At 65.1% G+C, this 113267-nt stretch carries 110 protein-coding genes, 6 pseudogenes and 1 riboswitch (2 of these 117 running past the window's edge); of the genes and pseudogenes, 58 read left to right on the top strand and 58 right to left on the bottom strand.

Annotation, left to right across the window (positions count from 1 at the left end; genetic code table 11):
- The 3 genes from CXY81_RS12790 to CXY81_RS12780 all read right to left on the bottom strand — a co-directional run.
- On the bottom strand, positions 1 to 382 hold the 5' portion of the coding sequence (locus tag CXY81_RS12790) for a hypothetical protein (RefSeq protein WP_104195058.1). It extends 80 nt beyond the left edge of the window; the window shows 382 of its 462 coding nt (coding positions 1-382); it begins with the start codon at positions 380 to 382; its stop codon lies beyond the left edge, outside the window.
- 342 nt (positions 383 to 724) lie between these two features.
- The gene (locus CXY81_RS12785) at positions 725 to 955 is read right to left on the bottom strand and encodes a PLDc N-terminal domain-containing protein (RefSeq protein ID WP_104195057.1); all 231 of its coding nucleotides are present in this window, start codon (positions 953 to 955) and stop codon (positions 725 to 727) included.
- Between the two features lie 66 nt (positions 956 to 1021).
- A complete protein-coding gene (locus tag CXY81_RS12780) occupies positions 1022 to 1366 on the bottom strand; it encodes a DUF6176 family protein (RefSeq protein WP_104195056.1) in 345 nt (114 codons plus the stop codon).
- Between the two features lie 150 nt (positions 1367 to 1516).
- On the opposite strand from CXY81_RS12780, the gene CXY81_RS12775 reads away from it, so the two are divergent.
- The 6 genes from CXY81_RS12775 (at position 1517) to CXY81_RS12750 (ending at position 6630) form a co-directional block, all read left to right on the top strand.
- Complete coding sequence (locus CXY81_RS12775) at positions 1517 to 2722, top strand: DUF4232 domain-containing protein (protein WP_104195055.1); 1206 nt, start codon at positions 1517 to 1519, stop codon at positions 2720 to 2722.
- 198 nt (positions 2723 to 2920) lie between these two features.
- Positions 2921 to 3724, top strand: a complete 804-nt coding sequence (locus tag CXY81_RS12770) for a LysM domain-containing protein (protein WP_146067695.1) — start codon at positions 2921 to 2923, stop codon at positions 3722 to 3724.
- Positions 3725 to 3851: 127 nt separating this feature from the next.
- Entirely contained in the window at positions 3852 to 4181 is a 330-nt protein-coding gene (locus tag CXY81_RS12765) for a hypothetical protein (RefSeq protein ID WP_134542644.1), read from the top strand.
- 368 nt (positions 4182 to 4549) lie between these two features.
- On the top strand, positions 4550 to 5005 hold the full coding sequence (locus tag CXY81_RS16735; RefSeq protein ID WP_199183062.1) for a toll/interleukin-1 receptor domain-containing protein: 456 nt from the start codon (positions 4550 to 4552) through the stop codon (positions 5003 to 5005).
- Between the two features lie 280 nt (positions 5006 to 5285).
- Positions 5286 to 5753 (top strand): hypothetical protein, encoded by a 468-nt coding sequence (locus CXY81_RS12755; RefSeq protein WP_104195051.1) that lies wholly within the window; start codon positions 5286 to 5288, stop codon positions 5751 to 5753.
- Between the two features lie 85 nt (positions 5754 to 5838).
- A complete protein-coding gene (locus CXY81_RS12750; protein ID WP_198411916.1) occupies positions 5839 to 6630 on the top strand; it encodes a phosphotransferase enzyme family protein in 792 nt (263 codons plus the stop codon).
- An 81-nt stretch (positions 6631 to 6711) separates the two neighbouring features.
- Here the strand turns inward: CXY81_RS12750 and CXY81_RS12745 are convergent, their stop codons facing one another.
- Positions 6712 to 6966 (bottom strand): hypothetical protein, encoded by a 255-nt coding sequence (locus CXY81_RS12745; RefSeq protein ID WP_104169242.1) that lies wholly within the window; start codon positions 6964 to 6966, stop codon positions 6712 to 6714.
- A 152-nt stretch (positions 6967 to 7118) separates the two neighbouring features.
- Here CXY81_RS12745 and CXY81_RS12740 point away from each other — a divergent pair, with 152 nt between their 5' ends.
- Positions 7119 to 7586 (top strand): SRPBCC family protein, encoded by a 468-nt coding sequence (locus CXY81_RS12740; RefSeq protein ID WP_198411917.1) that lies wholly within the window; start codon positions 7119 to 7121, stop codon positions 7584 to 7586.
- A 674-nt stretch (positions 7587 to 8260) separates the two neighbouring features.
- Here the strand turns inward: CXY81_RS12740 and CXY81_RS12735 are convergent.
- A complete protein-coding gene (locus tag CXY81_RS12735) occupies positions 8261 to 9685 on the bottom strand; it encodes an alpha-amylase family protein (RefSeq protein WP_233194156.1) in 1425 nt (474 codons plus the stop codon).
- A gap of 742 nt (positions 9686 to 10427) precedes the next feature.
- On the opposite strand from CXY81_RS12735, the gene CXY81_RS16185 reads away from it, so the two are divergent.
- From CXY81_RS16185 to CXY81_RS12720, 4 genes are all read left to right on the top strand, one after another.
- Entirely contained in the window at positions 10428 to 10709 is a 282-nt protein-coding gene (locus CXY81_RS16185; RefSeq protein WP_134542645.1) for a hypothetical protein, read from the top strand.
- A 492-nt stretch (positions 10710 to 11201) separates the two neighbouring features.
- Positions 11202 to 11295: riboswitch (TPP riboswitch) on the top strand.
- Complete coding sequence (gene thiM, locus CXY81_RS12730) at positions 11289 to 12095, top strand: hydroxyethylthiazole kinase (RefSeq protein WP_104195048.1); 807 nt, start codon at positions 11289 to 11291, stop codon at positions 12093 to 12095. It overlaps the preceding riboswitch by 7 nt.
- Positions 12092 to 12745 (top strand): thiamine phosphate synthase, encoded by a 654-nt coding sequence (gene thiE / locus CXY81_RS17565; RefSeq protein ID WP_104195047.1) that lies wholly within the window; start codon positions 12092 to 12094, stop codon positions 12743 to 12745. Before thiM ends, thiE begins: the two co-directional genes overlap by 4 nt.
- Entirely contained in the window at positions 12742 to 14247 is a 1506-nt protein-coding gene (locus CXY81_RS12720; protein WP_104195046.1) for a bifunctional hydroxymethylpyrimidine kinase/phosphomethylpyrimidine kinase, read from the top strand. Before thiE ends, CXY81_RS12720 begins: the two co-directional genes overlap by 4 nt.
- 74 nt (positions 14248 to 14321) lie before the next feature.
- Here the strand turns inward: CXY81_RS12720 and CXY81_RS12715 are convergent.
- Positions 14322 to 14486: pseudogene (locus CXY81_RS12715) on the bottom strand (recombinase family protein); the annotation flags it as partial.
- A gap of 309 nt (positions 14487 to 14795) precedes the next feature.
- Between CXY81_RS12715 and CXY81_RS12710 the strand changes: the two are divergent.
- Complete coding sequence (locus CXY81_RS12710; RefSeq protein WP_104195045.1) at positions 14796 to 15167, top strand: cupin domain-containing protein; 372 nt, start codon at positions 14796 to 14798, stop codon at positions 15165 to 15167.
- A 286-nt stretch (positions 15168 to 15453) separates the two neighbouring features.
- Positions 15454 to 16038: pseudogene (locus tag CXY81_RS12705) on the top strand (recombinase family protein).
- 1239 nt (positions 16039 to 17277) lie between these two features.
- Here CXY81_RS12705 and CXY81_RS12700 read toward each other — a convergent pair.
- The 6 genes and pseudogenes from CXY81_RS12700 to CXY81_RS12675 all read right to left on the bottom strand — a co-directional run bounded on the left by CXY81_RS12700 (position 17278) and on the right by CXY81_RS12675 (position 21697).
- Positions 17278 to 17694: a phosphatase PAP2 family protein gene (locus tag CXY81_RS12700; RefSeq protein ID WP_369828386.1), complete on the bottom strand. Its 417-nt coding sequence runs from the start codon at positions 17692 to 17694 to the stop codon at positions 17278 to 17280.
- A 154-nt stretch (positions 17695 to 17848) separates the two neighbouring features.
- Positions 17849 to 19047 (bottom strand): annotated as a pseudogene (locus CXY81_RS12695) (IS3 family transposase).
- A gap of 30 nt (positions 19048 to 19077) precedes the next feature.
- Positions 19078 to 19401 carry a hypothetical protein gene (locus tag CXY81_RS12690; RefSeq protein ID WP_104169514.1) on the bottom strand — a complete coding sequence of 108 codons (324 nt, stop codon included), beginning with the start codon at positions 19399 to 19401 and terminating at the stop codon, positions 19078 to 19080.
- Positions 19398 to 20072 carry a DedA family protein gene (locus tag CXY81_RS12685; RefSeq protein ID WP_104169513.1) on the bottom strand — a complete coding sequence of 225 codons (675 nt, stop codon included), beginning with the start codon at positions 20070 to 20072 and terminating at the stop codon, positions 19398 to 19400. Before CXY81_RS12685 ends, CXY81_RS12690 begins: the two co-directional genes overlap by 4 nt.
- 90 nt (positions 20073 to 20162) lie before the next feature.
- Complete coding sequence (locus CXY81_RS12680) at positions 20163 to 21125, bottom strand: sodium:calcium antiporter (RefSeq protein WP_104195044.1); 963 nt, start codon at positions 21123 to 21125, stop codon at positions 20163 to 20165.
- Positions 21125 to 21697 carry a Chromate resistance protein ChrB gene (locus CXY81_RS12675; protein WP_134542647.1) on the bottom strand — a complete coding sequence of 191 codons (573 nt, stop codon included), beginning with the start codon at positions 21695 to 21697 and terminating at the stop codon, positions 21125 to 21127. The genes CXY81_RS12680 and CXY81_RS12675 overlap by 1 nt, the downstream gene beginning before the upstream one ends.
- 536 nt (positions 21698 to 22233) lie before the next feature.
- On the opposite strand from CXY81_RS12675, the gene CXY81_RS12670 reads away from it, so the two are divergent.
- Positions 22234 to 22848: a recombinase family protein gene (locus tag CXY81_RS12670; RefSeq protein ID WP_104169519.1), complete on the top strand. Its 615-nt coding sequence runs from the start codon at positions 22234 to 22236 to the stop codon at positions 22846 to 22848.
- 325 nt (positions 22849 to 23173) lie between these two features.
- Here CXY81_RS12670 and CXY81_RS12665 read toward each other — a convergent pair.
- From CXY81_RS12665 to CXY81_RS12650, 4 genes and pseudogenes are all read right to left on the bottom strand, one after another.
- Positions 23174 to 23521: pseudogene (locus CXY81_RS12665) on the bottom strand (IS5 family transposase); the annotation flags it as partial.
- A 200-nt stretch (positions 23522 to 23721) separates the two neighbouring features.
- On the bottom strand, positions 23722 to 24501 hold the full coding sequence (locus CXY81_RS12660) for an alpha/beta fold hydrolase (protein ID WP_233194155.1): 780 nt from the start codon (positions 24499 to 24501) through the stop codon (positions 23722 to 23724).
- Between the two features lie 202 nt (positions 24502 to 24703).
- Positions 24704 to 26004: pseudogene (locus CXY81_RS17560) on the bottom strand (ISL3 family transposase).
- Positions 26005 to 26351: 347 nt separating this feature from the next.
- Positions 26352 to 26936, bottom strand: coding sequence for a recombinase family protein (locus CXY81_RS12650; protein WP_104195042.1), 585 nt, complete (start codon positions 26934 to 26936; stop codon positions 26352 to 26354).
- 1384 nt (positions 26937 to 28320) lie between these two features.
- On the opposite strand from CXY81_RS12650, the gene CXY81_RS16180 reads away from it, so the two are divergent.
- Positions 28321 to 29094, top strand: coding sequence for a hypothetical protein (locus CXY81_RS16180; RefSeq protein ID WP_146067694.1), 774 nt, complete (start codon positions 28321 to 28323; stop codon positions 29092 to 29094).
- Between the two features lie 333 nt (positions 29095 to 29427).
- On the opposite strand, the gene CXY81_RS12640 is transcribed toward CXY81_RS16180, so the two are convergent.
- The 4 genes from CXY81_RS12640 to CXY81_RS12625 form a co-directional block, all read right to left on the bottom strand.
- Entirely contained in the window at positions 29428 to 30039 is a 612-nt protein-coding gene (locus CXY81_RS12640) for a TetR/AcrR family transcriptional regulator (RefSeq protein WP_134544687.1), read from the bottom strand.
- Positions 30040 to 31226: 1187 nt separating this feature from the next.
- The gene (locus CXY81_RS12635; RefSeq protein WP_158252066.1) at positions 31227 to 32021 is read right to left on the bottom strand and encodes a nuclease-related domain-containing protein; all 795 of its coding nucleotides are present in this window, start codon (positions 32019 to 32021) and stop codon (positions 31227 to 31229) included.
- 307 nt (positions 32022 to 32328) lie between these two features.
- On the bottom strand, positions 32329 to 32610 hold the full coding sequence (locus CXY81_RS12630) for a cell division protein CrgA (protein WP_233194154.1): 282 nt from the start codon (positions 32608 to 32610) through the stop codon (positions 32329 to 32331).
- 388 nt (positions 32611 to 32998) lie between these two features.
- Positions 32999 to 33508, bottom strand: a complete 510-nt coding sequence (locus CXY81_RS12625) for a GNAT family N-acetyltransferase (protein WP_104195037.1) — start codon at positions 33506 to 33508, stop codon at positions 32999 to 33001.
- A gap of 198 nt (positions 33509 to 33706) precedes the next feature.
- On the opposite strand from CXY81_RS12625, the gene CXY81_RS12620 reads away from it, so the two are divergent.
- Positions 33707 to 34177, top strand: a complete 471-nt coding sequence (locus CXY81_RS12620; protein ID WP_104195036.1) for an N-acetyltransferase — start codon at positions 33707 to 33709, stop codon at positions 34175 to 34177.
- 248 nt (positions 34178 to 34425) lie between these two features.
- On the opposite strand, the gene CXY81_RS12615 is transcribed toward CXY81_RS12620, so the two are convergent.
- A complete protein-coding gene (locus tag CXY81_RS12615) occupies positions 34426 to 35340 on the bottom strand; it encodes a DMT family transporter (RefSeq protein ID WP_233194152.1) in 915 nt (304 codons plus the stop codon).
- Positions 35341 to 35384: 44 nt separating this feature from the next.
- On the opposite strand from CXY81_RS12615, the gene CXY81_RS12610 reads away from it, so the two are divergent.
- The gene (locus CXY81_RS12610) at positions 35385 to 35873 is read left to right on the top strand and encodes a MarR family winged helix-turn-helix transcriptional regulator (protein ID WP_104195034.1); all 489 of its coding nucleotides are present in this window, start codon (positions 35385 to 35387) and stop codon (positions 35871 to 35873) included.
- A 130-nt stretch (positions 35874 to 36003) separates the two neighbouring features.
- On the opposite strand, the gene CXY81_RS12605 is transcribed toward CXY81_RS12610, so the two are convergent.
- Both CXY81_RS12605 and CXY81_RS12600 read right to left on the bottom strand, forming a co-directional pair.
- On the bottom strand, positions 36004 to 36288 hold the full coding sequence (locus CXY81_RS12605; RefSeq protein WP_369828385.1) for a GNAT family N-acetyltransferase: 285 nt from the start codon (positions 36286 to 36288) through the stop codon (positions 36004 to 36006).
- Positions 36289 to 36545: 257 nt separating this feature from the next.
- The gene (locus CXY81_RS12600) at positions 36546 to 37112 is read right to left on the bottom strand and encodes a GrpB family protein (protein WP_104195033.1); all 567 of its coding nucleotides are present in this window, start codon (positions 37110 to 37112) and stop codon (positions 36546 to 36548) included.
- Positions 37113 to 37227: 115 nt separating this feature from the next.
- Between CXY81_RS12600 and CXY81_RS12595 the strand changes: the two genes are divergently transcribed.
- On the top strand, positions 37228 to 37884 hold the full coding sequence (locus CXY81_RS12595) for a CatA-like O-acetyltransferase (protein ID WP_104195094.1): 657 nt from the start codon (positions 37228 to 37230) through the stop codon (positions 37882 to 37884).
- A 179-nt stretch (positions 37885 to 38063) separates the two neighbouring features.
- Here CXY81_RS12595 and CXY81_RS12590 read toward each other — a convergent pair whose 3' ends face one another.
- Positions 38064 to 38852: a hypothetical protein gene (locus CXY81_RS12590; RefSeq protein WP_134544684.1), complete on the bottom strand. Its 789-nt coding sequence runs from the start codon at positions 38850 to 38852 to the stop codon at positions 38064 to 38066.
- 254 nt (positions 38853 to 39106) lie between these two features.
- Between CXY81_RS12590 and CXY81_RS16175 the strand changes: the two genes are divergently transcribed.
- Together CXY81_RS16175 and CXY81_RS17070 are read left to right on the top strand one after the other, a co-directional pair.
- Complete coding sequence (locus CXY81_RS16175; RefSeq protein ID WP_233194151.1) at positions 39107 to 39229, top strand: DUF2510 domain-containing protein; 123 nt, start codon at positions 39107 to 39109, stop codon at positions 39227 to 39229.
- A complete protein-coding gene (locus tag CXY81_RS17070; RefSeq protein ID WP_233194150.1) occupies positions 39178 to 39501 on the top strand; it encodes a DUF4177 domain-containing protein in 324 nt (107 codons plus the stop codon). Before CXY81_RS16175 ends, CXY81_RS17070 begins: the two co-directional genes overlap by 52 nt.
- A 65-nt stretch (positions 39502 to 39566) precedes the next feature.
- Here the strand turns inward: CXY81_RS17070 and dnaE are convergent, their stop codons facing one another.
- A complete protein-coding gene (gene dnaE / locus CXY81_RS12580; RefSeq protein WP_104195030.1) occupies positions 39567 to 42881 on the bottom strand; it encodes a DNA polymerase III subunit alpha in 3315 nt (1104 codons plus the stop codon).
- A gap of 412 nt (positions 42882 to 43293) precedes the next feature.
- On the opposite strand from dnaE, the gene CXY81_RS12575 reads away from it, so the two are divergent.
- Positions 43294 to 43782: a DUF2510 domain-containing protein gene (locus CXY81_RS12575; protein WP_104195029.1), complete on the top strand. Its 489-nt coding sequence runs from the start codon at positions 43294 to 43296 to the stop codon at positions 43780 to 43782.
- Positions 43783 to 43914: 132 nt separating this feature from the next.
- Here the strand turns inward: CXY81_RS12575 and CXY81_RS16460 are convergent, their stop codons facing one another.
- Positions 43915 to 44289 (bottom strand): hypothetical protein, encoded by a 375-nt coding sequence (locus CXY81_RS16460; RefSeq protein WP_158252065.1) that lies wholly within the window; start codon positions 44287 to 44289, stop codon positions 43915 to 43917.
- Positions 44290 to 44356: 67 nt separating this feature from the next.
- Between CXY81_RS16460 and CXY81_RS12565 the strand changes: the two genes are divergently transcribed.
- The 7 genes from CXY81_RS12565 (at position 44357) to CXY81_RS12535 (ending at position 48300) form a co-directional block, all read left to right on the top strand.
- On the top strand, positions 44357 to 44587 hold the full coding sequence (locus CXY81_RS12565; RefSeq protein ID WP_104195027.1) for a hypothetical protein: 231 nt from the start codon (positions 44357 to 44359) through the stop codon (positions 44585 to 44587).
- Between the two features lie 70 nt (positions 44588 to 44657).
- Positions 44658 to 44936, top strand: a complete 279-nt coding sequence (locus CXY81_RS12560; protein WP_134544673.1) for a hypothetical protein — start codon at positions 44658 to 44660, stop codon at positions 44934 to 44936.
- 81 nt (positions 44937 to 45017) lie between these two features.
- Positions 45018 to 45299 carry a hypothetical protein gene (locus CXY81_RS12555; protein ID WP_104195025.1) on the top strand — a complete coding sequence of 94 codons (282 nt, stop codon included), beginning with the start codon at positions 45018 to 45020 and terminating at the stop codon, positions 45297 to 45299.
- Between the two features lie 610 nt (positions 45300 to 45909).
- Positions 45910 to 46506 carry a primase-like DNA-binding domain-containing protein gene (locus CXY81_RS12550; RefSeq protein ID WP_104195024.1) on the top strand — a complete coding sequence of 199 codons (597 nt, stop codon included), beginning with the start codon at positions 45910 to 45912 and terminating at the stop codon, positions 46504 to 46506.
- Between the two features lie 112 nt (positions 46507 to 46618).
- Positions 46619 to 47116, top strand: coding sequence for a hypothetical protein (locus CXY81_RS12545; RefSeq protein ID WP_104195023.1), 498 nt, complete (start codon positions 46619 to 46621; stop codon positions 47114 to 47116).
- Positions 47117 to 47199: 83 nt separating this feature from the next.
- Positions 47200 to 47826 carry a hypothetical protein gene (locus CXY81_RS12540; RefSeq protein WP_104195022.1) on the top strand — a complete coding sequence of 209 codons (627 nt, stop codon included), beginning with the start codon at positions 47200 to 47202 and terminating at the stop codon, positions 47824 to 47826.
- A gap of 48 nt (positions 47827 to 47874) precedes the next feature.
- Positions 47875 to 48300, top strand: a complete 426-nt coding sequence (locus CXY81_RS12535; protein ID WP_146067693.1) for a hypothetical protein — start codon at positions 47875 to 47877, stop codon at positions 48298 to 48300.
- Between the two features lie 8 nt (positions 48301 to 48308).
- Here CXY81_RS12535 and CXY81_RS12530 read toward each other — a convergent pair whose 3' ends face one another.
- Positions 48309 to 49409 (bottom strand): HNH endonuclease, encoded by a 1101-nt coding sequence (locus CXY81_RS12530; RefSeq protein WP_104195020.1) that lies wholly within the window; start codon positions 49407 to 49409, stop codon positions 48309 to 48311.
- A gap of 215 nt (positions 49410 to 49624) precedes the next feature.
- Here CXY81_RS12530 and CXY81_RS12525 point away from each other — a divergent pair, with 215 nt between their 5' ends.
- From CXY81_RS12525 to CXY81_RS12500, 6 genes are all read left to right on the top strand, one after another.
- Positions 49625 to 50227, top strand: a complete 603-nt coding sequence (locus CXY81_RS12525; protein WP_104195019.1) for a hypothetical protein — start codon at positions 49625 to 49627, stop codon at positions 50225 to 50227.
- Between the two features lie 110 nt (positions 50228 to 50337).
- Positions 50338 to 50949 carry a hypothetical protein gene (locus CXY81_RS12520; RefSeq protein WP_104195018.1) on the top strand — a complete coding sequence of 204 codons (612 nt, stop codon included), beginning with the start codon at positions 50338 to 50340 and terminating at the stop codon, positions 50947 to 50949.
- A 107-nt stretch (positions 50950 to 51056) separates the two neighbouring features.
- The gene (locus CXY81_RS12515; protein ID WP_104195017.1) at positions 51057 to 51608 is read left to right on the top strand and encodes a hypothetical protein; all 552 of its coding nucleotides are present in this window, start codon (positions 51057 to 51059) and stop codon (positions 51606 to 51608) included.
- Between the two features lie 149 nt (positions 51609 to 51757).
- A complete protein-coding gene (locus tag CXY81_RS12510; RefSeq protein ID WP_104195016.1) occupies positions 51758 to 52189 on the top strand; it encodes a hypothetical protein in 432 nt (143 codons plus the stop codon).
- A 237-nt stretch (positions 52190 to 52426) separates the two neighbouring features.
- A complete protein-coding gene (locus CXY81_RS12505; protein ID WP_104195015.1) occupies positions 52427 to 52594 on the top strand; it encodes a hypothetical protein in 168 nt (55 codons plus the stop codon).
- Positions 52595 to 52887: 293 nt separating this feature from the next.
- Complete coding sequence (locus tag CXY81_RS12500; protein ID WP_166786662.1) at positions 52888 to 54096, top strand: Fic family protein; 1209 nt, start codon at positions 52888 to 52890, stop codon at positions 54094 to 54096.
- 119 nt (positions 54097 to 54215) lie between these two features.
- On the opposite strand, the gene CXY81_RS16455 is transcribed toward CXY81_RS12500, so the two are convergent.
- From CXY81_RS16455 to CXY81_RS12495, 4 genes are all read right to left on the bottom strand, one after another.
- Positions 54216 to 54374, bottom strand: coding sequence for a hypothetical protein (locus tag CXY81_RS16455; protein WP_158252064.1), 159 nt, complete (start codon positions 54372 to 54374; stop codon positions 54216 to 54218).
- 1018 nt (positions 54375 to 55392) lie between these two features.
- A complete protein-coding gene (locus CXY81_RS16170) occupies positions 55393 to 55830 on the bottom strand; it encodes a hypothetical protein (protein ID WP_134544668.1) in 438 nt (145 codons plus the stop codon).
- A gap of 285 nt (positions 55831 to 56115) precedes the next feature.
- Complete coding sequence (locus CXY81_RS16165) at positions 56116 to 56346, bottom strand: hypothetical protein (RefSeq protein ID WP_134544665.1); 231 nt, start codon at positions 56344 to 56346, stop codon at positions 56116 to 56118.
- Between the two features lie 493 nt (positions 56347 to 56839).
- The gene (locus CXY81_RS12495; RefSeq protein ID WP_104195014.1) at positions 56840 to 57406 is read right to left on the bottom strand and encodes a hypothetical protein; all 567 of its coding nucleotides are present in this window, start codon (positions 57404 to 57406) and stop codon (positions 56840 to 56842) included.
- A 426-nt stretch (positions 57407 to 57832) separates the two neighbouring features.
- Here CXY81_RS12495 and CXY81_RS12490 point away from each other — a divergent pair, with 426 nt between their 5' ends.
- On the top strand, positions 57833 to 58666 hold the full coding sequence (locus tag CXY81_RS12490; protein WP_104195013.1) for a site-specific integrase: 834 nt from the start codon (positions 57833 to 57835) through the stop codon (positions 58664 to 58666).
- 363 nt (positions 58667 to 59029) lie between these two features.
- On the opposite strand, the gene CXY81_RS12485 is transcribed toward CXY81_RS12490, so the two are convergent.
- Both CXY81_RS12485 and CXY81_RS12480 read right to left on the bottom strand, forming a co-directional pair.
- Positions 59030 to 59863 (bottom strand): shikimate 5-dehydrogenase, encoded by an 834-nt coding sequence (locus tag CXY81_RS12485; RefSeq protein ID WP_104169515.1) that lies wholly within the window; start codon positions 59861 to 59863, stop codon positions 59030 to 59032.
- Positions 59864 to 59923: 60 nt separating this feature from the next.
- Positions 59924 to 60934, bottom strand: a complete 1011-nt coding sequence (locus CXY81_RS12480) for a LacI family DNA-binding transcriptional regulator (protein WP_104195012.1) — start codon at positions 60932 to 60934, stop codon at positions 59924 to 59926.
- A 170-nt stretch (positions 60935 to 61104) separates the two neighbouring features.
- Here CXY81_RS12480 and CXY81_RS16730 point away from each other — a divergent pair, with 170 nt between their 5' ends.
- Positions 61105 to 61353 (top strand): ATP-binding cassette domain-containing protein, encoded by a 249-nt coding sequence (locus CXY81_RS16730; RefSeq protein ID WP_304481852.1) that lies wholly within the window; start codon positions 61105 to 61107, stop codon positions 61351 to 61353.
- A gap of 152 nt (positions 61354 to 61505) precedes the next feature.
- Here the strand turns inward: CXY81_RS16730 and CXY81_RS17060 are convergent, their stop codons facing one another.
- The gene (locus CXY81_RS17060; RefSeq protein WP_104195010.1) at positions 61506 to 62396 is read right to left on the bottom strand and encodes a hypothetical protein; all 891 of its coding nucleotides are present in this window, start codon (positions 62394 to 62396) and stop codon (positions 61506 to 61508) included.
- Between the two features lie 587 nt (positions 62397 to 62983).
- Here CXY81_RS17060 and CXY81_RS12455 point away from each other — a divergent pair.
- A complete protein-coding gene (locus CXY81_RS12455) occupies positions 62984 to 65866 on the top strand; it encodes a bifunctional diguanylate cyclase/phosphodiesterase (protein WP_104195008.1) in 2883 nt (960 codons plus the stop codon).
- 83 nt (positions 65867 to 65949) lie between these two features.
- Here CXY81_RS12455 and CXY81_RS16155 read toward each other — a convergent pair.
- Positions 65950 to 66084 (bottom strand): annotated as a pseudogene (locus tag CXY81_RS16155) (SDR family NAD(P)-dependent oxidoreductase); the annotation flags it as partial.
- On the opposite strand from CXY81_RS16155, the gene CXY81_RS16150 reads away from it, so the two are divergent.
- Complete coding sequence (locus tag CXY81_RS16150) at positions 66078 to 66356, top strand: hypothetical protein (protein WP_146067692.1); 279 nt, start codon at positions 66078 to 66080, stop codon at positions 66354 to 66356. The pseudogene CXY81_RS16155 and the gene CXY81_RS16150 sit on opposite strands and share 7 nt — an antisense overlap.
- A 15-nt stretch (positions 66357 to 66371) precedes the next feature.
- On the opposite strand, the gene CXY81_RS12450 is transcribed toward CXY81_RS16150, so the two are convergent.
- From CXY81_RS12450 to CXY81_RS12435, 4 genes are all read right to left on the bottom strand, one after another.
- Positions 66372 to 66845, bottom strand: a complete 474-nt coding sequence (locus CXY81_RS12450) for a Dps family protein (RefSeq protein WP_104102258.1) — start codon at positions 66843 to 66845, stop codon at positions 66372 to 66374.
- Positions 66846 to 66942: 97 nt separating this feature from the next.
- Positions 66943 to 67329, bottom strand: coding sequence for a hypothetical protein (locus CXY81_RS12445; RefSeq protein ID WP_104195007.1), 387 nt, complete (start codon positions 67327 to 67329; stop codon positions 66943 to 66945).
- Positions 67322 to 67918, bottom strand: coding sequence for an Asp23/Gls24 family envelope stress response protein (locus tag CXY81_RS12440; RefSeq protein ID WP_104195092.1), 597 nt, complete (start codon positions 67916 to 67918; stop codon positions 67322 to 67324). The genes CXY81_RS12445 and CXY81_RS12440 overlap by 8 nt, the downstream gene beginning before the upstream one ends.
- A complete protein-coding gene (locus tag CXY81_RS12435) occupies positions 67915 to 68493 on the bottom strand; it encodes an RNA polymerase sigma factor (protein ID WP_104195091.1) in 579 nt (192 codons plus the stop codon). Before CXY81_RS12435 ends, CXY81_RS12440 begins: the two co-directional genes overlap by 4 nt.
- 123 nt (positions 68494 to 68616) lie before the next feature.
- Between CXY81_RS12435 and CXY81_RS12430 the strand changes: the two genes are divergently transcribed.
- Together CXY81_RS12430 and CXY81_RS12425 are read left to right on the top strand one after the other, a co-directional pair.
- Positions 68617 to 68808: a hypothetical protein gene (locus CXY81_RS12430; protein ID WP_104195006.1), complete on the top strand. Its 192-nt coding sequence runs from the start codon at positions 68617 to 68619 to the stop codon at positions 68806 to 68808.
- On the top strand, positions 68805 to 68978 hold the full coding sequence (locus tag CXY81_RS12425; RefSeq protein WP_104195005.1) for a CsbD family protein: 174 nt from the start codon (positions 68805 to 68807) through the stop codon (positions 68976 to 68978). The genes CXY81_RS12430 and CXY81_RS12425 overlap by 4 nt, the downstream gene beginning before the upstream one ends.
- A gap of 19 nt (positions 68979 to 68997) precedes the next feature.
- On the opposite strand, the gene CXY81_RS12420 is transcribed toward CXY81_RS12425, so the two are convergent.
- From CXY81_RS12420 to CXY81_RS16145, 4 genes are all read right to left on the bottom strand, one after another.
- Positions 68998 to 69972: a magnesium transporter CorA family protein gene (locus CXY81_RS12420; RefSeq protein WP_104195004.1), complete on the bottom strand. Its 975-nt coding sequence runs from the start codon at positions 69970 to 69972 to the stop codon at positions 68998 to 69000.
- A 36-nt stretch (positions 69973 to 70008) separates the two neighbouring features.
- Positions 70009 to 71499, bottom strand: coding sequence for a sucrose phosphorylase (gene gtfA, locus CXY81_RS12415; protein ID WP_104195003.1), 1491 nt, complete (start codon positions 71497 to 71499; stop codon positions 70009 to 70011).
- Positions 71500 to 71710: 211 nt separating this feature from the next.
- Positions 71711 to 71878, bottom strand: coding sequence for a hypothetical protein (locus CXY81_RS16445; protein ID WP_158252061.1), 168 nt, complete (start codon positions 71876 to 71878; stop codon positions 71711 to 71713).
- 1167 nt (positions 71879 to 73045) lie between these two features.
- A complete protein-coding gene (locus tag CXY81_RS16145; RefSeq protein ID WP_134544649.1) occupies positions 73046 to 73426 on the bottom strand; it encodes a hypothetical protein in 381 nt (126 codons plus the stop codon).
- A 17-nt stretch (positions 73427 to 73443) separates the two neighbouring features.
- On the opposite strand from CXY81_RS16145, the gene CXY81_RS12395 reads away from it, so the two are divergent.
- From CXY81_RS12395 to CXY81_RS12375, 5 genes are all read left to right on the top strand, one after another.
- A complete protein-coding gene (locus CXY81_RS12395) occupies positions 73444 to 74178 on the top strand; it encodes a TetR/AcrR family transcriptional regulator (RefSeq protein WP_104194999.1) in 735 nt (244 codons plus the stop codon).
- 117 nt (positions 74179 to 74295) lie between these two features.
- Positions 74296 to 75513 (top strand): acyl-CoA dehydrogenase family protein, encoded by a 1218-nt coding sequence (locus CXY81_RS12390; protein ID WP_104195090.1) that lies wholly within the window; start codon positions 74296 to 74298, stop codon positions 75511 to 75513.
- A gap of 253 nt (positions 75514 to 75766) precedes the next feature.
- On the top strand, positions 75767 to 75970 hold the full coding sequence (locus tag CXY81_RS12385; RefSeq protein ID WP_104171714.1) for a hypothetical protein: 204 nt from the start codon (positions 75767 to 75769) through the stop codon (positions 75968 to 75970).
- 357 nt (positions 75971 to 76327) lie between these two features.
- Entirely contained in the window at positions 76328 to 78046 is a 1719-nt protein-coding gene (locus CXY81_RS12380) for a chromosome partitioning protein (RefSeq protein ID WP_104194998.1), read from the top strand.
- A gap of 215 nt (positions 78047 to 78261) precedes the next feature.
- Entirely contained in the window at positions 78262 to 79224 is a 963-nt protein-coding gene (locus tag CXY81_RS12375; RefSeq protein WP_134373247.1) for an FKBP-type peptidyl-prolyl cis-trans isomerase, read from the top strand.
- Here the strand turns inward: CXY81_RS12375 and CXY81_RS12370 are convergent.
- Positions 79221 to 79451 carry a hypothetical protein gene (locus tag CXY81_RS12370; protein WP_146067691.1) on the bottom strand — a complete coding sequence of 77 codons (231 nt, stop codon included), beginning with the start codon at positions 79449 to 79451 and terminating at the stop codon, positions 79221 to 79223. The two genes, CXY81_RS12375 and CXY81_RS12370, sit on opposite strands and share 4 nt — an antisense overlap.
- 85 nt (positions 79452 to 79536) lie before the next feature.
- On the opposite strand from CXY81_RS12370, the gene CXY81_RS12365 reads away from it, so the two are divergent.
- The 3 genes from CXY81_RS12365 to CXY81_RS12355 are packed head-to-tail and all read left to right on the top strand — an operon-like array spanning position 79537 to position 82083.
- Positions 79537 to 80532 (top strand): ATP-binding cassette domain-containing protein, encoded by a 996-nt coding sequence (locus CXY81_RS12365; RefSeq protein ID WP_104194996.1) that lies wholly within the window; start codon positions 79537 to 79539, stop codon positions 80530 to 80532.
- A complete protein-coding gene (locus CXY81_RS12360) occupies positions 80529 to 81356 on the top strand; it encodes an ABC transporter permease (protein ID WP_104171719.1) in 828 nt (275 codons plus the stop codon). The genes CXY81_RS12365 and CXY81_RS12360 overlap by 4 nt, the downstream gene beginning before the upstream one ends.
- Positions 81357 to 81387: 31 nt before the next feature.
- Positions 81388 to 82083, top strand: a complete 696-nt coding sequence (locus CXY81_RS12355) for a GyrI-like domain-containing protein (RefSeq protein ID WP_104194995.1) — start codon at positions 81388 to 81390, stop codon at positions 82081 to 82083.
- Between the two features lie 24 nt (positions 82084 to 82107).
- On the opposite strand, the gene CXY81_RS12350 is transcribed toward CXY81_RS12355, so the two are convergent.
- Together CXY81_RS12350 and CXY81_RS12345 are read right to left on the bottom strand one after the other, a co-directional pair.
- Entirely contained in the window at positions 82108 to 83337 is a 1230-nt protein-coding gene (locus CXY81_RS12350; RefSeq protein ID WP_104194994.1) for a GAF domain-containing protein, read from the bottom strand.
- Positions 83338 to 83343: 6 nt separating this feature from the next.
- The gene (locus CXY81_RS12345; RefSeq protein WP_198412014.1) at positions 83344 to 84138 is read right to left on the bottom strand and encodes a LysR substrate-binding domain-containing protein; all 795 of its coding nucleotides are present in this window, start codon (positions 84136 to 84138) and stop codon (positions 83344 to 83346) included.
- A gap of 96 nt (positions 84139 to 84234) precedes the next feature.
- On the opposite strand from CXY81_RS12345, the gene CXY81_RS12340 reads away from it, so the two are divergent.
- Positions 84235 to 84672: a DUF5997 family protein gene (locus tag CXY81_RS12340; RefSeq protein WP_174720118.1), complete on the top strand. Its 438-nt coding sequence runs from the start codon at positions 84235 to 84237 to the stop codon at positions 84670 to 84672.
- Positions 84673 to 84836: 164 nt separating this feature from the next.
- Here CXY81_RS12340 and CXY81_RS12335 read toward each other — a convergent pair whose 3' ends face one another.
- Complete coding sequence (locus CXY81_RS12335; protein ID WP_104171723.1) at positions 84837 to 85580, bottom strand: alpha/beta hydrolase; 744 nt, start codon at positions 85578 to 85580, stop codon at positions 84837 to 84839.
- A gap of 363 nt (positions 85581 to 85943) precedes the next feature.
- Positions 85944 to 86333, bottom strand: coding sequence for an ADP-ribosylglycohydrolase family protein (locus CXY81_RS17055; RefSeq protein ID WP_104171724.1), 390 nt, complete (start codon positions 86331 to 86333; stop codon positions 85944 to 85946).
- A 401-nt stretch (positions 86334 to 86734) separates the two neighbouring features.
- Here CXY81_RS17055 and CXY81_RS12325 point away from each other — a divergent pair, with 401 nt between their 5' ends.
- Positions 86735 to 87322, top strand: a complete 588-nt coding sequence (locus CXY81_RS12325) for an NUDIX hydrolase family protein (protein ID WP_104101004.1) — start codon at positions 86735 to 86737, stop codon at positions 87320 to 87322.
- 42 nt (positions 87323 to 87364) lie between these two features.
- On the opposite strand, the gene CXY81_RS12320 is transcribed toward CXY81_RS12325, so the two are convergent.
- From CXY81_RS12320 to CXY81_RS12305, 4 genes are all read right to left on the bottom strand, one after another.
- A complete protein-coding gene (locus tag CXY81_RS12320; protein ID WP_104101003.1) occupies positions 87365 to 87898 on the bottom strand; it encodes a GNAT family N-acetyltransferase in 534 nt (177 codons plus the stop codon).
- 311 nt (positions 87899 to 88209) lie between these two features.
- Complete coding sequence (locus tag CXY81_RS12315) at positions 88210 to 89748, bottom strand: DEAD/DEAH box helicase (RefSeq protein WP_104194993.1); 1539 nt, start codon at positions 89746 to 89748, stop codon at positions 88210 to 88212.
- A gap of 232 nt (positions 89749 to 89980) precedes the next feature.
- Positions 89981 to 90661 (bottom strand): DUF1684 domain-containing protein, encoded by a 681-nt coding sequence (locus CXY81_RS12310; RefSeq protein ID WP_199183061.1) that lies wholly within the window; start codon positions 90659 to 90661, stop codon positions 89981 to 89983.
- A complete protein-coding gene (locus tag CXY81_RS12305; protein WP_104194992.1) occupies positions 90658 to 91170 on the bottom strand; it encodes a hypothetical protein in 513 nt (170 codons plus the stop codon). The genes CXY81_RS12310 and CXY81_RS12305 overlap by 4 nt, the downstream gene beginning before the upstream one ends.
- Before the next feature lie 43 nt (positions 91171 to 91213).
- On the opposite strand from CXY81_RS12305, the gene CXY81_RS12300 reads away from it, so the two are divergent.
- The 4 genes from CXY81_RS12300 to CXY81_RS12285 all read left to right on the top strand — a co-directional run bounded on the left by CXY81_RS12300 (position 91214) and on the right by CXY81_RS12285 (position 94060).
- On the top strand, positions 91214 to 91642 hold the full coding sequence (locus tag CXY81_RS12300) for an EVE domain-containing protein (RefSeq protein ID WP_233194149.1): 429 nt from the start codon (positions 91214 to 91216) through the stop codon (positions 91640 to 91642).
- A 140-nt stretch (positions 91643 to 91782) separates the two neighbouring features.
- Positions 91783 to 93048 carry a hypothetical protein gene (locus CXY81_RS12295; protein ID WP_104194991.1) on the top strand — a complete coding sequence of 422 codons (1266 nt, stop codon included), beginning with the start codon at positions 91783 to 91785 and terminating at the stop codon, positions 93046 to 93048.
- 21 nt (positions 93049 to 93069) lie between these two features.
- On the top strand, positions 93070 to 93678 hold the full coding sequence (locus tag CXY81_RS12290) for a 2-phosphosulfolactate phosphatase (protein ID WP_104194990.1): 609 nt from the start codon (positions 93070 to 93072) through the stop codon (positions 93676 to 93678).
- 79 nt (positions 93679 to 93757) lie between these two features.
- A complete protein-coding gene (locus CXY81_RS12285; protein WP_104194989.1) occupies positions 93758 to 94060 on the top strand; it encodes a DUF427 domain-containing protein in 303 nt (100 codons plus the stop codon).
- A gap of 67 nt (positions 94061 to 94127) precedes the next feature.
- On the opposite strand, the gene CXY81_RS12280 is transcribed toward CXY81_RS12285, so the two are convergent.
- From CXY81_RS12280 to CXY81_RS12265, 4 genes are all read right to left on the bottom strand, one after another.
- On the bottom strand, positions 94128 to 94622 hold the full coding sequence (locus CXY81_RS12280; RefSeq protein ID WP_104171732.1) for a SprT-like domain-containing protein: 495 nt from the start codon (positions 94620 to 94622) through the stop codon (positions 94128 to 94130).
- On the bottom strand, positions 94622 to 95839 hold the full coding sequence (locus tag CXY81_RS12275) for a sorbosone dehydrogenase family protein (RefSeq protein WP_233194148.1): 1218 nt from the start codon (positions 95837 to 95839) through the stop codon (positions 94622 to 94624). The genes CXY81_RS12280 and CXY81_RS12275 overlap by 1 nt, the downstream gene beginning before the upstream one ends.
- A 119-nt stretch (positions 95840 to 95958) precedes the next feature.
- A complete protein-coding gene (locus tag CXY81_RS12270; RefSeq protein ID WP_233194147.1) occupies positions 95959 to 96522 on the bottom strand; it encodes a hypothetical protein in 564 nt (187 codons plus the stop codon).
- Positions 96523 to 96844: 322 nt separating this feature from the next.
- The gene (locus tag CXY81_RS12265) at positions 96845 to 97714 is read right to left on the bottom strand and encodes a spermidine synthase (protein ID WP_104171734.1); all 870 of its coding nucleotides are present in this window, start codon (positions 97712 to 97714) and stop codon (positions 96845 to 96847) included.
- Between the two features lie 310 nt (positions 97715 to 98024).
- On the opposite strand from CXY81_RS12265, the gene rpoB reads away from it, so the two are divergent.
- From rpoB to CXY81_RS12245, 4 genes are all read left to right on the top strand, one after another.
- Entirely contained in the window at positions 98025 to 101519 is a 3495-nt protein-coding gene (gene rpoB / locus CXY81_RS12260) for a DNA-directed RNA polymerase subunit beta (protein WP_104100993.1), read from the top strand.
- A gap of 45 nt (positions 101520 to 101564) precedes the next feature.
- Positions 101565 to 105476 carry a DNA-directed RNA polymerase subunit beta' gene (locus CXY81_RS12255; RefSeq protein WP_104100992.1) on the top strand — a complete coding sequence of 1304 codons (3912 nt, stop codon included), beginning with the start codon at positions 101565 to 101567 and terminating at the stop codon, positions 105474 to 105476.
- Between the two features lie 180 nt (positions 105477 to 105656).
- A complete protein-coding gene (locus CXY81_RS12250) occupies positions 105657 to 106313 on the top strand; it encodes a hypothetical protein (RefSeq protein WP_146067690.1) in 657 nt (218 codons plus the stop codon).
- Positions 106314 to 106397: 84 nt separating this feature from the next.
- On the top strand, positions 106398 to 109292 hold the full coding sequence (locus CXY81_RS12245; protein ID WP_104194987.1) for a bifunctional diguanylate cyclase/phosphodiesterase: 2895 nt from the start codon (positions 106398 to 106400) through the stop codon (positions 109290 to 109292).
- A 72-nt stretch (positions 109293 to 109364) separates the two neighbouring features.
- Here the strand turns inward: CXY81_RS12245 and CXY81_RS12240 are convergent, their stop codons facing one another.
- Together CXY81_RS12240 and CXY81_RS12235 are read right to left on the bottom strand one after the other, a co-directional pair.
- The gene (locus CXY81_RS12240) at positions 109365 to 111764 is read right to left on the bottom strand and encodes a glycosyltransferase family 2 protein (protein ID WP_104194986.1); all 2400 of its coding nucleotides are present in this window, start codon (positions 111762 to 111764) and stop codon (positions 109365 to 109367) included.
- Between the two features lie 303 nt (positions 111765 to 112067).
- Positions 112068 to 113267, bottom strand: partial view of a DUF222 domain-containing protein gene (locus tag CXY81_RS12235; RefSeq protein WP_104194985.1) — the 3' portion only. 312 nt of this gene lie beyond the right edge of the window; only the last 1200 of its 1512 coding nucleotides appear in the window; the start codon falls outside the window, past its right edge — the gene reads right to left on this strand; its stop codon occupies positions 112068 to 112070.

The following is a 113267-nucleotide window of genomic DNA, read 5'->3' as shown; positions in this document are numbered from 1 at the left end:
AGTCATAGCCGTCCGCAACGCCAAGCCCGGTGCACAGGATGGCGCGCCCGAAGTTGTTCGCTGGCCGTTGACACGGCCGATCCACGGTCAGGGTCACGTCCGCCGCAGCAGCGATCTGCTCCAGGTCTTTGGCGGTCACCACCGAGTCCGCTTGCGCTTCCCACCTCCGGGAAATGCTTGGACATGGGTTGGTACTCACACACAGGAATTGATCGCGTCGGACAATGTCGTCCAGCACCTTCCAGTCCGCAGGAATCGCCAGTCGTGACACCTGCGCAACGAGTTCCTCGGTGATCCTGTCTTCGAAGGTCCTGACAATGATGGAAGCGGCGACAGCAAGGACGACAATGCCAATCAAAATCGCACCAAGAATCTTCTTCACGCTGTCCCCCGTTGACAGAACCTCCGGCCACCATTCCCGCCGGCCGCTGCTGATTGCTGTTGCCAGCAGCGTATCTGGTGGGCGGGCTTCATGTCACCATCAAGGCGGTCACTGCGGGTCTGTAAGTCATAGTCAAGTCGCCCAGGCCTGACAACGCCGGAAGTGGGAACAGGGCACAGGTAGACCTGCATGGTTCGGGTGCGGTGTTGACAGCCCTGCAGCGCAACCGTAAGACGGACGTTTCCCGGCACGCGTCTTGCGCGAAACGGGGGAGCGGTTGCTGATCAAGACCAGGGACCGCAAGGGAACCCTCACTGCGCCCGCGCGGATGACTGTCGAGGTCTATCGAACCTTGCGTGTCAGTCGAAAGCCGAATGGGTGTGGCCCAGCGAAAAACCAGACGAGCGCACCGAGCAGAGGGGCGAACACTACGCCGGCTATCCAGACGACTCTCTCCAGGCCTGACAGGTCGTTGGTTCGGGCAATCTGCATCATTGCGTAGGCAATTGCCGCGACGTAGACGACGGCAACGACCGACGCGAGCACGACTGCGAATGCGGCTTCAGTGTCCATGACGGTTCCGATCGTTCGGTTACTTCAAGATATTGCTCGGATGCAGAAACATCCGCGGGCTGTTGGTTATCTCATGAGTTGTCGGACGCGATCGGGGATCATTGTGACGCGGCTCGGCAGGTCAACGGCGGGGTATAACTTGTCGATGCAGGCTTGCCAGTATTCGATGTGCTTTTTGTCGAGCCAGTGCTCGGAGTTTTCGACGGCGTCGCCGTCTTTGCCCTGGACGGTGTACCAGTACATGTAGTCGACACCCTCGATGCACTCGGTGAAGATGGATTCAACGTACATCCGCTCTCCTTCCAGAGTCACGAGTACGTCGCGCATGTCGTCGTTGAGGAAGGCGATCCATTCCTCGACAATGCCGGAACAGTTGAGCTTGACGCGGAATCGTGACAGTTCAACCTGCATGGCCTCAGCATAGGGACCCGCCTCCAGCGAAGGATCCCGAACGCGGCAAGCTGCCTTGTTGACCGAACCACTTGGCTCGTCGGACCCGGTATTCCCAATGTGCCCGTAACTGCGTGCGATGCCTGCCCGGCGGTGAAGTAGTCTCTGGGGATGACAAGGCCCGGCCACAGCCCATTTCCCTGGATTCCGGCCGCCGTCGCCGCCGCGTGGTGGGTCGTGTGCGCCGGCGGATTCGGCTTCCTGACTTGGTTCGCTCTGGTCCCCAACGCCTTCGTGAAGCACCTCCTGCCGGAAACGATTCCGCGCAGCGTCTGGTTCTGGTCCTGGCCGTGGATCGCTCTCGCCCCCCTTGCCTCGGCCGCCGTCGTCTTCGTGGTTTACCTGTTCCTGGCGCGCCTCATCGTCGACCGGACCGACGGATCGCGCACAGCCCGGTTCTTCGCCCTCTGGTTTGTGGCCGTTCTGACCGGCTTCCTCGCCACCCTCCCGTGGGTGATCAGCGCGATCGTTGCGGCATTCCCGCCGTCCCGCGCCGCATTCGTGCTCGACCCGGCCGGTGAGTCCGTTCTCCTCAGCGGGTACTGGGGGATCGCCTGGGGGTGGTTGCCGGCCCTGTTCGCCATGCGCCGCGCCCGGGTGCGCGCCCAACCGGCCCACCCGGCTCAGCCGGGCGCGGATGCCGTCCCGGCGTCGGCCGCGCCCGGCCCGTTGCGCACGCGCCCGCTCGCAGTTCTTGGCAGCATCGTCGTCGTCGCCGTGATTCTTTCCGGTTTGGCGGCCGTTACGGGGAGCCGGGCCGCGCGGCTCGATGCGGCGGCGGAGAACGCCCGCGCCAATGGGCACACCCTCGGCTCCGTACCCGACCCGGATGTCCCGGTCACGCCGCCGCCCACCATCGCACCGGCGGCGGCCGAGCCCGCCGCCGACTGGTGCACGCCCGACCAGGCGGCGCTGCTACTCGGAGACTCGGACGCGGCCATGGGGCACCGCACCTTGTCGATCCAGGCGATGAACTTCACCGACTCCCCGTGCACCCTCAGCGGCTACCCCGACCTCGCCTTCGCGGACGAGAGCGGGTCGGCCCTCGACGTCACCCTCGTGCCCGGCGGAACGTTCATGACCACCGACGAGGGCCCCGTGCCCATCGTGGTTCCGGCCGGCGGCTACGCCATCGCCCGACTCGGCTGGGGCGCCATGGCCACAGCGGATGTCCCCACGACATACACGCTCTACGCAGCGCTCTACCCAGGCCTGGTTCGCGGTTCCTGGCCCAGCACCCTCGACATCGTCGCTGGCGGCGAAGTCTCCGTCACGGCCTGGTCGCTCACAGACGCCAGCCCAGACCCCCAGCCCTGAACCGGAGCCCGTCGAGACCTGAGCGTCAAAACCTTGGGAAACTTTGAACGGTTGGTCTGAGCTTTCGCAGTGCCGATTCAGACAGAGCGATCGGTGCGTGCGGTAGCGACTTCGGACGAGCCACCTTGTCCGTCGGGCCCGCGGCTGGACCGGCGATGCGGCCGACTGCCATACTGGGCTCGGCGGGGAGAGGACCTGGTGCCACGACTGGCGACATCCGTTCTGGGGAGCATCGCTCTGGTGCTCGGACTTGTGGCCTGCTCGCCCCCGACAACCGAGACTCCACCGGTCGACACGGCCGTCCACACGGATGCGCCGGCCCCGCCCGACCGTGCGGCCGACGTTGTCATCCCCGACGGTGTCATCGGCACGGCCGAGCTCACGTCGGCCTCGGGAGACAACACCATCTCCGGAACCGTCGTCGTCACGGCGGGTGGGGGCGGATTCGACGTCGCACTGAAGGACTTCCACTCGGACGTCCCCGGAGGCTTGCAATTTTCCTTCAGCCCCTGGTCGGAGACCACGACCTGCCTGGCCGACATGCACAGCTTCTCGTTCGGCAACCTCTCCACGGACGCCGATCAGCCTGGGCTGAGCATGGGCCCCAGGGACTTGTCCCGGGGCGACCCCAGCTACTACCTGACCGCCGTCATCACCGCGACCGATCCGACCACGACCGATCCTGACGGCTGCGTGCTCACTCCCCGGGCGGTCGGCACGATCACCTGGGACGTGCCGGACACCCGCCCCGGGCTGCTCGCCGTCGATACCGGCGTCCGGTTCGGCGCCGGCGGTGCCACCGCCGCAGCCGATGGCGCCCCACTCTCCTGCCGTGCGGTCGCCGGCGACACGCTCAACGACATCGCCGACCGCTTCGGCATCACGGACGACGACCTCGGCTTCCTCAACCCGCTCACCAGCCGCCAGCTCCAGGTCGGCGACGATTTGAACCTCCGGGTGGCGCTGCGCGGCGGCGCCTCAGTCCCGCCGCCCTCGGGCTGAACGCCGCTCCAAGGTATGAACCGCCGCTGTCGTCCCGCATCGCCAACGATCGTTGGAACTTGGCCGTTCAAGCCATGGTTGACTGATCGGCATGGGGAAGCAGTGGAGCGGGGGCACATGGCTGGCTATGGCTTTCACGCTTTTGGGCCTGTCGCTGGTGTCGACGTTCTTTGCATTTGTTTCCGGGTTCAATTTTGACCCCGACGACTATCCCAGCTCGTATTACGCTGCCCGGATTCCCATGCATCTGGGCGTGATGGTCGTGTCTGTACTTATTCCGGTGCTTTCTGCAGCTGCAGCCGTTTTTTCCATTGTTGCGACGCCACGCCGAACGTTGAGGATCGCGACCTCGGTGATTGCGCTGATTCTGGCATTGTCAGCTGTTTGGTTGTGCTGGGTGCTTGGGATCGAGGCGATCCAAGAGGCCATCGCCTTCGCCGACCACGTCCCTTTTTAGGTGGATCGGCTTACGGGCACCGACGGGCCATTGCTCCACTCGGTGTCGTAGGTCTTCAGTATCATCAGCACATGGCTCAATGCACAGCTCCAAGAGAAGGCCACCGCACTGCAAGCGGTCGCGCGAACTGCCCTGCATGCTCCTCCGGCTATGGGCGTTCTTCATACTCGCCGCCTCGGTCGTACCCGTCCTACCCCACACCGGCCGCGCCTGTGCGTAGGAGTGGGAGCCTGTCGGGCAGTAGCGGGGGCGGGGGACGTGGTGTCGCCCGTCCGGCTTGGCAGCCCAGCGGGTCGACTGCCTCGTACACGCAACAGCAGGTGCGCGACCTGGAGTCTGTCCGCGCGGCGACTGTCTTACGGACTCAGGTGAATGACGTGTTCCTCTGTCACGCCTGGCCCGACCGTCAGGCGGCCGCGAATGACGTCTACGAGTTGCTCCTCGGAAAAGACGTGTCGGTGTGGTTCAGTGAGGTGAGCCTGCGACCTGGCACGGACATGCGAGTAGCCATCGACCGTGGATTGGTGAGTTCCCGCATGGGGATCGTGCTGGTGACGCCCGCCATGCTCGACAAGCTGCGTACCGACCGCAGCATTGCGAGCAACGAGCTCAGCGCTCTGCTGCGCCGGAGCCTCTTAGTGCCGGTCATGCACGGGGTGACGTTCGAGGAGCTCGACCAGGTCACCCCGACACTCGCGTCGCGTGGTGGATTCAGTACGGCCGAAGAGCCCATGGAAGACATCGTCGTGAAGATTGCCGAGCTGGTCGGAATCGTTACGGAGGAAGAGGCCGACGAACTCAGCATGAAGTCGGCCGGCAAGTAGCGCTGAGTGGCAAGCCTCCACGACGCCTCGATGGCCCAACCAGGAACAACCCGATGAACCAGCGCCAATGCTTACCGGCCGGTTAATGACATCGGCGTCGTGCCCGTAAGCCGGAGGGTCAGCGGGCGGTGCTGCCCTGCCCCTACCTGCGGGGTGAGCCGTGCACGGCCGCGTCGGCTGTGCCTCCCGCCCGGCAGCGTGGGCCCGCGAAGTAGTGCCAACGGCGTATCCTGCGCGCTACGCTGCAGGCACGGCGGGGCCGAGTTCATTGGGGGATGGTGTGAAGGTTCTGGGTGCCGTCGCGGCCGGGCTGATGGCCTTGGGTGTCGCCGCGCTTCTCGTGGTGTTCGCCCTGGAAAACCGGGTCACCGAAGTCCTCGCGGAGCAGTCCGCGCAGCTGGCTGTCCCCGCCGACTGGGAGCAGGTGAACGACGCGGTTCGCCGCGAACAGTTTCTGTGTATGAGCACGAACCCGTGCCCGAGCATCTCCCGGCGGTGGGTGACGGACACCCCCGTTAGCGTCCACGACTTGGAGCGCATGGCGACGGGCGCGGGCCTCAGATTCTCGGTGGAGGGCACCTGCCAGTGGCCGCCGACGGCGTTCTCCGAAACGGGGGTTTGCACCTTGTACGGTGTACGCAGTGAGAACCACTACCAGGTCTGGGTGAGCGACCGTCCGCAGGAGCCCCAGCAAGTGTCACTGGAAGTGCGTCCGAACCGCCCCTACCTCACTCAACCTCAGGGGTGAGGGACTCCACCTTGTCCCGGAGGGTGGCGACTTCGGTGCGGAGCTGGTGCAGCTCGTAGGCCCTTTCGTCGCACCCTCTGCGGGATTGGGAAGCCTGCAGCGTCATGCGAAGCTTGGCGACGTGAGTGAAAAGCTGGATGGCGGATTCGATGGCGGCGCGCTTCTCATCGATGGAACCGTGCGCCGCGTTCCCGGCACGTGGACCCCGGCCGTGAATGCCCTCTTGCAACATCTGGCCGACAAAGGGTCTATCGGGGCACCGCGCCCGCTTGGGACCGACGCACAGGGTCGGACTGTCGTTAGCTTTCTCGAGGGTGCGACCGTCGGTAACGTCCGCCCGTGGCCGCGTTGGACGCACAGCGAAGAGGCGCTCCTGGACGTCGGCGACTGGCTCAGGCGCTACCACTCAGCAGTCGCCGACTTTGTCCCGCCCGCAGGCTCGATGTGGCGCGAAGGCCAAGTATGGGAGCCGGGCCTGATCATCGGTCACAACGATGCGGCGCCCTACAACGCGGTCTGGAATGAAGACGGACTGGTGGGTTTCGTGGACTGGGACATGGCCGGCCCGACCACGCACGCCGGGGACCTTGCCTGGGTCGCATTCTCCTGGGTCCCGCTCCACGCTCGACAGCTCGTGCTGGAAGAAGGATTCATTGCGTTCGGCGAGCGGCGGGCACGCCTCGAGTCCTTCCTTCGGGCCTACAAGTGGGATGGCACTGCCAGCGACGTTCTGGAGCTCATCCGTCAACGAGTGCAGAGGCAACTCGACATCATCCGCTCAGTGGCGGCTGATGGCGATGCGACCTACCAGCGGATGCTCGCCCACGGAGTCGACCGGAATCTGAAAGCCGCGTTGGGCGATCTCAGCACTGTTTGACACCTCGTCACAAATCCAGGCTCATTGCGGAACTTGCGGTGTCGCCGCGGTGAGGAGTCCGACGATGCGCCTCTTCGATCTTCAGCCTTTGGTGGCCGGTGGGAGTGCTTTGGTGTGCAGGAACCTGTATGTAAGTCCGCTTGCTAGTCCGTAGCCAGCGAAAAGGATCCCGTTCCCCAGAGCGTCGAATTCAGCAGTGAACAAGGCGACGCCGAGCACTACCGTGAGGGCTGCAGTCACCGCCCAGTATTTGCCGTTTTTTATGTGATCGCTCCAATAGATGGTCGCCGCCTGCGGCCGCTCCGCAATGCTCGGGAAGCCTGATTCTACGAGCATGCTCTAGTCCGAATCACTTGCTCAGGAGGCGCGCTCAGTCACCTGCGAAGCAGGCGTTCGAGGGACCTCGACGGACGCAGATTCGGCGCCACGTCGTCGAGGCCCCGAAGTTTCGGGGGAGTAGCGGTTGGGAACGACCTAGGCTGGCGAGCATGACGGTTGAACAGGTTGAGCAAGGGCCGCGCCGAGTCGCGCGCACTGTCGAGGTGCCGGCTTCGGCCGACGACGTCTTCGCGTTGGTGGCTGATCCGCACCGTCACGGTGAGCTGGACGGCTCGGGCACCGTCCGCGACACGGTGTCGGGGCCGCAGCGGCTCAGCCAGGGCGCACAATTCTCGGTAGCGATGAAGCAGTTCGGCATCCCGTATCGCATCACCAGCACGGTGACGCGCTTCGAGGACGGTCGGCTTGTGGAATGGCGTCACCCAGCGGGCCACCGGTGGCGCTGGGAACTCACGCCGCTCACGCTCACGTCTACGCGCGTCACTGAGACGTTCGATTACAGCACCGTCCCAGCCATGCAGGGCAAGGTCTTCGAGCTGCTCGGCTTTCCTCGGCAGAACGCCGCCGGCATCGAAGCCACCCTGCGCCAACTCGCGTCGCGCTACGCCCGCCCTTGACGTGACGGTGCTCACGTCCTGACCGGACGCCGAGACCCCCGTCTGCACGGTCGTACGCCTCGCCAGATGCTGCCAACGGTGCGGCCGGGAGGGCGCAGCGACAGGGCCGCTGGGGAGACAGCAGCACACGACGAGCTACTCCCACCCGCTGGAGTACGCAAACGAGCCGCCAGCGCCGCGACGCCTTCCTTCCACGTGGCACCTTCGGCACTCGTCGTTGCGGTGATCGTTGGTGTTGCGAGACGTTGATCCACAGTGAGAGGGCTTGGAGGCACGAGGGTTCACTGTCGGCGGCCGATCTTGGAGTGCCCGGCTTGAACTGGCGGATCCGCCAAATCTGTCGAACTTCCGCCAGGCACTCTCGCGAGTTCAGGCTGCCGGACTCAGCGTTTCCTAATTGACTGTGACCTCCTCGGCCGATCTGTATGAGCTGGAAAAGACAAACAACACCGACTACCCATTCACGCCAGCCACCCCGCACGAGCTGTTGGATGCCGATGCCACTCGAGACCTCTGAAACCGGCGCTTTCGCGTGTTTGGCGCGTACGACCGCGACGAAATGGTCGGGGCGACCCTCAACGCACATCGCGATCGCCACGTGGAGACGGAATGCATGTCGGTGTTGGCCAGTCATCGAGGCCGCGGAAGCCCTAGCTATGGCGTTGGCTATCCACTTACGTGCGGGCTCCGGCGTGCAGGGCGATCGAGTCGCCGGCGCCCACGGTAGCGGTGAAGGTTCCGTCAGCGGCGACGAAGTAGCTTGGGCCCGAGCAGGAGCCGCCCGCGCCGGGGTCGCCGTGCTGGACGTCGCAGTAGCTTCCTGCGGGCAGGGAGGTCTTGAACGTCTGGCTGATCGCGCCACCCTCGTGGTTGATCACGACGAAGCCCCCACTCCCCCGACCGAAGGCGATCGCGTTGTTGCCGTTAGACCACCAGTTCGTCACCGAGGTGCCCGTCACGGTATTGCGGAAGGCGACCATGTTCGCGATCTGCCGCCAGGCGTGCTGGCACTTCCAGCCGTCGCTGTAGCAGGCGTTGACCGTGCCGCCAGTCGGCGGGCCGGCATCCGTGTTGGTGAATTCATAGCCCGAGTACACGTTGGGCGAGCCGTAGGGCCAGGCGAGCATGAAGATGTTCGCGAGCGTGTAAGTGTTGCCGTCCTTGTAGCTGAGGGTCGAGCCGTTGCGCTCGGTGTCCCAGTTGTCTACGAAGACCCGCGCCTTGTTGCTCGCGAGGTAGCCCCAGGACTCGCCCCATGTGTTCAGGTAGGCGATCTTGTCGCTGGTGAACATGCGTTTGAGGTCGAAGGCCCCACGGAATTCGTCGACATCGCCGGTCGAGGTGTATTCGCCCGGCTGGACCGCCTCGTTCCCGCCGGCGATGACCTCCTGCGCCCAGTAGACGCTCGAGTTGGTCAGTTTTGCCTTGATGGCGGAGAGGTCGGCCGCGGCCATGTGCTTGGCGCCGTCGATCCGGAAACCGTCGACGCCGAGGGCGCTGAGGTGGTTGAGGTACGCCGCGATGGTGGACTGCACGTAGGTGCTCGCCGTGTTGAGATCGGCGAGGCCGACGAGCTCGCAGTTCTGCACGTTGGAGCGGTCGCTGTAGTTGGTGATCGGGGTCCGGCAGGAGTGGAAGTCCTGGTTCTGGTAGTAGCCCGGGTAGTCGTACTTGCTGTAGACGGTGCCCCCCGTGCCCGTGCCGGAACCCGCGCTCATATGGTTGATCACCGCGTCGGCCACGACCTTGACACCGGCGGTGTGGCAGGTGCTGACCATGCTCGAAAATGCGGCCTCGTTGCCGAGTCGCCCGGCGATCTTGTAGCTGACCGGCTGGTAGGAGGTCCACCACTGCGAGCCCTGGATGTGCTCCTGGGCCGGCGAGACCTCGACGAATCCATACCCCTTGGGACCGAGGGTATTCGTGCAGGCCCGGGCGACCGATGCGAAGGACCACTCGAAGAGCGTCGCCGTGACGTCCTTGGCACCCGGCGGACTCGCATCCGCCCGGGGCGTTGTCACTCCTACATCGAGGCTCAGGGTCAGGACTAGGGCCAGGCCGGCCACCGCTGCAAACAACGGACGGGTTGATCTGCGCACGATGAAACTCCTTGTCGCGCGCGCCAGCGGACCACGCCGACGCGCTTCATTGGGAACGGGCGATTGCGAGCGGGCCGCGGAAGCGGAACCCGGTAAACGAGGTACTAGACCCTCGAGTTACGCTACTGCAAGCGTTTGCAATAGTGCAAGCGCATGCCGAGGAATTGTGCGCCAGCCCCCTAAGACCACCCATCGAAACCCTCAAGAGGGTCCGCTGCTGCCGGGCCGGGTTGGGCCCGAATCGCCAAGTTCGGCGAAGAGATCGAATGGAGCGCTCTGAACCAGGTCGTCCTCCTGCGAAGGCGCATTGCGAAGCTTAGTAGCCGGGTCGCGCCGAGGGCTTCTCGGCGGTCCACCTCAACTTGGGCACCGTCTCCATGCGAAATGCGTCACTGTGCGCACGGGTATCGCGGGTGCGCGTCGCGGGAATAGCGCCATGCTGGACACCACGCCACGGTGAACCTCATCCGGCAGGGATCGCCATCCTGGTGCACTTCGAGCTGACTATTTGAATCGGTGGGACGAGTTCGCGGCACCTCGTTTCCTGGCGCGCGACAGGCGCCACGGCCAAACGCTGCGCAGGGCGTCGCTGAAGGGCTGGTGCGACTGGCAAAGTGCAGGACAAATGAAAAACTCCGGGTCCGCCAAGGCGAAGTACCGGAGTTCCCAATTCGTGGCCCAAGTAACATGAGACAGCGGTCATCAAGGGCTTACATTACAGTCTTAGCTTGGAGGGCGCCCCGTGGCAACGACATCGAGCGAGGGGCACTGGATAGAGGAATGGCTCAGCATTGGCCGGTTCTCCACCTACCTCGCGGCCGCCGGCCGATCTCGCTCACGAGCGCTTGAGCTCTATGAGTGGAACGCAAAGCTGAGCGCGGCTTTCTTGCACGATTTGAGCCATCTGGAAGTCGGTCTGCGCAATGCGTGCGATCGCCAGCTTGCAGCGGCAACTCTCCCTGGTGACGCGCACTGGACGGATTCGGCCACACTGATGACATTGTTTCCCGTTGTGATGAGATAGGACGGGGCCACCGGCCGTTCGCGCGACGTCTACAAGATCGCCCGAGGCAACGTCGAGCGGGCGCGGATCAACGCAGTTTGACGCATCGGCCGCGCTGCGAGATTTCCGAAACAGAGTGGCTCACCACGAGAACATCCTCAACGGTTCTGAAAGCGAACGGCGCCGAATTGTTTACGTCATCCGGTTGCTCTCTGCTGACGCGCTTGCTCACTTCAAAGCCAACAGCGAGGTAGCCACGATCCTGGCTGGCCGACCGTAGGGAAGCTTCTGAGACCAGGGTGAGGCGTCCTGACGCATCCCCGGGCAGCATCAGTCATCTAATTCTCGGTGTCTCGCAACTAACGATGAATCCGCCGCCTATGGAATACGAGACGCTCGGCCAGCTCTTGGTGCGCTCGCGCAATGGCCTCGTTCCGTCGGCCAGTTGCCAAGATGTTGGCCGCGTCCAACCATGAATTAGAACGAAGGCGCTGCGATACGCTGGTTCATAAGCCAAGTGACACGGGGTGCTCCATCTGGAGCTGAGATAACACCCGTTGAACCTGATCTAGTTAGTACTAGCGAAGGGATGTCGCGTAAATGCGCACGCCAGAAGAACTTATTTCATTCACCTGTTCAGCGCTTGACGAGGTGCGGGCCCGCCCTCCCCTCGTGCAGTGCCTCACCAATAGCGTCGTTGTGAACTTCACCGCTAACGTGCTGCTGTCGCTCGGTGCGGCGCCCGCGATGGTCGACATTCCGGGCGAGGCGGGCGCGTTCGCGCGGATCGCATCTGGGCTGCTCGTCAATCTCGGCACGCCCACCGCCGAACAACGCGACGCGATGTTCGAGGCCGTCACAGCCGCGAACGATGCTGGAACACCGTGGGTGCTCGACCCCGTTGCCGTCGGTTTCCTGCCCGTGCGCACGCCGCTGGCCTTCGCCCTTCGCGACCTGCGACCCACGGTGGTGCGCGGAAACGCGTCGGAGATAATTGCGCTGGCAGGCGCCGGATCCGGCGGCCGCGGGGTGGATTCATCCGACGAGGTGGATGCCGCCCTGGCCGCGGCGTACGCGCTGGCCGGGATGACCTGTGGGGTGATCGCCGTCTCCGGTCCTGTCGACATCATCACGGATGGCCGTGAGCTGGTGCGCATCGACAACGGGCATCCGTTGCTCACCCGCATCACCGGCGGGGGCTGCGCCCTCGGCGCGGTCATGGCCGCGTTCGCCACGGTCGACGCCGACAGGTTCGTCACCACGGTGGCCGCGGCCACGGTGTACACCGTCGCGGCCGAGCTCGCGGCAGAGTCCGCCACCGGTCCGGGCAGCTTCGCTGTCGCCTTTGTGGACGCCCTGGCCACCGTCAACGCGCAGGACATCGCACGCCGGGCGGTGCTCCGATGAACCTTGACCTGTCGCTATACCTGGTGACCGACTCGGGGCAGGCCGCGGCGGCCGGGCGCAGCATCGTGGACGTGGTGCGGCACGCCGTTGCCGGAGGCGTGAGCGCCGTGCAGGTGCGTGAGAAGGAGACCGCCGGGCGGGAGTTCCTCGACACCGTGCTGCGCATCGCGGATGTGCTGCCCGACACCGTGGCGCTGATCGTGAACGACAGGGTCGACGTGTTTCTGGCCGCCCGTGCCGCCGGGCGCCGGCTGACCGGGGTGCACGTCGGGCAATCCGACCTGCCCGTCGGCGCGGTGCGCGACCTCGTCGGGGGTGAGGCGGTGATCGGGCTCAGCGCATCGACGGATGCCCAGCTGCGCCGCGCGGCCGAGGATCCTGCCCTGATCGACTACGTCGGCATCGGCGCACTGCACGCCACACACACCAAGAGTGACGCGCCCCCTGCCCTGGGGCTGGCCGAGTTCGCTCGCCTGGTCGGGGTCAGCACGCTGCCGGCCGTGGCCATCGGGGGGATCGGCCTGCACGACCTGGCCGCCCTCCGTGAGTGCGGGGCGGCGGGCGTCGCCGTGGTGTCGGCGATCTGTGCGGCGCCGCACCCCGAGCCGGCCGCCCTCGAATTGCGGGCAGCCTGGGGCGCGACGGCATGACCGGGGCATCCCCCCGCATCGCTCGCGTGCTGAGCATTGCTGGTACCGACCCGACCGGCGGAGCGGGCATCCAGGCCGACCTCAAGAGCATCGCGGCGAACGGGGGCTACGGCATGGCCGTGGTGACCGCACTGGTCGCGCAGAACACCCACGGTGTGCGCTCGGTGCACGTGCCGCCGGTCTCCTTCCTGCGCGAGCAACTGCACGCCGTGAGTGACGACGTCGACATCGATGCCGTCAAGATCGGGATGCTGGCCGACGTTCACGTCACCCGCACCGTGAGCGGGTGGCTCAGCCAAGTGAAGCCTGGGCTCGTAGTACTCGACCCGGTGATGATCGCCACCAGCGGTGACCGCCTGCTCACCGAGGATGCTGAGGAGGCTCTGCGCGACCTGCTGAGCGTCGTGCACCTGGTGACGCCCAACATCCCGGAGCTGGCCATCCTTGTCGGTTCTCCCGTGGCGACCAGCTGGTCGGCGGTGCTGCGCCAGGCGCAGCACGTCGCCGAGACGTACGGGGTCCTCGTGCTGGCCAAGGGCGGACACCTCGCCGGTGACCTCGTACCAGACGCCCTCGTCGGCGCCCACACCGTGCGGGAGTTCCCCGGGCTGCGGATCGACACCCCGAACACCCACGGAACCGGGTGTTCTTTCTCCTCCGCTGTCGCGACCCGGGTAGCGGCTCGGGCCGGCATGGCGGGGCCGAGCCTGGCAGATTGGGGGGACGCGGTAGCCGAGGCGAAACTATGGTTGACCGAGAGCATCGCCCACTCTGGCGACCTGCAGGTCGGCTCTGGCCACGGACCGATCCAGCATTTTGCCGGCCTGTGGCAGCGCGGCGGCCTGCACACCAGCCCCAGCCCGGCCCAGGTCGCCGAGGAATGGTGGCACGACATCCGTGACATCCGCACCGACACCGACGAGCTGCCGTTCATCCAAGCGCTCGGGGACGGCTCCCTGAACCGGGACGCCTTCATCTGGTACCTCGCCCAGGATGCCCTGTACCTGCGCGACTACGCCCGGATGCTGGCCGTCGCGAGCCGGCTCGCCCCGACCGCCACCGAGCAGGCGTTCTGGGCGGCCAGCGCGCACGGCGCGATCGCCGCCGAACTCGACCTGCACTCCAGCTGGATCGCCGAAGAGACCCTGGCCGGCGTGCAGCCCAGCGAGACGACAACGGCGTACCTCAACCACCTGTCGACCGCTGGCGCGAGCGGCGACTACGGCGTCCTCGCCGCGGCGCTGCTGCCGTGCTTCTGGATGTACCAGGATGTCGGCACGCGGCTGCATCCGCTCTCGCACGACGCGCATCCGTACCGCAGCTGGCTGGACACCTACGCGGATGAGGAGTTCGCCGCTTCCACCGCACGTGCGATCAAGATTGTCACCTCCACCGCAGCCGCAGCGGCTGAACCGGCCCGGCACCGCATGGCCCAGGCGTTCCGCGCCTCGGCCGCGCACGAGCGAGAATTCTTCGCCGCGCCCCTGACCAACCCCCGGTAGGAGTGCAAGTTCCTCCGTTCGCCCCGTTACTTTCTTCGTATCCCTTGATCGTGTAGTTATGTGAGGGTGTTGGGCTCGAGCAGCTTCTTCATCCCCGGCCGCTCAATCCCGGTCTTACTCCCGGACGTGACATCGGCGAACACATCTCGCTTCTGCACCCCGGCGGCGATAAGCGCATCCAGCTGGAGTTGAGCGTCCTGGCTCGAAGTGCTGATGCGGGTGTAGCCGAGCAATCTCATACGCTCCATTTTGCCTCGAAAAACCCCAACCAGAACGGTGAGGTATGAACTGTGATGAGATGACTTTCTGAGACGTTCAGTCACCCCGAGATCTAGCGGGAAGTGACGAGCAAGATCCAGGCTCGCTTGGTGTCTTGGAAAGCTGTACTTTTTCGAGACGTTCCGCGTCGCGCTCAGGGACCGGTAAACGGGCGCTGGATGCTGTTGAAGGTCTGGCGAAGCCGGCCCAGGTTTCGTCGCCCTATGTCCAAGCAGCGCGGTGTCTGTATTCCGCGAACGTTCGCTGTGAGCCGCGGTTACCATGACGGTATGCAACCGAAGCAGCCACAGTCGTTTGATTCCCGCCTCATCCCATGGGAGACGGTTCACGACGACGGCACGAAGTCCGCAACACTCGTCGGCTCTCGTGAGCCAGGGCACATGTTCACCTACGCGTTTTTTATCCCCGCGGGCGTATTCGACGCCCCGCACCACCACATCGCCGACGCGCACCTGCACGTGGCCTCCGGCGAACTCATGCTCGGATACGGCACCTCTTTCATCAAGGGAGACGCGGATCGCTTCCCGGCGGGGTCGTTCTTGTTTGTGCCAGCTCACGCGATCCATTTCGATGGGGCCGAAGAGGACACTGTACTGATCGGAACAGCGACCGGGCCATGGAACACGCAGTACTGGTCCTGAGAGCAACGGTTGCGACCGTTGAGCACCTGCCGCATCAAGACCCTATCGTCGCATTTAGAGACGGGCAGAGTAGACATACGCCGGTCGATGAGGCGATCCGTGCGACCGGCGGAACGGTCTGATCACCACTGTTGAAGGATCGGCTTACGTGCGTTGGGGTGACGTTCAGCGCTGCGAAAAGGCCGCCATTTGGCGCCGCGATTCACATTCGAGACCGTCCCATTCCCGGATGCCCCACCCGAGAAAATGCCCGGTAAAGGGGGGATAAACGGTACCCGACAGAAGCATGACCTGCATGCTTATCGGCTACGCACGCGTATCCACCAACGACCAAGACCTCACCGCCCAAAAGCACGCCCTCGCCACCCTCGGCGTCTCACTCCAAAAGACGTTTACCGATCAGGGCTTTACCGGAACTAACCGGGCCCGGCCAGGTCTTCGCGAAGCGTTAGCCGCCTGCCGAGCCGGCGATACCCTCGTCGTGACCAAGCTCGACCGGCTGGCACGGTCGCTTCGCGACGCGAAAGACATCGTTGACGATCTCACCCAACGTGAAGTGAAGCTCAGTATCGGTGGTTCCGTTCATGACCCCACCGATCCGGTCGGCAGGCTCCTCTTCAATGTGCTCGCGATGGTCGTTGAATTCGAGGCCGACCTGATCCGCGCACGTACTCGCGAGGGGATGCAGGTTGCCCAAGCGGATGGTGGGCTCCGGGGCAAGTAACCCAAATTGTCTCCGGCGCAGGAGGAGCACCTGGTCGAGGTCTACCAGCGAGGCAACCACACGACCGCGCAAATCGCTGAACTCTTCAGCGTCGCCAGGTCCACGCTCTACCGGGCAATCCAGCGAGCCGGGGACACCGCCGCTTGAACGTGCGTTGTGCAGAGGAGTACGGGCAAATGGGCGTTTTGTACAGAGGAGTACGGAAAAGCCACTGTTTACACTCGCCTGCACAACCCCGAAAACACGCAGGCCGTTGTGCAGACGAGTTCGGAAAATGACAGCTCCTAGGTGTGTCATAACTAACGATGGGTATCGTCATTCAGCCAGTAGGTTATGCGACGCGGTTACGAGAATCGCCGCGCCGCGAGATTCCGGCGATCTGCAAAGGCGAAGAAGGGGAGTCGTGAGACGTCTTGTACCCCTAGGGTTATAAGACACAAGGTGCCGTGCTTGTACTCGTGCGTTTGACGTCCCGTCAGCGGGCCTAATATCGGGCGAGTCAAACGGACACGTCGCGATCCGCCAGCGTCGGAATCGCCTGGCTCCGGGCAAGTGCCCGTTGAGGAAGCCTGTTCGGTGAAACGGAGGATCGTCGCACGATGGCTCTTCACATCAACGAAGCGCCGCAGGCCTGCCGAGATTTACATGCTTCCAGGGACTTGGTCGCCCCATTCTGGGGGCTGACGGTAGGTGCAGCAGGGCCGTAGCGTGTGGCCATCTGCCGTAGTCACACTAGGGCTGGTGGTATCGCCATGAATGCGCTGATGAAGGGGAACGGATCTAGGTGTCCGAAACTGTACCTACAGAGCGCACCTGGCTCCACCTGCTCTGGGCTCTTCCGATTCCAGTGTTTGTGAGTTCGGTCCTGCTGATCAGCGCGCTTTGGGACTTCTGCGGTATCAATGGATGTACAGGTGGAGGGTTCGGAATCAGTCGGGATATCGGCGGCACGATCGGTAACCTTGCGCCAATTCCATTTCTTATCGGACTCCCCATTCTCCTCGTGCCCTGGTCGCCCAAGCGCGGAGTCCGGGCGGTTGTCGCTCTCGTGACCGGAGTGGCTTTCGCGGGTCTCGGATTCGCAATTCTCGTGTCGATGGCCTCGTAACCCCGGACACAGATAGCCTCATTCGCTGGAGCTCTCGATGGTTGTCAAAACATCCATGTGTCTCGTAACCAAAGCGCCTCCCATGGGTTTCGAAACTGTTGGGTAGCGAGGGCTAGTGGTGGAAAACGCAGCCGAAGGCGAATCTCTTCCGGGTGGGGTAAGCGGGGCGGCCCGGTCGATATGAGCGCCAGGGTCTTCCCGTTGTGCGGGTGCGTGCGTTCAGGGTCCGGCATACGGGCAGCGCGACAAGGCGGGGTGATGGTGCCATTGACAATGAGTTAGGCCGACGTGCCCCGTTGCGCAACTCCGCCGGCTTGGGTTTTGGTGGTGAGGTAGAGGCGGTGGGCGGTGATCACGAGGGCGAGCCACGCTGCGCCGAGCGACCAAGCGACCACGACGTCGGTGAACCAATGATGGCCAAGATAAACCCTGCTCAGCCCCATGGTGAGGGCGAATGTCACTGCGGCCGCGATTGTGAATGCTCGCGCCCGTTTTGAGCGCTGACGCAGGATGATGAGATACGTGACAACCCCGGCGATCACGAGGGCGTTGAGGGCATGTCCACTGGGGAATGATGCTGAGTACTCAAACGGAGGGACGGCGTCAGTCAGCGGAGGACGGGCGCGGGCGATGAGTTGTTTTCCTGCGATGGTCATCAGAAGGGAATCGGCGGCGGCGGCGGTGATTAGGATCACCGGCGTCCATGACCGGCGCTTGACGCCAGGATGATGATGGCCAGCAAAGCAAGAATTGGCATACCGATCGGACCGCCAACATTCGTGTAGGCCGTGATTGCCGCATTCAGGGCCGGTGACCGCATTGGCCTTGACCCCGGAGAGTGGACACGGGTTAAGCGGCGAGTTGGATCTCTGCGGCCTGTGACGAGTATTGCATTTCGAAGTCCACTGGCGTGACGTGCCCGATCGAGGAGTGCCGGCGGCGGCGGTTGTAGCGGTCCTCGATCCAGTCCGCGACGCCGCGGATCGCGCGGGCTCGGGTGGGCCAAACCCGGCGGTAGTAGAACTCGGTTTTCAGGGTCGCGAAGAAGCTCTCGGCCATGGCGTTGTCCCAGCAGATCCCGGTGTATCCCATCGATCGGGTGATGCCGTTCTTGGCCGCGAAGAGAGTGATCTGTTCCGACGCGTACTGGGTGCCACGGTCCGAGTGGAAGATTACCGTCGCCGGGCGGTCCCCGCGCAGAACCATGGCCATCGTGAGGGCATCCTGGATGAGGTCGGTGCGCATGTGGTCCGCGATGGCCCACCCGATGACGCGGCGGCTGTGAGCGTCGATGACGGTCGCCAAATACACCCATCCCTCCCACGTCCTCAGGTAGGTGATATCGCCCACCCAGACCTGGTTCAGCGCCCCGGTGTCCCACTGGCGTTTCACGGCGTCGACCGGGTACGCGTCAGTGTGGTCGATGATGGTGGTCGTCTTCCACTTCTTCGGACAGATGCCCGCCAATCCCAGGCGGCGCATGGTCGCGGCGACGGTTTTGCGGGAGATGATCTCCCCGTCCGCACGTAAATCGGCCAGGATCCTGGGGGCGCCGTAGACCTCGTCGGAATCGCCGTGGAAGAAGGCGACTTTCTGCTCGATGTGCACCCGGCGAATCGACGCCGGCGATGGTGCCCTGCCGATCCAGGCGTAGTAGCCCGAGCGGGAGACCTCGAGGAGGCGGACCATGCGGGTGATGGTGAAGTTGGTCTTCTCCGCCAGCATCAGTTCGAACGCTTGCCGTTCATATCCGATGCTTCCTGGGCGAAGAAGATGGACGCTTTTTTCAAGAACGCCCTGTCCCTCTTCAGGTCCGCGTTTTCCTTGCGTAGCCGCAGCAGCTCGGCCCGTTCAGACTCCGTCACCTCGGTCTGCCCAGTCTCGTTGCGGGCCTTGAACGCGGTCACCCAGCGGCCCAGAGTGGCCTCGTTGACTCCGAGCTCGCGGGCGACAGTTGCGACAGCCCTGCCGGTGGTTAAAACCAGCTTCACGGCCTCGTCTTTGTACTCAGGAGTGAACTCCCGACGTGATCTTGCCATAGTGAACATTCTCTCTTGTGAGGTGTCCACCCAACGGGGTCAGGGCCACCTGGTCATGACGGCGTTCAGTAGTGGGTGGTCGAGTGCAGCAACGCCATCACCTTCTGTCACCGCCTCGTATACCTCGGTCGACACGGCGGTGAGAGCGATCGCGATAAGAGCACCGATCACCAAGGTCATAATCAGCGCCGCATGCGGGCCCAATCGACTGCTGACCCAGCGGGTGGCCCGCGCGAGGCGACGGCCAGAAGAGGTCCGCCAATTGGTGAGGTCGAGCCCGCCGACAAAGCGGTCGGCTCGCCGCTCGCCTTGGCGGGCTGCGTCTTCACCTGGGGCGTCCTTCTTGTCGGGCTGAGCGTTCATGCGTCACTCCTGGGGATGCTCTTATCGTTCCGGGTGCCTCGCTGCACGCGTCTGATGATGAGGAGCACGATAACCACTCCAATGGCGGCATAGACGGCGTAGTTGAGGTATTGCGAATACTGGTCGATGAGTGCGTACTGGGTTCCGAGGGCGCCACCCAAACCGATGAGAAGAACGTTCCAAAGAGCGCTTCCGGCGATGGTGAAGATGCTGAAGGTCAGCAGATTCATGTGTTCCGCGCCGGCGGGTAGGGAGATGAGACTGCGTACTCCAGGGATGAACCGTCCAAAGAACACCGCCGACCTACCGTGGCGGGAAAACCAGCCAGCGGCCTTTTCGAAATCCCTTCGGTCGACTAACGGAAGCTTCGATAACCAGTAGATGGATCGTTCCAGTCCGATGACGGCGCCTAAGTAGTAAAGAAGGAGACCGCCGACATAGCCACCTAATGTGCTTGTGATGACCACGAGCAGGAAGTTCAGTTCGCCCCGTTGGGACAGGAACCCGGCCAAGGGAAGAATGACCTCGCTCGGAATGGGCGGGAAAATTGTCTCCGCAAAGGTGAAGAGACCAACACCCCATTCGCCGAGATTAGCCATGAGGTCCGCTGCTATACCGACGATTCCAGAGAGACCGTCGGTTGCGGTGGATGCGGGCAATAGTTCGATCATTCAGTCTCTTATGAGTTGTAGTGACATTCGAGAGCGTTCTTTTTCGCGGCAGCCCAGGCTACGCGGGAGCGCTTTCTTATAAGAGCGGGGCTATGTTGAGGAAGTGGCCCCATAGAGTGCGTATCCTCCGACGATGAAGCCGATGTAGATGAGGATGAGGAGTGCGCCAGCCCAGCGTGGTAGCCGGCGGGCGAGGAGCAGGGCGGAGATCAGCACGATGGTGCCAACGGCGACCGGAAGGTAGAAATGCAGTGTCGCAGCGCCGACGGGTATGGGAGCGACCAGAGCGATCACGCCGGCATTTAAGAGAAAGAATGCAAGCACCGAACCGAGAACATTGCCGACGCTGATCTCACCGTGCCCGCGAAGTGCGGCAGGCACGGTGCGGGCAACTTCCTCCGCGCTGAGCGCCAGGGCGACGACGGTCATGCCGACCAATGTTTGGGACAGCCCGAACCGGGAGATCAGGTCGGTTGCGCCAGTGACAAGTATTTCGCTGGCGACGATCACCATGATGATCGACACCACCAGGAGAGCAGTGGACTTGCCCTTGCCCAGCCGCTCAGCCTTCACCATTTCCTTCGCAATCTCACCGGACGCCCTGATCGTCAGGCCACGCCGGGACAGCCAGATCAAGTACCCGACTGCGGCGACGTATCCGACGGTTAGGATCGCCCCGTCGACCCGAGACAAGATCCCGTCAAGAGCGAGCGTGCCGAAAAAAAGCACCGCCACAATCGGTACCGCGAGGACCTGCCGGGGGACCTGCTCAAAACGCATCGGCGCAACAACCCCGGCGATACCAAACGCCAACGCCACCGCAACCATCGCGGAGCCGAGGATCGTGCCCAACGCGATACCGCTATCGCCGCCAGCCGATCCGACCGCACCAACCGCGAGGTTCTCCGGGTCGAAGCCGAGAAACACTGCGCTGACCAGAAAGGTCGACAACCCGAAACCTCGGGCGAACCCCACCGTGCCCCTAACAAGCTGTTCGGAGAAGAAAACCACAAGGACCAGACCCACGACCACCAGGCCGATGGAGAGCCACATTAGGAATCCACCGTCGTATCTGTCGTCATGGCGGCCGCGCCGTCTTCTCCATGCTCGAGTACCATTCCGGAAAACGTCTCATAGGCTGCCTCGCACCGGGCAATAGCGTCACGGGCGTGTGTACCATCAGGGGCGTCGAAGAAGTCCCGCCGCGCCACCCGCTCAAGCCAACGGCGGAGCCGATCGAGGTTACTCTCGGTGTCCTCGAGCGCGGCGAAAGAGAAGCGGGAGCGTCCGGTTTCGCGACGAAATTCCTCCAGCAGCGCTTCGCACTGCTCTGTGATCTCGGCGTAGTCATGCCCGCGCTCGGCATTGAACCGGTCCTCAATGGAACGTTCAGTGTGCTCATCGATCCCCTGAGCGACCAACACGACGGCCGTTCCGTCGTTATCGAGGATCTCGGCCGCGAGCCTCTCGAACAGCGCGCGGTGCTCGTCGCGATTCGGCAGCGCGCACACGGAATCCTGCAGGTACAGCGCACCGGCAGCCTTGAGCTGGCGCCACACCGCCACCCGGTGCCGCGACGGATCCCGTCGCGCCCGGTACGTCAATAACACCCACGCTTGGTTCATGTAACCATGGTTACCACAGCTAGTCCGGCGACACAAGGAAGGGCCGAATCCGCCGGCTCACTGCGAGGACTGCAGTATGTTCACATCATTCCCAGACGAAGGCCAGGGATGCCCTCCCCAGATTAGACGATCACGGGACGATGACCCCCTGTCTGGATGTTCTTATGCCGCCGTGCTGGACTGGTTGCGAGGGGTCCCTCTTGAAAGCTCGAGGCCTTTGGCGTCGCGCATCTTGCACGTTGCAATCCGATTCGTATCCGAGGTGTCTTGAAACCTAAGTGTGTCGAAACACATGGGATACGAGACACTCGGGCCGCTGTGGAGTCTGCGAGCTCAGCTCAATGGGTCATCAAGCGATCGCACAATACCGGGTTCGGAAGGTGACATGGGTGGCCCTCCTGTAGCCGTTACTTTGGACTGTTTCTGCGTTGTTTGCGATACGGAGGCTGGATGACGGGTTGTGTGACAGTTTCTGTCTTCCTCGCGGGTGAGCCGCCTCTGTCGCGCAATCGAACGTATAAATGACAGGGGTCAGCATGCTCGTCGGGTACATGCGGGTTTCGAAGGCCGACGGGTCGCAGAGCACTGACCTGCAGCGGGACGCACTCCTGGCGGCTGGCGTCGATCAGGGCAACCTCTATGAGGACCGTGCTTCCGGAAAGAAGGACGATCGTCCGCAGCTGGCGGCCTGCCTGAAAGCTCTCCGCGAGGGGGACGCTCTCTTGGTGTGGAAGCTCGACCGTCTCGGTCGAGATTTGCGCCACTTGGTCAATACGGTGCATGACCTCACCGACCGCGGTATCGGCCTCAAGGTGCTCACCGGAGAGGGCGCAGCGATCGACACCACGACCGCGTCCGGCAAGCTCGTCTTCGGAATCTTCGCGGCTCTCGCTGAGTTCGAGCGGGCGCTCATCTCTGAGCGCACTGTCGCCGGGCTCGCCGCAGCGCGAGCACGGGGGAGGACGGGCGGGCGGCCCTTCAAGATGACGCCAGCGAAGGTGCGCCTTGCCATGGCCGCGATGGGGCAGAAGGAAACGAAAGTCAGCGACCTGTGTAAGGAGCTCGGGATCACTCGGCAGACGCTGTACCGCCATGTTTCACCGGCGGGGGAGCTGCGGTCGGACGGTGCGAAGCTCCTCTCGAAAAAGTAGTGGCCTGACCTGGTCACTGTCAGATGGGAACCTTCACCGGGACACTCGGCGACATAGTTCCTGCCGGAGGCACGGGTCTGTTTTGATGGCCTTATGGCAATCTTCTTCTTTGACGGTGACCAGACGCTGTGGGATTTCCAGGCGATGATGAGGCGGGCCCTGACAGCCACGATCGGCGAGCTTCGCAGGCTTCGGCCCGGGATCGGAGGAGATATGAGCGTCGAGGCGTTCGTCACCGACAGGGAGGTCGTCGCGGAACGGTTGCGGGGCCAAGTGAGCAACCTAGAGCAGGTGCGGTTCGAGGCCTTCAAGAAGAGCCTCGCCCGCGGGAAAGGTTGGTGCCATGCTGGTGGGCGCGGTTGACCGTGGAATCCACCGACACCTCCCAATTGATCAGCCCGGCGGCGTCCGCCCGGGCCAGCAGCGAAGCAAGGGCCTTGTCCCAGGTCCCGTCGGCACTGTAGCGGCGGTGGCGTTTCCAGACCGTCTGCCACGGCCCGAAGTGCGGCGGCAGGTCCCGCCACGGGATGCCGGCCCGATACCGGTAGATGATCCCCTCCGTCATAAGACGGTGATCCTTGAACGGACGGCCCAACTTCCCCGCCGATTCAGGCATCAACGGGGCAATCTGCTTCCACTGGGCATCCGACAACACGGCGTAACGAGGGCTCACTCCTCCATCCTGCCGATGAACAGCCCATCATTGGGAGACACGCCCTAGCGGTCACGGTCCAGGTGAAGCCGGTTCCCCAATTCGGAACCGGCGACGTCGATGCCTCCCGAGACCGGGGCATCATCCCCAGCCGTCGCCGGTTCCACCTTTCTGAAGCCAACTCAGCCGTAGGTGGCTCCGCCCGGGCGCTCAGCCGCAGCTCAGCCGGTGCTATCGAGAATCAGGCGCGCCGCTTCCGTTGGTTGGTCCCAGTGCGGGAAGTGACCGCAGTTTTCGAACCAGTGCAGCGTTGCATCCGGGAACAGCTCCGTGGCCCGCGCCGCCTCACTGGGAGCGGTGACCTTGTCCTTCCGCCCCCATCCAATGACCACTTTGCCCTTGAGTGAACCGGCCGGTGCGCCTTCCTGGCGGGGTCCGTGAATCAGCGCGTTGAGGGCCGGGTCCAGGCTGGTCGATGTCTTGAACCCGCGAAGCTCGTGCAGGACCAGATCCTGTGGCAGCTTCCAGGGGTGGGCGGAGAACTGTGCCAACAGGGCCGTGCGGCCCACAGGGTTGCCCGTGAGGAAGGGGAGCGCCGGTTGGATGCGGCGCACCAGTGCGACGGATGCCTTGATGCTTGCACCAAAGATCGCTGCCTGGCGGTCATTCCAGAATCCACCAGGGTCCAGTGCGACCGTGGTGCCAGCGTGCCCTCGGCGTGCCATTTCCATCACCATCCGGGCGCCCATGGAGCTGCCTACCAGATCAAGGTCACCCAGTTCCGCGTCGCGGATAAAGGCTTCGACGGAATCGGTCAGCGTGGCAATGGTGGTTTCGCCGGTCAGCGGCGCGGATTCGCCGCAACCGGGGAGGTCGACGGCGATGACATCGCGTTCAGCGGCCAGCGCCGGGATTACCGGGTTCCAGTTGCCAATACTGGAACCGAGCCCATGGATCAGGAGGAGTGGCTTACCGGAGCCTTGCCGGGTTGAGTGCAACATGACTTCACTGTAGGGGCAGTGCAACATATCTGGCCAGAGGTTATCTGGCCAGAGGCCCGACGGCACAGCGATACGCCGTTAGGCAGCGCATCCAACATGTCTTGGATCAAACACATCTCAGGTCGAACACGCCTCAGGCAGGGGCGAAGAGTTCCAGCGCCACGTTGTCGGGGTCCCTGAATTCCAGGATGTAACCGGCTCTTCATAATTGAGGGTGTAGTTGGAGCCTGAATCCTCCGGTTTCCAGGAGTGAGCGGGCGACATAGTTGGCGAGGTTGCGGAATCTCAGGGCTGATCCGCGGAGGTGTTCGAGGCGGCATTGGATCGCCTCGGTGGGCCCGTTGGAGGTGCCGGGCCGGTCGAAGTGCGCCAAGACGTCTGCGGCTCGTTTCTTGAGGGTGCGTCCGAGGGTGACGAGCTCGGTGAGGGCGGCCGGGACGCCGTGGCTGACCGATTCGATGAGCTTCTCCATCGACTCCCGTCCCTTGATTCGGTCCTCGTCTCGGTAGGCGTTGATCATCCGCTGGTAGATGCCCCAGGTCGCTTCGACCTGCACGTGCGTTTCGGTGGCGAACAGGTCGGTCAAACGTTGTTGCTGTTTGTCGGTGAGCAGGTCCGCGCCGGTGTGCAGGGTGCGCCTGGCGGAGTAGAGCGGGTCGCCTTTGCCCCCCCCGATGCCCGTGGACGGCTGCTGGACGCGGCGCCGGCAGCCGTCAAGGGCGTCCCCGGCCAGACGCACGACGTGGAACGGGTCCATGACCGCCATGGCGCCGGGTAGTTCTTCGGTGGTGGCGGTTTTGAAGCCGGTGAACCCGTCCATCGCGACGACTTCCACGTCGTCTCGCCAGGCCGGTCGGCGAGCCAGGTCCTGAACACTGCCTTGGAGCGTCCCTGGACCATGTCCAGCAGCCGCGACGGGCCCGTCCCATCGCGGATCGGAGTGAGGTCAATGATCACAGTGACGTACTTGTCGCCCCGGCGGGTATGCCGCCAGACGTGCTCGTCCACGCCGATCATCCGCACCCCGTCAAACCGTCCCGGATCATCGATCAGGGCCCGTTTGCCTTCCGCCAGGACCGCGGTGTTCGCGGTGTTCCAGGCCACGCCCAGGCCCTCAGCGACCCGGGCGACGGTCAGATGCTGACACACGATGCCCGTCAGCGCCCACCGCAGGCCCCGCCGGGAGAGTTTCGCCCGCGGTTCAGCGACCTTCGTGGTGTCCTGCCGCCACACATGCCCGCACCCGCCGCAGCGGGAGCGGCGTACCCGGACCAACAGCGTGGTCGGACGCCAGCCCATCGGTTCGTGCGCCAGCCGACGAGCCACCGTGTCTCTCGCTACACCTCGGCACCCGCACCGCCGGCACCACTCATCCGTGTCGACCACTCGACACACCAGCACCGCACGAGCCGGCTCAACGAGCTGCCCCACCGCTTCGAGGCCGAGCTCATCAAGGCGGCAAAACGTGGTCAGGTCAGGGGCATCAAAGGTAGCGTTGAACACGTCGAGGTCGTCCGGATGGACAGCGTAGGAACTTCCATCATCGGAAGACCTCGACGCCTACCCCGCGACCGACGCGCCACCTTCCTACACCCTCAATTGCGAAGAGCCCTCAATAAGAGATCCTAAAAAATGTGACCGTAATCCGAAATGGTGCTCAATCGCAGCTTGGGTAGGCAGTCCCATCGATCCGCAAGAGGGACGGTGACCGGGACACCCGCTCGGATGAAGAGCGCCGAGGGTCGATCTGTCATTTTCCGAAGTCGTCCACCCAATGTCCATGGTGTTCTCCGGGTTGTGCAGGCGAGTGTGAACACTGGCTTTTCCGTGCTCCTCTGCACGGCGCACGTTCAGGCGGCGGTGTCCCCGGCGCGCTTGATTGCCCGGTAGACCGTGGACCTGGCGACGCTGAAGAGTTCAGCGATCTGCGCGGTCGTGTGTTCGCCCCATTGGTAGACCTCGACCAGGTGCTTCTCCTGCGCCGGAGACAGTTTGGGTTGTTTGCCACGGAGCCGGCCGGCCGCTTTGGCGACTTGCATGCCTTCGCGGGTGCGAGCTCGGATGAGGTCGGCCTCGAATTCAGCGACCATCGCGAGCACGTTGAAGAGGAGTCTACCGACCGGGTCGGTGGGGTCGTGAACGGAGCCGCCGATGCTGAGCTTCACTTCACGCAGGGTGAGGTCGTCGACAATGTCTTTGGCATCGCGAAGTGAACGTGCCAGCCGGTCGAGCTTGGTCACGACGAGGGTGTCGCCGGCCCGGCATGCGGCCAGCGCTTCGCGAAGACCTGGCCGGGCCCGGTTCGTTCCGGTGAGGCCTTGATCGGTGAACGTCTTTTGGAGTGAGACTCCGAGGGCGGCGAGGGCGTTCTTCTGGGCGGTGAGGTCTTGGTCGTTGGTGGATACGCGTGCGTAGCCGATAAGCATTCCGGTCATGCTTCAGGAGTGTACCGTTTAGCCCCCCTTCACCGGGCATTTTCTCGGGCGGGGCATACGGGAATCGGACGCTCCCGGAACTATGCGGATCACCTTCGGCGCTCCGTGAGCGTTCGGGTGTCCCGGTGACCGTCCGGCTTGCGGGCGCTCGGCCAGGTGGCGCGTAGCGGCCGACCCGACCTCTCGAGCGGCGCATCGCGCCCTGGAGACATCCCGTGCCAACCGACTCTGAGAGATGATGTCATCTTTCGAAGAGGGTGAGCCAGATCCATAGACCGGACAGGAGGACGGAGATTCCAAGGCCGACGCTCAGTCGCAGCCAGATCGGTCGAAGCCACGGCGTGAGCGCCAAAGCCGCGAACATGAGAAGCCCTGCACCAAGCGCCACGTTTACCGCGGCCGGCGCACTCGGTGACGCAAACCCACCGGGGTCACCAAGGCACCCGTCAATCCCGCACCGGTCGAAGCCAACCAAGCGAGCCGCCACATATCCAGGAGCGAAGGCGAGGGGCACCGTCCAGACGAGGTGCAGACTGTTCCGGCTGAAATGAGGCCGCATGAACCGAGGGCCAGGCTTTGCTCCGCGCGGCTGCGTCGACATGCCGCAAGAGTAGAGGTAGCACGTCGCGTTCGCCGGCAAGCTGGACCACCGAGACCGAATCGTTCGTTGAAGGTTCCTCTTGCGGGGAACATCACGACAGTGGGCACTTCACTCTTGGGTTATAGGACGCTGACGCCCCGGAGCGTCGTGGGTGTACAACTCAGTGCGCCAAATAGCGATCAAAGAACGCCGCCACAGAGCGCAAAAAGTCACACTCAACCAGCGCCGACGACCAGGTAGATGCGCCAAATAGCGATCACATTTCGCCGCCACATAGCGCCGAAAGTCACAGATCTGCAAAGGCGACAAGAGAGAGTCGTGAGACACCTCATATCCCTAGGGTTACGAGACGCTGTAGTTCTCCCGGACAAAAATAGTCGGTTCCAATGGCATTGCAGTTGTCCGCACTTTGTACCCAGTTCAGGGTGCACTTCTAGCGAGGCTGTAGGCGGTGGATATCGTGTGCCTTAGGTTCTTCGGTGTGGGGCATATGCCTGACATATCTCTTCGAGAACACTCAGAGCTGAGCTGATTCTGCTCTTGGTGAACTACCACAGAAACTGGGATTCAATGAACATCCGTAAGTTCAAGTGGGTCTACCCAGTGAATCGCCCATTCCTTAGGCGTGCTGCTGTGGTCTTCGGCGTAGCTCTGACGCTGACGACCACTGGGTGCACGTCAGACGCGCAACAGACCGAACCAGCACCTTCGTCATTTGCATTCTCGGGAGTTACGCCACCAACGCCAGACCCGCTCTTGGCGTACGCCCAGAACCCACCCGTAATGGTGGCAATGGCTCGAGCGGAAACCGCTCTGACTCAAGAGTGCATGACGCAGTTTGGCTACGAATTCAAGCCCGAAATGGATTTTGACAAGTACGCCGAAAGTTTCCTGGTATCCGATGCGCGACTCTACGGTATTACGGACCCTGTGGTGGCAAAGGTGTACGGGTACTTGCCCGCGCCCGGCAATTCGGCCATTCCAAACGCCAATGCCGCGCTTGCGGGTCCCAACTTTGATCTTGTCCTGATCGGCGTCGACAATGGCGAGGCCCCGACTCCCGAGGTTCTGTCGAAATCGCCCGGTACGTTGGGGGGAATTGAAATTCCCGCTGGCGGATGCCTCGGCGATGCTCGGCTGAAAGTGACTGGGAATGTATCGGGCAACGCGCTCGATTCCGAAACTCTTGGCCAAGATCTTCACATTCAGGCGTGGCGAGCTGCGATGCAGGACGAGAAATTGGCTGCTGCGAAAAATGCGTGGGCCAGGTGCATGGCCAAAGGCGGTTATACCGGCATCGATCCGATCGGTGGCCCCGAGAAGTTAAGCGGACTCGGCGAGGACGGTACCATCAATCCCGCTTCCGATTCCGAAGTGAAGCAGGCATTGGTCGACATCGAGTGCAAACGCACTACCGACTGGGTGAAGACAGCCAATGCGGTGCATGTCGACTACGCGCTGCGCGCGATCAACGAGAATCAACTTGCTTTGGAAGATTCCAAGAATTTCTTCGACAACGCACTTGAGAACGCAAATGACGTTATCGCCAATGGCTAGGGCAGGTAGATACTCTCGCACCGAGAGTGTTGCTAGGCGAGACCGAGATCATCAGTGTCGGCAGCGCCCCACTAGAGGCAGAGACGAGTGACGTGACGTCGAAGTTTGCCGCGTTCCCCAAGCGCCACGACGTCAATGGCCTGGCCTGACGGCCCATTCGGGCAACCGCAACGGCGTGGTGGAGGAGAACTACCACACCTGCGCGATTCGCGAATGACGCAAGAATCGTGCGTTCAGATGTGAGCCGCAAATACGCTGACGTGCCTCATAACCGAGGCGCCTCATAACCCATCGTTTGTACGACATGCCCAGAAGTGGAGGAGCGCGTGTCTCTTACCGTGTGAACCTGTTGGGATGCTTTACGCCGAGTGTTTTGAGGGCGCGTGTGAGCATTTCTTCGATTCGTTCGGGGAGGTCGGCGCGTTCCGTGAGTCGATTGGAGATTTCCTGCACGCCGTAGAAGTACGCGACCAGGTGCCACGCCTCCTGGTCATGGTCCAGGCCGGCAGGTATCTCTTCGGCGGCCTCGGCCTCGCGGAGTAGCAGCCCTATGCGCGCGACCCAGCCGACATACGGTGTTGGCAGGGTGGCTGGGATCAGTTGGTACTCCCGCATCAGTCGCACTGCGGCCCGCACGCGGACGTCGTTTTGGAAGGCGTCGGCCACGCCCCGGATCGAGGCGACGATCGCTTCCATCCCGTGAATAGGCGGGGCATCGTCGAGCACGTTGGCGAATGGTGCTCGGGAGAACGCGGAACGTATGAGGTCTAGGGCGATATCCGACTTGGCGCTGAAGTGGTACTGAACCTGGCCCTTTCCAGTCGCTGCCGCATCGGCGATGAGGCCAATCGAAGCGCCTGCGTAACCACGGTCGGCGAATTCAACCGCAGCGGCGGCCAGAATGCGCTCGCGCATCTCGGCCGGCCGAGAATCGTTGCGTGCCAATCGTGCCTCCAGAGATTAACCAAAGTCCGAGTCTGACCGCTGTGGTGTTGACTCCGTAAACGAGGCCACATCCGGACGGACATCCGCTAGCAGTGCTGTATAAGCGTAGCCATCACCCCCGAAAGCCCGCGCCCCAGAGTACTGTACGATCGTACAAGTCCCGGCGAGATTAACGTCTCGATGCAATGTGGGGATACCGGGGGGTCCGGGACGATGGCTTCCCCAGTCAGATTTATCTCTGACTGGGGTCGCCAACCCGACTGCTTCACGGGTCAGAGCGAAGACGGCGTCAGATGACTGCACCGCTGCAGTTGCACCGCCGCTTCGAGCGGCACGCCTCGCGCGGCGGCAGCTGGCGGCTTACTGGACCGCGTGCAGGCCAGGAGCGGGCCGAACGGCTGCGCGCCTGCTCGGCTGAGCGTCCAACGAGTTCCGTCGTAGCCGCGAAAAAGCCCCGGCGTCGCTGCACCTGGGGGAGGTGAGGAATCTGCCGCGGCCAATCCTTGTGGAGTGGGGGGACTCCGTCGTCAAGGGTACGAAGGATCGGCAAAATACCGGCTGGGCGAGCCCGCGTGTCGATGAATAGCTATCAGACCGACTCGACACCAAAAGAGACCACCTGGAGGAGTCGCCTGAACGTGGTTGGAGTCCGCACGGAAGCGTCATGCCTTCGCTCCTCGAGCTCGCCAATGACGTGACCGGTGTCACCTCGTTCACGATCACCGTTTGGCTCCTTGAAGCAGCCGGCGCGGTTACGCCTGGCTACGGTCCGGCTGTCGATGCCCTGCATGAACGGCCTCCTCGGGCCGCAAATCGACCTGTCCACCCCGCCACGGCAGGATCGTGCCGACGCGGGATGCTCCTGATGACAGCTGAATCCGGCGTGAGTACGCTCCACTTCCACATCTGGATGACGTTGTCCACAGCCTCTGCCTCGACCACAACCCGCTTCCGCTCCGCGGCTCGACGTGCCCGGACTTACCCTGCCACGTCGAGCAGGTCCCACATTTGCTCGCCGGCCACTGACCCCGCGGGCGCCGGTGCGCCGGGTTCGGCCGCGGATGAGGGCATAGTGGGTGCGGATTATGCCGCCCCGACCTGCGCCTTCGCATCGTGGAAGAACACCACAGCGGCATCGGAAACACTCCACCCATCAACCGCGTACACAAGGTCTCTGGGAGCTACACCTAGCGGGTGCTGACGTACCAAATGGTCAGCCCGACGCAGACTGCGACGAGCTTGATGATCTCGGCCTGTCTCTTCTCCTTCGCCTTCTGGGCTCTCTTGCTGGGCCAGGCGGCGCGGGGCTTCACCGCCGTTGGCTGACGGGTGCGCGTGGTTGCAGGGGAGGCCGTGGTGCGCAGCCGCAGAATGACGGGCGGCGTTGCCTCGTCCACGACGCGGTCGCTGAGCGCGTGGAATGCTGCGGTGATCTCGGCGGGTTCCTCGATGGAGTGTGGGCCCGCGTGCCACGTCCCGGGTTGCGCTGCCGCGGCGACGATGACGGCGACCTGTTGGACGCTGAAGACGGGGCGGCCGCTGACGGTGGCGCAGAGGTCACGGGAGTCGATGATGCGCAGTTCGACACCGTCGCCCTCGGGCGGGGCCTTCCGGGTGATGCTGGCCGGGTCGACGAGCGCGATGACACCGCAGACGGGGACCGTCATCCCGGTCGCCAGGGAGAGCATCTTCTCCGCGCGTTTCGCTTCGTGGCTGGCGTTCCGAATGTACGGCTGCTTGTGATTGCCGACCATGAACCCGCGCCCGGCGACCCAGATTTTCTGGCCCGCGTGTCGTTTCGTGTTGATGGTGAACACCCCGGATTGGCTGATAACGACGTGGTCGATGTCACTCTCGCCCTTCCCGACGGGAACGGAGTGCAGAACGGTCCATTCCGGGCCGAGCTGCGCGAGGTGCGCGCCGACCTGGATCTCTCCGAGCGCGCCGATCCGCCACGGCACAGCGGCGTCTGTCAAGAGCACGGCGCCGGTCTCGGGGACGATCTCTCCGGATTGCGCTTGACGGCGGAGTACCTCGATCATGAGGCCCTGCCCGGGGACGTTGCCCCGGAGGTCCCGGATGACCCGGGGCGCCGCTCTGCGCCCGGCTGCGGTCGTGTGCGGGCGTGCCGGTGTCTGGTCTGCTGCCGCCTGGTCTGCTGTCTGGTTCCCTCCCCCCTGGGATTCCATGACTACTGCCGTTCGCTCGGGTCGCCACAAAGAAGGCATTGATCCTTGTCTGGACCTTCGGCGATGTTCAAGGTCATCCGGCCAGCCGGTGAGGCGTTGCTCATGCTGTCTGCCTATGCCCGGCGCCGCTGCCGGGAACCGCTGACAAGAAGGAGAATCCCGCAATGAGCATCGGGATTCCCGTGACGAAGAAGAAGCCGCCCCCGAGGAGGTTCCACGATCCCAGGGCGGCGATCGGCAAAGTGCCCTGGGAGACGTAGAACATGACTATCCAAGCGAAGCCCAAGAACCCGCCCAGGATGGCAAGCACGAGCAGTATTGCACCCGTGACCGTGCGCCCCGTCCCTGTGGATTTGTCCGGTGCGATGGCGGTATTTGACACTGTGGCCCCCAAGATTTTGTTCAGCTGATCAGCAAGAGTACCGAGCGAAACGCCAAGGACCGGATGGGAGTCGCACAGCCCCATCTCGATTTGGAGTCAATCCACCAGAGCGGGAAGAGACAGCGCCTGCGACCCTTCATAGTCCGGGCACCGCATGGCTGGGCAACCCGGTTCCGATGCTCCGATTCGGCCTTCGACTCTCGTGCTCTCGGGCCGTGCGGCCCAGCTTCCCCCAACCAAAGTCAGGCGGGACGGCTTCCGTGCCGTCCGTGACTCCGACGCCACTACACCGACCAGGCCGGGCAATGGACCCCGCCGCAGTTTCGATCTGCGCCGGTGCGCGCTGAGGGAACCCTCTCCGGAGCGTTCTATCGGCATTCGGCGTTTGTTAGGACACCCACCGTGTCTCGCCGTCTTTCTCGGTGGAGGTCGGACGTAGCGCTTGATTTCGAGCGACGCCAATCGAGGCCCGGTGCTCCGGATGGATATGTGCGATGAAACGGTTAACCTCGTGTGCTCGCAACCATCCGATCATCATCTGGGTAGCTTCTGAGGCTATGCCTTGGCCTTGGCGCCTCGGCGAAATGACCCAGGCGATCTCAGCAACGAGCGTTGAACCGTCGCACTCGACGGTTGCCTGCACGAAACCGGCTGGCTCACCGGTGTCTCGGTAGGTGACTATCCAGTTCAGCCACCATTGAGAACCGTCATCAGACTGCCCCACGGTCTGTGCGGCATATCTGCTGTGGAGCAGGCCTGGTGACGGGGCTTCGCCGCCGGTGTACTCGCATAGCGACGGGTCGGCCAGAACGTCGACCATCGAAGCTGCATGGTCCACCGCGAGTGGTTCAAGCAGGAGCCGCTCAGAGCAGACGGGTTCAGGTTGAGGCCAATCCATCTCCTGAGAATGGCACAGGCGCCGTTGGACGGATCACATGGGCCATTGGTGGAGCGGATCTCGCCCCAACGGGGACGCGCTAAGCGCGAGAGATCTGGGCCAGTGCCTCACCCAAGAGTTCATGCCCTCGTGCCTGTCCGCGCCCTGCCCTCGGAATCCGTCGGTGCAACTCGACGGTCAGCCTGGAAGAATTGAGAGATGACCGTAACCCTTCAACGAATCCTCGCCAGCGACTTCCCGACGTGGATTGAGCAAAGCAGCGCGGAGTACGTCGGTGACTTACTTGCCCAGGGTCGATCACACGAGGAAGCTCGGCGCATCGCGGTCGAGAGCATGGCGCGTTCGTTCCCGGAGGGCACTCAGAGCCCCGGCAATGAGGTCTTTCACGTCACGAACGAGGTTGGTACGGCAGTGGGATATCTGTGGATCGGGCAGGATGTCACCACCGACCCGGGGGCGTGGTGGGTCTGGGACGTTTTCATCAACGCCGACCAGCGTGGCCAGGGTCATGGGAGAACAACGATGCTGCTCGGCGAGGAATATGCACGCTCCCACGGTGCGCGCTCTCTCGGCCTCAGCGTCTTCGCATTCAACACCGGCGCCAGGCGACTTTACGATTCCCTCGGCTACGAGACAACCTCGGTGAAGATGCTCAAGAAGCTCGACTGAGCCTTCTCTTCGCTATCGCTGGTTGGCGTCACTGCAGGGCAGCGCCGAGATGGACACCCGTAGGTGGAACCCTTTGGGGGGCGCTCCCGAAGCGCGGGTGATTTCCGGGGGAGAGGTGGATAAAGTTTGCGGCGGAGTGAGTTATCCACGGTCGGAGCGAGGCGATAGACGGAGATTGTCGATCAGGAAACCACCAGGGAAACCGGTGAGCGCGCGCATCCTGCTCTCTCACGCTGCAGGAATGACCGTCACAAGCTCATGTCGCACCGGCGGGTTCCTTCACGGGTTCTGCCCCCAAGGCGGCGAGGTTTCGTGGCTTTGGAAAGGGCAACGGCGATCGAAACCAGGACGATGAAGATTCCTGCAATTTGCAGTGGGGCGAGGTCCTCGCCTCCGATCATCCAACCGAGGAGTAAGGCCACCACCGGGCTGAGTAGGCCGAGGAAAGCTGGAGTGCTCGCGGGAAGACGTGCGACGCCGCGAAACCACAGGACATAGGCGAACGCGGTTCCGACCCCAGACAGATAGGCGTACCCCATGATGTTTTGTGCTGTCAGCGGCGCGGTCGGGAGACCCTCGATGACCAGCAGGATGACCAGAAGGGTGAGTCCTCCCGTGAGGAGTTGCCATGCGGTTGTGGTCAGCGGGGGTGCCGGCTGCCCCCACTTCTTGGAAAGCACGATCCCGGATGCCATGGATAGCGTGCCGGCGACGGCGGCCAGGACGCCGATAGTGTCAAGGCGCGCTTGCGCCTGAAGCACGATGAGACACACGCCGAACACTCCGGTCATGCCGGCCGCTGCCACGCGCCAGGTCAGGTTCTCGTTGAGTACACGGGTCGCCAAGACCGCGACGACGAGAGGCTGAAGCGCGCCCATGACGGCGGCCACACCGCCGGGGAGCCGGTAGGCGGCAACGAAGAGCAACGCAAAGAACGCGCCAATATTGAGGACGCCGAGTACCCAGGACTTCCACCACCATTCGCCGCGCGGCAGCTGGCGGCACAGCAGCAGGAGTAAGGCTCCGGCAGGAAGCGCGCGCAACGTTGCCGCGAGCAACGGCCGGTCCTCCGGCAAGTACAACGTGGTCGTCAGGTATGTGGTTCCCCACAGTGCGGGGGCCACGGCCGTAGTCATCAACAGGAAAACTCGATTGCTAAGCACTTAGCCATATTACCTAAGTGCTTAGCAATTGCTAGTCTGGGCGCATGGCAAACCATGTGGATCGAATCCTGGAGCAGTGGCATTCCGAGAAACCCGATCTCGATGTTTCACCGATGGCGGTCATCGGTCGGTTGACTCGAGCAGCAGTCGCCGTCGAATCGCGCCTGGCCACGACATTCGCTCGCCATGCTTTGGACTCCGCATCATTTGATGTGCTCGCCACGCTGCTGCGAAGTGGTTCCCCCTATCGGATCGCTCCGGTGGAGCTGGCGCGTGACGCGATGATTTCTACGAGCGCGGTCGCCCAGCGGCTGAACAAGCTCGAAACGCGCGGGTTGGTCAGTCGGGAGGCAAATCCGAATGACGGCCGCGGCACGCTTGTCGCGCTCACCGATTCCGGACGCGAACTCATTGAGGCGGCATTGCCCGACCACCTCGAGACCGAGCATGCGATCATCGCGGCACTCAGCGTCGAGGAGCAGGCGAACCTCGCTGTGCTTCTTCAACGAATCCATGAAGCTGCCAGCTCCTAACAACCGCCACCCCGCTTTCGCGTAGTCCCTAAGACGGACGTCCACGGACGCAGATTCGGCGCCAATGCGCCGAGGTTCCGAAATATCGGGGGAGTGGCGTTTGGGAACCCCGTACGGGATCTCTTCCGGGTCAGATCGCTGGAATGGGGGCCGTCCGTGCCATCCATTTCTCGGGCTGAGCGAGGGGCTCGAAGCCGAACTTCTCGTAGAGGCCGTGAGCATCCCCGGTCGAAAGTATGACGCGCTTCAAATTCAAGTCGTCGAGCATCGAACAGATGTTATTCATGAGTGCAGCTCCGACGCCGTGTCCGCGGACTTTCGGATCAACAAAAACGTCACAGAGCCCAGCGAAAGTCACCGAGCCTGTCACGACTCGGGCATACGCTACTTGCCGTCCGCTGATTGAGTCGAACATGCCGAAGTTGATGGATGCATCGATTGCAGCATCCTGGACGCGGGCGCCCCTGCGCCCAGTGGGCCTCTTCGCTCAACCATGCGTGGATCAGCTTCCGATCCATGTCACCAGCGCGTGAAGAGAACCGGTAGGTGTCATTCATCATGAACCCACTGAACCGGAACAGAAGATGAGACGCAAACCGATTTAATCGACCGTCCGGCGACGAGGGGCGCATGAGCCGAACCTTCGCCGGGACTTGTTTCTCTGGGGACGGTTCAGCTGGTGGGCTGGCCTGCTCGCCAGTTGCGTGCATGGGTCAGTATCTGCTGGATGACGGCACTCTTGGCGTCGGCGTAGTGGTTCATGTCGCTCCATGTGTTGGCCGCGAGCATCCGCTTCGTGGATTCGTAGAGTGCACGGTCGGCCGCGCCGACCCGGAGCCAGTCGCGGAGGTCGAGGTAGTCGATCTGCTCAGCGGTCTCTGGCGGAAGGACGTGCACGTGGAAGTCCAACTCCGCCGTGCGGAGCATCCGGTGGCCGTGTTCTCGGACGCGGAGCCACAACCCGATGGATTCCATTGGCACAAGGTAGGACTGCTCGTCGTCAATGTCGGCCACGACAAGCAGGATGTCGATCACCGGTTTCGCCGCCAGTCCAGGGACTGAGGTCGAACCGATGTGTTCGACCGACAGCGCAGCCGGGCCCAAGGAATCCTGGATCTTCTTAGCCATGGAAGCTGCTTTGGAGGGCCATGTGTCGTCGTAATCGACGATGACGATCGCCCGTTGCTCACGACCACCGATCAGGATGGTGTCGAGTTCCGTGTCTCTTGCCTGGTCCATCCGTCGAGTTTGGCACGACAGACTCGGCCGTCGAGGCCTGACTGAAGTCCGGCAGCAGCGGAACGCTCACTGGTGCTGACCGATGGGGAGGGGTGCCCGCCTTAGGCTCGTGGGCATGACAGAAGCGCGCGCGATCGATCTGGACAAGTGGCCTCGGCGGGAGCACTTCGAGCACTACCTCACGCGCGTCGAGTGCACGTACGCCATCACGGTGGAACTCGACGTCACGGAGATGGTGGCGGCGCTCCGCGTCGTTCCGTGGAAAAGCTATATCGCGCAGATCTGGGCCATCGCCTCAGTAGTGAATCGTCACGTCGAGTTTCGGATGACTCTCACAGACGAGAAGGTTCCCGCGACCTGGGACATCGTGCACCCTGCATTCACTGTCTTCAATCCCGAGCGAGAGACGTTCGCCAACGTCTGGTCCCCATTCCACGCCGACTTCTCGACCTTCCACGAGCACACAGCGGACGTTTTGGAGAGATACCGCACTGCCACGTCGTTGCAGCCGCAGCCGGATATGCCTGCAAATATGTTTGATATATCAAGCGTTCCGTGGGCGTCGTTCACTGGGTTCAGTCTGCAGATACGGGACGGATGGAAGCATCTATTGCCGATATTCACCCTAGGTCGGTACCGGGAGACCGGGGGGCGAACCGTGATGCCTGTCGCCATTCAGGTGCACCATGCGGCCGCTGACGGTTTCCATACGGCTCGCCTTGTTCAAGAGCTGCAAGTTCTATTTTCCGACCCATCGTGGCTCTCCAAATAACGCTCCATGGGCACGGAATTCGCCGCCAGGGCTTCGAGCCGACGTTGAACGGCGGGTGCCATTTGGGAACCCCTTACGGCAAGCCATTCATCCCCATTTATGCGACCTCTGCGGGCGCTCGCTTAGGCCCGTGTGCGCGAGAGTGACCTGCCTCCTTCCGCGGAGTACGACCGCGACCTTCAGCCGACAGATGCGTCGTGGGTCCTAAGGCCAGCAAGGAATTCGCGACGCTGGAGCAGTCGTTCAATCGAGTGCAGCGCCTTGAGAACGAAATACAATGCCATCTGGTCGGAATTCGTCAGTCGCAAGACGAGGTTGTCGTCGTCGCCCAACGGAAGCTCTTCACGCTCCAGAACTCCCATGCTCGCCCACGACCGGCCGTGAGCGAAGCCAGACGCGAGACGCCACTCAAACTCAGCCGCTTCGCGGCCAGCCGCCTTCAGCTCTTTGAAGACGGACGTGATTGTGAAGTTGCTGATCGCCGAGCTCGCCGAGATACCCCTGACTTCAGCGATGGCACTCAGACGTTCAAGTTGCCCGGCCAGGTCTATGGCGCTGAAATGTGCCGTGGCCCGGTGTTGATCGCGAGCATCCTGTGCATACCAGCGCAAACTCCGACTGATCCGCTCATTACGACTAGCGGGCGAGATCACCCACAACCCCGTTACCGCGTTCTCAATTGCGTTGCGCGCAAGTGTGGCCGGAGCTGACGTGTGCAGCAGCCGGGCGTCCCACACAAGCGCCTTCAAAGCATGAAGGTGGTCAATCGCGGAGAAAAGGCACGCGTTGGCGACGTACGTCACCGAATATGGAGCTGCTCCTCGATCGTCACCTGTGAAGGCACTGCCCGTGACAACCGGGAAAGGCTCCGATTCTCCAATCCGGGTGGCCAGAACATCGATGAGCGGGGCTATCTCTCGCCACTTCGAATGAAGAATCTCGTCAGGGATTCGGGCTAATTGCTCCATGACGCGACAGTAGCGCGCTCACCGAAGCTTCAGCGACGAAGGAGATCCGCGACATCCGCTTCGGCTGCGACTCCGCGCTGCTGGGCGACAAGATCGAGACTTTCACCTACTCGGAAGAACAGTCCGTGCTGCAGCAGCAGGTGCGGATGGGTTAGGTCTCGACGCCTGAGGCAATCGGTGCCGCCAGGGATACCGGCTGATACGTTGTAGCGCACGTCCAGGCGCGTCGCGACCTGACGGACTGAAACGAGGCAATGGTGGCGAACGCAGCAGCAGGTTGGTACGATGACGGTTCGGGTCACCAGCGACGGTGGGACGGCGAGCAGTGGACGAATGTCTGGCAAGAGGAGGCATCGGTGAACAGTCCGCCGCGCTGATCGACCACACCAAGTCGGAGTCCGTCGCGGTAGGTCGACCACGCCCAGCGCAATACGGGCAGAGCTACGTCATGTTGCAGGTGGTGCTGAAGGAGAAGCTATTCGGTACCGGATCTGGCAACCTCACCGAGCTAGAAAAGTCCATCAACGCGCAGGCCGCCCTCGGCTATCGACTGCACACCATCACGACGTCAGCCTCAGGCAGTAAGGGCCTCGGGGGCGGCGACCGCATCCAGGCCACGCTGGTCTTCGAGCGACTCGGGATCAGCTGACGTCTATCGGCACCCGATCAGGCGCGTCTAAAGGCCGGCCCATCCCGTGAATAGCGTCCGGAACCTCACGCCCTTCGTCTCCACATCTGAATGACGTTGTCCGCGGCCTCTGCCTCGACCACAATCCGCTCCTGTTCCCGCTCTGCGGCCTGGCGCGCCCGGACTTTCCCTGCCACGTCGAGCAGGTCCCACATCTGTTCGCCGGTTACTGACACCCCGCGGGCGCCGGTGCGCCGGGTTCGGCCACGGATGAGGGCGTAGTGGGTGCGGAACACGGGTGCTCCGATCTGTGCCTGTGCGTCGTGGAAGAACACCACGTTGGAGACGGGCCCGGTGCCGTCGTCGAGCGAGAGGAAGACGACGCGTTTGCCGCTTCGCATCGGGGGAGTGTGGGTGGCGCGGCGGACCCCGGCGACCAAGACCTCGGTGCCGCCCGGCAGGTTCACAAGCTCTGACGCCGGGGTGACTCCGAGCTCTTTGAAGAGCAGGTAGAACCGGGTCATTTGGTGCTGGCTGACGGCGAGGCCGAGGTCTCGGAGTTCCACGTCTGTTTGGGTGCGGCCGCGGAGGTCGAGGGCAGTGACCGATCGGTAGAAGTCGGGCAGTGGCAGTTCAATGTCGAAGGCGAGCTGGTCGGGGCCGACGGGGAGGGCCCTGCCGCCGAGGCCTTGGATGTGGGCGAGGAGGTCGCCGCGGCGGGCGCGGTCGTAGCCGATGAACGAGTCGAGGGCGCCGACCCGGGCCAACGCTTCGAACGTGCGGCGGCGTGGCCGTACGCGATCGCGGAAGTCCTGCAGGGACGAGAACGGTTGGTGCTCGGCGATGCGCTGCCGCTCCACCGCGCTGGATCCGGCGAGTTCGGGCAGGGCCAGGCGGATGGCGAGCTGCCCGTCGTCCAGCTGCTCCACCCGGTAGTCCAATGCGGATTTCTGGACGTCGAGGCCGAGGACGGGGACGCCGAGGTTGCGGGCTTCGGCGACGATCAGGTCCTTGGGCCACATGCCGGGGTCGTGGGTGAGGAGTCCGGCGAAGAACGTCGCTGGGTGGTGCGTTTTCAGCCAGGCGCTCTCGTACGTGGTGCGGGCGAACGCGGCCCCGTGTGCCTTGGCGAACCCGAAACTGCCGAACCCGGACAGCACCTTCCACGCCCGATCGACAACCGGCGCCGGGAACCCCCGGACCGCGGCCTGCTTCCGCACGTACGCTTCGATCTCGGCGAGGTCGCCGGATTTTCCGAGGTGCCGGCGGAACACATCGGCCTTACCCATCCCGCAACCGGTCAGCTCGTCGAACAGACGCATCACCTGCTCGTGGAAGACGACGACGCCGTTGGTTTCGGCCAGGAACGGTTTGAACCGCGGATGCATATGGTCGGGTGCGACTTCCCCGTGCCGCGCCTTCAAATACTGGAGGGGCATGTTCGCCTGCATCGGTCCGGGGCGGAACAAGCTGATCTCCACAGTCAGGTCATTGAAGACTCCCGGTTGGAGCTTCCCGATCAGTTCCATCTGCCCGGGGGATTCGAGCTGGAAGACGCCGAGGGTGCGGGTGGTGCGGAGCATTTCGTAGGTGGGTTCGTCGTTGAGGGGGACCCGGTCCAGGTCGATGGTCTCGCCGGTGAGGCGCCGGTGCTCCTCGATCGCGTAGGCCATCGCCGACTGCATCCGGACGCCGAGGATGTCGAGCTTGATCAGGCCCATGGGGTCCATGTCGTGTTTGTCGTACTGGGACATGGGCAGCCCCATCCCCGACCGTTGCACGGGCGTCCGGTCAAGGAGAGACGTGTCGGAGAGGATGACGCCGCACGGGTGCACGCTGATGTGCCGGGGGAGCCGGTCGAGCTTCGCGGTCAGGTCCACCAGCTGGTCCAACTGCTGCGACTCGCGCACCTGCGCGGCGAGATCCGCGAGCTCCGGTTTCTCCTCGAGGGCTCGGCGGAAGTCGCGGGCGTTGAACCGCCACATCTGCTTGGCGATAGCCGAGACCTGCTCCTGGGGCATGCCGAGGGCGAGCCCGGCGTCGCGGACGGCGCCTCGCCCCCGGTACGCGTTGGTCATCGACATCAGCGACACCCGGTCGGCGCCAAAGACCTGGAACACTTCCCGGTAGATGTCATGGCGCCGCGCGGATTCAACGTCAAGGTCGATGTCGGGGAGAGTCTGGCGTTCGGGGGAGAGGAACCGTTCCCAGATCAGGCCGTTCTCGATCGGCTCGACCGACGAGGTGCGGAGCGCGTAGTTGAGAACGGACCCGACGCCGGAACCACGCGCCTGCACCCGGACGCCCATGCCCCGGATCAGGTCCGCGACACGGGCGACAGTCAAGAAGTACGCCGCGAACCCGAGGTGTTCGACCGTCTCCATCTCATGTGCCAGCTCCAAATGTGCGGCTCGGGCGAGGGTGGTGCCGGCGTAGCGGTCGTCGATGCCGTGCCGGGCCCGCCGCCACAGCTCCGCGACGGGGTCGCCGACCACTCCGATGATCGAGGCTTCCGGCATCCGTGGTGTGCCGAGTCCGATGTCCGCGGCCGGGTCGAGGGCGCACTGGTCCGCCAGCTCGCGTGTGGTCCGCAGCAGGTCGTCGAGAGCGTCGGGGTTCCGGGCGCCGGCGTCGACAACCATGCGCGCGACCTGGCGCATGTGCGTCCCGTCTTTAAGCCAGGCCTGGCCGTTCGCCTGCGGTTCCTCGAGTTGGGCGAGCGGGGTGAGGAGCCGGGTGGCGTCGGCGAGGTCTGCGGTCGTCGCGTCGCCCGGCTCGCCGTAGCGGACGGCGTTGGAGAGGATGGCGGGGGTCCCGGTGTCCTCGGCGAGTCCTAGCATCCGGGTGGCCGCGGCCACGGAACCGCGTTGCCCGGTCGGTGCCAGGTGGCAGACGACCTCGAGGGTGACCGAGCCAATAGGCATGACGCGGAGCCACGCACGCAACCCTGCAACTGACTCCGGGCTGTCCCGGCGTTGCGCGGCGAGCCCCACGTCAGAGAGCGGCCCGAGGAGCACGGTGAGGGCACGGCCCTCCGCCCAGGTGGCGAGACGTCGCCGGTCAATGCTCGGCACCCGACCTGCCTCGTGCGCGGAACTCACGGCCCGGCAGAGTGCCGCGTACCCGCGGCCGTCCCCGCCGTGGGCGAGCAGGGTCACCCGGCCAAGCGGCCGGTGCTCATCATCGTGGACGGCCAGGTCCGCGCCGAGGCCTGGCCGGATCCCGGCGGCCGCGCACGCCCGCACATGTTTGACCGCCCCGTACAGCCCATCCCGGTCGGTCAGGGCGAGGAAGTCCGCGCCGGCACCTGCCGCCTGGTCGACGAGGACCTCGGGCATGGTCACGCCATAGTGCGGGGAGTATGCGGAGGCAACGTGGAGGTGCGGGAAGCTCTGTCGCATCCGTACCTCCAACCCTTGCTATCGAACGTTTATTCGATATGGGGAGTGTAGGTCTGGGCTCTGACACTGACAAGTGTCTATCTGCTGCATCGCGGGTTCAGAACCTCTGAACTCGCCGACACGGTGACGCCCTACCTAGCCAGAGCGCAACCGTGTTGTCGATGTCAGCAGTTTTGCTCGACCCCATCGGTGTTGCCGGTCTGTAGGACGACATGGTCATGCCGCAACTGGCTGCTGGCAGCGAGGAAGCTTGTCTACTCGTCGAGTAGCGCGATGTTCGGGGACCGAGGGAGGTTTCTTTCTCTCTACCCGGGCTGGTCTACAGCTCTGAAAGGGGGCTGGAGGCAGATGCCCGGCCACCCTTATGCTGTGGTCAGCTACGCGCACCTGTGGTGGCGGGGAAGGACACACTGTGACAGATCATACGACCACACCACAACCATCCGGGTGGTACCCCGATCCGAAGTCCGAGACGTCCAACCAACTGCGCTGGTGGAATGGAACCGACTGGACCGAGCATGTGAAACGCGATATCCCTGCGGCCCCGCGCCTCAAGAGAAGGTTCCTCAGGACCACAGCTTCCAGTGTCAAGCGGCCAGTGCCCCGGTGGCGATTCGTTTGGAGCTACATCTGTCTAGGCGTCGCGGTAGCTGCAACCGCCTACCTCATCTACAGCTATTCGGTCCATATCCCTAAGCTGCTGAAGTCGAACCCGGCGGACCCGGGTTGGGCGTCGCTCGGATTCTTTCTGACCCCGATCATCATCGGTCCGTTCATGGTCATACCAATGATCGCCTCGATCATCCTGAGGTGGACATGGCTGAACATCACCGGCCTTGCCGTCATGCTGATGCTGCTTCCGGTTCCGTACGTGTTTGAAGCGGTTGGGGTAACGAGATAATAGTGTTCAGTCTCTGCGGGGCGTGAGGGTCGGGGTGAGTGGCGAGCCGACGACGGGGGAGCTGGGACCGCCAGTGAGAACTCTTTCTGGAGCCTTGATGCCTGCCCCCCCACATGTCTACGCGTTGCCTCGTTAAACCTGAACATTGACTCGGAACGACTCGAGGAACGTATCGACCTGATCGTCGCGGAGCTCGAGCAGCTGCAACCGGAGGCAGTGTGCTTCCAGAAGGTGGTGGCTAACTCCCTGGCCGAGTGTGTTCCGTCGCGGATCGCGGCAGCCTTGGGGTGGCGCGGTGTGGCCGCTGGCACTTTCAACGAGGGGCTTGGCCAAGAAAACGAGGGAACGCAAATGAGCAAAGTCATCCGAGCAGTGATCGTCGGGGTGGGCGTCACAGTCCTCCTGGTCGGCGCGCTGATTGCCGTGGTCGTCATCTCCGGCGATCCATCCCGCACCGATCGAGAGAGCAGCGGCTGCGCTGAAACCGGCGCCTGGGTGGACGGTCACGCAAACCAGCACAGAGCCCCCACGTCGGATCTGCCTGGGTGGCGTGGCGTGCCCGTCGATCCTCCGAATGTGGAGCATCCCCGCACAGCTGAGCGCGGCGGAGTTCCTGGCGCTCGTCGATCGCGCCGGGTGGGAGTTCCCCGTCACGGGTGACTGCGAGCCGCAAGCAAACATCTTCGGCGGGCAGACCCTCTGCGAGGCCCGCGGCACCGACGGCGGGTTCGACATTGTCATCGCCCAGATGGTTGACCGTGACGGCGGCCCGCTGGTGTGGCTGTACGTGGAGGCTGCCCGCTGAGTACGTCATCATGATCCATCCCTCCACGGAAAGCGGCTACCAGCCCTGACACCAGAAAGTGAGCATCGCCATGAGCCTCGTCCAGACCATCGTCGTCAAACCGGCTAAGCACTTCGACACCATCGCCGCGGCGGCGCTCGCGTCCGGGCTCGCCATGGCGCACGCTGACCTCAGCTGCGACCCCTGGCACAGCTGGCTCAGCGGCAGCTTCACCAAGAGCGTGCGGCGGGTCAAGCGCCCCATCGAGCTCGAGCGCATCCGGGCCCTCGGGCTCGAGAACGCAGAAGTCACCGTCGGCGATGCTGTAGCTCTCGCCTTCGTGCCGGCGCGCTACGAAGACAACCCATGAGAGATCAGCCGGCTATAAGTCTCCGGCCTCGACCTCGCCCACGACGCTGACCGGTTCACGCTCAGCCCTCGCCTCGGCGCCGTGACCCCGCACATCGAGATCAACGCTGACGTGGCGATGTCCACCGGCAAGACTTCTGCCCAGGTGGCGCACGCGCTGGGTGCCTGGTTGCTCGCGCAACCCCTCAGCACCCGCCTGCCCTGGGCCAGCGACCCGGGGATCCACATCGGCGAGGTCGGCTTCGCTGCGTACGCCGCAGAGGAGTCCGACGACGCCTCGATCATTACGATCCTCGACCACGGGCTCACCGAGATCGCGCCGGGCACGGCGACGGTGCGGGTGTATCTCGATCTGCTCGTCTGAGGCTCGCTCTCGGACCGGTGAGCACGTTCAGCACGCTAGGACGGCCATTTGAGGGTGAAAACATGCCCTCAGGCGAAACGTACCGGCGATCGAGCGCCCAATACGGTCCGCGGCCGCAACACGTCGACGCCACTAAAATCCCTGATGAGGGTGGTAATCGCTCACTCAGAAGGCCTGCGCGCCGAGAGGGCGTACCGACGATCTGTACCGCCGAAAAAAGACGTATTTGCACGTTGACCAGGGGAAACGGTCCAATGTACCGTATGTACCGCCATTCTGGAGGTTTCCTTACATGTGCGTGTGCGCAGGCGCGCATGTGTAGGGTTTCCCGGATTACGCGGTACATACGGTACATCTCTCTTCTTCTCTCTTACTTATTAGCTAGAAATCAAGAGAAAAAAGCCAAAAGCCGCTGATTTAGCGGACCGGCGATGGAAAACCAGCCGCAGATCGCCGGTACGTTTCCAACGGCCCTGAGCTGTATAAATCGACCCTCATCAGGCAATCCATCCCAGCGAGCCCGGACCGGCGATTTATTTCATCGCCGGTACATCGCCCAAAAACGCTGGCTAAATCCGAACAAGTACACAGAGACTAGGAAGTGAGCGCCATGCGAAACACCGAGCAAACCCTCAACACCGCCATCGGCGAGCTGCGCTGCATCAACCCCGACCGGCCAGCCTCACTCGACGAACTCACCGCCTTGAGCGCCGTGCGCAACTGCATCGACGAAATGCTGCGTGCCTGCGTAAACGAGCTGCGCACCGATCCGCAGACCGCCCGCGACTGGCCGACGATCGCCTACGCGCTCGGATCGTCGTCGGTGAACGCCACTCGGCAGAAGTATGGGTCAGGGATTGCCCCTGCCGATGAGCACGTCCTGAACTTCTGGGACACCTTCGCCGAGGACTTCGTCTGGGGCTTCCTGCCCATGACGTTTCTCTACGCCCTGTACGAGCAGTGGATGACCGTTGAGTTCCCCGACGAAGAAGCCCTCCTGGGGAAAGCGTTCACCCGGCGGCTGAAGAAGGTCGCAACCACATCCGGTGAATGGGCCTATGTCCGAACCCGCACCGGGTCGCTGATGGACGAGGCTGAGCCTCTGACGCAGAGGGTAGGCCGCTGGGCTCTCAACGAAGCCGGGGGAGGCCAGTACGGACTCCGCCGCACTGCCACGCTGATCCGGCACTCGTCCGCCGTGGCCTGACTCGTCGCTGACAACCACACATCCGGCTCACCCCACACATCTCAAACAAGACGTGCGTCTGATCCGCGATCACCGCACCGACGATAGATTTGACACCAAAGGGAGAAATGCCATGTCACGAGAGACGAACCCCGCGGCCAGGCGTCAACTGCCGATCCCTACCGCTACGCCGGTCAACAACACGGCTACCCCGGCTGCCCAAGCCCAAGCTGGCACAGTCGCCGCGCTCGGGCACGATGTCGCGCAGCGCGTGCTGCAACTCCGAGACGATGACCTCCGTGAGCGCGAGCACCTCGCCCGCATCCTCATCCACACTGTGCTGGAGCTTTCGAGCGAACACCTCGCGGAGCTGGTCAGAGAGCCGGCGCACATAGGGACCCCTCGCTGGGACGCATTTCTTCAGGCTCTCGTCGCGTGGCGCTGCCAAGGTGCCCGCCCCAGGATCCAGACGCCCCCGTGGGCAAAAGAGACCCGCATCGACGAGGCATGGGCCCCGTTTGGAGGCTCCATCCGAGACGACGGCTGGTACACGCTGTCGGTGCTCTCAACCCCAGCCGCGTTCCTACATCGGGGAATCGTGCTCGATCGCAAGAATCTGGAGGAACTCTAGTGGCAATCGTCCGCAGCAGCCTGACTCGTCGCTGACAACCGCGAATCCGGCCCCCGCACATCCCAAACGGGCAAGTTTGCTGCATGCGCAACAGTCACCAACCCCTCCGCACCGCCCTCGCGGAGCTGAACAACCTGAGCACCAGCGATCCCGCCACCCTCGCTGAGCTGGCCGCGCTGAGCACCGCCCGCGACTGCATCGACGAGCTGCTGCGCACCTGTATCGCCGAGCTTCGTGCTGATCCCGAGAACGCCACACCTTGGCCGGCCATCGCCGCAGCGCTCAGCTCAGCGTCGGCCTCCGCTGCCCAGAAGCGCTACGGCGGCAAGCCCCCAGCTGCCACAGCAGCCTGGCTGGCCAACGCCCAGGCCGACAGCCAGATCCTCGCGTTCTGGCAAGCCTTCGCTGAGCTGTTTCGCTGGGTCTTCCTGCCGGTCGATTTGCTGCACGCGCTCTACGCCGACTGGTTGAGCGACGAGTTCCCGGCTGACGGGCCGCTCTTGAAGAAGGCGTTCACCCGCCGTATCAAGACGGTCGCTACTGCCTCGGGCGAGTGGCTCTACACCCGCTCGCGCCCTGGCTCGATGATGGACGCGGCTGAGCCGCTCACGGCCCGTGCGCACGGCTGGAGCAAGAACGCATCCGACGTCGCGCTGTATGGCCTGCGCCGGAGCGAGCCCGCGGCCCCGGCACGGATTGTGGACGAGTAACGTGATGCTGCAACCGCCCACTGACGACCGCGGCTCCCGACATGGAAGGTGATGATGAACGCCAAACGGCCCGATCCAAAGCCGCTGGAGCCACGGCAAGCCGCCGCTCGCCTCAGCATCGCGACCAAAGATCTCCCCAACCTCGGACGGCCGTGGACCCGCGCCGACGTACAGGCGCTGCAAGCCGAAAAGCCCGCCTGGCTCACCGAGGCACGACGCCGACTCGGCGCCGCAGTGAAAGCCCGCAGGCGCGCCGAATACGAAAAAGTCCTGAAACTCAGTCGCCGAATCCAGGACGCCGGCTGGGTTACCGCGAACGACGGCACCAATGAAGCAATTCCCCTGTACGACTCGCTCGCGCTCCGTGCCCATCACGAGTGGGGCGTCAAGCTTGACCTAGCGGAGGAAGCCGTCGACACCCTGCTGCCTCAGACCAGCGGGATGATCTTGGACGACAAGGCGACTGAACCCTAAGAGGCTCATCAAGGCTGAGAACGCCGCCGATCAGCAAGGCGCCCCATTGTCTCGAAGAGTGGAGGCGCAGCGACGACCGCTGAGATAGGGGTCGCGGAGACGACCGCTGGGCTACTGGGGACCTTTGAACCCTTCGATCGGTTGCACCGCCAGCAGAGCGTCTGAAGGTTTTCCGGCGTGCTGAGACCACCTTTGGACACCGGCATGATGTGGTCGACCTCGAGCAAGAGGTGTGGCTCGGCGGCCACCGAGACCCTGCACTGCAAGCAGGCGTAGCGGTCGCGCTGCTTGATCTCGCCCCGGAGTCGCACCGTCATCAGCGCACGCTGCCCGGCGGCCGACTTCGTCCAGCGGATCTTCTGGACGAGCGTCGCGGACAGCGCATCAAGGGTGGGAGTGTCGAATTCGATATTCGACGCCTGACCGCTGTTGCCTCCTGCGGAGGTGTACTGGAACTTGTAACGCGGGTACGGCACCTCGATGGGCGACAGGTGGGCGCCGATCTGGTTCCAGAACTCGTCGGCGTAACGCTTGAGGATGAACTTCGGCGGGTTGATTCTCGCGGTGATCTCTGCCTCGCGACCCTTGACGTTGGAGACCGCCTCCTCCAGGCGAGAGATGTCCGCGGCGATACGCTGAACCTCAGCCAGGGTCTCCTGGTCGGCCTTGATGGAGAAGTACTTCATGACGTACTTGATCGGCTCGACGCTGGCGTTGCGCACGACCTGGAGCGATGTGTTGTGCACTTGCGGCGCGTAGACGGAGACGTTGCGGTCGCGCCGGTTCTTCCACGCCGAGTTGTTCTCGAACGTCGCCAGGTGCGCATACTGGCCCCCAGAGGACGCTCCCAGCTCGAATGAGCCTTGCGAGCGGATCTCGGCTACATAGTTCACGACCTCGTTGTGCTCGGCGACAACGACGGCGATCTCGGATCGCAGCGTATGGAACTTCTCGGAATTGAAATAGCGAGCTTTGCGGACTTTCCAGATGATCGGGCTGGCGATCAGAACCAGGGCGAGCCCGACCAAGGCGGCAACACCGCTTCCGGTAGTCACGCCGAGGACGAGGGGTGCTGCAATGAGCAACATGATGTAGATCGGTATGGGCATGATGCCATCTTTCTGTGATGTGACGTCGACAAGCTCATTCTGGCGGCATCATCCGACACAAACTTCTCGTATCCCAGCAGAAACGGGTCAACACCTGACCGACATTGCTGTTCCGGCGGTTCCGATTGCCGTCCACACGCACCAAGCGACAAAGCACCACCCCGCCAGCCAATACGCTGAGCGGGCACCGACACATCCCTTGGGGGGAACCAGCCATGACCAAATTCCGATGCACCATGCTCACCGCCACCGCAGCGCTCACACTCGCCGCACTCCTCACCGGGTGCAGTATCGCCGCCGGTGACGTCACCGCGCTCATCCCGAGCGCTGGTACAGCGACGGCAACCCCGACTCCCACGCCAGCCCCCGACGCTCTCGTCGGCGACGTCGTCACGGCGGACACGCCCCTCGCGGACGGTCAGCGCACGTACGCGATGGCAGACGGATCACTCGTCGTCATCTCGTCAACCGGCCCGGTTCCGGATGCTGTGCTCGCGGACGCCAAGGTCGGCGCCATGGTGTTTGCAACTACAGACCTGGACGGTGCTGCGCAAAACAAGTCAATGATCCAGCAGCAGGATTCTCTTGCAGAAAAGCTGGGAGGTACCAAGTCCATCATGATTCAGCAGACGATGGGGTTCACCAGAGACGATCCGCAGGGCGGCGAGCCTAGCCCGGTCTACGTCATGCTGATTGCCGGAAAATACGTGGATAGCTCCATCTCACATGACCCCGCCGCCGTAACTCAGACAGCCAATGACTACATCGCGAGTCACGGCGGAGTCGACGCCGGCTGGAAGATCCTGAACCTGTTCTAGGCGCTGTCCTGGCTGCCCACGGTGGGTACCTCGACGATCCCGCCCACCAGCAACACGCCTTGCCTGCCAGGCACCACACACTCAGCAACATCCCTTGGGGGGAACCAGTCATGAACACCATCCGACGCACCATCCTCACCGCCAGCGCAGCGCTCCTCTTCGCAGCACTCCTGACCGGGTGCAGTCCCGCCAGCGGTGACCTGGCCGGACTCATCCCCACTGCTGACCAGGGGGTGGGCAGCAAGACGGCAACTCCCACGCCGACCGCGATCCCCGGCGACCGCGACGGCAACGGCAGCCTGTCCGAGTTCGAGAAGCAGATCCTGGCCCAGAACGCCCCGCGCGACTACACGATGCCGGGCGGCAGCGTCGTCCAGATCGACCCGACGCAGCCGCTGCCTGCTGCTGTAGCGGCGCACATCGCCGGAGTCGCGACGCCGATCGTCGCGCAGCTCACTACAGCAGACGAAAAAGCCAGTGTGATCCGCGCGCAACTGGCCGCGCTGATCGCTGAGCAGACTGCGGCGACCGGCCGGGGGATCGTGATCTTCCACCACGTGTGGAGCGCCGGCGCCAACTGGGGCCCTGCCGAGTATTGGTGGGTGGGCGACTTTCCGGGCAAAACCTGGCCGGTCCTGGCAAGCGATGACCGGGAGACGAACCTCGCCGCGGTGACGGCGGCCGCCGCCGCCCGAAACTACGAGCTAATCGTCATCGACTGAAGCTGGTCGCCTCGGCTCGTCAGAGGTGCCATGCAAGATCGAGATACAGCGCTGACGCTGCACCAGCTAACTATCCGGGGGGATCGCACTATGGGGACCACGAGCACATGCTGACGTTGATGCACGCCTCGAAAGAGGAAATCACCCGAGCGCACCACGCGTATCTCAATGGGATCAGCGATGCGCAGGGCCGCATCCGCGAGCACCTCTGGGAAACCGGCGGTCCCGAGGCAGATGGCAGCATCGAGAGCCTCCGGGGCATCGGCCAGTGGTTCCTGGCGCACCTCCCGGAAACCGCCGAGCCGTTGGCTACATCGTGGATTCCGGCCTGGTGGGATCCCCAATCTCCGCCCGCTGGAGACGGCGTCGACACGCACGCCCCTTTCACCCGGCAACAGCTGCGCCTCATCGACGAGGTCCACGCCTACGTCGCCGAAGTCGTCATGACTCATGTTCCTGGAGCTGAATGGGTCGTGTACAAGGGCTGCAAGAAGGACGTGCGCAATGGAGACACCGTCATCCAGCTGAACAAGCGTCGCCAGTTCTATCCGTTGTCCCTTGTCTACAAGGCGGCTCTCAACGAGGTGCTGCTCGACAAGCCGGTGGAGGCGGCGCTCTTCTACGACGTCGTGCGGCAATACATCAGCGACGCGGATTGACAACGAGGTCCCGGCGCTGAGCCCGCGCTGCCGATCGGCTTACGGACACCCTCATTTGAGCATCGTGGGCTGCCGCCCGCCGCCCATCGACCAAGCCCGTTGATAAAGTCATCAACGCATTGCCTCAAGCAATTTGCTACCGTCACAGCATGAGCGCAACCGCAGTTCTGGCCTGGGCAGGGATCCTCGCGCTGTGGTCGGCCCTCGTCGTTTCATGCACTGTGCTCTTGGGTCGCGGCGCTTACATGACCGTGTACTTCGCAGCATCGGAAGAGGCACTCGCAGAAGCCCGGACCGGCAACCTGTTGATCCTCGGCAGCTCACTTGGCCTGTTCCTCGCCGCGCTGTGGGCGCGACGAATGCGCGCGCCGCTATGGGCGTGCATCCTGGTCGCTGTTCCGGCGGCGCTTGTTGGGGGGCTGACACTTCTTGCTGGCCGCACACTCTTTCCAGAGCTCAGTTACCTTCTCGCGGTGCCCATTGCTGCTGCGGCCCTCATCAGCGTCCTGATCCTTGCCCGGCCGATCCGCCGCCACCCAGTGACGATTGAACGTGCGTCACCCAGGTCCGACGAGGCCTGACCGTGCAGCCATCGCAGTCACCTGGCCGGACGCTCCAGCCGAGAGTTACCTGAACACCTGATTCATTGCGGAATCACGTGACTTCTGGAGGTATCAGGTTCACAGCCCGCGTGGAGGGTTCGATGGATCTCGATATGCCACTTGTCTCTGTCTCCGGTCGAACCGAGGCGCCGGAGTCTGACACCCCTCGTACGATGTGTGTGATCAACCTCTCGAAAGCAGCGCGAAGGAGTCCGAATGCCCGACGCAATGATCCAGGTGCGAGTCGACGCCGACCTCTTTGAGGCCGCGAAATCAGCCGGCGCTGTCGCCGGCCGCAGCGCGGCGCACCAGATCCGCCACTGGGCCCGGATCGGGCGCGAGTTCGAGAACGCTGAGGACCTCACAAGACAGCCGACAAGCTAGAAAAGCTCGGCACCTGATCGCGACACCGGGCCCTCCAACCGAAAGTTACCTGAACACCTGATTCATTGCGAAATCGCGTGTCTTGTGGAGGTATCAGCTTCACAGCCCGCATAGAGAATTCGATGGGTCTCGCTTCCGCGACAATCTGGTCACGCACGCTCTGGTCGCTCGGGTCGCGCAGTTGTGGCACCGCACACGTCTGCTAACCATTGCAGGAGCTAATCACCACTGTTCTCGCTCTAATTCGTGTTTAGCGACAACAAGCACCATCTAGATGCGGTAAAGTTGTGGTTATGAACGCTGCGATCACCAACACCGCTTGGCCTCCACACGGGGTGGAGACTCTGCCCTGGCGTCAGCAGGTACGCGGCGGCACGCGTGAAGACCGGGTGCTGAGTTCGGTCGACGCGACAATCCCGCCACTGATCCAGACGCTCGACTACATGCCGCCTCTGGCAGTGTTGCTGCAAACCGAGAAAGCCCTTCTCGCCGTCGCGCAGGCTGACACGGACGCGGAAGGCCATGCTGCTGCATTGAGCCGTTTCATGGTGCGTACGGAATCTGTGGCCTCCTCGAAAATCGAGCGCATCTCTGCATCTGCGCTGGACTACGCCCAAGCGGTTGCAGGCAACCGGGGCAATGCCTCGGCGATGAGCATGGTCGCCGCCTCGGCTGCGCTTCATGAACTCATCACCACCGTTGAGCAGCACAAGTGTTTTGAGCTGGAGCACATCATCGACGCGCACCGCGCGCTGATGAAGGATGACCCCGACGAGGCGAGCTACGCAGGTCGTCTGCGGGACATGCAGAACTGGATCGGCGGAAGCGACTACTCACCGCGGGGTGCCCTCCACGTGCCGCCGGCGCCGGCGCGAGTCGCTGAGCTGATGACTGACCTGGTGGCGTACCTCAACCGCGACGACGTTCCAGTGATGGTGCAGGCCGCGATCGGCCACGCCCAGTTCGAGTCGATCCACGCCTTCACTGATGGCAACGGTCGTATCGGACGTGCGCTGGTATCCGCTGTACTGCGTCGCCGCGGCGTCACCCGTAATGCCGTTGTGCCTCTGGCCAGTGGTCTCCTCGCCCGCCGCGACGACTACTTCGCATCGCTCGGCGCGTACCGCCTGGGCGACCCTGCGCCGCTGGTTGACTTGTTCGCGCGCTCAGCGCGTGCTGCTGCCGAGTGCTCGCGCGGCACCATCGCTCGCCTGAAGGCGATGCCGGATCTTTGGGCAGCAGAGCTGCGCCCTCGCGCTGGATCTGCGGCCGCCGCACTGATTCCGGCGTTCTATGACCACCCCGTGATGAGTGCAGCCGAGATCGAGGCACGGTCCGGGTCCGTGGCTTCTCAGGCATACCGGGCCATCGACCAGCTCACCCTGGCTGGGTACATCCAGGAAATCACCGGGCGCAAGAAGAACCGAGTGTGGGCTGCGTCCGAGGCGCTGGCCGAGCTGGATGATCTTGACCGCCGCATCCAGGCCGCGATGATGGCGTGAAGTGGAGACTCGCGGACGCAACGCGCACCGAGGTTTTGTCTAACGGTGTCGAACTGCGGCATGCACTCGAGGAAAACATCTAGCCGGTTACGAGCTCGCTGTCTTGGCGAGAAAAGAAACTACTTCGCGGCGGGTGTCTGAGAAAGCTTGACGATCCACTTTGGCGTCTCCACGCCGACGCGGCGGTCTGCGTTCACTCGAACGCGCGCGGCTACGGCCTGAGCTTTCGGGCTAGGTCGGCTGTCGCTCTGACGTTGCTGAATCTCGTTGATCGTCATGGTGTGCCTCCTGTTCCTGTACTAATTATGCGCGGGGGAGCCTGAAAAAACCACGTATGGCACCAAAGATTCGAGCGCGGATGCCCGTTGGTATAGGCGCATCATCGTCGTCAGCGGACGGTGCTTCGCTGGCAGGTGCTTCGTAGGCAGGACCAGCGGATACTCCCGTGGGCCCCTTGTTCAGGAACCACTGCGTTGCCGCTTCGATAAACGCTCGTTCTGTCTTGGTCTTCGATTCGAGCGCGTCGAGCACTTCGAGACCGGTTATCTGCGTGGTCTCCTCCGCCGCCAGGGTCAGGTTTAATGCGTACTCGGCGCGCTTCCACCATTGCTCCTTGCGGGCGTTCTTCGTCGTCGCGATGTAAGCGATAACGGCAGCGACGACGGCCAGGCACCCTGCGAACCCGGGAGACTGTGCGAAATCCGGGAACCAGAAGAGTTACGTGCCGCAGAAGTCGCGCAGATTGTCGAGTACCGGGCCCATCCGCCCAGCATGCCAGAGACAGAGAACGAGCCGGACGTAAATCCGCAATGACGCGCTGCCAGCCCCCTTTTTCTGCGCAGCCTCATGTCGGTTCAAGGGGGTGGTTTTTTACCCCCGATAATCGCACTTATCCCTACTATCGGCGTCAGACCGAGGCGTTGTAGGTCCGGTGGCTCGGTTAGCGCCAAAGGCGCCGCTGAACGACCGGCTGACCCCGGCACATGCGTACCGCAAGACACCCCTGTTTCTCATGAAATCAACGCCCGTAGGGTCGCTGAGACAAATCTGTCAGCAGCAATGCGAGACACACGAGATGCGACACTCTGGGAATCGCTGCCGGAGCCTCCCGACGTCGAGTGGCAAAGTCCCGTCGTTCGACCGTTAGATGGACAGCCAAGGTGACTGATGACGGTGGTCGCGTCGGCCTGGGCGAGATACCCGATATCGGGACCGCGCTGATCAGGCGACCTTCACCTGGCATTATCTCGGGCGGATATGTGCCACACCCCATGCTGGGAGGCCAAGGCTGTGCGCCTACGAATTGAGATTGTCCTCGACGTCCCATGAATAGACGTTGGTCGGACAATAGCCCTTGTGCATGAAGAAATCGATGACAAACTCGTGCCCGGATTCGCATCGAAAATAGACAAGGACGGTCGCCTCTCGGACTGCTGCCGCCCCCGGGTATCCATCACTTGGAGCATTCCTGCGGATGGCCTTGCCTGTTCTGATGTCGACATCAACGCTAGAGTCCGTGTCCGGACCACCGGGCGTCGTAACTCGGACTGACACGGGATTGACCTTGACAGTCGCGCATCGGGCGCATTGTAAGAACGCGATTTCAGGTAGGGAGTCGGGCGAGGGGCTTGCGTAAAGCAAGGGCACCATCTGGCCAATGGACATGCCCTCCGTTTTCGCCTCAACGTCGAGAGATATTCTCGGGTACGTCCCGCGCTGCTGGTTTGCTGTCATTCCTACTCCTTTGGTGGATTGCCGCGATTACGACGTTGCAGAGTTGCCGACACGCCCCTGGACTGCCGTTTCGAGAAGCCGCTCGGCCTCGATCTTTGGAAGGACTGCCGGCTCAGCCATCGGCCCAGATTCCGAAGTCTCCGACGTTGAGGATCGTTCGTGCCGCAGGAACGTTGCGGGTAATTGAGGGGATGGCTTTGCCGATCCAGTCGACGTTTGCGTGCCAGACGCCTGCCACGACCACGTGACGGAGTCGCGGATAGAGGGATCTCGCTCAACGAAACCTCACGATTTCAGACCCCGCTCAACCAGGTTGTGCATTGCCTGATCTTGAGCGAGGAAAATGCCAGCGATGTTCTCCGCCAAATTTTTTTGTTGGACGCCGGTGAGCTCTTCCCAGCGTGGCCGCTGCCCACTAGTCGCAGCCGATTGCTGTTCTGCCAGACACCGAGCTGTCTCGTCGACGAGTTTGACTCGATACAGGGGCCACACTTCGCGCCAGTTTGCTGCACTCATTTACTTCCTCTTGACCCGGATGAGCTGCGTGACAATTCACAGGCAGGAACTCCGCTATGCCCAATTTTATTCAGCGAGACCTTCGACTAGTAGTCAACTCATCTCTGAGCACAATCGGGCCTAGGTGAAGCTGATCAGACGCGCCCTATGTCGAGAACAGTCACCCAAACAATGCTCGACTTTGGCCATGCGAACTTCACGAGTTGGAACTTCACGAATTGGGCGTCCGTCAAAAGGCCAGCGCTTGCTACTTGGGACGCGCGCCGTGATTCCGCTCGCAGCCGCAGCACGTCACCGAGCAGATGAACTCGGCATGACTATGAGCGACTACGCAGTGTCGCTGATAACTCAGGACATCAATCGGCCGCAATTCGCTCCACATCTCGCAGACCAGAGCGACGACAAGGCTCGCATCCCCGCCGCCTAACTCGAAAGTGTCCGCCGCTGTCGCGATGGGCTTTTCTCGCCTTTCTCATGCGCCGGCATTAGGTACTCACGACCAATCGTCCGACTCGACGATCTCGATCACGTCGTGGACGTCGCCGCCGTGGCGGAGCCACTGCACCGGGGTCTGGGGGCCCTCGGCGACGAGGCTCGACTGAACCGTGGCGAAGAAGCCGGCCGCGCTTTGCCAAGTCCATCTCGGGGTAATGACCTGGAGGATCTCGGTGAGCCCGGGCAGAAGCTTGTCCGGCGATCCAACACTGAACTGCCATGTCGGGAAACGGAGCCGGCCTGATATTTCGATCGCATACAGGCGCCCCTCCGCGACGGCAGCGCGAACGGTTTCCTCGTTCCAGTCCAGGAAACCTGTGACGACCTCCATCGAGCCGGTTTCGAAAAGGCCCAACAGCCATCCCTCAGTTACACCAACCTGTAGGCGTCCTCGGTCCACGGCTGCCGACGTCTCGGCCCACTCTTCAGCGCTGAATGCGCCCGATTCGATCAGGAAGCGGACCTCGTTCCCGGACAGCCTCTCGAGTGAGATGGGCCTCATCGCGAGCAGCATGTCCGTGAGTGCTTCCAGGAAGTATTCCGGGTCATTCGCCAGTCGAGCCACGGCTTCTGCGAGGCGCCGGATGGCGTCCTCCGAGACATGTACCGCCCCCGGTCCCGAGCCAGTTCCGTTAGTGGAATCGGCGGGTGCTGGGGAGTGCGATTCCGTCATGATTCGAATGTTTGCATCCCCCGCGGGGGAAGGCAAGACTGATTGGCTTAGGAAAGCACACCCCGGCGAATTGGACCTGATGAGTGCTATATGACCCGATCAAAGTCGTATTCGAGTTCACATTCGCCATCAGCACCTACATTCGCCTGGTCAACGCAGGTGGGGCTAGAAGCACGAGGCAATCACTCGTTTACGAGTGGAACTGAGGACGGGCAACGTCTTCAGTTGGCTGGCGTGCAACCGATGAAATTGCTCGGAAAATTGGCAAAATTTCGTGCTTCTTGAGCGTTGCGCGACCACTTAGTTGCCAGTTCGTGGATGTCAGCTGCCCAGAGTCGGCCCCTCAGCGCTCTGCTCGTCCTCGACCTCGACGAGCTCCGCGCGGAAGCGCTGCAACCTTCCCGCGCGCATGGAATTCTCGCCGTCATCCTCGACGGCGCGGTGAAGGACAAACGGATCACGGCGAACCCGGCACGCGAACTCAAACTGCCCCGTAGGACCAGCGGCCGGCGCGCATACCTCTCGCACCAGCAGGTCGAGCGGCTGGCGGTGGAATCGAAATACCCTGATTTTGTTCGCTTTCTGTCGTACACCGGTCTCAGGTGGGGAGAGGCGACCGGGCTCAGGGTTAGGCACATCGACCAGGCTACGCGGCGCTTCCGGATCGAGGAAAACGCCGTCAGTGTGAACGGCTTGGTCGTGGTCGGCACTCCGAAGACCCACGAGTGCCGCTCGGTCGTCTATCCGGCGTTCCTGGACAGCGCGATCGCAGACGCGAGCCGGGGCAAGAGCGCCGACGCGCTTCTCTGGGGTGATGGCGTGATTCACCTGACCCAGGGCCACGCGCACAAGGGCTGGTTCATGGGCGCCGTGATGCGTGTGATTGCCGCGGAGGAGAAAGCAGCAGCAGAGGCCAAGCGCCTCAAACGGGAGGAGCCTCCGATCATGCCGCGGGTGACGCCGCACGACCTGCGGCACACGGCGGCATCACTAGCGATCAGCGCGGGTGCGAACGTGAAGGCGGTGCAGCGGATGCTCGGCCATGCTTCAGCCGCGATGACTCTCGATCGCTACACCGACCTGTTCGAGGACGACCTGGACGGCGTCGCTGAGGCACTCGACGTCGCGCGCCGCGAACGGCTCCAGCAGTAACGCAGCGGTAACGGAAAGTCTGCGAGCACCTGTTTTCTACTGTGAGCAAACGGGCGCTATATCCTCGTAAACCAGTCGATTCGGGGGTGTCGGGCGATGGACACTGACACGCAATATGGGTTCAAATCCCACCGGTACCGCCACAGGGTTGTTCTTAGAACTTATTGATTCTGGTCCTAGAACTAGTCTTAAAACGAATGGCCTCCGAGATTTCGGAGGCCATTCGTCGTTTCCGGCGTGGATTATCCTCGCGGGGAGAGATTTCCTGAACAGGATCCCCCGAAGGCAACGAGGGTCCCGGTCAAGTCACGTGAACGCCGACTGAAGCAACCTGCTTCGGCGTTGACTTGGTTCAGGCGCGCGCTACCGTGCGTGAGTGCGGGCGAAGGCGGATGCCGCGGCGACCTGCTCCGGCGCCGGCCGCACCCCGGTGTAGCGCTCGAACTGTTCCGCTGCCTGCAGAGCGATGACCTCGGCCCCCGTGATCACGGTCTTGCCTGCCGCGCGCGCGGCCAGGATGAGCGGAGTCTCCGCGGGCAACGCCACCACGTCGAACACGCAGGTCGCGTCGGCGATCGCCTCGGCGGAATAGGACAGGTCGTTCGCCTCGGCACCGCCGGTCATGCCGATTGGGGTGACGTTCACGAGCAGAGGTGCTGTGAGACCGGTCGGCTCGGCCGCCCAGCGGTAGCCGAGCTCGGTGGCGAGAGTCCGGCCTCGGGCCTCGTTCCGGGCGATTAGGGTGCCATGCTCGAACCCGGAATCGCGGAAGGCCGCGGCGACGGCCTTCGCCATTCCGCCGCTGCCGCGGAGCAGGAACGGAGTGGTCGGGTCGAGGGCGCGCGCGCGGATCAGATCGGCGGCGGCGATGTAATCCGTGTTCGAGGCCCGCAGGCAACCGTTGTCGTTGACGATCGTATTGATCGACGCGATGGCGCTCGCCGAGTCATCCAACTCGTCGACCAGGGCGATGACATCTTCCTTGAAGGGCATCGACACGGAGCAGCCACGGATGCCCAACGCACGCACGCCGCCGATCGCGGCGGCAAGATTCGTCGTGGTGAACGCCTTGTAGATGAAATCGAGCCCCAGATCGGCGTACAGGTAATTGTGGAAACGCGTGCCGAAATTGCTGGGCCGGGCGGCCAGGGAGATGCATAGGCGGGTGTCTTTGTTGAGCAGGGGCTGCAGTGTCATGCGGTCAAGTTTAGGAGCGGAAGCGCCAGCGGAAGCCCGGGTGGGAGGAGCGGGACCCAGTCAGCCGGCGGTGGACTCCCGCACGATCAGCTCCGGTTGGAACTCGATCTGCTCGTGCACGAAATCGTCGCCGCCGGCCGCTTCGCGCAGCAGCAGGTCGACGGCCGTGTGGCCGATCAGGGCGCTCGGCTGGCAGATCGAGGAGAGCGGCACGATGGCTGCCGCCGCGAAAGCGATGTCGTCGTAGCCGATGAGCGCCACTTCTTCGGGGACCCGCACATCGCCCAGCATGCTCAGGGCCTGCAGCACGCCGATGGCGAGCAGGTCGTTCGCCGCGAACACGGCGTCCGGCCGGTCGACCGGGTCGCGGGCGCGCAACTGCTCGCCTACGAAACGCCCCTGCAGCACCGAGAGGGACTCCGTGCTGATCACCTCGAGCGACACGTTCGGATGCTCCCGCACGGCCTGGCGCGCGCCCTCCAGCCGGTCGGCAACCTGACGGATGCTCTGCGGCCCACCCACGAACGCGATCCGGGTGCGCCCAATCGAGGCCAGGTGCTCCGCGGCGAGGTGCCCGCCGGCCACGTCGTCGACGGCCACGGAGGAGAAGCTGTGGTCGGCCGTCTGCCGGTCGACGAGAACGGTGGGGGTGCCGCGGGCGCGCAGCCGCACGAGCCGGTCCCCGACCTCGCCGAGCGGTGAGATCAAGACGCCGTGCACACGCTGCTCTTCGAACAGGTCGAGGTAGGCACTCTCCCGGTCGATGTTCTCGTCGCTGTTGCCGAGGAGCAGGGTGAGACCCTCTTCGGCGGCCCGGTCCTCGGCGCCGCGCGCGACATCCGTGAAGAACGGGTTGGCGACGTTGAGCACGACGAGTCCGATGCTGCGGCTGCGGCCGGCCCGCAGTTGCCGGGCAGCGTCGTTGCGCACGAAGCCGAGGGCGGAGATTGCCGTCTGCACCCGCTCCACGGTTGCCGGGGAAACCTTGCCCGGCCGGTTGAGCACATTGGAGACGGTGCCGACCGACACCCCGGCGCGAGCCGCGACTTCGCGCACACTCACCGTTGCCATCGTCACCCTTTCGCCCTGCGCTTTGCTGCCCCTAGGTGAAGTGTAGATCACCGCGCCGCAGATTGAAACGAATCAATACACGAGACCCATTCGAAGTCTCGGTCGAATCTCATTTGGGGAATTGCACTTTTTCTGCTGTTGACGGATGCCCCAACCTCACCCTATATTCGGTGAATACACGTTCTCTGAAACGATTCACCCTTGCCGGTGCCGTTGAGGCATTCGGACCGGTCGTCGCCCTCGCAGTCGGGAACATCGAAATCCTCCCCGGTTTGATCCATGCCCTGGTCGGCGAGAATGGGTCCGGCAAGTCCACCCTCGTGAAAATCCTGGCCGGGCTCTACCGCCTCCAGGCCGGTGAGTTCCAGGTCGACGGGCAGCCGGTGTCGTTCCGCGCCCGAGAATCGTGTCGCAGGTGAGCACCGACCCGTACGGTCCGTCAGTGGGCAGCGGCAAACACAACGAATCGGCTGTGTGCTCCGGCGTGAGCCGAGCGAACCGTTCGCTCGCCGCGGTGGGGTCCGCGCGGTGATGCGTGATCAGGATCGGGTCGATCGCGCGAGGCGGCCGCTCAGGCCCAGAGGCCGATGCTGAGCTGGAGGTGCGCGTGGCTGCCGAGCACCGCCTGCCCCATCGGGGCGATGGGAACCGGCAGCTGCCATTGCCCGTCGCTGGACTTGCCCGGTGCCCAGTCGAGCTGGTTGGGCAGCTCTGCCTGTTCGGCGATTCGACCGGCGAGGGTGCTGCTCCACTCCCAGGTCACGCTTCTGGCCGCGCCCTTGTCGTTCACCTCGACGTCGACGATGAGCGTGTCCTGCCAGTCCGCGATCTGCTCGAGGTGGTCCCCGAAACCGAGGATGCCGCCCGTCTCCTTGAGTGAGATGATCTTGAGGTCGAGGGCGTAGCGGCACTTACGCACGTTCTTCGGCTGCAGGAAGATTGTCATCAACGGGACCGGTGACAGGGGCCCGGCGATGCCCTTCTCCGTGGCGTTCAGATCGATCGGGCAATAATGATCGGCCGTCTGCTCATGAATAAGCACGGGCACGCCACGGATGGCCAGCCTCGCCTCGCCCTGCCAGATGCGGTCCCTGCGATCGAGCTCCACCCCGTGCAGGGCGACCTCCACCCACAACCCGCCGGACAGGAAGCGGGAAAGGTTCTGGTACGTTTCCTCGGAGTTGACCAGGCCGTATCGACCCGAGTGGGAGCGATGGATGTAGGCCCGCGCACCCCCGTACACGTACGCGTTGCGGATCGCGACGAGACCATCGCTCTGCACGCCCATGACCGCGGACGACAGCCCGGCGGCCACGGAATAGTCCCGTGAATTCGTGCCGACGATGCTGAGGATGCGGGAGGGAGGGAAGGAGCCCACCATGCGCCGGGGGTCCCACCGGCCCGTTTTCGGGTCGGTTTCCCGGGCAGGGTCGTGGGTGGCCGGCAGCATGTACTCCTGCATGTGCCGGGGGAGAAGATATTGCTGCCCAGTGGCCTGAACCGGTCCATGAGCCAGCTCCCGATCGGCCCGCCGAGCTCGGCGGAGATTCCTCCATGCGGGGTCCCGATCGTGCAGAGTTTCGACACCGCTTCGGCGGGGTCGGCCAGTTCGCGCTGCAGGACGGTGCGGCAGATCAGCCCGCCCATGGAGTGGGCCACGAGGTAGACGGGTGGTCCGCCGCGCGTCTTGGCTTGCACCAGATCGATGAAATCGACGAGACCCCTGGCCGCGCGGCCGATGTCGTACGATTGCGGCTCGACCCCGAATGTGTCCGATGCGGCGTCGTAGAACCGGTAGATCCAGACGGAGTCCGGTTCCAGCGAGCGTGGATCGGCATTGATCAGGACGTTCTGCTGTCAGTAAAGCCTCACACATAAATGACGGGGTAGCGCTCGCTCATCGCGTCTTCATTCGCGCGTCACGTGTCACGACAGGAGGTCTTGGTGGCACGATTGGAGGCGTTCGACAAGCGGATGACGTTCCTGAACCGATTTCCGCGCTTACCCCACGCCGAAACCCGTCGATAGAGAGTTGAGAGGTGCAAGACGATGGACACAGAGCCGCGCGAAACCGCAAACACGACCATCAGCCTACTCTTGCGCCACGTGCGTGAGCGCGGTGGGGAGGGAGCCGTCATCGAGGTGCTCGCCCGGGCGGGCGTACAGCAGGATGCAAAGACTCTCCAGAACACGTCCGCGTGGGTCAGCTACGCCACCCGAATCCGGCTGTTCGAGGCCGCAACCGCGGTGCTCGGTGACCCGAACACCATGTTCACCGTGGGCACCGGTGCGGTCCGCGGTGACGTCCAGCCCGTGCTGGTGCAGCTCCTGAGTGTGTTCGCCTCACCTGGAGCAATTTTTCGCCAGCTGCCACGCATGGTGCCGAAGTTCACCACAACGTCGACGATGGATGCAGTCCGGGTCGGACAGACCAGCGCGACCGTGCGCTACCGCCTCCACGACGGCTATCGTCCGTCCCGACTCGACTGCCAATACGCCCAGGGACTGTTTTCGTCCGTGCCGGCCATTTTCGGACTCGCCCTTGCCCACATCAGCCACCCGCAGTGCCAATCGGACGGCTACCCGGCGTGCGAATACGTGCTGACCTGGTCAACGCGGGTGCGTTGGTGGTCGTGGCGCACGCGGAGTCGCTGGGTCGACGCATCCCTCGGCGTACTGCGCGACAAGGTGCGGGAGGTGCAACTGGCCGCGGCTGACCTCGTTAGCAGCGACGATGTCGACGAGGTGCTCGCCCGAATCGTCGATCGCGCCGCCTCCGCCGTGCTCGCGCCGTCGTACCTCCTCATCGTCGAACCTGCCGGGGGCGGCGCGCCGCTGGTCCGCCACCGAGGGCTTGGCGACGAACGTGGCGCCGATCTCGTGGCACGGATGCTGCGCGGCGAGCAACTGGGCGAGCGCGCGCTGGTCGTCGACATCGCATCCAATCGCAGGATCCACGGGCATCTGGCCGCCGTGTTCACGGAGGGACACACCGCGATGCTAGGAGATCGGGCCCTGCTCGAGGCCTACGCCGGACACGCGGCCGCGGCCCTGGACCTGTTCACGGCGCTCGAGGAATCCCGCCGGGAGGGAGTTCGCACGGCCGCACTGCTCAACCTCGCCCACCAACTGGCGATCAGCGACAGCGTCGAGGCGATCGCGGAAGTCATCGCGTCGGCACTGGCGGCGATCGTCGGCAGTGACGCGGCATCCGTTCTCCTCTGGGACGCCGACCTTGGTGAGCTTCGCCCTGCCTCAGCCGTCGGTTTCGAGCCTGCCGATCGCGAATTCTTCATGCGTACGACGCTGACTGTGGAGCAGACGCCGGAGCTTCTCGGCGTTCTCAGGCGGCAGGAACGCGTTCTGATCACGGCTGACGACGCCAGCCCGGCCCTGGCGGAGCTGCTCCGTGCCATCGGTTCACACAACGTGGTCGCCGTCCCCCTTCTCGCCGGGGATATGTTGATGGGCGTCGCGACGGCCTGCTGGGTTGCCCCCGTCGCGGCCGAGGTCCTGGCGGAGGCCATCACCCTGATCGAAGGTGTCAGCCACCAGGGAGAAACGGCCATGCAAAGGGCCCGGCTGCTCGAGACCGTGAGGCACCAATCCCAGCACGATGCCTTGACGGGCTTGCCCAACCGAGCGCTGTTCGCGCTGCTGCTCGACACCGCCTTGGCAGAGTGCCAGCCTCACAGCCGAACGGCGGTGCTGTTCTGCGACCTCGACAACTTCAAACGCGTCAATGACCGGCTGGGCCATCGCGCCGGGGACGAGCTGCTGCGGCAGGTCGCGGCTCGCCTGCGCGCCGAGGTTCGAACCAATGACACTATCGGCCGCCTCGGCGGCGACGAGTTCGCGGTGCTTGTCACCGATCTCGACGGCGAAGATTCGGCCATCGAGCTGGCCCACCGAGTAGTCGGCTGCCTGAATCCCCCTTTCCACCTGGCCGGCCAGCACGTGCGCATCTCCGCCAGTGTGGGTGTTGCCTCGCACAGTGGACAGGGGGGTCGCGGCGAGCAGCTCCTCGACGCGGCCGACGCCGGGATGTACGACGCAAAGAGAACGGGACGGAATCAGATCGCCGTCGCCCGCACCGAGGTGCCGGGCAGCGCATCATCGAACCCGGAATCACCGGGGGACACCGACACGTCACTGCTGGTCGAGCTGGCCCGTGCTGTCGAGGCAAACGAGATGAGGCTCTACTACCAACCTGTCGTGGACATCTCCCGTTTCGGCGAGGAGACGGTGGTGGGCGCGGAAGCCCTCATCCGCTGGGCGCATCCGCGACTGGGCGTTTTGGCCCCGGGCGCCTTCTTGCCGCTGGCGCAGGAACGCGGCCTCATCACCGAGATGGATCTGTGGGTGATCGCGACCGCGTGCCGGGACGTGGTCGAGTGGCCGCAGTTGGGCGCTCGGCCTCTAGGCGTCGCGGTCAACCTCGACGCCGCCACCCTTCTGGACTACCGACTCGTGTCGACGGTTCGCACGGCTCTCAACCGCAACGACCTCGCACCGGAGCGGCTCACCCTCGAGGTGGTGGAGAGCAGATCACTGGTCGACCTCCCCGGCATCGTCGAGCGCCTCGTGGAACTGCGCCGCCTGGGCATCCGCATCTCCCTGGACGATTTCGGCACCGGCTTCTCGACCCTGGCCTGGCTCAACACCCTTCCCGTCGACCAGATCAAGATCGACCGCAGCTTCATTCAGGACCTTCCCAACGCCTCCTCCGTCTCCCTCGTGCAGGGAATCCTGGCGCTGGCGTCGAAGCTCGACGTGGAGGTGATCGCCGAGGGGGTGGAGACCACGGAACAGCTCGACAGTCTCCGCACCAGCGGCGCCGTGCTCGCCCAGGGCTACCTGTTGGGCCGCCCGAGCGCGACCTGGGACCCGATGGCTGGAAGCGCGGTTGCGGCGGCCCGACGCGGGGCATAGCGCACGAGTCCGGGCGTGCTCGCCTCAGATCGCGGCCTGGCCGCCGTCGGCCGGCAGGACGGCCAACTGGTTCATCCGTTCGGGGACACATCGCTCGCGATGACCCTGGCACCCTCGATGGCGAAACGGATGGCCGGGGCCCGGCCGATCCCGGACCCCGCACCGGTCACGATGGCCGTCTGGCCCTGCAAACGGTACGGGGCGAATGCGGGTGCCATGGAGTCCGAACGAGCTGGCGCTGATCGCCCTGCGGCTCTCCCGGAAGCGCGAATTCGATGCCTGCAGCAGGGCGGACGTCGCATCCGCCGCCAGGGCCAGCCGGCGCACCCTGTTCCGTCACGTCACGTCACGTCTAGGTCCGATGGCGGCACACGCCTTGTCGGCGGTGGCCGACGCGGCCCCGTTCTGGTGGGTCGAATTCAGCGTTGGCGAACAGCAGGCGCTCGTCGGTCAGGTGATCGATCGGATCGGCCGTGCTCTGGGCGACTGAATGCAGTTGGCAGGCTCAGGCCAGCATGCTGCGCAGCATCCACGCCGTCTTCTCGTGCACGTCGAGGCGACGCACGAGCAGATCGGTGGAGACCTGGTCGGGCGCACCCTCGGCGAGGGGCAGCACCTCCCGGATGGTGCGAGCCGTGGCCTCGTGGGCGGCGACCAGACGACGGAGCATCTCCGGGGCATCCGGCAGGTCGGTGTCCTCGCGCACGACGGCGAGCTCGGTGAACTCACGGTAGGTGCCCGGCGCCGGGGTGCCCAGTGCACGGATGCGCTCGGCGATGTCGTCGACGGCCAGGGCCAGCTCGGTGTACTCGTCCATGAACATGGTGTGCAGAGAGTGGAACATGGGGCCAACGACGTTCCAGTGGTAGCTGTGAGTCTTGAGGTACAGGGTGTACGAGTCCGCCAGCACCCGGGACAGGCCGTGAACGATCTTCTCGAGCTGCTGATCCGGGATACCGATGTCGATTATCTGACTCACTGGTGACTCCTTAGGTCGTGTGGGTATTCACGCTACACACCCGGGGTGTGACGCCGCCGTGAGGACCGGTGGCCAACCGGAGTGACCGCGAACCCGGTCAGTCGATCCGGGCTACGGTGACCGCGATCTCGGTCACGACCGGGTTGCCGTTCTGGTCGAGCTGATCCGTGACCGCATCGTGCACGCGGCGGCTCACGTCGGTGGCCGCGAAGGGTGCGGCGACGCCGATCTTGACCGCGATCTTCAGGCCGCCCTCCTTCTCGGAGACGGAGACGGAGACGGAGCTGGTCGACTGCGGCTTGCCGGTCACGGCTTCGACGGTGGTTGCGATCACCGAGGCGACCACGGTTGCCACGAGCGGGGCTGCCGAATACAGCGCATCCACGCCGGGGACTGCCAGCACCGCCCCGTCGAGTTGAGCGGTCAGCTGGGCCGGCGTCCCGGGGTCGGGCGGCGGCGCTCCAGGTGCAAGGGCGTCACTCATCGCTGCTCGCTTTCGCCGGCGGGGGTACGGGTTGGTACAGGTCGCGGATGGTGATGTCGACGGCCTCGACGGCGAGTTCCGTGTGCTGGCTAAGTGCGGTGTAAAGCGCCTCCCGGAGCTGCTCGGCGAGCGGTGGAATGTTCTTGCCCTCCAGAACCGTGGCATCCACGCGCACGCTGACGGGTGCGCCGGGCTCGCTGACCTCGCCGTCGAGGCGGCACCGGCCGACGATGATGTTCGGCACGCCGTCACCGGCGGCACGCAGAATGCCGCGCACCGCACCTTCGGTCACGCTCAGGCGAGCGGTGGGGGAGGGGTGGCTGATCGGGATGTCCCGGCCCGCGCGCGCCTCCAGATTGATGTGCTGCAGAATCGAGTTGACCCAGCTGTCCTCGCGCTCGGATTCGCGCTCCACGTCCTTCCGGAGCAGGGCGCGCTGCGTGCGCCGGAGCCGCTGCATGCCGCGCAGGGCGATCTCGCACTCGGGGAAGCCGTCGATGCTCGGGTCGGCCGGGGTGCGGTCCCGGTCGAGGTAGTCGCTCAGTTCTTCGAAGGTGTGGCCCGCGAGCTCGTCGGAGGGGTTCATCATCGCCATTCCTCCATCTCTTGGAGCAGAGTCTTCCGAGCTCGGGCGAGAAGCCCACGAACCGTTGAAACGGGAACTTCCAGTTCCTCCGCGATCTCGCCGTAGCTGCATTCCGCGAGTTCTCGCAGCATCCAGCAACGGCGCTGGTCCTCCGGCAGATCGCCGAGGACACGCGTCAGAGCTTCGGTTTGAGACTCCACCTCCGCCAGTCTATGGGGGGAGTGGCTCTCCGGTGCCGGGGCGTCGGTGAGATCGACGTTGAGGTGCGGACGCCGGGCACGCAGCCGGTCGACGCTTTTCCGGCTCACGATCCGCATCAACCAGCTCCTGACGGCGGCGCCGTTGTCGAGGGTGGGCAGCTGCTGCCAGGCGGTGATGAAGGACTCCTGAACGACGTCGTCCATCTCGTCATTTGATCCCAGGACCCGGCTGGCATACACCCGCATCAGCGGGCCGTAGCGACGCACGAGCACCTCGAACGCCCGAATGTCCCCGTCGGCGGCGCGGTCGGCCAGGGTCTGGTCGGTGAATGACTCAAGCGGAGATGCGAGCGGTGCCCGGATGGGGGTCGTTGGCATCATTCCTCCACCCTCTCACCCGCCGTGTCCAAAAATTATTTGACAAATCCGTGTGACAAATATGCCACAACACACGTCGTATTACTGACAGCCTCTGTCAGCCGCAGACCGGAAGGATTCCCGATGTTCCACTCACCCGCCGTCGACGACAGCATATCCGCCGGTGCCGTCATGCCCACGTTCGATTCGTTGCTCGTCGGTCCGGCCGATGATGATGATGGCGCCGGGGACTCGACGGCTGCGACCGCATACGTCTGGGGCACGCGCGCCTGGCTGCCACCGACGCAACACCACTGGAAAGGGAAGACGCTATGAGTGCATCCGACAAGATCGAAAACGCCGCCCAGGACCTCAAGGGCAAGGCCACTGAGGCCGTGGGCAAGGCCACCAAGGATGATTCCAAGGTTGCCGACGGCAAGGCGGAGCAGTCTTCGGCGAGTGTGAAGAAGGCCGGCGAAAACGTCAAGGACGCTTTCAAGCACTAAGTTCTTCACGCATGGAGCGTCAGATCCAGTCGTTGCGCTTGAACAGCACGTAGAGCAGTGCCGAGAGCCCCACGATCAGCGCGGCCGAGCTGTAATAGCCCAACGGCTGGGCGAAGCCGGGGTAGGGCACGTTCTGCCCGTAGAAGCCCGTGATGGCTGTGGGCACGGCGATGATGGCCGCGTAACCAGTCACCTTCTTCGTGATCACGTTGAGCCGGTTGCCTTGAATCGCCAGATTCGCCTCAAGGATGGCGGTGGCCTGGTCACGCAGGCTCTCCGTCCATTCCATGACGCGCAGCACATGGTCGTACACGTCCTGGAAGTAGGGACCCATCTCGTCCCGCAGCAGGTGCAGATCGCGCCGCAGCAGCGTGTTCACGACCTCGCGCATAGGAAGGATGACCCGGCGTATCGTCACGAGACTCTTGCGCAGTTCGAAGGAGGCCCGCTGCACCGCTTCCTGCTTGGTGCCGGGCAGGAAGAGTTGGTCCTCGAGTTCTTCGACTTGTTCGTCCAGTGCTTCAACGGCGTCGAAATAGCCGTCGACGAGGTGGTCGAGCAGCCCGTGCAGGAGGAAGGCCACTCCGTTCCGGGCCAGATCGGAGGCCGAATCCCAGTGGGCCACGACGGCCTCCAGGTCGAAACCTTCAGTGTGAACGGTCACCAAGGCCCGGTCGGTGATGAACACCGCGATCTCGTGCGTGGTGACCTGAGCGGTCGCCACGCCGAATTCGGCCGAGTACGCGGACAGGAACAGGTGGTCGGGGTAGCGGTCGAGCTTGGGCCTCTGCCGCAGCGTCAGGGCGTCTTCGACCGCCAGCTCGTGCAGGCCCAGTTCGCCCGCGAGGCTGACGAGATCCTCTTCGCCGGGATCGGCGAGGTCCACCCAGACGACGGCGCCGGACAGGGCGAGGTGCTCAGACACCTCGGCGAGCGGGAAATCCTCGTCGACGAGAGAGCCGTCGCGGTAGCAGCGGGTACGGGGTGTGGGCACACTCCAGTCAAGCCCGATCTCGACCGATCGAATAGGTCAGCGCGCGGGGGGCTCCCAGGCGGCGACGGATGTGACGGTGTCGAGCACCTGCGTGCGTCCGGCATCCGTCAGCTCGATGCGGAGGCTCGGTGAGTCCAGCGTCATGGCCACGGTGAGTCGCGCGACGGCGTCCGTACCGGTCCAGAGGAGTTCGAGTCGGTCGTCGCCGATGGCCGTCCAGGAGAAGTCGCCGTCGAAGGCCGGGTGCGTGCTGCGGATGCGGGTCAGGCCGAGCTGGGCCCGGGTCACGTCGGTCGCGAGGGCACGTTCGACCTCCTCCGCCGTGTAAACGTGGCGGTTGACGTCGCGGCCATTGCCGGTGCGCTCGAAGAGTTCGGTGTCGTCGAGGCCGCCGAGCAGTCCAACGTAGTACACCTGCGGTCGGCCGGGCAGGAAGTGCTGCACGGCGCGGGCCAGAAGATAGGGCACTTCCTCGCCGCCGAGGACGCTGTAGAACGTCGCGTTGATCTGGTGCGGCAGCGTGAACCACTCGGGCACGACGGATGCGATGGAGGAGTGGCCGTGTGTGGCACGCTCCGCCCGCGCGAAGATGTCGATCATCTCGGCCTGGGTCAGCAGGCCCGGCTTGTCGCCGATCGGGCCCGCGTCGATGACGCCGATACCGTCGTGAGTGTCGAGCACGGTGATGGCGTTCGCGGGGCGGATCTTGAGCCAGTCCGCGAGGCGATCAACGGTTCCGGTGCCGAGCGAATGTAGAAGCAGAGGCGCCAGCGCGAAGTCGTAGACGCGGTCGACCAGCGGGGCGATCGCGAGCTGCTGGCTGTAGTGCGCGTGCACCTCGACCAGCACCTCGAGGCTCTCCTCGTGGGCTATGGCCACGACCGTGCGGGCGAACTCGAGAGTCTGCTCGGTCATGAAGCTGTCGGTTCCGGGGGTCTTCACGGCGTAGCCGACGGCGTCGAGCCGCACCGTTGTGACGCCGCCGGCGGCCAGCGTCTGCAACACCCGACGCAGATAGGCGAGGGCCGCGGGGTGGTGCACGTCCAGGTCGACCTGGGTGGGCATGAAGGTCGTCCAGACGAGGTGACGGCTGCCGTCGGCGCCCTGGTAGGCGGTGAAGGGGAGTCCGGGTCGCGGCCGGTAGAACGCCGTGATGTCCTTCTCGGTGCCGCCGTTCGGGAACACGGTGTCGAAGGTGAGGAACATGCCCTCGGAGGTGGAGGCGGTGCCACGGGCCAGCCAGTCGATGAACTCGACCGACGAGGAGGAGACGTGGTTGACGATGAGGTCCGCGGTGAGCCCGCGCGTGCCGGCGAGGCTGCGCATGTCGTCCCAGGTGCCCAGTCGGGCATCGACCGCGGCGTGGTCGATCGGGTCGAAGCCGGCATCCGCGCCGTCGAAGGGAACGTAGAACGGCAGCACGTGCACGCTGCCGAAGGCCCTCAGCGGGCCGTCGAGCAGCGTCTGCAGATTGTGGATGGTGCCGCCCAGGCGGTCGGCGTAGACGAGCAGCTCGATTGTGGTCATGTTCAACTCCGGTTCGACTCGGCGCGGCAGCGAACAGCACCGATTCAGAAGTTACGGCACCCGGTGGGCCAGGGCAATTCCGGCTGTCCTTCAGGCTGTCCTTCCGGCGGCTCCCCCTCGGTGGTCGAGCGTGCGAGACCCTGGAGACCCAACCCGGCCAGGGAACCCGTGACGTTGGTCGAACCGGTCGAGCCCAGGGCCCAGTACCCCCTTACTCGTCGTCCCGGGTTGCGTTCTTCCGTTCGATGGTGTCCGTCATGCGGGTGCGGGTGCGGGTGCGGGTGTCGGTGCGGCTGTCGGTGTCGGTGTCGGTGTGGGTGCGGGATTTGGTTGTGTTTCGCCCTGTGTGGGGCCCGGTTTCGAGCCGGGGTGGTGCCATGATCTGTGCGGCTCCGCGCAGCATGCGGATGGCCCGTCACTCCGCGCGGGTAAAGCACGCTCCGGTGCGCCCCGGGCGATGATGCGTCCGCCATCGTTGATCACGGCCTTCTGTTGGCCGCCGTTGCTGATCAGATCTCTGACGGCGAGCGCGTCGGGCCTGGACCGGTCGGCGACCTCGGCCGCTGCCGCCACCCGAACCGCGTCCACCCGTCTCCCGTGGACCCCGACTGCCGCGGTCACCTGCAGCAGGTCGTAGTCGTCGTCGTCGAAGCCGCGCACCGCCGAACACCGCCGAACACCGCAGAGACTCCCCACGCCCCACCGCGAGGGTCTGCCACTCAGCGACCGCGCGGGCCGCCGCGGACGGGCCGGGCACGGCAACCGCTTCGAAGCTTTCCCAGAGGTTGATCACAATCAAAAGGTTACCAAAATTAGAACAAAGAAACGAGGTTTTTTCCTGTTGTGGATAAGTGCTATTCGAAATCTATGTTCAATTTGACCGGTACGCTTCGATGAACGAATCCTGACGGCTGCGGGCGATGATGGATCACGAATTGGGGGTTTCGGGGCGGTTGTTCCTGGTGCCGACGTAGACGAGCAGTGGACCGCTACGCGGGATCACCGTGCGTTCCGGACCAGTGTGCCCGAACGCCCTGCTCCGAGTCCGAGGCCGTGCGGCAACGCCGCTGAACGAATTCGACGGAGATTTGGGCCAAAATGGCCCTAGACACTGCTGAACAGCTGTTTTTCAGGAAAACCTCCGTCGAATTGGTTCGACAGCTGACCCGGCGCTCCGCCTGTGCCGACAGGCATCCCCGGGGTGTGGTCAGCTCTGGCCCCTCCGGGAGCTACGCAACCGATCGATCAGGACCCTCTCGTGTGGTGCCGCGGAGCGTCCTGGTCGGCAAGATTCGTCCAGTGCTTCTCGGAGCCGCACTCGTCGCACAGGAACCAGATCTCTTCATCCGCCAGGGTGTCGATTGCCACGGCTCGGGTTCGCATGAGTCCGGCGCAATCGGCCTGCTGGCACTGGGGATTGAAGTCCATGTATGGAGCGCTCTCTCTCGGCGTGGCAGTTTGCCGTCTGTGTTGACCGTGCCGGTGACGTTACTCCGATTCGGCGTGTGCGACCAGAGCTGAGGTGGCGGAGCCACTTTTGCGGGTGCTATGCGCCGAGGCGTCGTGCCCGGAAGCCGAACACCATTGCCTCAATGCTTGGAGCGAGCAGCACGAGGACGGCTCGGGAGGCCGGCCAATGCTGCTGCCCCCAGCGGGACCGGTTCCTCGCCGCCGCGCTCGTAACCCGGCAGCTCAGCAGGGCATCACCCAGGAGTGCGGCGTCGACAAGAAACACCGGCAGGAAGGCCACGGAAATCCAGGAGGTCGTGAGGGCGCGGCGCCCCTCGCGGCGCCTGCTCTGCCTGGGTGCCGACGCTCGTTCCTGGAGCGGCCATGGTCGCTCCTTCGCCGCCGTCAGACTGCCCGTCCGTGCCGCACCGGGCAAGCGGGGGTGGCCTGTCAGGGCATCCGTTCGTGCGCATTCCATGATAATTTCGCCTGACCATGTCTGACCTGCCTGCCGAATCCTCCCGGCCTGCCGAGCCGCTCGGGCCGCAGAGACCTCTCTCGCGGGTCGAGGTTGCCGACATCGCGGTTCGCCTGTTCCAGGAGCACGGCTATGAGGCGACGAGCACCGTGGACATCGCCGAGGCGGCCGGGGTCTCGCGCAGCACCTTCTTCCGGCAGTTCCGGTCCAAGGACGACGTGATCTTCGCCGACCACGACGAGCTGGTCGCCCGCATCGACGAGCACTTCGCTGCGACGCATTCGGATCCCTGGCTGGCCGTGTGTGAGGCCGCCGCCATGGTCTTCGAGCGGTTCCGCGAGCGACTGGAGATCGTGCGCATCCGGGACCGGGTCCTGCGGGAGACCCCCGTGCTGCGGGACCGGGAAACCGTTATGGCGATCCGGTATGAACGGATGTTCGCCAGCTACCTGCGCAGTACCGTGCCGGGTGTGCCGCCCCTGACTGCCATCCGCTTCGCGGCCGCCGTGACGGCCACCCACAACTTCGTGCTGCGGCGCTTGATCCGGGCGACGGACAGCGTCGGCCCGTATTCGCTGGCCGCCGAACTCACCGAGGTGCGACGGCTTTTCCACCTGGATGCCGCGGAGCCAGGTCCCGAGGTGCGACCCGCGGGCGACGTGGTCGTCGCCGTCTTCCCGGCCGCCACGGATCCCACCGAACTGGCTCGCGCCATCGAGGAGCGACTGCGCGCCCAGACGCGCTCCCGCTGAGACTCAGTATCACTTGACCTGAGACTGAGTGTCAGGTAGAACTTGAACCTGGGTATTTTCTGACCGGTGCACGAGGGCATTCATGCCCTGGTGTCAGACGACATCAGCCGATCAGGCCTGCCCGACTTCGCTGTCCTCCACGAAAGGGAAACCGTGCCCGACTACGACGTATCCAGGCCCCTCGACACCGACTACTACGGCGTATTCGCCGACGTGCCTGAAACTGACCGGGCCTTCTGGGACCGCGCTCGCAGTTTTGCCACCGAGTCGCTGGACGAGTTGACGACCGCGTGGGACAAAGCCGAGTACCCGCTGCACCTGGCCCGTAGACTCGGCGAGCTCGACCTTCTCACCGACGGTGTCGTCGGCCCCGGACTGAGTCCCATGTCGCCGCTCGCGGCCGGGCTCGTCAACATGGAGATCTCCCGCGGCGATGGCTCGATGGGTACCGTGGTCGCCGTGCAGGGCGGGCTGGCCCTGCGCAGCATCGCCCTGTTCGGCAGCCCGGAGCAGCAGGAACGCTGGCTGGTGCCGCTGGCCCGCGCCGAGAAACTCGGCGCCTTCGCCCTGACCGAACCGGACCACGGCTCCGACTCGGTCGGCCTGGAGACCACCGCACAGCGCGACGGCGACGAATGGGTGCTCAACGGCGAGAAGAAGTGGATCGGCAACGGCTCGGTCGGCGACGTGACGGTGGTCTGGGCTCGTGATGACGACGGCAATGTGCGCGGCTTCATAGTGGAACAGGACACCCCCGGGTATCACGGAGAGACGATCACCGGGAAGGGGTCCCTGCGCGCCATCCACCAGGCTCGGATCACCCTCACGGATGTGCGGATCCCGCTGGACGCCGTGCTGCCGGGCACCCACACGTTCAAGGACGCCTCCACGGTGCTCTTCGCGACCCGGCTCGGAGTAGCCTGGTCGGCCCTCGGCCACGCCACGGCGGTGTTCGAGGCGGCTCTGAACTACTCGACCCAGCGCATCCAGTTCGGTAAGCCGCTCGCCGGTTTCCAGCTCGTGCAGGAGCGCCTGACCATGATGCTGTCCCGGCTCACGTCGATGCAGCTGCACTGCTTGCGCCTGGCTGAGCTCGACGGCGCCGGAACGCTGCGCCCGATCCAGGCGTCGCTGGCGAAGTATCACAACACCAGGGCGGCGCGGGAGATTGCGTCGATGGCCCGTGACATGCTCGGTGGCAACGGCATCCTGCTCGAAAACCACGTCATCCAGCACCTCGCCGACATCGAGTCGCTGCACACCTACGAGGGCACCGAAAGCGTGCAGTCGCTCCTGATCGGGCGGGACCTCACCGGGATCAGCGCCTTCCGCTGACCCGATTGCTCGGCTCAGGACTCGGTCGACCTGTGGTCGACGGATCTCGCCGCTCGCGGGTCGGGCGGGTTTCGGTCAGGTGGATGAACTGACCAATACTCGACATTGTGGAGACATTCGGCGTCTGCCAACGTACGCTGTGACACAATCACTCAGCCCGGCCGCACCGGAACGAGTCAGAGAACACGGGCAGCGCTGCGCGCAACCGTCGTGGGGGACTCGGCCCGTGCGCCTGAACCAGGAACGCAGATCGATGACCGACAAACACCTCACCGACGATCAGCTGTTGCTCGAAACGGATTACACCAGCTACGCCAGCTCGTGCCGCGACCCGCACATCACCCCGACGAACGACCTCGTGGAATGCCGACGGCAGAGCGGCCACGACGACACGCACGCCACCAGGTCCGGCCTGCGCGCCATCCGCTGGGCCGTGCCGGAGCCACACGCGGCCTAGCCGAGCACGCCTGACCCCGGCCCGCCCTGTCACACCGTTCCCCGAACGAATTCGACGGAGATTATTCCCGAATCAATGCCAGAAACTCCGAAAAGGTCGTTTCAGAGCAGAATCTCCGTCGAATTGGTTCACCTCCGGAGACGCTGCTCAACCTGTGATGAACAGCCTCCCCGCCCGGAGCCTACTGCAACGTGCCCGCGAAGGGGGGTGAGTGCCCGATCCTCGCACTCCTCTGAGTGCGTCGCCCGGCCAAACGAGGGGTGGACCCCGCTACCCCGTAGGCTGAACGGGGCACGCTTGACCGAAATTCGACGTGCTCACGCTTGATGAGCTGAGCTCGACGAAAAAAGGCCGAATATGACGCAGAACATTTCCGAACTTCCCCGCATCCGCGCGATGATCCGAAGCGACGGAACGGGAGAGCTCGTCATCGACGGTGTCAGCTCGCGCATCACCGCCGCCGACGAGGCCGGCGTGCGCGAGGAAATCATCAACCGGGTCACGGATGCCGCGCGCGCGATCGATCGCGCGGTGCGCCTGACCGCGGAAGACGAGCAGGGCAAGTCGCCGTTGATCGTTCACCCGAACGGGGACGTAGAAGACGATGGGGCCTTCATCCCGACCTCCTTGGAACCGGGACCGGCATCGGAGCCGGTGTCGACCGCGCCTGCTGCCGTCTCCGCCGCTGTCTCCGCCGCTGTCTCCGAAACCGAGGACGTCGAACTGATCGCGCTGGTCGTGCCCGCGGAACAGCAGAATTCGGGTCTCGACACCGCCGAACTCCAGGCCGCCGGGCTCGATGACGCTGGGCTTGGCACGGCTGCGCTCGACACGGCAACGCTGAAGGAAGCCAAGCGCGATGCCGACATGCGCGATGCCGATGCCGAGGTCATCCAGCAGATCGAACCGGCCCCGTCGGCACGGGCCCATGTCCCGCCCCTCACCGCATTCGATGGCCTCGTGCTCGATCTCGACGCCGACACCGACGATGAGGACGATCAGGAGCAGGACCTCGCGGCCTCGCCCTTCTCCGCTCCCCGGGCAGCCACGAACCTCGTCGGCCCGGCACCGGTGCCGGGCGGCACGTTCGCCGAGGTGCCCGCCGACGACCCCTCGATCGCCCCCGCGGCGCTCGCCGGTGGTGGTCCGAACCTCGCGGACTTCATGAATTCCCGTCCGCCGCTCGTGGCGGGGCCTGCCCTTCTGGGCTGGCAGGGCACGGTGCGGCGCCTCACCGGCGGACTCGTCTCCCCGGCCCCCGGAACCGGCGAGATGTCGCACCGCGCGGCGGTCGCGTCCGTGCAGCGCAGCCTGGTCGGCCCGCGCACGATCGTCGTGCTGAACCCGAAGGGCGGCGCGCACAAGACCACCGCGACCCTGCTCATCGCCGCGACCTTCGGCATCCATCGCGGCGGGTACACCCTCGCCTGGGACAACAACGAGACCATGGGCACCCTCGGCGTGCGGGCGCAGACCGCCGCCCACACCAACACCGCGGTTGACCTGCTCCGCGACCTCGACAACTTCGCCTATTCAAGCTCCGCCCGGGTCGGCGACCTCGACAACTACGTGCGCAACCAGGGTGACGCCCGGTTCGACGCGCTTGCCTCCGACCTCGACCCTGCCGGGGCAGCCAGTATCGACGACGTGGCGTTCGGCAAACTGCATGCCGCGCTCAGCCGTTTCTACCGGGTGCTGATCATCGACACCGGCAACAATATGCGGGCGTCCAACTGGGAGGCGGCCGTCGACGCGGCCGACCAACTCGTCGTCGTCTCCACCATCCGAGAGGACACCGCGTATGGCGCGGCCTCGCTGCTCGACGGCCTGCGTCAGAAGGGCCACGCCGACAAGGTCGCGCAGGCGGTCACAATCCTGGCGTCACCGGCCAAGACGGCCGATCGTCAGCTCTCCGTGCGGCTACACGACCACTTCAGCAAGCTGACCCGCACCGTCGTGGACGTGCCGTATGACTCCGCCCTCGTGGCCGGGGGATCGCTGAACTACGACGCGCTCGCGCCGCGCACCCGTGAAGCGTGGCTCGTTGCCACGGCCGCGATCGCCGAAGGTCTCTGACCCGGCGGCGTCCCGGTGTTGAGCCCGCCCGGCTGACAGTGTGCCAGCCGGGATTCAGGCGGCACTGATCTCGGTCGGGCATACTGGCGAAGGCCCGAACGGATGCCCATCGACTCAGATGCCCCGCAAATCAGTGTGTGCATTGAATCCTGCCGAACAGATCAGTGGTCGAAAAGATCATTGTGAATAGATCACTGTCGAAGAGAAAGATCAGCGTGCGTAAACTTCCTGCCCTCATCTCCATTGCCACGGTTGCCGTGCTCGCCCTCGCCGGGTGCAGCGGGTCCCCCTCCGACAACACCGGAGCGGCGGGAATCGCCTGCGTCGATTCCGGCACGGCGTCGGAGGCCGTGAAGGTCTCCGGCAAGGCCGGCGCCGAGCCCAAAGTGAAGTTCGAGTCGCCGCTGACCACGAAGGCCACCGAGGTCTCCGTCGTGACCGAGGGCAAGGGTGACGCCGTCAAGACCGACGACATCGTCGAACTGGGGTTCTCCGTCTACAACGCGAACACTGGCGAGAAGATGAACGCCGGCGGCTTCGGTGATGACCTCGGCGCTCCCATCACCCTGGCCAAGGACTCGAGTGTATTCCCGGCGCTGATGAAGGGTGTCGCGTGCGCGAACTACGGATCGCGCGTCGCGGTCGTGGCCCCGCCGGCTGACGCGTTCGGCGAGACGGGCAACGAGGAGCTCAAGGTCGGGGCCGAAGACAACATCATCTTCGTCATCGACGTCAAAAGTGAGATCCCCCCTCGCGCGAACGGCGAGGACCAGAAGCCGGAGGACGGCTTTCCGACTGTCAAGCTGGCCGAGGACGGCGCTCCGACCGTGACGATCCCGGCAACCGACGCTCCGACCGAGTTGAAGACCTCGGTTCTCAAGAAGGGTGACGGTGCCACAGTCGCCGAAGCGGACACCGTGGTCATGCACTACTCGGGCGTCGTCTGGTCCACCGGTGAGGTGTTCGACCAGACCTGGGGCAAGAGTGGTCCGACCCCGATCTCCCTGGCCGCCGTCGTTCCCGGCTTCGCCCAGGGTCTCGTCGGCCAGACGGTCGGCTCCCAGGTGATGATCGCGATTCCGCCGGAACTCGGCTACGGCGCCGAGGGCCAGCCCGACGCCGGCATCTCGGGTACCGACACGATCGTCTTCGTCGTCGACATCCTCGCCGCCGGCTAGCCGGCCGTTCGGCTGCGCTCGAACCGACCGGTTTTCTGGGACAGACGGCCGTCGTGCCGGGCGCCGCCGCAGTGCCGGTGCGGTATAGCACCGACGAGCACGGCACCCTTCTGCACCTGGCCGAGGTCGCGTCCGGACCGGTCGACATGGAGTTCCACGCTGATCTGGTCGGCCGGGCGCATCCGTGCGTTCAGGTGTGGCGCTTGTCCGAGTCGGTCAAGGTCCATAAAATGTTGATTTCGTGGCTCCGCTCGTTCCCGCTCGTTTCCGCTCGTTTCCCTCGTTTTTCCCCCGACCAGGCAGGGATGTCCCATGACCATCATTGAGGCCAGAGGCCTGACCAAGGTGTACCGCTCCAAATCCGGGCCGGTGCATGCGCTCGCCGGGCTGGACCTGTCCGTGCCGCGCGGGACCGTCAAGGCGCTGCTCGGCCCGAACGGCGCCGGTAAGACGACCGTCGTCAAGATGCTGACCACCCTGATCCGGCCGGACTCCGGCACCGCGTTCGTCGACGGCATCGACGTCGTCGCCGACCCCAAGGGCGCACGGCGCATTATCGGCGTTTCTGGACAGTACGCGGCCGTCGACGAGAACCTGACCGGGTTCGAGAACCTCGAGATGGTCGGTCGGCTGTACCACCTGGGTGGCGCCGAGTCCCGGCGCCGGGCCCAGGAGCTGATCGACCTCTTCGAGCTGACCGCGGCCGGCAACCGCCCGGTCAAGGGCTTCTCCGGCGGGATGCGCCGCCGGATCGACCTGGCCGGGGCGCTGGTGATCAACCCGAAGGTGCTGTTCCTCGACGAGCCCACCACAGGGCTGGACCCGCGCAGCCGGATCGCGCTCTGGGCTGTCATCAAGCGCCTGGTCGCCGACGGCACCACCGTGCTCCTCACCACCCAGTACCTCGAGGAGGCCGACCAGCTCGCGGACGACATCGTCGTCATCGACGACGGCCGGGTGATCGCAGAGGGCACGTCCGACCACCTCAAGGCACAGATCGGCGGCCACCGCCTCGAGGTGGCCCTGGTAGAGGCCGGCGACGGCGTGGCGGCCCGGGATATCCTCGCCCGTTACGGCGCGGGAGAACCGGCGATCACCAGCGACGGCCGCGGCCTCGAGGTCGCGGTGGTCGACGGGCCGCGGGCGCTGCAGCAGGTGCTGGCGGCGCTGGGTGACGCGGACATCCGTCTGCACGACGCCGGCATGCGCCGGCCCACGCTCGACGACGTGTTCCTGAAACTCACCGGCCACAAGGCGGACAAGGCCGCCGACCAGGCGGACGACGTGGAATTGGAGAAGTCGGAATGAGCTCCGCTGCCACCCTCCCCTCCTGGAATCCGCTTTCGCTCTGGTACTCCGACGGCTGGACCGTCACCAAGCGCAACCTGATCAAGATCAAGCGCTCACCCGACATGCTCGTGTTCGCGGTGATCCAGCCGATCATGTTCGTGCTGCTGTTCAGCCAGGTTTACGCCGGGTCGATCTCCGTGGAAGGCACCGACTACGTCCAGTTCCTCATGGCGGGGATCTTCGCTCAAACCGTCGTGTTCGGGTCGACCTTCTCGGGCGCGGCGATGGCGCAGGACCTCAAGGAAGGGATCATCGACCGCTTCCGCAGCCTGCCCATGACCTCCTCCGCCGTGCTGATTGGACGCACCAATAGTGACCTGGTGTTGAACACGATCTCCATGGTGATCATGATGCTGACCGGGCTGCTCGTGGGCTGGCGGGTGAACTCTTCGGTGCCGGAATTCCTCGCCGGCGTGGGACTGCTGCTGCTGTTCAGCTACTCTTTCAGCTGGGTGATGGCGCTGCTCGGCATGAGCGTGAAGACTCCCGAGGTCATCAACAACGCGTCCTTCCTGATCCTCTTCCCGCTGACCTTCATCTCGAACGCCTTCGTGCCCAGCGACACCTTGCCGACCCCGCTGCGCGTCTTCGCTGAGTGGAACCCGGTTTCGTCGCTGGTGCAGGCGGCACGGGAGCTGTTCGGCAACGAGGGCACAGCTCCGGTGCCCGACATCTGGACCATGCAGAACCCGATTGCCACGGTGCTGATCGGCACCACGGTCATGCTGGTCGTGTTCGTTCCGCTCTGCGTGCGCAAGTTCGCGTCCATCAGTTCCCGCTAGCAGGAGTCAGTGAATCCCCTGGAGAGTGCCCATGAGTGACCCGGTGCCGTTCCGCACCGACCGGCGCACAGGAGCGTTGCGCGCGCCCCGCAACACCGCGCCCGGCGGGGCCGGCCCCTGGGACGTGAAGCGCGTTCATCCGTCGCTCTACGGGCCTGCCAACGTGGACTGGGAGCTGATCGGGGTTCCGGCCCAGCGGTTCGTCGCCCTCGACGGGGCCGGCGACCCGGACACGGCGCCGGCCTACATCGAGGCCGTCGAGGCCCTCTACGCCATCGCCTACGCGGTCAAGTTCGCGGCCAAGCGTGCGCTCGGCCGCGAGATGGTCATCGCACCGCTCGAAGGCCTCTGGTACGCCGACGATGCCTCCGTCTTCACCGCCGGCGCGAAGGCGGAGTGGAAATGGACGCTGCTGATGAGCCAGCCGGACTGGGTGACGGATGCCTTCATCGCCGAGGCCATCACCGGCGCGCTCGCGAAGAAGAAGCTGTCCGCGCTCGCCCGGGTGCGGGTGGAGAGGCTTGACGAGGGGCTGTCGGCGCAGCTGCTGCATGTCGGGCCCTACGCCGGCGAGGCATCCGCGCTCGCCCGCCTGCACGGGGAGTTCCTGGCAAGCAACGGGCTGCGGGTGAACGGCCGGCACCACGAGATCTACCTCGGCGACCCGCGCCGCGCCGCGCCCGCGAAGCTGAAGACGGTGCTGAGACAGCCGGTCGCGCCGGTCTGACCCGCGCCGGCCGGGCGGCGCCGCCTACTCCTGACGCCGGCCGAGGTCGGCCTGGATCAGGAGGGCGAACTCCCGCAGCAGCACGGGGTCGACCTCGGCGGGGCCCCGGGGTTCCGAGTCGAACACGCACAGAACGCCGATCCGCTCGCCGGAGTCGGCCTCGATCGGGAAACCCGCGTAGAAGCGGGTCTGCTCCTGGCCCAGACGGGGCGGGCGGGCGGTGAACCGGTCGTCCAGGAGCACGTCAGAAACCACGAACGCTCCGGCCCCGCTCACGGCGAGGGCCGTGATCGACCCGGCCAACGAGTAGACGCGTGGAGTGAAGCCCACGCTCACCAGGTCCCAGAGCCGGTCGCCGTCGATGAGCGTCAGGGCGGCCGACCGGGTGCCGTAGGCGCTTCTGGCCAGGGCGACGATGTGGTCGCAGCGCACCTCGGTGTCGGCGGCGAGGATGCCCAGCCTGGCGACCGCCCGGCGGGGGTCAGGCGAGAGCGGCTCGGCACCCCACGCTTCCGCGCGGCCATCGGCCGTTCCTCGGGAAGCACCCAGGTACTCGGCATCGAGCGGTGGCGCCATCTCGTCTGCGAGGAGATTGGCCCACTGCACGTACTGCGCGGCCGTGCGCACCCGCCCCGGCGTTGAGGCGAGGGTTGCGGCCATGGGCACAAAGCAGCTCCGCTCCTGCCCCGCGCAGATCGCCGCGCTGGCCTCGTCCAGGCTGCGGGCGTGCTTCTCGGCCACGGAGCCCAGCCCGGAGTCGAAGGCCGCGATAGACCGGATCGGCTGCACGCCGAGCACGAAGATCCTGGTGCTGAGCGAGGACTCGTGCCGGATCCGGTCGAGCAGGGCGGACAGCTCGCGCTGCCAGACCAGGGCTGACAGGAGGGTGACGGCGTCGGTCGTGCCGAGGCTCACGACGACCGCGTCATATCGCCAGAGTCCCAGCCCGTCGAGTTCGGCCTGCGATGTGCGGATGGTGACCAGCGGGTTCGGGATGACGTCGACATCCGTGCCCCGCCCGGTGCGAGTCGACAACGCCCGCGCCAGAGATCCGGGCAGGGCCACGTTGTGGCTGAGCACGCCCCAGCCGACGGCCGGTCCGCTGCCGAAGAGGAGCACGCGGTCGCTGTCGGTTCCCGGGGAATGCGCCTGAGGAGTGTCCCGGGGCCGCGGGATGTCGTCGTAGTCGCGCGTCACGGCCGCCGACCAGGCTCGCATCAGGGGTACCAGCACCCAGCGCAGGAGTTGCGGCACGGAGGGCTACCGGCCGCCGCGGCGCTTGCCCGCCCGGGGGCTGGGGGTGTTGCGGGTGCGGCCCGGGGCGCTCGTCGCCTTCTTCGCCACGGCCGGCTTGGATTTCGCCGCCGCGACCCGCACGGCCTTCGCCGCCGCCTTGGCCTTGTCGGTCTTCTTCTCTTTTTTGACCTTTTCGGTGCCGGCGGGCAGCGAGTCGACCCGCGAGCTGTCCTTCGTGCGGCCGCGCACGATGCCGATGAACTCCTCGACGTCTTCCGTGGTCTCACGGGAGAGCCAGGCCAGGGACACCTGGCTCTCGGCGACATCCTCGACCGGGCGCGAGACGACATCCTTTCGGCCGTATAGTCGGGCGATCGAATGGGGGACGATCAGGATGCCGACCCCGGCCGCGACCTGCGCCATCGCGTCGTCGAGGTCGCGCATGGCCGGGAGCGGGCGGCGGGTGCCGTCCCTGATCTCGGTGGCCACGAGGCGCCACTCGGGCACGTCCTCGGGGTCCTGCAGCAGGTGCTCTTCGGCCAGGTCGGCCACCAGCACGCTGTCGGCGTCGGCGATGAAGTGGTCTTTGGCCGCGACGACCACCGGGATCTCCCGGTAGAGGGCGATCAGGCTGAGATCGGTCTCATCGACGGGCAGGCGCACCAGGCTGACCTGGGCGCGGCCGTCACGCAGCACCGCGTCCTGTTCGGACGGGTCGGTGCGGAAGACCTCGAGTGGCTGGTCGGGGCGTCGATCGGCCCAGGTGCGGGTCCACTTGGTGGGGGTCACACCGGCGACGAAGGCAAGGGAAAAGGTCACCGGCATCCTTTCTCGTGATGGCACTGCGAACGTAGATCCGTGGGGAGCGGCTGTCTCTCAGGCTATGCGGGTGCTCTCAGGCTATACGCTTGACTGATGAGCGAGAAGAAGACCCAGACCATGAAGCCCGCCACGGCGGCCCAAAAGCTCGGGATTCTGCTCGAAGCAGCCCCGGAAGAATTCCAGAGCGCGCCCGTGTCGCGCACCGAGCTGGCCGCGCTCGAAGCGAAGCCGCCTGCCTGGCTGGTCGAACTGCGGGCGAACGGCCCGCATCCCAAGCAGGTCGTCGCCGCCAAGCTTGGCGTCTCGATCTCCGGCCTCGTGCGCGGCGCCGTGACGGAGCCGCTCACCTCCGCCGAGATCCAGGCTCTGCTGCAGCAGCCGCCGGCCTGGCTCGTGACCGAGCGTGCCACCCAGTATGAGGTGCGCGAGGAGCAGATCCGGGTCAAGGACCGCGACGCCGAGCGCGCCCGCAAGATCGCCCACGTCGCCCGCCAGGCAGCCCAGAACGAGAAGGCCGGTCGCGGCCGCTAGCGCCGCCGTCCCGCGCGCACGTCGCTCCCTCCGCGTCGTCTCACCAATTCGACGGAGATTTTGCCCGTAGGGCGTCGATTCCGGCCTTTTTGGCCAACTCGGGCCAAAATCTCCGTCGAATTCGTTCGGGGCGGGAGACGCTGCTGTGTCGGGTGTCGGGCCTCCTAGGCGTCGTACTGCGCGCGCAGGAACGTGACGATCTCGCCCAGTTCGGCTTGCGAAATGGAATGGCCCATGCCCTCGTAGATGCGCTCGGTAAGTGTGGAGTGTTCGGGAAGCCAGGCCCGGGTGCGGTCGACGGCATCCTGCGGGATGACCGGGTCGGCCGTGCCGCGACCCCAGAAGACCGGCAGGCGCCGCTCACGCAGGCGCTCGTCACCGGTGTGCTCGCTGCGCCCCACGAAACCGGACAGCTGCACCGCGAACGCGAACCGGTCGGGTGCCTGCCGTAGCAGCTGCAGCGCCATAGCCCCGCCCTGCGAGAAGCCGAGTAGTCCGACGGACGCGGGCTGCTCGGGAAGGCCGTCCAGCCATTCGAGCACCCCGGCGGCGGCAGCATCCAGTGCGTCGGCGCTCGGCGAGCCCGGGTTGACCTTGGCGCCGGCGGCCCCGATCGGGAACCAGGCCCAGCCCGGACCGGTCGGGAGCGGGGCGCGCAGCGCGGCGATCACCGGATGCAGCGGCAGGTGCGGCGCCAGCGAGAAGAGATCCCCCTCGTGCGAACCGTAGCCATGCAGAATCAGCAGAAGCGGTCGCCCGGCACGGTCGGCGCCAGACGCGCTCCACAGCACGGCATCCGGGTCGATGGGCTCGGCGCACGCGGCGGCGGCGCCGGTGGTGCTGCTCTCGGTGGTGTCGTCGCTCCCGGTGGAGGCGTCGCCGCCGGGATTGGTGTCGTTCGGGCCCATGGTGGTCCTCCTGTTCGAGGTCGACACCGGGAAACGCCGACGGGTCAATCTTTCCACTCCCGGGGACGCGGCAAAATCGGTCGGCATCCGTCGTACCCCATGCAGAACTCCGGCGATCCGCTGCGAGAAGCCGGAAAGATGCCCGTACTTCCGGGAACCGTGCCACCGCTCCGCCGAATTGCAGGAGCCATGCACACCACCGGCCGGCACTTCCCCACGTGGCGGCGGCATCCGCGGGCACCCCGTGGCCAACTCAGGAGATTCCGGCAGCGGCGGGCGCGCCCCCGCAGAGTTCCGCATGTTACGGCGTCGTTTCGCGGGGCGACCGCGCCAGCCACCCGTTTCTCCTGAGTCAGCCTCACCTCACTCGCCCCGCCTGGCCTGCCCTGGCCGGCCCGAGCATCCGTCGCCACCTGCTCGACCGGCGACGGATGTCCCGATCAGCTGGTCCGCCGCCTCGCCCCGCGCCGCCGGAGTGAGGCCCGCGAGGTGGCCGGTCGCCCACCAGAGACGGCCGGCGAACCCGAGTCCGGTGTTGTGGGTGACTGCGCCGGCCCGGGCCACCCGGTCGATGAACCCGGCGAGGGGAGCAAGGCCGAAGGAGATCCCCACGGGGGTGATGCGCATGGCCGCGCCGTTGGTCGTGCCGAAGCGCCCGGACTCGAGGGATGACACGCCGGATCGCAGGCGCTCAAGCGTCGTCGTCGAGGGTCCGAGCAGATCGAGGGAGCCGCGCGCCCGCGCCCGTTCCACTTAGTCGAGAAGCCGCTTCGCGAAGACGCCGGGGTCGCCCTGGCCGTGACAATCGATCAGGAGCGGGCCAGCAGACTGGCCTGCTCCGCGTCATCCGTGATCGACCCGGCGGGCATCCCGACGGCGATCGGCTGGTGCGGTCCGGGGTCCCGAAACCCCTCACTGGCGCCGTAGTCGGCCTCGATCTAAGCCCGGGACAGGTCCTGCGTCGGCATCCCGAGTGCATCGCCGAGCGCCAGCCGGTGAAGGCGCCGAGCGCGCGGTCGTGGCGCGCCGCCGCAGTTCTCTGCCTCACCATGCGTAGACCGTCGCCGCACGCGCGCCGGACCGCGCCCGTTCCGTCCGACCCGCAGCGGGGTGCCCATGGCGTATCCGGGCGCAGGGTACGACAGAATAGCCTCATGAGCGTGCGCACCCCTGACCCCGATCCGGACTGGACGCCTGGCCCCGAGGGCGCGGGGCCGCCCCACACCAACCCGGGCTGGCTGAGCGACGTCGAGCTGGCCGAAGTGCGGCGCCGACTTCCGATCCTTTACATCGAGGCGGTGCCCGTGCGCGTCGACGGCCTCGGCCAGGTCGTGGAGGTCGGCGTGCTCCTGCGCGCCCGGTCGACCGGCGAGATGACTCGGATGCTCGTGTCCGGCCGCGTGCTCTACGGCGAGACCCTGCGCGACGCCCTCTTCCGGCATCTCGAGAAGGATCTCGGCCCGATGGCCTTCCCGCAGCTGCCGATGAGCCCGGTGCCGTTCACGGTGGCCGAATACTTCCCGATGCCGGGCATCACCGCGTTCACGGATGACCGCCAGCACGCCGTTTCGATGGCCTACGTCGTTCCCGTCACCGGCACCTGCGACCCGCGCCAGGACGCCCTCGAACTGACCTGGATGACCCCCAAGGAGGCTGCCTCCGACGCGGTGGCAGCCGAGATGGAGGGCGGGCGCGGGGCGCTGCTGCGCATGGCGCTCGCCTCGGTCGGCGAGCTGCGTTAAGCCGCCTGATGGCGGCCCGATCCTGCGGGCCGCCGCTGCGAGCTACTCGGTCGTGACGAGTGACAGACGACGTGCGAGCGAGCGCGGTCGCACCAGGCGCACTTCGTGGAGCTGTTCGCCGAGCACTTCCTGATCCTGCTCGTGGCCGTCGGGGGCGTAGCCGTTGCGCTTGTAGAACGAGTGCGCGCGGGGGTTGTTTTCGGCGACCCACAGGTAGGACGGGCCCTCGTCGACGACCGCGTCGAAGAGCTGCTGGCCGATGCCGGTGCCGTGGTAGGCGTCGAGCAGGTAGATGAAGTAGAGCTCCATCGGGGCCGGCTTGTCGGCGTCGCGGGACGGCCCGCTGCCGGCGAATCCGACGATCTCGCCGTCGACGAGGGCCGCAACCTGGCGGTGGTTCGGTCCCTGGGCGCTGAACCGGCGCCACATGGCGGCCAGGCGTGCGGGCTGCAGCTGCTCGAGGGCGGCCTCGCTGAGCAACTGGTCGTAGGTTTCGTGCCAGCAGGTGGCATGCACGCGGCCGAGGCTGTCGGCATCCGCTTCTGCGACGGGACGAAGTACTGCTGTGGTGGCCATGACCCGAGACTAGCTCAGCCGCAGGCACCCGATTGACGCTGCCGGGTTCTGCCCGTGGTCGCTGCGCCGACGGCTCCCGTCCGACCCGCGACTTCCCGGTCTACGGCGGCTCCAGACCTCGCCGATGAGTCGGATAACAAGTGGCTAACTCCTGAGATCCGGTGGCGCCATGGTGCGGCGCCACGTGATTCCGGGGCCGAGCATCCGTCACGGGCATGTTTCTCCTGAGTTGGCCACAACGCAGAACGGGCCGGCCTCGGGAGAGGCCGGCCCGTTCACAGTGGAACTAACGTGCAGATGCTACCGAGCGACTAGCCCTGCGCGCGGCGCGGGGCCGAGCGACGAGCGCCGCCGGTGGCACCGGCGCCGCGCACGAGGCCCCCGACCTGGAGGCCGCCGGAGCGACCACCCTGGGCCGGACGGCTCTGGGCGTTGCCCGATCCCTGGCTGCGACCGGATGCCGCGGGGCGGCCCGAGCGCTCCTGGCGCGCTCCGCCGGCGGGTGCCACTGCGTCGCTGCCGCGGTGTCCGCGGTTGCCACGTGCTCCACCGGCGCGGGCGCCGGAGTCGCGCTCATCGCGGTTGACGCGCTTGCGCTGGGCATTGGCGCCCTGCGAGCGGCCGCCCTGGGACTGGCCGTGCGGCTGCTCCACGCGGGGGAGCGGCTTGACGTACGCTGCGACGTCGCCGACGAGGGCGTCCACGGCGGGGGAGGACGCGGTCACGCGCTGCGGGGTCACCTTGATGGCGGCCTTGCGCAGCAGCGCGTCGGTGTCGCGGCGCTGTTCGGGAAGAACCAGAGTCACGACGTCGCCGGCGCTGCCGGCGCGGGCGGTCCGGCCCGAGCGGTGCAGGTACGCCTTGTGCTCGGCCGGCGGGTCGACGTGGATGACGAGTTCGATGTCGTCGACGTGCACGCCGCGGGCGGCGACATCCGTGGCGACGAGAACCTTCACGTCGCCGGCGCTGAACGCGGCGAGGTTGCGGTCACGGGCCACCTGTGAAAGGTTGCCGTGCAGGTCGACGGAGGGGATCCCGGCGTCGGTGAGCGACTTGGCGAGCTTCTTGGCCTGGTGCTTGGTGCGCATGAAGAGGATGCGGCGGCCGGAACCGCTCGCGAGCTTCTCGACGAGCGCCTTCTTCGATTCGACGCCGTCGATCTCGAAGACGTGGTGCGTCATCGCGGAGACGTGGCTGTTGGCCTCGTCGACCGAGTGCATGACCTCGTTGTGCAGGAAACGGCGCACGATCTTGTCCACCCCGTTGTCGAGCGTGGCCGAGAACAGCAGGCGCTGGCCGCTGCTGGGCGTCTTGTCCATGATGCGCGTGACGACGGGCAGGAAGCCCAGGTCCGCCATGTGGTCAGCCTCGTCGAGCACGGTGATCTCGACGGCGTCCAGGCTGATGAAGCCCTGCTTCATGAGGTCCTCGAGGCGACCCGGGCAGGCCACGACGATGTCGACGCCGGCCTTGAGTGCGGAAACCTGGCGGCCCTGCGAGACGCCACCGAAGATCGTGGTTGTGTTGAGGCCGTACGCCTCGGCCAGCGGCGTGAGCGCGTTGGTGATCTGCGTGGCCAGCTCGCGGGTCGGGGCGAGGATGAGGCCGAGCGGGCGGCCCGGACGACGTCGGCCGCCGGCGAGCTTGCCGCCGAGGCGTGACACCATGGGCAGTGCGAACGCGAGGGTCTTGCCGGAGCCGGTCTTGCCGCGGCCGAGCACGTCGCGGCCGTTGAGGGTGTCGGGCAGCGTGTCCACCTGGATCGGGAACGGGCTGTCGATGCCCTGCTCGGTCAGGATGGCAACGAGAGGGGCCGGCACGCCAAGCGCACTAAAGGAAGTTTCAGACAAAATGGTGCCTTTCGGGCATCAGATTCCTCGGGCATCCGTTCCGCACGGGCGGCAACTCGGAGCCTCAGAGGTTTCACATGGCGAAGGTGCCGATGGGCACATCCGTTCGCCGTAAGAAGGTTTAATTCGAAAAATCGGGCCGGCCCTGGTGGGCTGCCGCAATAAGAAGAGGCGTTCTACGACGCAGCGAGCACAACTACGCACCCGCAAGCTTCTATCTTAGCGGATGCTGTCAAGCCCTAGGGTCGAACGCCCGCCCGACGGGAGCCGTGGGGTGGCGCTCCGCACCGGGGGTCAGCTCGCCGACGGGCACCTCCGCGGCCACGGTATTGCCGGCCTGGGGCAGCGGACAGGCCCACATCGGGTCGTACGCGCAGGACGGGTTGTAGGCGAAGTTGAAGTCGAGGATGACGCTGTCGTCGTCGGCCCCGGCGCCCAGGTCGGCGCCCTTGACCGTGTCGAGCAGGTAGCGACCGCCGCCGTAGGTTCCGCCGGGCTTGCCGGCCAGACCGTCGCGCACAGGCAGAAAGAGCCCGCCGCCGTAGCTGGAGAGCCGCCACAGGTCGATTGGTCCCAGGTAGGGCAAACGCACGGTGCCGACGAGGTCGAACTGCACCTTCCCGTCGGTGCCGGTGTCAACCGAGATGCGCATCGGATGTTCCGCGCGGTGCACCTCGGCCTCGAACCGCCAGTCGGGGTCGTAGGCGGCGACCGGCAGCCCGGTGAAGCCGGCCCGGTCGTCGGGCATCAACGGCGACGCCGAATGCCCGCCGAACAGGTCGTCCCTGCCGCTCCGCCACAGTTCGTGGCCGGCGGCCGGGTCGTGCGCGCTGAGCTGGCGCACGCCGCCGTACAGCCCGAACACGCGCCGACGCCAGTCGGCCACCTGCAGGGCGCCGAGGGTGGTGCTCACGAGCTCGCGCCGGACTCATCGACGCCGAGGTTGAGGCTCCAGTTCGGCGCGAGGCGCTTGAGCTGGTGCAGCCGCCACTGCCAGAGCGCCCAGAAAACGGGCCAGCTGGCCAGGGTGAGCGCGCCGGTGCGGAAGATCAGCTGGTCTCGAAAAAGCGTCTTGCCGGTGCCGGCCGGGTCGGGAGACACGGCCATCCGGTGGTCCCAGAGGGTGACCGAGGCGAGCGGCCCCGATACCCCGCGGCCGGTGTCACGCAGGATGCGCACGCCATCCTTCCGGGTGGTCGCCATGGTCAGGCGGATCACCTGGTCGCCCATCGGCACCAGGCCGAGCGCAGTCAAGCTGACCGGATGCTCACCCGGCTCCCAGATGGTGGGGAAGCCATCCATCTCGAGCGATTCGACGCTCACCACGGGCGAACTTACCTCGCGGAACACGGCAGGACTCCGCAGGGCGCGCCAGGCGGCATCGGGGGAGCAGTCGAGGATCTCTTTCAGAAGAACACGCATGACCCCAGTCTGTGGTGCTGGGGCATGCAGTACAACTAAGAGGGTGGCAATTCGATACTGGCTGGGCGTTGCCTCACGCGAACACGTGCTGCGCGCCGTCGCGGTGGGGCTCGTGCAGGCCAGCCACGGGGCCCGGGTGGCGCTCGAGCAGATGGGCGAGTCCGACGGGGTGGTCTACTATTCCCCGAAGACGGACATCGACGGCGACACGCTGCGCGAGTTCACCGCGATCGGTCGCATCGCCCCCGGAATCGTGCATCAAGGCGAGTCCGCCGCCCCGAGCTCGTACCGCCCGTGGCGACGTCACATCGATTACGAAACGGATGTCGTGGCCGCCTCCATTCGCCCGCTCCTGTCGGTGCTCGAGTTCACCCGCAGCAACCCCGACTGGGGCTACCAGCTGCGCCGGGGGCTGCTCGAGATCTCCCGGCACGACTTCGAGGTGATCCGGCGGCAGATGCGCCGGGAGTAGCGCTGGTACCAGCCGTTCTTCGCCGATGATGCCGAGGCGACCCGTTTCCGCGGCGATTGTGGGTGGGATCGGCGATTTTCGAGGACGTGCCGCCGGGTGCGGCGCCGGGGTGAGGCGCATCCGTTCGGTACACTGAAGGCATGACTGGCGAGTTCTGGTGGGTGCCCTCGGCCGTCGTTTTCGGTGGGGCGGCAGCGGTCGTCGTGGTGATCGTGATGATCATGCGGCGCCGGGTCCGCGCGCGCGCGCGCGTCGACCTCGCTCTGGCCGCGGAGCGCACCCGAGCCGCCGCAATCGCCCTCGTGCGTGCGGATGACCTGATCGAGGTCGCCACCGACGAGCTCGGTTTCGCGGTCGCCCAGTTCGGGGAGAACGCCACCAGCGACTTCGCCGCCGTGCTCGACGCCTCCCGGCGGCAGGTGCGTGACGCGTTCCTGCTGCAGCAGAAGCTCGACGACAGCGTGCCCGACTCCGAGGGTGAGCGTCGCCGCTGGACCGAGGAGATCATCGTGCTCGCCGACGAGGCCGTCAAGCGCCTCGGCGCGGAGACCCGCACTTTCGACTCCCGGCGCGGCGTCGAACGGGATGCCCCGCTGCTGCTTGAGAAATTGCGTCGTCGCCTCGACCGCGTCGCCGACCGCGTCGCGGCCGGCACCGCCAGCCTCTCCCGGCTCAGCCGCACGTATGCCGCGCACGCCCTGGCCCCGATCAGCGGCAACGTCGCCCGCGCCGAAGAGGCCGTCGATGACGCCCGCCGGGCAGCGGATGCCGCGGCCGCCCGTCTCTCCCGCGAAGCCACCGACCCCGTGGGTGACCGGTTGCTCGCGGCCGAGCAGGCCCTGCACCGCGCCGGCACCCTGCTCGACGCGATCGAACAGGGCGAAGACCAGTTGCACGTCGGATTCGCCTCCCTCGCCCGAGCGCTCGACGCGGCGGACGCCGAGCTGGCCGAGGTGCGCGCGCTGCGCGACACCCACGAGGAGACCACGGCCCGCGGCGAACTGAACCGCGTTATTGCGGAGGCCGACCGGGTGGTCGGCGAGCTGCGGCAGCCGTCGCGCTTGAGCGACCCTGCCGCTGACCAGTCCCGACTGCGCACGGCAATGGACGGTCTCGACCTGATCCGTTCCGAGGCCCGCAACCGCCAGTTGCGGCTCGACAACGCCCGTGGCGCGCTGACCGGCGCTCTGTTGGCCGCGCGCAGCCAGATCACCGTGACCCGCGACTTCATCACCGCGCATCCCGGCCGCGTGGGCGCTGTGGCGCGCACCCGCCTCGCGGAGGCCGAACGCAAGCTGAGCCTGGCGGCTTCGGAGGCCGACCCGGTGTCCGCATTGGACACCGCGCGCAGCGCGATGACCCATGCCACGGATGCCGACGCGCTCGCCCGCTTCGACGTCCGGTAGCGCCGCCGCTACCCTTGGGGCGTGAACAAAGACGCGCCCCAACAGAAGTACCAGGTCCGTTTCGATGTCGGCCTGGCCGGGTTCCAGGCTCTGGCCGCCGAGGCCGACGTGGTCATCCTGGCCGACGCTTTGCCGTCGCCCGGCTCCGAGATCGTTCTCCCGACTGCCCTGCACGAGCACCAGGTCATCGCCGCGAGCCTCGCCAATCGCGCGAGCGTGGCCGAATGGGTGCTCGCCCGCCAGGCGGAGAAGGGAGACCGGTTCTCCGTGGCCGTGATCGCCGTGGGCGAGCAACGCCATGGCGGCGCCCCCCGGTTCGCGGTGGAGGACTTCCTCGCCGCCGGCGCCGTGATCGACGCCCTCGCCGCCCGCGGCATCGACCACTGCTCGCCGGAGGCGGCCGCGGCCGCCGCGGGATTCGCGGGTCTCGCGCGGGCCGTGCGGCACCTGGTCACCGCGTCCGAAACCGCCCAGGCGCTCGTCGCCGAGGGGCGGTCGGCCGAGGTGCAGGCTGCGGTAGGTCTCGAGGCCCCGGCAACGCAGGCCCCGGCGACGCAGGCCCCGGCGACGGATGCCCCGGCGCGCTCCCCGGGAATCTCCCGACTGTGGGAATTCGCCTTTCCGGGCTGAGGTTGCACCTGAAGCGGCCTCTGAGCCGAACCCCTCGTTTCATCCTCACTGTTTGAATCTCACTGAAGGAGCAACTCCCATGAAGGCAGTACTCAACGGCACCGTCATCGCCGAAGCACCGCAGGCAGATCTCCTCAAGATCGAGGGCAACTGGTACTTCCCACCGGCGAGCGTGAACTCCGAGTTCCTCGTCGAGAGCCCCACGCAGTACACCTGCTCCTGGAAGGGCGCGTGCCAGTACTTCAGCGTCAAGGACGGCGAGGCTCTGCTGCAGGATCGCGCCTTCAGTTACCCGACTCCGCCCTCGGCCTCCTTCGACCGGGTCGGCCAGGACTACAGCAACTACGTCGCCTTCTGGAAAGAAATCCAGGTCTCCGAGTAGCCCGCTCCTGGCCGGACGGCCGGCCCGAGTAATCGGTGGTCGAGCCTGTTGAGACCACAGGGCAGAGCTAGGGCTTCGCCGCCCCCGCAGCCTGTCGCCGGGCGGCGGCCGTGATCTCGCGCCGTGTCCACCGGATCAGGAACCGCTTGTCGAATCCGCGCACGCACAGCCCGCAGGCGAACGCCCGGGTGGGTTGTCGGTAACGGTAGTGCGCGTGGCCGGCCGGGCAGGTGCCGACCCACGGCGCGAGCTCGTCGGCGATCTCGCCGTCGTGCGTGCTCTTGCCGTCATAGCCGAGGTTCCGCGCGATCACCTTCCACTTCGGCCCGTGGCCGGCGCGCGGTCCGGCCAGAGCGTGCGCGACCTCGTGCAGCAGGATCTGGTGCACGTCATCGTCTTCGTAGCGCGCCGCCAGGTAGCGGGACACGGTGATGCGCCGCACGGTGAAGTTGCAGAGCCCCGCTCGCTTCTTCGCGTTGTCGAAGGCGAAGGTCCAGCTGGGATCGAGGTGCAGCGTGATCAACGCGTCCGCCCAGTGCCGCACCCGGTCGAGGTCGGCCATCAGGGTGCCACCGCCACCTGGTAAAGCCGGTCGTCGCCGGAGGAAGGGGTGCCGCGGCCATCCGTATTATTGCTCACGAACCACAGTGTGCCATCGGGCCCCGACACCACATCGCGCAGCCGCCCGAAGCTGTTCCCGAACCAGTCATCGACCTCGCCTGTGGAGGGATCGATGCGCCACAGCCGCTCGCCGCGCAGGGCCGCCATGAAGATGGTGTCGTTCACGATGGCGAGCCCGCTCGGGCTGGCCTCACTGGTGGGCCACTGCTGCTCCGGGTCGAGGTAGCCGGAGTCCGCGCTCTGTCCCCGGCCCTCGACGATCGGCCAGCCGTAGTTGCCGCCCGGGGTGATGAGGTTGAGCTCGTCCCAGGTGTTCTGTCCGAACTCGCTGGCCCAGAGTCGGCCGCTGGAGTCCCAGGCGATCCCCTGCGGGTTGCGGTGGCCGTAGGAGTAGACGAGCGTGCCGAACGGGTTGTCGTCCGGCACGGCGCCGGTCGGCGTCATCCGCAAGATCTTGCCGCCGAGGGAACCCAGGTCCTGGGCGTTCTCGGGGTTCCCGGCGTCGCCGACCGTGGCGTAGAGCAGGCCGTCCGGGCCGAAACCGAGCCGACCGCCGTTGTGGTTACCGGCCTTCGGGATGCCGCCCTGCACCGGTTCGGATGCGCCGAGGGTGTGGCTTCCGACCGTGCCGAGCAGCGGCATCCGTACGATCTTGTTGTCGTCGGCGGACGTGAAGTAGGCGTAGACCCACCCGGTTCCGCCCGGTGCGGCCGGGTCGGCCAGTGCGGCGAGGCCGAGCAGCCCGCCTTCACCGCCCGGGCTCGCCTCGGCGACCCGGCCGGCGTCGCGCAGGCTGCCGTCGGGCAGGAGTTCGCGCATGAGGGTCGTGTCGCGTTCGCTGATCAGGGTGCCGTCGTTCGGCAGGCGCAGGATCGACCAGGGGGCATCCAGCCCGGATGCGACCACGACCGGGGCGTCGACCGGCCGCACCGATGGCCCGGCGGTGCCGGTCGGACCGGGTGCAACGGTGTCGGACGGAACCGGCCGGGCGGGGGTAGAGGTCTCTGCCGCGGGTCCGGGCGCGGTCGCCGTGCACGCGCTGAGCAGCAGGAGCGCGCCCAGGGCCAGCACCCCGGCCGCGCCGCTGCGTGGTGGCATCCGCCCGCTCATCTGCAACCTCCTTCGCACCGGCACGCTCGCCGGCGCTGTGTCCAGCATGCCCCGAATTCCTGCTTCGAGGTGAGTGGCCCCTTCCGTGCATAACTCCTGCAAATCGATGTCCGGATGCAGCCGGCCGGTCAATCGCAGGCCGGCCGGCACCCCGCGGCACCGAAGTGCTACTGCTGTAGGCGGGTCTGTCGCCGCTCGGCAATGAAGGACTCGACGACCGCAACGGCTACGAGCGCGCTCTCGAGGAGGGCGGGCGTGGCGCCGGCCTGCTCCCGCAGCGTCACCGAGGCCGTGAAGTCTGCCAGGGCGGCGTCGAGGTCGCCCTGTTCGAAGTGAACCTTGCCGCGGCTTTCCCGGGCGAACGCCGCGACGGCGCCCCACTCGTGCGTCTCGGACTCGAGCACACAATGGGTCAGCTCGGTCACCGCCTCGTCGAGCTTGCCTCGATACTGCTGCACCTGGGCGCGACGGATGCGACTGAACGCGAGTTCTTCCCGCGACCCGGTGAACCGGGACTGGCGCAGCGCAGTGTTCGCCATGTCCCAGGCCTCGTCCAGGCGTCCGGTCAGCCGCAAGAGCACGACCTTCTCGTTGAGGGCGGACAGACTGCGAAGCTCGCCGAGTTCTTCGAGGCGCAGCTCAGCAGCAGAGAGGTCGACTTTCTCACGCAGGGTGACGGCGTCGTAGCCAATGATGATGGGCAGGGTGTGGTCCTGAGGCGAAGGCGGCACATGCCGCGGAGTAAACGTGGACCCAACCAGCGTAGCCGGGCCGGGCCGGGCCGGTCCCCGATCCGGCCCGATCCACCGGCATCCGCCGCCATCTGCCCCGAGCTGCCGGCATCCGTCGCCCTCGTCGCCCCGCCGCGAGCCGCACACGTGGCCAACTCAGGAGATCCCAGCGCGTGAGTACATAAAGCCGCATGAACACGGATGCCCGCAGCACCTTGGCCCCGGATCTCCTGAGTTGGCCACACATCACCCGGCGCGCGACCCCCGGCGCGCGACGCCCGGCGCGTGACCCCCGGCGCGCGGCCCCCGGCGTAACCGCGGCTCAGCTGCCGAGTTGGAACACCGTGCGGCCGGGCAGCGGGGACGGGGTGGCCGTCACATCCGTCGTCACCATCGCGGTCGCCATGAAGTGCGTGAGCTCAGCACCCTCGACCACTTTCGACGGATGCGGCCCGCCCGCCAGCAGCCGCGACACCCAGCTCGTGTCGATGGGGGTGTGCGCGGCAACGAAGACGATATTGCCGAACCGGCGCCCCTTGAGCACCTGGGTCTCCGCGAGGGCGAGCACGTGTCCGAAGACGGCTGACAGCGTCGCGGCCTGTGAGCGGGCGAACGGCAGACCGGGCCCGTCGGCGACGTTCACGACGAGCACCCCGCGCGGCGACAGAAGGGGAGCGGCCAACTCGTAGAACTCGCGGCTGGTCACGTGGGCCGGGGTGCGGGCCCCGGAGAAGATGTCGACGACGACGAGGTCCACCGCGCCGTGCAGCCCGGCCGGCAGCTTGGCCAGCACCTCGCGGGCATCACCGTGCCGCACGCGCAGCTGCGCCCGCTTGTCCCAGGGCAGCTCACCGCGAACAAAATCGATCAGGTCGCTCTCCAGCTCCACGACCTGCTGGCGGGAGCCCGGCCGGGTCGCCTCCACGTATCGGGGGAGGGTCAGCGCGCCGGCGCCGAGGTGCACGGCGGTGATCGGCTCGCCCACCTCGCCGATCAGGTCGATCACGTGACCGATCCGCTGCACGTATTCGAAGAACAGCTCGCCCGGATCGTCCAGGTTCACGTTCGACTGCGGCGTGCCGTCCACGATCAGGTTGAAGCTGCCCGGGGTGAATCGGTCGGGCTCGATGACCGCATGGTGGCCGCTCAGTTTCAAGGTGATCGACGGATGTTGCGCTACAGGCCTGCTCATCCCTCAAGTCTGCGCCCTCCGCAGTCTGAACCGGAGCGGCCCGAAACCGGGTTATACCTGAGAATTTATGGCACGTCAAGAATTGAGTGGACACGGTGAGCTAACCGGCATATAGTTATTCTTTGCGCTCCCAGACTAAACTCTGCCTTCATATTGCGGTCGGCTTTGCGTGCTCAAGCCACCTTGACGCATACCTCGTTCCAGGATTTCAGAACACCGGAATTTCAGAACTCGAGGGTCTGAGGAGTTCGTACTCGGTATTCCTTACTAACAGTGACTAGACCTGACGGGGTCCACGGAGGTTATTTCCTTGGCTGCTGCGCGCAACGCAACCACCAACTCACCCAAGAACGGACGCGCCGCTGGCCGTCTTTCGTTCGCGAAGATCACCGACAATCTGACTGTTCCGGATCTGCTTGCTTTGCAGACCGAGAGCTTCGATTGGCTCGTCGGTAACGACAACTGGAAACAGCGTGTCGCAGAAGGCCAGGCGGCCGGTCGACAGGACCTGCCGACTCGCACCGGGCTCGACGAGATCTTCGAAGAGATCTCACCCATCGAGGACCTCGGCGAAACGATGCAGCTGTCGTTCACCAACCCGGAGCTCGAGCCGGAGAAGTACACCATTGACGAGTGCAAGGAAAAGGGTAAGACCTACTCCGCACCTCTCTATGTGAACGCTGAGTTCATGAACCACCTCACCGGTGAGATCAAGACCCAGACCGTGTTCATGGGTGACTTCCCGCTGATGACCCCCAAGGGCACCTTCGTGATCAACGGCACGGAGCGTGTCGTCGTATCACAGCTGGTCCGCTCCCCGGGCGTTTACTTCGACCGCCAGCAGGAGAAGACGTCCGACAAGGACATCTACTCCGCTCGCGTCATCCCGAGCCGCGGTGCCTGGCTCGAATTCGAGATCGACAAGCGCGACCAGGTCGGCGTTCGCATCGACCGCAAGCGCAAGCAGTCCGTCACCGTCTTCCTCAAGGCCCTCGGCCTCACGAGCGAAGAGATCCTCGAGGAGTTCAAGGGCTTTGCGTCGATCGAGCTCACCCTGGAGAAGGACAACATCCTCACCAAGGAAGAAGCCCTCAAGGACATCTACCGCAAACTGCGTCCGGGCGAGCAGGTTGCCGCCGAGGCCGCGCGTGCGCTCCTCGACAACTTCTTCTTCAACTCCAAGCGCTACGACCTGGCCAAGGTCGGTCGTTACAAGATCAACCGCAAGCTCGGACTCGAAGCGCCGCTCAGCGACTCCGTGCTGACGCTCAAGGACATCCTGGCCACGATCAAGTATCTGGTTGCGCTGCACGACAACCAGACCACGATCGCCGGAGTCCGCGACGGCAAGCAGACCGACATCCGCATCGACATCGACGACATCGACCACTTCGGCAACCGTCGCATCCGTGCCGTCGGCGAGCTCATCCAGAACCAGGTGCGCACCGGCCTGTCCCGCATGGAGCGCGTCGTTCGCGAGCGAATGACCACGCAGGACATCGAAGCGATCACCCCGCAGACCCTGATCAACGTGCGCCCCGTCGTCGCCGCGATCAAGGAGTTCTTCGGTACCAGCCAGCTGTCGCAGTTCATGGACCAGAACAACCCGCTCGCCGGACTGACGCACAAGCGTCGCCTGTCCGCGCTGGGTCCGGGTGGTCTGTCCCGTGACCGTGCCGGCGTCGAGGTGCGAGACGTTCACCCCTCGCACTACGGCCGCATGTGCCCCATCGAAACCCCGGAAGGCCCGAACATCGGCCTGATCGGTTCGCTCGCCTCGTTCGCACGGATCAACGCCTTCGGTTTCATTGAGACCCCGTACCGCCGCGTCGTCGATGGCAAGGTCATGAACGACCAGATCGACTACCTCACCGCCAGCGAAGAAGACGAGTTCATCGTCGCCCAGGCGAACGCCCCGCTCACCAAGGACTGGCACTTCGCCGACGCCCGTGTTCTCGCCCGCAAGAAGGGTGGAGAGGTCGACCTCTTCCCCGCGGAAGACATTGGCTACATGGATGTTTCGCCTCGCCAGATGGTGTCCGTCGCCACCTCGCTCATCCCGTTCCTCGAGCACGACGATGCGAACCGCGCCCTCATGGGTGCCAACATGCAGCGTCAGGCCGTCCCGCTCCTGATGAGCGAGAGCCCGCTCGTCGGTACCGGCATGGAGGTCTTTGCGGCCATCGACGCCGGTGACGTGCTCACCGCCGACAAGGCCGGCGTGGTGATGGAGGTTTCGGCCGATGTCGTCACCATCCAGCTCGACGAGGGTGGCACGCAGGAGTACTACCTGCGCAAGTTCGCGCGCTCCAACCAAGGCACCAGCTACAACCACCGCGTCATCGTGCAGGCCGGCGAGCGGATCGAAGTCGGCGAAGTCATCGCCGATGGCCCCGCCACCGAAAACGGAGAACTCGCTCTCGGCAAGAACCTGCTCGTCGCGTTCATGCCGTGGGAAGGCTACAACTTCGAGGACGCGATCATCCTGAGCCAGAACCTGGTCAAGGACGACACCCTCTCGTCGATTCACATCGAGGAATACGAGGTTGACGCTCGCGACACCAAGCTGGGCAAGGAAGAGATCACTCGCGATCTGCCCAACGTGTCGCCTGATCTGCTCGCCGACCTCGACGAACGCGGCATCATCCGGATCGGTGCCGAGGTTCGCCCCGGCGACATCCTCGTCGGCAAGGTCACGCCCAAGGGCGAGACCGAGCTGTCCGCCGAGGAGCGCCTGCTGCGTGCCATCTTCAACGAGAAGAGCCGCGAAGTTCGCGACACGAGCCTCAAGGTTCCCCACGGTGAGCGCGGCACCATCATCGGTGTCAAGGTCTTTGACTCGCAGGACGGCGACGACGAGCTCGGCTCGGGCGTCAACCAGCGCGTCGCGGTCTTCATCGCGCAGAAGCGCAAGATCACCGAGGGTGACAAGCTCGCCGGCCGTCACGGCAACAAGGGTGTCATCTCCCGCATCCTGCCGATCGAGGACATGCCGTTCCTCGCCGACGGAACCCCGGTCGATATCATCCTCAACCCGCTGGGCATCCCGGGCCGCATGAACTTCGGTCAGGTCCTGGAAACCCACCTGGGCTGGATCGCCAAGCAGGGCTGGCAGGTGGAAGGCAAGCCCAAGTGGGCCGGCCGTCTGCCCGAGGCCGCGCACAGCGCAGCTCCGAACACCAAGGTCGCGACCCCGGTATTCGACGGCGCGCTTGAGGTCGAGATCGAGGGTCTCCTCGACTCGACGACCCCGACTCGTGACGGCGACCGCCTGATTGACCGCACCGGTAAGACCCAGTTGTTCGACGGCCGCTCCGGCGAGCCGTTCCCCAACCCGGTTTCCGTGGGCTACATGTACATCCTGAAGCTGCACCACCTTGTCGATGACAAGATCCACGCCCGTTCCACCGGCCCCTACTCCATGATCACGCAGCAGCCGCTGGGTGGTAAGGCGCAGTTCGGCGGACAGCGTTTCGGTGAGATGGAGGTGTGGGCGCTCGAAGCATACGGAGCCGCTTATGCCCTGCAGGAACTCCTGACCATCAAGAGCGATGACATCCTCGGCCGGGTGAAGGTCTACGAGGCCATCGTCAAGGGCGAGAACATTCAGGAGCCGGGTATCCCCGAGAGCTTCAAGGTTCTGATCAAGGAAATGCAGTCGCTGTGCCTGAACGTCGAGGTGCTGTCGAGCGACGGTACCGCCGTCAGCCTGCGCGACACGGATGACGAGGTGTTCCGCGCTGCGGAAGAGCTCGGCATCAACATTTCCACCCGGTTTGAGTCGTCTTCGATCGACGACATCTAGGCCCGGCCGATGACGAACACTTCGAATACTTTCCAAGGAGAGAAATTGCTCGACGTAACCACATTTGACGAGCTTCGCATTGGCCTTGCGACCGCCGACGACATCCGTCGCTGGTCTCACGGTGAGGTCAAGAAGCCCGAAACCATCAACTACCGCACGCTCAAGCCGGAAAAAGACGGCCTGTTCGGCGAGCAGATCTTCGGCCCGTCCAGGGACTGGGAATGCTCATGCGGCAAGTACAAGCGAGTGCGCTTCAAAGGCATCGTCTGCGAGCGCTGCGGCGTCGAGGTCACGAAGTCGTCGGTGCGCCGTGAGCGCATGGGTCACATCGAGCTCGCCGCCCCGGTCACCCACATCTGGTACTTCAAGGGTGTCCCCTCGCGTCTCGGCTACCTGCTGGACATGGCTCCGAAGGACCTCGAAAAGGTCATCTACTTCGCCGCGTACATGGTCATCACGGTTGACGAAGACGGCCGCCACCAGGACATGCCCGGCCTTGAGAACGAGCTCCGCCTCGAGATCAAGACCATCGAGGGCCAGCGCGATTCCCGCATCGCCGACCGTCTGCAGCGCCTGGAAACCGACCTCGCAGCACTGGAGGCCGAAGGCGCCAAGAGCGACCAGAAGAAGCGCACCAAGGACGCCGCCGAAAAGGAGATGAGCCAGGTCCGCAAGTCTCTCGACGAGCAGATCGCTCACCTCGAGCGCGTGTGGGAAGACTTCCGCACCCTCAAGGTCGGCGACCTAAAGCCCGAAGACTCCGTCTTCCACGAGCTGCAGGACCGTTTCGGCATGTACTTCGAGGCCTACATGGGCGCCGAAGCCATCAAGAAGCGTTTGCTGGCCTTCGACCTGGTCACCGAGAGCGAAAACCTGCACCTGCAGATCGCCGAGGGCAAGGGACAGAAGAAGATCCGTGCGATCAAGCGCCTCCGCGTGGTCAACGCGTTCATCATCACCGGCAACTCGCCGGCCGCGATGGTGCTCGACGTCGTCCCCGTGATTCCGCCCGAACTGCGCCCGATGGTGCAGCTCGACGGTGGCCGCTTCGCGACCTCCGACCTCAACGACCTCTACCGTCGCGTGATCAACCGCAACAACCGCCTGCGTCGTCTGCTTGACCTCGGTGCCCCCGAGATCATTGTGAACAACGAGAAGCGGATGCTGCAGGAGGCCGTTGACGCGCTCTTCGACAACGGTCGTCGTGGCCGCCCCGTCACGGGTACCGGTAACCGCGCCCTCAAGTCACTGAGCGACATGCTCAAGGGCAAGCAGGGTCGTTTCCGTCAGAACCTGCTCGGCAAGCGCGTCGACTACTCCGGCCGTTCGGTCATCGTCGTCGGCCCGCAGCTCAAGCTGCACCAGTGTGGTCTGCCCAAGCAGATGGCACTCGAGCTGTTCAAGCCGTTCGTGATCAAGCGCCTGATCGACCTGAGCCACGCTCAGAACATCAAGGCCGCCAAGCGCATGGTCGAACGTTCACGCCCGCAGGTCTGGGACGTGCTCGAGGAGATCATCCGCGAGCGCCCCGTGCTGCTGAACCGGGCACCGACGCTTCACCGCCTCGGCATCCAGGCGTTCGAGCCTCAGCTCGTGGAGGGTAAGGCGATCCAGCTGCACCCTCTCGTCTGTGCCGCGTTCAACGCCGACTTCGACGGTGACCAGATGGCAGTTCACCTGCCGCTGTCGATGGAAGCCCAGGCCGAAGCGCGCATCCTGATGCTCGCCTCGAACAACATTCTGAAGCCGTCTGACGGTCGCCCGGTGACCCTGCCCACCCAGGACATGATCATCGGTCTGCACCACCTGACCACGCTCAAGGAAGGCGTCATCGGCGAGGGCCGGGCGTTCTCCTCGATCGCGGAGGCGATTCTCGCTTTCGACCAGAAGAAGGACGCGAACCAGGGCCTCGACCTGAACGCCAAGGTGCGCATCCGTCTGGCCGACAAGTACTTCGAAGAGGGCACGCAGCCCGAAGGCGTCGAACTCGTCAACGGCCAGGCCGTCGGAACCGTGTTGGTGACCACCACGCTCGGCCGCGCGATCTTCAACGAGGCCATGCCGGTTGACTACCCGTACTTCGAAAAGGTCGCCGACAAGGGCAGCCTCTCGGCGATCGTCAACGACCTCGCCGAACGGTACCCGAAGGTGGAAGTCGCCGCGACGCTTGACCGCGTCAAGGACGCCGGTTTTTACTGGGCCACCCGGTCCGGTGTGACCGTGGCGCTCAGCGACATCCTGACCCCGCCGAACAAGCCGCAGATCGTTGCCGGCTATGAGAAGCAGGCCGCCAAGGTGCAGTCGCAGTTCGAGAAGGGTCTCACGACCGACCTCGAGCGTCGCCAGGAGCTCATCCAGATCTGGACCAAGGCAACCGAAGACGTTGCCGCGGCCATGCAGGAGAACTTCCCGGCCGACAACACCATCAACCGCATGGTCACCTCCGGTGCCCGTGGTAACTGGCTGCAGGTGCGGAACATCGCCGGTATGCGAGGCCTGGTCAACAACCCGAAGGGTGAGATCATTCCTCGCCCGATCATCTCGAGCTACCGCGAAGGCCTGTCCGTCGCCGAGTACTTCATTGCTACTCACGGTGCTCGTAAGGGTCTGGCCGACACGGCTCTGCGTACCGCCGACTCCGGGTACCTCACGCGTCGTCTCGTGGACGTCTCGCAGGATGTCATCATCCGCGAAGACGACTGTGGCACGACCAAGGGTCTGGAACTGCCGATCGCCGAGGTCAACCCGATGGGCGATCTCGTCCGCCACCCCAACGTGGAAAACGCGGTCTACGCTCGCAGCCTGGCCACCCCGGCGGTCAACGCCAAGGGTGAGATCGTGGCTGACGCCGGCGACGACGTGGGTGACGTGCTCATCGACAAGCTGGTCGAGGCCGGTGTCGAGACCATCAAGGTGCGCTCGGTGCTGACCTGTGAGTCGGCCGTCGGAGTGTGTGCGGTCTGCTACGGCCGCTCGCTCGCCACCGGGCTACTCGTCGACATCGGTGAGGCCGTCGGTATCATCGCCGCACAGTCCATCGGTGAACCGGGTACCCAGCTCACGATGCGTACCTTCCACACCGGTGGATCGGCATCCGCCGACGACATCACCCAGGGTCTGCCTCGTGTGCAGGAACTGTTTGAGGCCCGTACCCCCAAGGGTGCGTCGCCGATCGTCGATACCGCCGGTCGCATCACCATCGAGGACACCGACCGCAGCCGGAAGGTCATCCTGACCCCCGACAACGGCGATGAGCCGATTGCCTACCCGGTGCTCAAGCGCTCCACTCTCCTCGTCGAGGATGGCCAGCATGTCGAGCTCGGCACGCAGATCATCATCGGCGCCGTCGACCCGAAGGAAGTTCTTCGCGTCAAGGGTGTTCGCGCCGTGCAGAAGCACATCGTCGGTGGCGTGCAGGATGTCTACCGGTCGCAGGGTGTGCCGATTCACGACAAGCACATCGAGGTCATCGTTCGCCAGATGCTGCGCAAGGTGACCGTCGTCGAGCACGGCGACACCGGCCTGCTCCCCGGCGAGCTCGTTGACCGGTTGAAGTACAACGACCTCAACCGCACCGCGCTCACCGAGGGCAAGAAGACGGCGTCGGCTCGTCAAGAAGTCATGGGTATCACCAAGGCTTCGTTGGCGACCGAGTCCTGGCTGTCGGCCGCTTCCTTCCAGGAGACCACCCGGGTTCTGACCCAGGCGGCCATGGAAGGCAAGAGCGACCCGCTGATGGGCCTCAAGGAGAACGTGATCATCGGTAAGTTGATCCCGGCCGGCACCGGTCTTCCCCGCTACCGCGACGTCACCGTCGAGGCAACGGATGAAGCCAAGGCTGAGCGTTACCCGAACCGCATCTTCACCGATGATGCAGCGTTCAACGAGGGTGACCTGAGCTTCGTCGACTTCGACAGCTTTTCGTCGGATGACTTCACCCCCGGCACCTACAACTAGTCACTAGCGATAGGTTCCATGGACGGCCTCCTGCCTCGGCAGGGGGCCGTCCTCCGTTAAGCCCGTTCGCCCCCGCTGGTCGAGCCTGTCGAGACCCGGGCCTGTCGAGACCCGCGATAGGCTGGTCCAGAATCTTTCTGGGGGTATCGCATGGGTGCAGGTCCGGTGTCCGCTTCGGCAATGACGCGTCGACGGATGTGGGTGCTCCTCGGCGCCGTCGGCTCCCTGCTGGTCATCGCCCTCATTGTCCTGCTCATTGTCTGGCGGGGCGGCGCGGGCGCGCCGGAGGGAGAGGCGGTCGGGCGGCCGCAGCCGCACTCGTCCCCTGCTCCCCTGGCCCTCGCGAGTGTGCCTGCTCCGACGGCCACGACGGATGGGCCGCATCCGTCGACCTGTGATGAGCTCTACAGCCCGGCGATCGTGGCCGCTTTCGGTGACCTGGTGCTCAACCCGGCCTGGGTCGCTGAGGAGAACTCGGACGTCAACCGCGGGTCCGGCGACCCGGAGTTGATCGCCCTGATCGACGCTACCGGGGAGCGCCTCACCTGCGTGTGGGCGAACGCCAACGGCGGGTCCGGCCTGGGACTCACCACGGAGCTGGTGTGGGTGACCCCGGAACAGTCGGCTCAGATTCAAAGCCGGCTGACCGCCGCAGGAATGAACTGCTACGAGGAACTCGGCGGAATGCGTTGCCTCATCGAGACAACCGAGGATGGTGAACTCGTCGGTGAGTCGCACTTTCTTCGCGACGACATCTGGCTGGCCACTAGATATGTCAATACCGGACCGGACGGCTACACGCACGACATCATCGCCAACGTGTGGGCCGACGAGTAGTCGCCGGGGATATCCGCAATCCGCGCACAAAGTAGGGTAGAAGCAACGACCGGCAGACCTGCTTTTCGGGAGCAGAGGAACAGCATGCGGTTGGTCGGGCAGCTTGGTGGGGCGCTAGTCGGTGCCATGGGTCTCCTGGTGCTGGTCAGTTGGTACGTCGGAGCGGGCGCCCTGCCGCCCGTGCTCCGCGACCTGCTGGCGATGAAGCCGATGGCAGCCCTGGGGCTCGTGCTGGTGGCGGTTGCCGTGCTGGCCGTCGATCGTCGCAGGCTGACCGTGACCCTGGGTCTGCTGGCACTGATGATTGGCGCCCTCACAATCGCGGAGTTCGTCGTCGGCCGATCACTCGGCATCGATGTGCTCCTGCCGGGAATCGACTTCGGCGGGCGGTCGGAGCGGATGGCGCCGTCCACGTCGGTGGCGCTGGTCCTGCTCGGTGCGTCCGTCATCGCCAGCCGGGCCGCTCGATCCGCCGTGATGCTCGGCTTCGCATTCGCGGCTCTGGGCGTCAGCCTGGTCGCGATCCTGGGTTATGCCTATGGCGTCTCCTCGCTGTATTCGCTGGGCGGCTACACGAGTATGGCCTGGCAGACGGCCCTGGGCGTCGGAATCCTCGCCACGGCCCTGTTGATTCAGCGCCCCGATGCCGGTCTGATCGGCCTCTTCCGAGGCGGTGGCAGTGCGGGTCGGCTCCTCCGCCAGGTCATTCCATTCCTGGTTCTGGGACCGTTCATCCTCGGTTGGCTGCGGCTGTGGGGACAGCGCCAGGGCTGGTACGACACGGCCTTCGGCGTCGCCATCCTGATCCTCGGCATGACAGTGCTCAGCTGCGTGCTGGCGTGGGTCGCTGCCCGCCGGCTGCGTGACCTCGATCGTCAGCGTGATGGCGCGATGCAGGCTCTCGCTGAGGCCAACCACACGTTGGAGGCGACGGTCGAGAACCGAACCCGCCAGCTCGCGGAGACGGCCGACACGCTGCACACCCTCATCAAGATCGCACCCGTTGGAATCGTGCAGATGGATGCCGCGGGCAGGCTCGTGTCCGCCAACGACCAGTGGCTGGCACTCAGCGGCCTCACGAAGAGTCAGTCGCGCCGCGACGGCTGGGCCACCGCGCTCCATCCGGACGACGCGGAACGGGTGCTCCTCAGTTGGGAAGCGAGCGCCGCAGCCGGCAAGCCCTACGAAACCACCCTGCGGTTCCGCACCCCTGAGGGCCACATCAACTGGGTGCAGGTGAACACCGCCCCGATGCGTGATGAGAAGGGCATCATCGGGCACCTGGCCAGCGTCACCGATGTCACCGCGCAGCGTGAGGCCGAGAACGCGGCTACGGCCGCCGCGGCCCGGTTCGAGGCTGCCTTCGCTTCCTCGCCGTTGGGAACGGCCATCGTGACGCTCGACGGACAGGTAGTGGCCGCCAACAGGCGGCTCCTGGAACTGGCGGGTCACCAGAACCCGCTCGTCAGCGCCCATATCGAGACGATCTTCATGCCGGCTGAGGACGGTGACGATGAGGAGTCGGAGAGCGCTGCCCTGGAAGGTCCGTCGACCCGACAACGCATCGACCGACGGATGCGCCACGAAGGCAATCAGGAAACCTGGGTCAAGGTCAGCATCGCCGAGATCTTCGAGGGCGACCAGGCCGGGGGTCTGCTGTACCAGCTGGAGGACATCACCGCCCGACGCCTGGCCGAGGCGCGGGTTGAGCACCTGGCATTCCACGACCCGCTGACGAACCTGCCCAACCGTCTGCTCCTGCTCGACCGGTTGAAGCAGGCGCTTCTGCAGGCGTCGCGCCAGGGTCGCGGCGTTGCGGTGCTATTCATCGACCTCGACCGGTTCAAGTTCGTCAATGACAGCCTTGGGCACCACGCCGGTGACACAGTGCTGAACGAGGTTGCCATCCGCCTCCGGCAAAGCATCCGGGCCGGCGACACGGTGTCCCGGATCGGAGGCGACGAGTTCGTCGTGATCTGCCCGGATGTCGGTGGCAGCGAGGATGTGCACCGGATCGCCGATTCGATCCAGGCGGCCATCGCGCGGCCGATCACGATCGGCGACCAGTCGGCATCCGTCGACGCCAGCATCGGGATTGCTTTCGGCCTCGGGCACGACGATGCCGAACTGCTCCTGCGCAATGCGGATCAGGCCATGTACCTGGCGAAGGACCGCGGCCGCGCCCGCTACGAGGTCTTCGACGACGACCTGCGGTACCGCATCCATCAGCGGCTCGACAGCGAGTTGGCCCTGCGCGACGCGGTGGAACTGGGCCAGATCGAATCCTGGTATCAGCCGATCGTGGATCTGCAGGACCACAAGGTGGTGGCGACCGAGGCTTTGGCACGCTGGCGGAGGCCCGAGCGCGGGCTCGTGATGCCGGGTGACTTCATTGCTCTCGCCGAGGAAGTGGGTCTGATCAAGGGAATCGGATCGACGGTGCTCGGCCAGGCGTGCCGGGCGGCCACGGGGCTGGCTCAGGGAGTGGCGGTCAGCGTCAACGTGTCCGCGCGGCAATTCGTGCAGGATGACTTCGGTGACGTCGTCAAGCGGGCCCTCGCCGAGTCGGGTCTGCCGCCGGAACAGCTCTGGCTGGAGCTGACCGAGAGCGCGGTGCTCGACGCCATCGATTCCGCGGCCCGGACCTTCCAGGAGCTGCGGAGCCTGGGCGTGCGGCTGGCCATCGACGACTTCGGCACGGGGTATTCATCTTTCACGCACCTGCGCGCGTTCACGGTTGACCTGCTCAAGATCGACCTGACGTTCATTCGCGACGTCGAGAGCTCCGATCACGATCGCGCGATCGTGGAGGGAATCCTGCGTCTGGCCGATTCCCTGAACCTGGATGTCGTCGCCGAGGGCATCGAGACGACGAGCCAGCGGGACCTGCTGAGATCCATGGGCTGCCGCTTCGGCCAAGGCTATCTGTTCTCCAAGCCCACGCCGTCCGTGCATCCCGAAGTGCAGTTCGCCCACTAGCCCTGGCGCTCTGCGGTGCCCGGGGCGGAGGGTGATGTCGCAGCCGCCCTATGAGAGTGCCACTGCTCGGCCTTATCCCGTCGGGTTCGCCCGGTCGAATTGAAGGCCGGCCTCGTAGCCCACCCAGCGTCGTTTCACCCACCGCACCTCGGCCACCTCCGGCTGTGCCAGGCTTCCGGGGATCTCGACGATGACTAGCGCTCCCGGTTTTAGACGGTGGCGGAGCGATAGGCGGCACCCGCCGAAGCCGATGTCCTCGACCGCTGCCGTGAGCGCCCCGGGATCCCGATCCAGGGATTCCGCTTCCGGATGATCGACGACGTCGAGTGCCAGCCCTCCCGCCGCGGCGGTGGGCACGCGGTCGACGGCGAACGCGGCCTCACGTTCCCGGGCGAGTTCGAGAGCTGGGCCGCGCTCGAAGAGGGTGACGAGATGCAGAACAGCCGACGAGCTGGTAGCCATCCGAACCTGGGCGCGCCGCCAGGGAAGCGTGGGCGTTGTGGCCCCACGTACTGCACGCCAGCCGGCAGTGGCGAGGTAGGCCTTCTCCTCCTCGTCTCCCCGGACCCAGTTCGGTGATTCGGTGATCACCTGTACCAGGTCCACGGTCTGCTCCGGGGTGAGCGGATCGAAACGGAAGCCGATCGTCACACCGTCCGAGGAGTTCACGATCCAGCTGCCTATTCCGGGCAGTTCGCCGACCTCAGGGATCTGAAGAGCGGTGACCGACGATGCCTTGGAGGCGAAGCCCTTCGGGTCGAGCCGCTCCGACCAGGGAATGGATATGCGTGCCCCCATCAGGCTCAGGTCGACGAGTTCACCCGGGTGAGCGCCAAAATTCTGGAAGGCTGCGGTCACCGGTGTACTCATCGGCGTGCGCTCGGCTGACCGGAGGCGTGGACGCTCAACGCACAGAGTGACGGCCAGCACCAGGCCGACCACGAAGTACAGGCACCAGAAGACGTTGATGTACAGCGCGCTCGTGTTGGCGAGTTCCGGGCTGAGGAAGATTCCTCGCACCAGGCCGACGACCGCCAGGGTCAGAAGCACCAGGTGGGGGAGCGCGATTCGCCAGTGAAAGACCTGTTCTTTCAGGCCAACGCCCTTGGGGGTGACGTTGAAGGCTTTGACTCGCAGGCCCAGCGTCTCAGCTGCCGCGGAGAGCGCGATGGCGGGGGTCAACGCCAATTCGTAGATGTTGCTCCAGGAATGGCTCCGGCGACGTCCGACGATGATGGCGAAGCACAGCATCACGCAGAGATAGGTGGGCAGCCAGAAGATAAGCAGGGCCTCCACGCTCGTGTCCAGGGCGACCACCCCGAAAAGGAGGAAGAGCAGCGGGGTAATGATGTAGATCAGCTTGAAAACCCCGAAGTACCAGTAGACGACCGCATCGGAATAGAGCCACCTCTGCATGAGTGTGAGTCCGGGCAGGGTCAGTGGGTTCCACTTGCGGGCCGTCTGGATGTTGCCGCGGCACCAGCGGTCACGCTGCTTGAGCATGTCGGCCAGGTTCTCCGGGGCCAGCCCGGCCGCAATGATGTCCGGCACGAATTCGGTCCGGTACTTGGCCCCCTGGATCAGGAGGCCCGTGGCGAGATCCTCCGTGATCACACCCACTGCAAATCCGCCCACGCTTTCCAAAGCCGAGCGGCGGAACATCGTGTTGCTCCCCACGTACATCACCGCATTGAAGTGTGATTTGCCGGCCTGCAGGGTACGCATGAAGAAGTCCTGCTCGTTCGGCAAAGCCTGACCGGAGAACAGGTTGTACTGGAACGGGTCCTCGTTGTAGAACGCCTGGGGTGCCTGGACGAAGCCCAGCTCGGGGTCCTGAAAACGACCGACGGTGCGCTCCAGGAAGTCCGGCCGGGGAACCATGTCCGCGTCCAGGGTCACGATCAGGTCCCCGTCGCTCCGCCCAAGCGCATTGTTGAGGTTGCCGGCTTTGGCGTGAGCGTGGTCAGGCCGGATGAGATGGATGGCCCCGTACTCTTCGGCAAGTTGGCGCACTTCCTCACGCGCGCCGTCATCGCAGACGAAAACGCGAACGCCGTCGGTCGGATAGCGCATGCCCACGGCGCCGGCGATGGTCATCCGGAGCATTGACACGGGCTCGTTGTAGGTGGCAATGAACACGTCGACCCGCGGGAGCTCGTCTGCTGGCGGCAACGGCACAGTGCGCCCGGCGTATGGGGTCCAGAGGGTGACATACACCGCCAGCGATTGTGCGAATCCGAGTACTTCGACCGTCAACAGCAGAATGCCGGTCGCAGTGTTCCACCAGGCGTCGGACGGGATGGTGAACATCACGCGCCACGTGAGGTAGATGATTCGCACGACAATGGTGATCACGATGGCGGTCTTGTGCCCGAAGCCGGGGCGCCGGCGGGAACCGATCCAAAGCGTTTCCATCACGACCAGAATCAAGGCCGGATAGACAAGGATCCAGTGCCAATTTTCAATCATCATGCAGCCCCTGGTCGTTCCTAGGGAAAACCTAGCAGTGCTGGTTCAGATTCGGTGAGCATCAGAATTTACGGTTTTTCGGGGGTTTTGGTGATTGCAGGAGGGCGTTCTTGCCGGGCAGGGCCGCCGGAGTCTGCAAGCCATTGGTCGAGGTGGTGGGCTTCGGTCCAGGCGGGTGGGCGTTCGTAGCCGGGCCAGCGGCATCCGACGTAGCGGGCCACGATTCCCGCGCGTTGCCTCTCGGTGGAGAGGCTCTGCGCGAGGCCAACGTTGACGCATTGTCCGTCGTCGAGAAGTGTGACTGGACTACAGGCCCGACCTCTTACTCGGCAACGCCACCAGCGTCTGCTCTGGATCTACCTCGACCGGTGGCCCAAGCCAGTACTGCGTTCCGGTGCGGCTGATCGTCCAGTGCTGGTTGTGCAGCAGCAAATGGTGGGGATGACAGAGGAGTACCCCGTCAGCGAGGTCCGTATACCCGTTGTTTTTGAGCCACTCGTTGATGTGGTGCGCTTCTGCCCACGCTGGCGGTTTCTCACAGTCGACCCAGAGACATCCGCCGTCACGGACTGCCATTGCGGCGCGCTGTTTCTCGGTGAAGAGTCGTTCGTCGCGGCCGACGTTGATGATCTGGCCGTTGTCGTCGAATTTGATGCCGCGGGTCCCGGTGTCGCAGAGCAGCCGGTCGATGGTCTCCTGCGAGATCGGGACCGGGTTGCCCTCGATCTGCCCGTGAGCGGCCCCTTCGATGGGTTCGACTGGCCCAGATTCGCCCGTTTCAGTCTGGACGGTCGTCGGCGCCGGCCCGGTCTGGCCCTGCTGCCCGGCCTGACCGGCCCGGCCACCTTTCAGCGCCTTCTCGGTCACGATCACGCGCACCGAGGGGCGGCGCCCGCCGAAGACCCGGCCCGGGTCGGCCTCGCCGGCGATCTTCAGCAGCTGCACCAGAGAGTCAGCGGCGATCTGTTCGGTCGTGCGGGGGTCGTCTTGCATCTTCTTGGCCCAGGCCGCCCGCTCCGCGTCCACGAATCGAACCCCGCCGCGGCGCGGGCCCGTGATCGAGTCGAACGTGGAGAGCACGAACTCACCGTCTTCGGGGGCAAACAGCCCGCTGAGTCGTACGTTGCCGTTGCCCAGCCGGTAGACCCGCAGGTAGCGGTCGTCGTAGGCCTGCTTCTCCCGGGCGGCGATGCCGGCCTCGTCGAGCTGGTCGCGCATCCGTCTCGCCTGTTTGAACACCTGATCGGCATTCAGCGACGACGCCTCCGCCAGGAGCGCCTCCAGCGCCACCGCGAGCTTCTCGGCGGTGACCGAGGCGTCGATCTGGCCCAGCCCTGCGCGGATCGACTCGGCCGCGTCGACGGAGAGGGTTCCGGCGGTGACGGCCCGGGCGATCGGCGCCTGCCACGGCACCTTCGCCTCGAATTCGGCGACCTCGGCGGCATCCCTGTCGGGCGTCGAGAGCGCCGCCTCGACGAGCCTGTCGGCCGCCTCCGCATCCGCCAA

Source organism: Cryobacterium sp. M25 (assembly GCF_002929635.1).
Classification (GTDB): domain Bacteria; phylum Actinomycetota; class Actinomycetes; order Actinomycetales; family Microbacteriaceae; genus Cryobacterium; species Cryobacterium sandaracinum.
The sequence above is the reverse complement of the archived record's forward strand: the minus strand, read 5'-3'. Positions and strand labels throughout refer to the sequence as shown.

Excerpts from the sequence above, each read along its gene's own strand:
- CXY81_RS12675 (WP_134542647.1), bottom strand. The coding sequence starts at position 21,697 with ATGAACCAAGCGTGGGTGTTATTGACGTACCGGGCGCGACGGGATCCG.
- CXY81_RS12625 (WP_104195037.1), bottom strand. The coding sequence starts at position 33,508 with ATGGATTGGCCTCAACCTGAACCCGTCTGCTCTGAGCGGCTCCTGCTT.
- CXY81_RS12530 (WP_104195020.1), bottom strand. The coding sequence starts at position 49,409 with ATGCCCATACCGATCTACATCATGTTGCTCATTGCAGCACCCCTCGTC.
- dnaE (WP_104195030.1), bottom strand. The coding sequence starts at position 42,881 with ATGCGACAGAGCTTCCCGCACCTCCACGTTGCCTCCGCATACTCCCCG.
- CXY81_RS12720 (WP_104195046.1), top strand. The coding sequence starts at position 12,742 with ATGACCGGGGCATCCCCCCGCATCGCTCGCGTGCTGAGCATTGCTGGT.
- CXY81_RS12485 (WP_104169515.1), bottom strand. The coding sequence starts at position 59,863 with ATGACACTGCAGCCCCTGCTCAACAAAGACACCCGCCTATGCATCTCC.
- thiE (WP_104195047.1), top strand. The coding sequence starts at position 12,092 with ATGAACCTTGACCTGTCGCTATACCTGGTGACCGACTCGGGGCAGGCC.
- CXY81_RS12565 (WP_104195027.1), top strand. The coding sequence starts at position 44,357 with ATGTGGAGCATCCCCGCACAGCTGAGCGCGGCGGAGTTCCTGGCGCTC.
- CXY81_RS12355 (WP_104194995.1), top strand. The coding sequence starts at position 81,388 with ATGAGTGACCCGGTGCCGTTCCGCACCGACCGGCGCACAGGAGCGTTG.
- CXY81_RS12285 (WP_104194989.1), top strand. The coding sequence starts at position 93,758 with ATGAAGGCAGTACTCAACGGCACCGTCATCGCCGAAGCACCGCAGGCA.
- CXY81_RS12490 (WP_104195013.1), top strand. The coding sequence starts at position 57,833 with ATGTCAGCTGCCCAGAGTCGGCCCCTCAGCGCTCTGCTCGTCCTCGAC.
- CXY81_RS12240 (WP_104194986.1), bottom strand. The coding sequence starts at position 111,764 with ATGATGATTGAAAATTGGCACTGGATCCTTGTCTATCCGGCCTTGATT.
- CXY81_RS12520 (WP_104195018.1), top strand. The coding sequence starts at position 50,338 with ATGAACACCATCCGACGCACCATCCTCACCGCCAGCGCAGCGCTCCTC.
- CXY81_RS12305 (WP_104194992.1), bottom strand. The coding sequence starts at position 91,170 with ATGCGTGTTCTTCTGAAAGAGATCCTCGACTGCTCCCCCGATGCCGCC.
- CXY81_RS12380 (WP_104194998.1), top strand. The coding sequence starts at position 76,328 with ATGACGCAGAACATTTCCGAACTTCCCCGCATCCGCGCGATGATCCGA.
- CXY81_RS12515 (WP_104195017.1), top strand. The coding sequence starts at position 51,057 with ATGCTGACGTTGATGCACGCCTCGAAAGAGGAAATCACCCGAGCGCAC.
- CXY81_RS12605 (WP_369828385.1), bottom strand. The coding sequence starts at position 36,288 with ATGTTCGACTCAATCAGCGGACGGCAAGTAGCGTATGCCCGAGTCGTG.
- CXY81_RS12560 (WP_134544673.1), top strand. The coding sequence starts at position 44,658 with ATGAGCCTCGTCCAGACCATCGTCGTCAAACCGGCTAAGCACTTCGAC.
- CXY81_RS12540 (WP_104195022.1), top strand. The coding sequence starts at position 47,200 with ATGCGCAACAGTCACCAACCCCTCCGCACCGCCCTCGCGGAGCTGAAC.
- CXY81_RS12370 (WP_146067691.1), bottom strand. The coding sequence starts at position 79,451 with ATGGACCTTGACCGACTCGGACAAGCGCCACACCTGAACGCACGGATG.
- CXY81_RS12620 (WP_104195036.1), top strand. The coding sequence starts at position 33,707 with ATGACCGTAACCCTTCAACGAATCCTCGCCAGCGACTTCCCGACGTGG.
- CXY81_RS16165 (WP_134544665.1), bottom strand. The coding sequence starts at position 56,346 with ATGAGTGCAGCAAACTGGCGCGAAGTGTGGCCCCTGTATCGAGTCAAA.
- CXY81_RS12670 (WP_104169519.1), top strand. The coding sequence starts at position 22,234 with ATGCTCGTCGGGTACATGCGGGTTTCGAAGGCCGACGGGTCGCAGAGC.
- CXY81_RS12440 (WP_104195092.1), bottom strand. The coding sequence starts at position 67,918 with ATGATGAACCCCTCCGACGAGCTCGCGGGCCACACCTTCGAAGAACTG.
- CXY81_RS16145 (WP_134544649.1), bottom strand. The coding sequence starts at position 73,426 with ATGGAATGCGCACGAACGGATGCCCTGACAGGCCACCCCCGCTTGCCC.
- CXY81_RS12765 (WP_134542644.1), top strand. The coding sequence starts at position 3,852 with ATGGCTTTCACGCTTTTGGGCCTGTCGCTGGTGTCGACGTTCTTTGCA.
- gtfA (WP_104195003.1), bottom strand. The coding sequence starts at position 71,499 with ATGACCACAATCGAGCTGCTCGTCTACGCCGACCGCCTGGGCGGCACC.
- CXY81_RS12510 (WP_104195016.1), top strand. The coding sequence starts at position 51,758 with ATGAGCGCAACCGCAGTTCTGGCCTGGGCAGGGATCCTCGCGCTGTGG.
- CXY81_RS12600 (WP_104195033.1), bottom strand. The coding sequence starts at position 37,112 with ATGGACCAGGCAAGAGACACGGAACTCGACACCATCCTGATCGGTGGT.
- CXY81_RS16175 (WP_233194151.1), top strand. The coding sequence starts at position 39,107 with ATGGTGGCGAACGCAGCAGCAGGTTGGTACGATGACGGTTCGGGTCAC.
- CXY81_RS16170 (WP_134544668.1), bottom strand. The coding sequence starts at position 55,830 with ATGACAGCAAACCAGCAGCGCGGGACGTACCCGAGAATATCTCTCGAC.
- CXY81_RS12785 (WP_104195057.1), bottom strand. The coding sequence starts at position 955 with ATGGACACTGAAGCCGCATTCGCAGTCGTGCTCGCGTCGGTCGTTGCC.
- CXY81_RS12445 (WP_104195007.1), bottom strand. The coding sequence starts at position 67,329 with ATGAGTGACGCCCTTGCACCTGGAGCGCCGCCGCCCGACCCCGGGACG.
- CXY81_RS12265 (WP_104171734.1), bottom strand. The coding sequence starts at position 97,714 with ATGAGCAGGCCTGTAGCGCAACATCCGTCGATCACCTTGAAACTGAGC.
- CXY81_RS12425 (WP_104195005.1), top strand. The coding sequence starts at position 68,805 with ATGAGTGCATCCGACAAGATCGAAAACGCCGCCCAGGACCTCAAGGGC.
- CXY81_RS12435 (WP_104195091.1), bottom strand. The coding sequence starts at position 68,493 with ATGCCAACGACCCCCATCCGGGCACCGCTCGCATCTCCGCTTGAGTCA.
- CXY81_RS12395 (WP_104194999.1), top strand. The coding sequence starts at position 73,444 with ATGTCTGACCTGCCTGCCGAATCCTCCCGGCCTGCCGAGCCGCTCGGG.
- thiM (WP_104195048.1), top strand. The coding sequence starts at position 11,289 with ATGCGCACGCCAGAAGAACTTATTTCATTCACCTGTTCAGCGCTTGAC.
- CXY81_RS12650 (WP_104195042.1), bottom strand. The coding sequence starts at position 26,936 with ATGACCGGAATGCTTATCGGCTACGCACGCGTATCCACCAACGACCAA.
- CXY81_RS12250 (WP_146067690.1), top strand. The coding sequence starts at position 105,657 with ATGACGCGTCGACGGATGTGGGTGCTCCTCGGCGCCGTCGGCTCCCTG.
- CXY81_RS12245 (WP_104194987.1), top strand. The coding sequence starts at position 106,398 with ATGCGGTTGGTCGGGCAGCTTGGTGGGGCGCTAGTCGGTGCCATGGGT.
- CXY81_RS16445 (WP_158252061.1), bottom strand. The coding sequence starts at position 71,878 with ATGGCACCACCCCGGCTCGAAACCGGGCCCCACACAGGGCGAAACACA.
- CXY81_RS12365 (WP_104194996.1), top strand. The coding sequence starts at position 79,537 with ATGACCATCATTGAGGCCAGAGGCCTGACCAAGGTGTACCGCTCCAAA.
- CXY81_RS12385 (WP_104171714.1), top strand. The coding sequence starts at position 75,767 with ATGACCGACAAACACCTCACCGACGATCAGCTGTTGCTCGAAACGGAT.
- CXY81_RS12455 (WP_104195008.1), top strand. The coding sequence starts at position 62,984 with ATGGACACAGAGCCGCGCGAAACCGCAAACACGACCATCAGCCTACTC.
- CXY81_RS12550 (WP_104195024.1), top strand. The coding sequence starts at position 45,910 with ATGCGAAACACCGAGCAAACCCTCAACACCGCCATCGGCGAGCTGCGC.
- CXY81_RS12780 (WP_104195056.1), bottom strand. The coding sequence starts at position 1,366 with ATGCAGGTTGAACTGTCACGATTCCGCGTCAAGCTCAACTGTTCCGGC.
- CXY81_RS12360 (WP_104171719.1), top strand. The coding sequence starts at position 80,529 with ATGAGCTCCGCTGCCACCCTCCCCTCCTGGAATCCGCTTTCGCTCTGG.
- CXY81_RS17060 (WP_104195010.1), bottom strand. The coding sequence starts at position 62,396 with ATGCAGGAGTACATGCTGCCGGCCACCCACGACCCTGCCCGGGAAACC.
- CXY81_RS12500 (WP_166786662.1), top strand. The coding sequence starts at position 52,888 with ATGAACGCTGCGATCACCAACACCGCTTGGCCTCCACACGGGGTGGAG.
- CXY81_RS12295 (WP_104194991.1), top strand. The coding sequence starts at position 91,783 with ATGACTGGCGAGTTCTGGTGGGTGCCCTCGGCCGTCGTTTTCGGTGGG.
- CXY81_RS12525 (WP_104195019.1), top strand. The coding sequence starts at position 49,625 with ATGACCAAATTCCGATGCACCATGCTCACCGCCACCGCAGCGCTCACA.
- CXY81_RS12340 (WP_174720118.1), top strand. The coding sequence starts at position 84,235 with ATGAGCGAGAAGAAGACCCAGACCATGAAGCCCGCCACGGCGGCCCAA.
- CXY81_RS12275 (WP_233194148.1), bottom strand. The coding sequence starts at position 95,839 with ATGCTGGACACAGCGCCGGCGAGCGTGCCGGTGCGAAGGAGGTTGCAG.
- CXY81_RS12505 (WP_104195015.1), top strand. The coding sequence starts at position 52,427 with ATGCCCGACGCAATGATCCAGGTGCGAGTCGACGCCGACCTCTTTGAG.
- CXY81_RS12610 (WP_104195034.1), top strand. The coding sequence starts at position 35,385 with ATGGCAAACCATGTGGATCGAATCCTGGAGCAGTGGCATTCCGAGAAA.
- CXY81_RS12685 (WP_104169513.1), bottom strand. The coding sequence starts at position 20,072 with ATGATCGAACTATTGCCCGCATCCACCGCAACCGACGGTCTCTCTGGA.
- CXY81_RS12595 (WP_104195094.1), top strand. The coding sequence starts at position 37,228 with ATGACAGAAGCGCGCGCGATCGATCTGGACAAGTGGCCTCGGCGGGAG.
- CXY81_RS12545 (WP_104195023.1), top strand. The coding sequence starts at position 46,619 with ATGTCACGAGAGACGAACCCCGCGGCCAGGCGTCAACTGCCGATCCCT.
- CXY81_RS12430 (WP_104195006.1), top strand. The coding sequence starts at position 68,617 with ATGTTCCACTCACCCGCCGTCGACGACAGCATATCCGCCGGTGCCGTC.
- CXY81_RS12480 (WP_104195012.1), bottom strand. The coding sequence starts at position 60,934 with ATGGCAACGGTGAGTGTGCGCGAAGTCGCGGCTCGCGCCGGGGTGTCG.
- CXY81_RS12680 (WP_104195044.1), bottom strand. The coding sequence starts at position 21,125 with ATGTGGCTCTCCATCGGCCTGGTGGTCGTGGGTCTGGTCCTTGTGGTT.
- CXY81_RS16455 (WP_158252064.1), bottom strand. The coding sequence starts at position 54,374 with ATGACGATCAACGAGATTCAGCAACGTCAGAGCGACAGCCGACCTAGC.
- CXY81_RS12320 (WP_104101003.1), bottom strand. The coding sequence starts at position 87,898 with ATGGCCACCACAGCAGTACTTCGTCCCGTCGCAGAAGCGGATGCCGAC.
- CXY81_RS12325 (WP_104101004.1), top strand. The coding sequence starts at position 86,735 with ATGAGCGTGCGCACCCCTGACCCCGATCCGGACTGGACGCCTGGCCCC.
- CXY81_RS12280 (WP_104171732.1), bottom strand. The coding sequence starts at position 94,622 with ATGGCCGACCTCGACCGGGTGCGGCACTGGGCGGACGCGTTGATCACG.
- CXY81_RS12690 (WP_104169514.1), bottom strand. The coding sequence starts at position 19,401 with ATGAACGCTCAGCCCGACAAGAAGGACGCCCCAGGTGAAGACGCAGCC.
- CXY81_RS12775 (WP_104195055.1), top strand. The coding sequence starts at position 1,517 with ATGACAAGGCCCGGCCACAGCCCATTTCCCTGGATTCCGGCCGCCGTC.
- CXY81_RS12590 (WP_134544684.1), bottom strand. The coding sequence starts at position 38,852 with ATGGAGCAATTAGCCCGAATCCCTGACGAGATTCTTCATTCGAAGTGG.
- CXY81_RS12745 (WP_104169242.1), bottom strand. The coding sequence starts at position 6,966 with ATGCTCGTAGAATCAGGCTTCCCGAGCATTGCGGAGCGGCCGCAGGCG.
- CXY81_RS16180 (WP_146067694.1), top strand. The coding sequence starts at position 28,321 with ATGGTGGCAATGGCTCGAGCGGAAACCGCTCTGACTCAAGAGTGCATG.
- CXY81_RS12710 (WP_104195045.1), top strand. The coding sequence starts at position 14,796 with ATGCAACCGAAGCAGCCACAGTCGTTTGATTCCCGCCTCATCCCATGG.
- CXY81_RS12335 (WP_104171723.1), bottom strand. The coding sequence starts at position 85,580 with ATGGGCCCGAACGACACCAATCCCGGCGGCGACGCCTCCACCGGGAGC.
- CXY81_RS12660 (WP_233194155.1), bottom strand. The coding sequence starts at position 24,501 with ATGTTGCACTCAACCCGGCAAGGCTCCGGTAAGCCACTCCTCCTGATC.
- CXY81_RS12740 (WP_198411917.1), top strand. The coding sequence starts at position 7,119 with ATGACGGTTGAACAGGTTGAGCAAGGGCCGCGCCGAGTCGCGCGCACT.